The organism is Paraburkholderia largidicola (genome assembly GCF_013426895.1).
GTDB lineage: Bacteria > Pseudomonadota > Gammaproteobacteria > Burkholderiales > Burkholderiaceae > Paraburkholderia > Paraburkholderia largidicola.
This window is the reverse complement of sequence record NZ_AP023175.1, coordinates 2,223,393-2,336,819: the sequence shown is the minus strand read 5'-3', so window position 1 is coordinate 2,336,819 and position 113,427 is coordinate 2,223,393. Positions and strand designations below refer to the sequence as shown.

The following is a 113,427-nucleotide window of genomic DNA, read 5'->3' as shown; positions in this document are numbered from 1 at the left end:
ACCGTCATCAATCGATTGCACTCGACTTCATTCCCGACTGCAAGCCGGGCGTCTATACGCTGGTCGGCACGGAAGTGGATGCGCATGGCAATATCGTCGATCCCGTGCGCGTCGACTGGACGCCGGGCATGGCTTTCGTCACGCCGCCGGGCTACTGGCACGCGCACTTCAACGAATCGGACGAACTCGCGTATGTGATTCCGTTGCAGGATGCGGGCTTGCAGACGTATTTGCGCTCGCTCGATATCCGCTTCGCGCGTTGACGTGACGCCCATGCAGTTTCGGGCGTCGACATGCGCCCGACACTCTGCAAGTTTTCTGCCAGAAATACGCCTGTTTATCGCGCGATATGCGCGGCAGCACACGGAACGATGTCGCGCGGCACGCTATTCTTTCAGAGGTCACCACGAACCGCGCCGAATGCTCCAGGCGCGGCCTTCGCTTTGGCGCGTCGCCCAACCGCCATCACGGTCGTCACCCATGCACAAGCAAGCCGTCAACTACGCAATGGTTTTCGCCTGCGGGTGCGCCGCGGCGATCGACACGTTCGGCGCGGATTCGATCGGCGTCGTCAAGACCGTCAAAGGCTCGGTTCATATCGAGCGCACTGCGCAAAGCGTCGACGCCGCCGTCGGCAGCGAGGTATTCAAAAGCGACCGCATTGTGACGGGCCCCGCGTCTTCCGTCGGTATCACGCTGCGCGACAATACACTGCTTTCCGAGGGCTCCAGTTCGGTGCTCGAGCTCAACCAGTTCGCCTTCGACACGACCACCCACGACGGCACGCTCGACGCGACCATCCGGCGCGGATCGCTCGCGGTCGTCGACGGCAAGCTGGCGAAGGCGCATCCCGAAGCCGTGCGTTTCAGCACACCAACCACGACGCTCGGCGTGCGCGGCACCGAATTCATCATCGAGGTGGGCGACGGGGAGAACGGGCGTTGAAGGCCGCGGTACAGCGCCGAAGGCTCCAATGGTGCGTATCCTGCGCGACGCTGGCGTTCATCTCCGCATGCAGCTCGACGCCCGACAAGATCACCTTGCTGCCCGATCCGGACGGCACGGTCGGCAGCGTCATCGTGCACAGCGGCAACAAGACGCAAGTCATCGACAAGCCTTACGCGACGGCTGAAGTGGCAAAAGGCGGCGCGATCGAACAGACCGCGACCACCCCGGCCAACGTCGAAGCACGCTATGGCGAGGTGCTCGCCGCGCAACCGCCACGTCCGAAGACGTTCACGATCAACTTCCTGTTCGACTCGGCCACCGAACTCGCGCCGCAGTCCAATGCCACTGTCCAGCAACTGAAAGCGACACTCGCGAGCTGGCCCGCGCCGCACCTTACCGTCGTGGGCCATACGGATCTGGCGGGCTCGCAGGAATACGACGACAAGCTGTCGATGCAGCGCGCGCAGACCGTCGCGAAGTTCCTCGTCAAGGCGGGCATCCCGGCCAAGGAGATTGAAACGGCGGGACGCGGCAAGCGCGAGCCGGTCGTGCACACGGCGGACGGCGTCCCTAACCAGATGAATCGGCGCGTCGTCATTACAATTCAGTGATCCGGGTGATCCGTCACTGCGCCCGTACCGGGCACTGACCTGCCGCTGCCGACATGAAACGCTTTCGCGATTACTCATGGCTGACGTTTTTCATGAAGCTGATGAGGGCGGGGCAAGGACGCCCCGTCGCGCTCGCGGTGCTGCTCGGCCTGAGTCTGCTCAACCTGTACAGCGAATCGCCCGGCGTCATTCCGCGACCGGCGCTGCTCGACAAGCTCGACGACATGGTGCCCGACACGTTCGGCACGGCGCGGCAACTGCTGTTCGATCACTACCAGCGCCGTTTCCCGCGCGTTCCCGCCTCGCAGCCCGTGACCATCGTCGCCATCGACGACAGGACGCTCGCGGCTATCGGTCAATGGCCGTGGCCACGCAACCGGCTGGCCAATCTCGTCGATGCGATCGCGGCGCAAAAGCCGCTGGCAATCGGCCTCGACATCTACATGCCCGAGGCCGATCAGACCTCGCCCGACAAGGTGGCCGACAACCTGCCCGACTCGGCCGCCGCGCTCGCGGCCGGCTTGCGTGCGCTGCCCCGCCACGAGACCACGCTCGCGAACTCGCTGCGCGCGGCGCCTTCGATACTCGGCGCCGCCGCCGTCGATCAGGCCGCGTTCGACACCAGCACCGACCTGCGCAGCGCGCCGATTCTCGTGCATGGCGTCGATCCGCTGAACCGGGTGAAGCGGTACAACTACGTGCTTGCGAGCCTGCCGGAATTGCAGGCGGCGGCGCACGGGCAGGCGATGCTGAACGTCGCGCTCGAACAGGGCACCGTCCGGCGCATTCCCCTCATCCTTGGGTTGGGCGACAAGCTGGTGCCGTGCATGCCCATCGAGATACTGCGCGTCGTCACGGGCTCGGCGGCCGTCGATGTGTATGCGAATACCACGGGCATGGAATCGGTCGGCGTCGCGGATGTGGAGGTGCCGACGCAGCCCGACGGCGACATCTGGCTGCATTTCGCGTCGATGCGCTCGACACAGCAACGTTACGTCTCCGCACGCGACGTCCTGCAAGGCCAGGTCGATCCCGGCCGCTTTCATAACAAGCTGGTGCTGGTCGGGCTGACGGGAACGGGCAACACCGACATGCGCACGACTGCGCTAGGCGAACTGGTGCCGGGCATCGAGATTCAGGCGCAGATCATCGAGACGATTTTCGACGGGCGCTTCCTGCGCCGCCCTGTGTGGCTCAAGTGGGCCGAGACGATCTTCGTCCTCGCGTTCGGGATTCTGATCATCTGGTATCTGCCGCATAGCGATTCGCGTCTTGCGGCATTCGTGCGAGCCGTACCGAAGGCGTCCGCGGTCCTTGGCTTGCTGCTCAACCTGCTGTTGCTCGCGAGCTGTCTGCTGCTGTTCAAGTACTTCGGCCTGCTCGTCGACGCAGCGTCGATTTTCATCATCCTGTCTGCGGTGATGGGCTGCTTCTTTTCGACCGCATTGCTCGACCTCGGCGTGCAAACCCGGCGCGAAGCGAAGCGCCGGCGAGCCAGCGCTCCGCGATCTGCCGATCAGCTTCCGCGATAGACCGGACCCTGGCTATCGGCAGGCGCGCGGCGGCCCGACTGCGTGGTCATCGATTCGTCGCCGCCGACGCCGGCGCGCTGTTCGTCCACCATGTTGCCCCTGGCGGCTTCTGCGGCCAGTGTCTGAGCGCTTTGGCCAGCCTGCGAAGCCGGCGCGCCGACGTCCGGGCTATAGTAAGGCGCAGGACCGTAGCCGCTTGCGAAAGCGGATGCCGCCAGCGACGCCGAGCTTGCGATGAGCAAAGTAACGATGAGTTTCGATTTCATAAGGACTCCAATTAAATCAATGAACGGATCGACGCGCAAGGACGATGTCCATTGCGTCGTGTCGTGTTCAAGGTTGATGGGACGATGTGCAGGGCCGTCGTGCGGCACGCTGCCAAAGAGGCTCAAACGAACAACACTTTCCAGAAAACTGAGCAATGCTGTTGACGCCGTGGCGGCCTGGCCAGACTGGCCGTCGTTGTGCCCGCGGCTACCAATGCAGGGGTTGTGCCAGCCGGGCTACGTTTGCCGCGAGTTGCCGTCAGGTGGTTGAAAACAAACAGAATTGCTGCATTGAAAAGCGAATCCATTCGACTCGGAGCGCGTCGTGTTGTCGGCTTATCGCCAACGGTTGTTTATCTTGATGTGCGACGACGCCCAACAGAATTCAGTCCTGGCGAGACGATGCCTTTAACGAAGCACTGAATGACACGCCGATGCCGCGTGGCGGGATGGAAGCAAAAATGGGCCGCGAAACACGACGCTCGATGCGTACGCATATCGCGGCCCATATCGGACACTTGCTGAAATCTACCTTCTATTGCGGCTCGTACCAGGAGTACGTCGCCAGTGTATTCACCGGCTTGCCGATCTGCAGCGTGATATCCCGGTGCGAGATCAACTCGATATTGCGCAAATCACCTTCATAGCGCCGCACGTCGCCATTGTCATTGATGTAGGCGACTACCGTGCCCGTCACGCCCGCGACGTTCGTGCCCGATAACGTTTGCCCCCAGATATCGAAGAACTGGCCGAGCGTGAAGGTCTTCATATTTGGCGTTTCGATGTGGATGATCCCCGTCGAATCGTGGGTGTGCATCTCGTAGTTGCACTGCGAGACAATACCGACGTTCGCGGGCAACGCCAGCCATTGACCGTCGCTGACGATCGCCAGATGCGCGTGCACGTGGTACGTCTCGGCCATACCCGACGCGCAGACGAGCCCATCGACATCGGCGCCCGTGCCGCCCGTCGACGTGTTGCCGTTCTGCCAGTGCGCGGTGCCGACCGTGCCGCCGTATGCCAGCACCGTCTGGTTCGGATCGAAAGAAGGCGGATCGGTCCAGCTGAACGTGGGAATCTGTCCGACCGGCGAGCCGATTTCTATCGACACTTCGCCGTGCGCAGGCAGCACGAGACTGGCGGGATCGCCCGTATATTTGCTGAGCTGGCCGCCGTTGTTGACGTAGATGGTGATTGGGGCCGACGTCAGCCCTGCGACGTTCGTCGTCGTCAGCGGCTGACCCCAGATCGCGAAGAACTGGCCGAGCGTGTACGACGCGTTCGAACTCGCGTCCATGCGGATCTTGCCCGTTTCGTCATCCGTGTGTACCGGATACGCGCAACCCGTTTGCGCGGCCATCGTCGGCGCGACCGTGCCGATGTTCGCGGGCAATGCCAGCGGCCTGCCGTTCAGATAGATCGACAGGTGCGAGTAGGTGTAGACGTTGCCACGTGCGCCGCAATTCAGGCCGCTGACAGGCTGACCCGTGCCGCCCGTCTGCGTCGGGCCTGCGGGCCAATAATCGTCGCCGACCTTGCTGCCGTCGACGAGCGCGGTCGCGTTCGCCAGCGTCGGCTGGCTCGTATTCGCGGCTGGCGCGCCCGGCGAGGTGCTCGGTCCACCGCCTCCTCCGCCGCAACTCGCCAACATCAGAATGGCGCCAACCGCGACGATCCGTGAAACGATGCCGTACGACATGTCTATCTCCACCTATGTAATGTAAGTAACGTGCCGTTGCACGGCATCTCGTGATTGCCTGGGTAACTGGGCGAGCGAGCGTCGCGTGTACTGGCCGCCTTACCGCGCGCCGCTGAAGAACGCCCTGAGTCGCCGCAACAGCGCCGACAACGACCCTTCAGGTCGATGCACTTGCGTCTGGCGATGCGGCATGCGCTGCAGATCGTGCCAGTCGGTTTCCAGCGAACGCGCATGACCCGCTGGCGTAAATGGCCACACGGTTGCCGACGCGCGGACGAGGCGCGTCCCGGCCTGCCCGTTCTCCTTCGCGCTGTCGAGGTAAGCGTTGATCGCCGCTGCCTCCCGCTCGGCCGCTTCCCGCGACACGGCCGCGACGAAGTCGTCCAGCCCTTCGATATGAACGCACCAAAGCTGCTCGCTCAAGACGCGCTCCTGATGAACCGAGGTTCGATCATCGTCTTGCGGCCGGGCGCGTTGCGCGCGAACCGTAGACTTCCTGAACGTAATTGCATGAGTCATGTATGGTGCACCTGCTCAAACGAAGCGTTGAGCCGTTCCTGCTTGCATTGGGGGAAAAATACGAGGCCTCCACCACCGCGAAAAGCGCAATACGCAACTGCGCTCAATACGCGTTCTGATGAGCAATGCCTTTGAAGATGGTCGCGAGGATGATCCGCAGATCCAGAGCGAACGACCAGTTGCGCAGATAGTACAGATCGTGTTCGACACGCCCTTCCATCTTTTCGATGCGATCGGTTTCGCCCCGGAATCCGTTGATCTGCGCCCAGCCCGTAATGCCAGGCTTGATCCGGTAGCGGTGGATATAACCCGACACGATGTGCTGATACTGGTCGTCGTGCTCCAGCGCATGCGGACGCGGCCCAACCACCGACATATCGCCGCACAGTACATTGAAGAACTGCGGCAATTCGTCCAGACTCGTCCGCCGCAAAAAGGCGCCGACGCGCGTGATACGCGGATCATCGCGCTTGGCCTGCTCGAGCACGCCCGCCTTTTGCTGATGCAGGCGCATGGTGCGGAACTTGTAAATCCTGAACACGCGGCCATCCGCGCCCTTGCGTCGCTGCCTGAAGAACACCGGCCCCCGCGAACTCAACTTCACGGCAATCGCGCACCCGAGAAGAATCGGCGAAATGGCGAGCAACGCACATAGCGCGAAAAGTCGATCGAACAGATCTTTCTTGACCATTGCGTTCGGCGGCAGCGGCGACGCGGCGAGATTGATCGTCGGCTGATCCAGTACGCTCGTCACGCTTCCTTCGAATAGCGCAAGCGCGCGCACATCCGGCATGAAACGAATGTTGATCAGATCATTGCGAAACTCGTCGACGAGCTTCAGGATCGTGCGCTCTTCCGTCAACGGCAACGCTAGCCATACTTCGCCGATGTTCTGCTCGCGCACGTATCGGGCAAACGCCTTGTGCTCGGAGAAAGTCGGCACGCTCGAAGCCGGTTCGGAATCCGGCCGCAGATTGTAGATCGCCCACGGCCGGAAACCGGATGCGGGTGCATCATCCATTTTTCGAATGATGTCGTTGTAGTGGTCTCCACACGCAGCAATGGCAACAGGCTGCAAATCCAGTCCGGCATGGCGCGCGCGTCCAACTACGCCATGCAGCATGAGACGGCTCGCAATCAGCGCGCTGCCCGAAATCGCCGTCCAGTAAACAAACCACAGACGCGACACGATATCGATCCGATGCAGCGAGAACATCAAGGCCATTGCGCATCCCTGCACGATCAGCCAGCCTAATGCCACTTGCCCCGTCAATACCCGTTTCGAGCGCCCGCGCCACGATTCATATACGCCGAGGGCCGGGAATATGGCGAGCGAGAACGCAGCGGCAAACGCGACGAACGCGAGATAGAAACCCCGCTGCGAAACGTCGTCGAAGCGGATTTGCGACGCCACGAGCGCACCCGTCACGATCAGCGCGACGTCGAATAGCCGCGCCAGCAGACCTGTCAATGCACGCATCACACACCCCTTTAACCAGTCACATGTCTACGGCGACCGCTCAATTACAGCGGCCGTATTTGTCATCGAACCGCACGATGTCGTCCTCGCCGAGATACGCGCCGGATTGCACCTCGATGATCTGCAGCGGCACATGCCCGGGATTCTCGAGACGGTGCTGCACGCCGATCGGAATATAGGTCGACTGGTTCTCGGTCAGCAGGAACTGTTCGTCGTCGCGCGTCACGAGCGCAGTGCCGCACACGACGATCCAGTGCTCCGCGCGATGGTGATGCATCTGCAACGAGAGCCGACCTCCTGGACTCACGACGATGCGCTTGACCTGAAAGCGCTCGCCGTGATCGATGGAGTCGTAAAAGCCCCACGGACGCCGCACTTTTCGATGGTTGTCGGCTTCCGGCGATTTCGTCTGCCGGATACGCGACACCAGCCCCTTGATGTCCTGCACATGCGAGCGATCCGCGACGAGCACGGCATCGTCCGTTTCGACGACGACGAGATCGCTCGTACCTACGCAAGCGACGAGCCTGCCACCCTGCGAGCGCGCATAAGTCGTCGTTGCGCCTTCCATCAACACACGGCCGTCCGCCACATTGCCGAACTCGTCCTTGTCCATTGCCTGCCACACGGCATCCCATGAACCGAGATCGGACCAGCCGGCTTCGAGCGGCACCACCACTGCCGTAAAGGGCGAATTCGGCTTACCGAGTTGCTCCATGACGGCGTAGTCGATCGAATCCGACGGACAGCGTTCGAATGCCTCGGCACCCGGCGCGATATGAAGGTCGTCCCGCTTGGCGTCCGCGTAGGCCTGCGTGCACGCCGCATGCATGTCCGGCTGGAATACTTTCAGCGCGGCAAGCCATACGGAAGCGCGCACCACGAACATGCCGCTGTTCCACCAGTAGCCGCCCGATGCGACGTATTGCGCGGCCAGCTCAGCCGCAGGCTTTTCGACGAAGCGGTCGATAAGATGCGCACCATCCTGCATTTGCGCGCCAAGACGGATATAGCCGAAGCCTGTGTCGGCGCTGATCGGCGGGACCCCCAGCGTAGCGATTTCACCCGCCTGCGCGTGGAGCGCGGCGAGTTCGATGGCCCGATGCAATGCGGGCACGTCTGCGATGGCGTGATCCGCGGGCATCGCGACGAGAATGGGATCGTCGCCGTCGGCACAGGCAGCCAGCGCGGCCAGTGTCAACGCGGGCGCCGTATCGCGCCGCGCCGGCTCGACGACGACGCACGGCTTCACGCCACACTCCTGCGCCTGCCCGGACGTAGCATGGAAATGCTCGACGCCGCAGACAATTACCGGTTCGGATGCGACGTCCCACGTTTTCGTGAAGCCGTCCATGCGCTTCATCGTGGCCTGCAGCAGCGATTGATCGCCAACCACATCGATCAGCTGCTTCGGATATTGATCGCGCGATACGGGCCAGAGCCGCGTGCCCGATCCGCCTGCGAGAATGACCTGTACGAGCCGTCGACAACCCGTTTCCACTTCGGCAACGGCAGTGGCGGCGTTCTGTTGTTCGATATGAATGATTCGTGAATCCACTTCAATCTCCCTGGTATTGAAGTCCGGTCCTCAGCGTCCTTGACTGTCTGGACGACGCCGATATGACCCAACCACCGGATTGATATCTACATACCTTGCGCGCGAATCTTTCGGGTGTTGACGCGGGATTGTGATGACCGCTGATCGCACCGGCCGCGAATGGAAGGCGATCCGTATGAGAGTCGCCCATCTCGCGTCGTGCTGCGGCAATCTTGCAAGATGAAGAACAGATCGAAGTCACGGCAACCGCGTAGAGAATGACGCGCAGTCATCGTATTCAACTCGACCTGAGATGGATGATAGACACGTTACGCTGCGATACAGCATCTCTGGCGCGAACGGTTGATGTTATGGCCAGTCACGCCGAGCCTTGCGGATAATGGCTAATATCTGGCGGTCCTGTCTTTCTTGAAAAGCGATTCGAGCTTGGAAATGCAGGGGTAATCGTGTTACGTTGTGCATAGAAGGTATTCGTCTTCCTATCCGGTCTGACACGGCGTACGCCGCGATGAGTCCCGGATACGGGAACACCACACATCAATAGCAAGTCGCAATTCCATTCTGGCGATTGATCGGCGTACCCGATCGCTCGCCGCGCGCAATGTCGGATCACAACGCATCCATCATTGACATGCGCCACTTCCACCAGCGGACGTGCAACTCTATTCTTCGCGAGAGTCGAAATGGCTTACATATCGGTATTGGCGCTATTCCTGACGGTTACCAATCTGGTTCCGCTTAGCGCAGTGGGATTTTTGCCGATCATCTTCTGCGCGTGGCGCTTTTTCGGCAGAAGCTACCCGTCTTTTATTGCGCCCTTAACGGCATTTACGCTATTCGCGCTCGTGTCGACATTGCTCTACAACGCTCACTCGCTGACCGAATTCGAATTCTATCGGCGCGACGGCAATTTCTTCATTGCCTATGCGCCCATTTTTGCCGGTTGCCTGTATGCGCATCGCTGGGATATGAACAAGCTGCTCCGCGCCTTCTTCGTGTTCGCGGTTGTCATCAATATTCCGCTGTACGCGCTTTATCTCGCACAGAACGGATTGCTCAGCATCTTCAAGCATCCCGACGACAGCTTCGGCAGCTTCTTCATTGCCCGCAATGCAGCGGGCGGCTTTCTCGCGATGCTGTTCTGCCTCGGCGTGGCCTGCTATCTCCAGCGGCGCAGCAGGATCATGCTCGCGCTGATCGCACTAAACGGACTGATGCTCTTCTCGACATACAGCCGCGGCTCGCTGTTAGGCGCCCTTGCGGTGCTGCCGTATCTGTACTTCGGACGCAAACGCGTGATTCTCGCGACGCTGATCTCATGCCTCGTCGTGGCGTCCCTCGCGATGGCGATGTATCACACGCGCTCCACGGTCGACTACATGGGTTACACCTTCAGCATCCAGAACCAGGACGCCAAGACCGCGAATCTGGACATCCGCTACGAATGGCTGTGGCCAAGAGCACTCGCCTATTTCCGCCAAAGCCCGATCGTGGGCATGGGATTCGGCTCATTTGATGACCAGATACGCAACGTCGTGTCGTATTTCGGCGTACTCGGTGTGCCTTCCGACATCATCGTCGAACACAGTGATTCGCACGCCCACAACTCCTATCTGAACTTCCTTGCCGAAACCGGCGTGGTAGGCCTCGCGCTGATGCTGGGTTTTTACTGGAAGCTCGTCAAATGGAGCCAGGATGGCGCCGCGCGCAGCGCACTGGTCGAGGGCGGAAGGAACTTCGCGGCATTCCGCTTCGTCGAGATTTCGTCCGTATGTCTCCTCGTCATGGCCGCGACGGAACATCGGCTGGTCTCGCCGTCAAACGTTCTGATTCTTTCTCTCGTGATTTCGCTGCTGCTCGCCTCGCGCTCCGTGCGCGTGACGAATCCCGAATACGCACGGGTCCGCGTTCCTGACGCACGGCCCCCGTATCGATACCGCGGGCAAGCATATCCCACTGCAACCGGACGCAGCGTCCCGGACGCTTGAACCAGACTAAACAGAACGAATAACCCGATATGTGGACAGTCCTTTCCAACGTCGGCGATGCCGCTGTCACGCTGCCCGTGGCCATCGTGTGCGCAATCTGGATTGCAATGAGCGATGTGAGGCTCGCGTTGCGCTGGGCGCTCGCGCTGAGCTGCGGCATGCTGCTGGTCGGCGCGAGCAAGATCCTGTACTACACATGGGGCGTTGCACTGCCCTTGGCGCACGTTCGCGTCATCAGCGGCCATACGATGCTATCGACGGCTGTGTGGGCCGTCGCGCTCGCGCTGCAATTGAGGTGGTGGCGGGTGCCTGCCTATCCGGGCATCATCGCAGGCGTCGCTGCTGGCCTGCTTTTGGGCGCACTGACAGGGGCGTCCCGTGTGCATGGACATTCGCACTCGATCGCCGAAGTCTGCGTGGGTTGGGTGGTCGGAGCAGGCGTCGCTGCGGCATTCCTGCGGACGGCGCTTCACGTCGAATTTCGACGGTTTCATGCCGTAGGGTCGACGCTTTGCCTGCTAGCCGTGTCGACGTTGACCTACGGGCATACGGCGCCGTTTCAGGATCTCATCAAGGAGAACTCGGCGGCGCTTAGAGAAAATACGCCTTCCGTCGTATGCGCGCTTTCACGCGCGCGAGTGCGTGAACACGGATAGGCATCCGTGCACGCGTTCAGACGAGCAGATGTCGCTCGCGCACTTCGTCCGTCAATGGCTCTACGTCTTCGACGGCGTAGGGAAACGAAGGATCGTTGAGGTTATCGGGCAGCCGGTCTTCAATGAATGACGTCAATGCTGTCTTGAACCGCTCCGATGAAAAGCGTTCCGCATTCTTGCGGCACTGACGCGCGTCGAACAGACCGGAGTATTTTTCGAACCGGTCCACCGCTTCCAGCAACGATTCCGCGGTTTGCTCCTTGAAGAACACACCCGTAGGCCGCTCGCGCGGCAAGCCGAGCACCGACTCCAACGCGCCACCCCGCCCAAACGCGACGACAGGTGTCCCGCACGCCTGCGCTTCGACGACCGATATGCCGAAGTCTTCTTCCGCCGCAAACACGAAGGCACGCGCGCGCTGCAGATGATCGACCAGCACGTCGAACGGCTGATGGCCGAGGATCGTTACGTTATCGCCCGCGACAGCCTTGATCTTCTTCATATCCGGCCCATCGCCGATCACGACCAGCCTGCGCTCCGGCGTTTGCGAGAACGCCTTGACGATCAGGTCGATGCGCTTGTACGGCACCATGCGCGAGGCCGTGACGTAGAAGTTCTCCTTGCCCTCGCGAATCGGCATGTGGCTCAGATCAACGGGCGGGTAAATGACGGTCGCATCGCGCTGATAGGCCTTCCTGATCCGGCGCGCAATGAACTTCGAATTGGCGAGAAGATGATCGACGCCATTCGCGGACCGCGAATCCCAGCCGCGAATATAGTGCAGCAGCACGCGCGCCATCGCCGATTTGAGGCCCGCCGTCAGACGCGACTCTCTCAGGTACTGATGCTGAAGATCCCACGCGTAGCGTATCGGCGAATGCACATAGCTTATGTGCAGCTGGTTCGGCCCCGTCAGCACGCCCTTCGCTACCGCATGCGAACTGGAAATGACGAGGTCGTAAGCTGACAGGTCGAGCTGTTCGATCGCTATCGGCATCAAGGGCAGATATGCCCGGTAGCGTTTGCGTGCGAACGGCAAGCGCTGAATGAACGATGTTCGGACCGGTTTGCCTTTTATGCATGCGCGGTCCTCCATGAAATCGACCAACGAAAACAGGTCCGCGTCGGGAAAGCATTCGATTATGTTCTGCAATACTTTCTCAGCACCACCCGATACCACCAACCAGTCATGAACAATGGCAACTTTCAACGCGACCTCCCTGTGCTCTTAGAGTCCGTCCGTAATTTCCCGGTCCTTTCAAATCTGATCCCTCAATCCGCTTCGTGCAGAAACAAGGCCTCACTCAATCCTCCTTGCTCGCGCCAGCCTGACCGCGGGTTCCCCAAGCGAATCGCGCCATCGCGATAGCACGCCCGGCGCCCGGTACGAGCGTGATCAATTCCAGTCGGACCATGATGATCAGCAGCATCGCCGACAACGAAAGTTCGCCGATCACGCGAGCGAATGCCATGCCCTCTGCGCCGTATCGCGGGGCGAGATAGAGTGCCGCGAGCAGATTCGCGACGCCGGACGCGGTACCCGCAATAGCGAGCAAGCGATCTTTTTTGCGCGGCACGAACACGTAGAACGCAGCGAATTCATTGAAGGCCGCAAACGGAAACATCCATGCGAAGCACTGCAACACGTGCCCACTCGGCGTAAAGGCTTCCCCGAGAATCAATGGAAGAACGATGGGCGACAACGCCAACGCGCCGCAAAACACCAGCAGGCCGTAGCCCAGCATCAGCGTCGCGCCGCGCCGCGTAGTCGCGTGGGCGCCCGCCTTGTCTCCCTGCGCAAGCTGACGCGAGATGGTCGGAATGAACACTTGCGATGCGGGTCCCATCAGGCTCAGCCCGATGGTCGCAAAACGCTCCGCTGCGCCGAAGTAGCCGACCTGGGCTGGCGTGGAGAGCAGCGTCAGCAGATACGTCGACGCAGCCGTCAGCACGACAGAACCCGACGAATAGCAGAACAGCATCGTCGAGCCTTTTACAAGCGACGCGACGCCGGTAAACGAAAGATGTGGCCGCCCCAGCTGATAGGTCGCCAGTCCATAGGAAATGGCCAGAGACAGCACGCCCGCCGTCAACAGACTACCGACCACCCAAACCGAGTCCGCCGGCCCTTTGACGAGGCACAGCACGAGCGCCAGACTCACCGCAAAGCCGAATACCTCGATCATGATCGGCGTGCGGAAATGGTGACGCCCCTGATAGAGCCAGCCCAGATTCAATGCCGACACCACGCCCAGCGTGGTTGCCAGCAAGCCGATCAGCGGTCGCTCCGACAACGTCGGCGAACAGAAGGTCGCAACGACGCCAATGCAAGCGCCCAGCACACACAATGCAAGGCGCGCGCTCGTATGCAACGAGTAAATGGCGTTGCACTCGCTGTTGTTCTGGGCTTTCGATATTTCGCGCATGCCGACGAACGTAAAGCCGTAGCTCGCCAGCATCCAGATGACGTTCATCAGCGACATCGCCGCAAGAACACGTCCATATTCGGCGACGCCAAGCACGCGTCCGTAGAACGGCACGACGATGATGAGGTACACGTACCTCATCAGATAGCCGCCGTAGACGAATGCTATGACGTTAGCGTTCTTCTTACCATCCATTCCAACCTCTCCTGTATTCCCGACGCTGCATGGCTATTGCTCGACCGTGCCGCGGCGCGCAAGCGGGTTGGTGATGTACCGGACCACGAAGTCTGAAAGAGGCGAATACGGCAACAGGCAGAGACTCGATAGAAAGAGCGTGCCGGCCTTCTTTTTCAGACTCCAGAAAGGGTTGGCGACGATCGTGTGCATATAGGCACGCGAATCGTTCAGCATCCAGCGCCACCGCGCGCCGAGCGACGCATGGTAAAGACTCGATCCGAAGTAGGCTTTCTCATGCGCGAAATCATGGAACGCATGCGGCAGATCGAGATTCATTCGCTCTTTCGCGATTTCACGCAGTGTGACCCAACGTTCCTTGAACGCCTTCGGCGCCTTCTTGATCTGCTCCGAGTTCGCAAACGACACGCTTGGGGTAGCAGAATGATGGACCCGGTACGCACCGAGCGATTGCGGTATCGTCGCGACGGCACCCATCAGCGCGGCCCCGTAGATCGCATAGAAGTCCGCGCCATAGCGGTTGATGCCGCCTTCCGGCACCGGAAAGACCGCTTTCAGCGCGCTCACGCTATAAGCATTGCCCGACGCCGGTGGCGACGGATAGAGCCAGCCTTCCTTCAGCAAGCGGCCGCAGTCGGTGGGCGGCTCGGAGTGCGGAACATAAGCGCCCGTCTGCTTGCCCGCTTCGTCGATCACGTCGAGACGAAACTGCACTTTCGCAAGCTTCTCTTCTTCGAACTTGCGCATGACCTCCGACACCGCGTGGGGATACAGCACATCGTCGGAATCGAGGAAGATCACATAGTCGGTGCCGGCGAGTTCGACGCCCAGGTTGTATGCGGACACCTGTCCGCCGTTTTCCTTGAACACAGCGGAGATACGCGAGCCATATTGCTCGATCACCGCTCGCGAACCGTCCGTGGACCCGTCGTCGATGACGAGCACTCGCGTCCCGGGAAAGTCCTGTGCCAACGAAGATTCGATCGTCTCGGCGAGAAAGCGTTCATAGTTGTAGTTGCATATGACGATGGCGATCTGTTTCATAGAGCCTCGATACGATGAAGTGAATCAGCGGGCAATTGAATCCGCTATGCGAAATTGGGCGTATAGGCCTGTCGAATGCAAAGAGAGCTCGTCTCTCTCAAGCTGAATTCCCCTGGTTCGCCCGCACGACAAGATAGGCAAGATGTCTGGGCGGCTTTCTGTCGGCGCCATTGACGTTGTCCGGCACGCGAAACCGGATGTTCATCGAGTCGCCATTCCAGTTCAGTGCGGTGTCTTCCTTCGACGCGGCAGCACCTGTCAACGCGTCGATGAAGAGCACTCGCGCGCCGCCCGACGGCGGTGCGATGCCCGCTGCTTCCACGGCGTGCCAGCCGGATGGCGCACTCACCTGAATCACCACGTCCTTGTCCGACAGCAAACCCGAGCCCGTCACTTCCGGACCGAAGCGAAGCGGCTTTGAAAGCGACGCAAGCGCGCCGGGAATCGTCTGGTTGAGCACGATCAGGCTTTGCCCCGACACGTTGAAGGTGCGCTTGGGCGGGCCGCGATGCGTGAGCCGGAAAGGCTCGTAGCCGTCCCAGTGATAGACCATCGACAGATACTTGTCCGGGTCGTCCCAATTGCGCTGAAGTGCCCATACCGCGAACTCGAAGAAGTAGCGCGGCAAGTAGTGCTCGTCGAGCATGTACCTGTCGCCAATCTCCGTTTGCCACAATCCGCGCGCCGGCCCCTGCCTGACATACCGTTCATACAGACCGTCGAGATCTGCGACGGGCAGGTAATGCGTGTCGAGGTAATCGACCCAGTCGGCCATTCGCTCGTTCAAACGCGGGCTTCGGTAATCGAGCCATTTGTCGAGATTGTCGAGACCGCCCTGATCGGGCCATCCGCCATAGACGACATACGCGCCATAGCGTCGAATAATGCGGGCAGCAGGAATATGAATTCGTTCGACATAGTCCTGCATCGCACGGTCATAAGGTCCGGACTGGCGCTCGTTCTTGTCGAAATTCGGGCCGTGCCAGAACGTGGCTTGCGGCAATCCCCCCGACAGACGTCCCGCCGCTTCATTCCAGATCTGGAAATGGCGCACGCCATACGGCGGTTCTGAGTACTTGCGAACCACCGCGTCCACATAACGCTCCCATGCATCGACATCTTCGGGTGCTGATTTCGTGTCGCCGGGAAGGCTCGCATTCCACTTCGGCGTATAGCCGAGAAACAACAAGGACCGGATTCCATTCTGGTTATTGCGCAATACGACGGAAGGCAGATCGCTGTCATAGCGATTGCCCGTCTTGTCGACGCGCATCGGCTGGGTCGGCGCATCCGGCTGCCCGGGGCCCACTGCTCCACGCCCCCAGCTGATGCCCATCTTGCGCCACATGTCGATGTCGGCCGCCGAGCCTGGCCAGCCATTCGTGCCGATCATGTCGGCGATCCTGCGAGGCATGCGATTACCAGCAGGGCCGGACGCGACGGCTGCGATCGCATGCATCGGCCGCAAGCCCGCACACGCGAGCGCCGCGAACGCGGCGAGTACCCGTCGTCTGGATGGCCGGTAACTGATTCGATCCATAGGCTGCGCCATTCGTCGCTCAGCCGGCCGACACGCGGGCCGCGAGTTCCGCAAGAGGCTCACTCTCCTTGCCGTACAAGACATCGAGCAGCTTCTTCGCCGAACGGTCCCAGCGGTACTCCCGCGCATGAGCCCTTCCCTTTACCCGGTACCGTTGCCTTATCGCGCCGTCGCTCATCATCAGCGAGATCTTGTCGGCGACGTCTTGCGCGGACGTCGCATCGCAGTACATCGCAGCGTCCCCGCATGCTTCAGGAATGGACGTGCGCGACGAAGCGACGACGGGGCATCCGCAATACATGGCCTCGAGCGGCGGTAATCCAAAGCCTTCGTAAAGCGACGGGAAAATGAGGCAGCCCGCGCGTTCATAGAGCGCCTTCAACTCGCCATCCGACACGAAGCCCGCCCATATCACCTGCTGTGAGCGCGACATTTCTTCGACGCCTTCATTCGCAAAAATGCGCGAGTTCTTTCCGCCGACGATCACGAATCTCACATTGCGCAGATGGCTCAGGCCCGAGATCGCTTCCAGCACGCGCTGCAGATTCTTGCGCGGGTCGAGACTCCCAACGATCACGCAGTACGTGTCTTCCGTGAGCTGCAGGCGATCAATGACGCGGTAGTCCGGCACCACGCGATCGAGATGATCGGCACCGGGCTGGATCACAGCGATGCGCGACTCGTCGATCTTCAGGTGATGGCTGATGCGCCGCTTCGAAAACGCGGATACGGTCAGCACGAATGGTTCCATTCTTGGCAGGATCGAGAAGCACAGCCGATACCACAGCAAGAACTTCTTCGAAAAGCCATTCGGCGCGTCATAAACGGCCATGTCGTGCACCATTACCACCTGCCGACGCTTGAGGATCGGATTCGTGTTGCACAGATTGACGAGGGTCCGGCCTCTGGCCGCGAACGGCAGCGTGATCTGTTCCCATAGCGTGCCGCGCAGCCACGGAAAGCGCCGCTGCCGCTTGAGCGACGCACCGGGCTCCATCGCGTTGTGCGGCACGAAGATCTCCAGTTCGTTGCCCGGTTCTTCACGCATTTGCATGGCTCTCGTGAGTTCATATGCGACCCGTTGCACGCCCGTTACAGGCTGCGATGTGAACTTTCCATTAATCGCGAATGCCATCGATTCTCCGCCGCACGAAGTTGTGCCGTTTGCAGTGGTTGCGTAGTGACATGCCGTCATCAGGCCGCTGTCTCGACTTCGCCGAAGTCGCTCGCATAGTTGGTCGCGTAGCCGTAATTGCGCGTGCTACGACGCAGCGGAATGCCGTTGAAGACGGCGCCTGCCACCCGTCCGCCTGCGCGCTCGATCTTCTTGATCGTGTCGGCAATCTCCTCTTCGGTCTGCATGCCCGAGCGCAGCACGAGCAGCGATGCGCCCGTTTCGTTCGCAATGATCGAGGCGTCCGTCACGGCGAGGAACGGCGGCGTGTCGACGATCACCATGTCGAAGTGATTGCTCAGGCGTTGCAGTACTTCTCTGAAGCGAGGGCGCGTGAGCAATGCCGCCGGGTTCTCCGGACGCGCCCCGCATGACATGAAAGTCACGCCGTCAATCCCGACCTGCCGCAACGCGTCGCGCAAGGGGATCCGCTCTGCAAGCACTTCTGAAAGGCCACCGCGATTGCTCTGACTGAAGAATGCGGCGAGATGGCCGCGGCGCATGTCACCGTCGATCAATGCGACCCGCGCCCCCGCCTCCGCATGCAGCGTCGCGAGGTTCGCCGCGACGAAGCTCTTGCCCGCCGACGTGGTCGGCCCTGTCACCATGACGATGTTGTTGCGCGTATGCGCAAGGTCACGCGCCATTGCAGTACGCACTTCGCGCAATGCTTCGACGGATGCGTCGTGCGGGAACCGTTCGGCAAGAATCTTGTTGCCCGAAGTGCCGAACGACGGATCGATCTTTTCGCCTGTCGCTGCTTCGCCGCCTTCTGCGCCACGTTGCGCTGGCAGCGCACCGCGTCCGGCTGCGCCCGGCAGTGGTTTTCGCGCGGCGGCCGGCAGACCTCGATCGAGCAGCGATTGCTGATGACTGAACAGCACTTCGCCGACGACAGGCACGCTCAGACGACGCTCGACATAGCGCGGGTCCGTGACACCAACCAGCACGTGGCGACGCATGAAGACGATAAAGACGCCTGCCACGAGACCGAGCACGAAGCCACCCGGCAACACGATCAGCGGATCGGGCTTGACGGGGCGATGCGGCCGCACGGCCGTATCGAGAATGTGCGCGCCGCCCGTCGTGCTGGCACGCCGCACCGTCAATTGCTCGGCCTTCTGCACCATGCCCATGTAGACCGTCTCAGCGACCTTCTGCGCGCGAATGAGATCGACGCTTTCACGCTCGGACGCGGGCATGCCCTGGAAGCGTCCGTCGAATTCGGATTTCGTCTTCTTCAATTGCGCCAACTGCGTGTCGACGCTTTGAATCCAGCGGCTTCCAGGCGCGTACTTGTCCAGCAATTGCGTGCGCTGCAGTTCCAGACTGGCAATCTGCCGATCGAGATCGAGGCCGCCTTGCAGGTAGGATTGCGCCTCGGTCGTCGGCTGCATCGAATTGGACTTCGCACGGAAGCTCTTGAGTGCTTCTTCCGATTTGCGCAGATCGGCGAGCAGGCGCGGCAATTCGCCCTTGATGAAGTTCAGTGTCTGCGTGTCGTTCAGCTGACGACCGGCGATCGCTGCCGCGAGGTACTGCTGCCCCAGTGCGTTCGCGACTTCGGCGGCCTTCGAAGGACTCTTGTCCGCGTATTCGATCTGGATGAGGCCGGAGTCCTTCACCTTATCCGTGATCTTCACGACATCCATGAAGCGTTTGGTCGCATCCACCGAATTCCAGCGGATCACCTCGAAGTGCGTACCGGGCCGCGCGGCGAGCTGATTGACCAGCACCGAAATGCCGTTGCCTTCGGCTGGCTTGCCGACCGCGCCCTTGATCAGAAATTCGCCGGACGGTCCCAGCAGTTCATAGGCGCCGTCGCCGAGCGCAATGAGATCCAGCTTCTCTTCTTCGAGATTCTGCGGAACGTTCAGGTAACCGACCTTGACGACCTCGCCACCCCAGGCAAACGACTTCAGCCCTAGCCATGCGCCGTTTGGCTCGCCCGGCGTCGAGAACTTGTCCGCAACGTCGCCAATGATGGGGATACGCCGAGGCTTGATCGAGACGTCGAAGCGATATCGATCGATCACGGGGTCGAGCACCGTACGGCTGCGCATCACGCCCATTTCGGTGCTGGGCGACGGCGCAGGCGGCGGGAGCGCCTCCTGAGTCTGTAGCGCGAGTCCAAGCGCATTGGGCTCGGGGGGATCGACGCGCACGAGCACATCTGCCGAATACACGGGCGTTGCAATCAACTGATACGCGACGGCAAGCAGAAACACCGCGACGGTGGCCGCCACGATTTCCCAGATGTGGTCCCGCATCAGGTTGAGCATCTCTCGAGCGGTGAGCTGCCCGCGCTCAACCTCTGGGGCAACAGGAAGCGAGTTCGAGGGGTAATAATCCACGGGAATCATCCTTTGATATGCGGTTGGTCGAGCAGGCTGCGAAGCACGTGAGTACACGGCCACCTGGCGGCATGAAGCCGCCCGACGGGACGCGACGGAAGCTCGATCAGCCGTGCTCGGGCCGATGATGAGTTACAGGAACGACTGATCAGATAGCCATGACGGCAACTGACGGGGAGCGAGATAGCCGCAGATCCCCGAGGCCGTATCAGAACTTCAGGACGAGAAGAGCAAGATGCCTGCGTATTTCACTCATGCGTATCCCCTTTTTCCGGCACTGGAGGCACTGGCAATTGCGAAAAGCCCGTCGTGTCTGCGCCGATGCGAAGACTGTTGGCGTGCGCAATGACAAGCTTCGATCCTCACGACCGCGTGAGGCGAGTGACATGTCATGCACGCTCTCGACGGGAGCCATTCGTTTGAAAAGCACTTCAGGCTGATTTCATAGATCGACTTTCGATCCGCGAAATCGCCTTTCCATTCATGTTGCGTTGAAGCATAGACGCGCAGAATTCGAATGAGTAGAAACCCGGCTTAAATTCGGGTGCTAATGGCCGATATGGTGGAACACGTTACATCGAGCGCGCGCCAGCGAAAGAGTTGTTGCGATCTGAAATTCGTGTAACAGAGTGATACGTCACGCGGAAAATCGTGTAACACAACGGCAGTGACAGGATGCTGCGGCAGCGATTCGCTTACGGAATACTTTCCCGTGCAGTAGCCCTTATCTGGCAAGCCTTCCCGGGACATGAAGCGACTTTGACTCAACAAAATCGGACATTTTCTCTCAGAAAATCTTTCCGTGATTAGCAGAAACACCAGGAACGCTAAGCACGTGATTAAGTAAGAATTTCCCACATCCGAACGATTGCGCCACATCAATCGCGCCAATCGGACAAGCATCGCCTGGCTCATTTCCCTAATGTATTCTGATTCGGGTCGAATTGTTATGAATTAATTTGGAGAGCTAACGGTGAATGGGATTTATCAATCAAACCCGTTGTGTGCCGATGAACGGCTCGAGAAATCGAAGTTTGAAAAGCATATTGGTCTGCTGATCGCGCCGCATTGCTCGATGGCGGCGGCGGGCGCGGTGTGCGATGCCTTTTGCCTTGCCAACAAGCTCGAAGCGGAAGTCGGTGTCGAGCCGCCATACCGCTTCTCGGTGCTGTCGGAGACAGGCGGGTTCGTCACGGGCAGCGCCAGCTTTCCGATCTGGACGCAGAAGCTCGAACGGTTTCATCTAGCCGACTTTCACGCATTCTTCGTTGCTTGCAGCGCGGATCCGATGACCGAATCGAACGGGCAACTCGTCTCCTGGCTGTCGCGCCAGGGATCGGGCACGCCGTCCTGCATGCGGCCGAAGACTGATCTGTCGAGTGGCCCGGCGCAATCCGCCGTGCCCGTGTTCGTGCTGGACGACGGTCTTTCTGAGATGCGGGCCGCCGGTGCGACGCCGACTGAAATGGCCCTCGTGCAGATCGAGCGCGACCTCAATGCAGAAACAGCCCGCCGGATCGCGCATACGTTGCAGCCACAAGTCCGTCAGCGCATGCGACCCGACACCGATGATGCGGGTGTCGCGACCACGTCCGACAAGATCCGCGAGTCGGCGCGCTGGATCAGAGAAAACTACAGCAAGCCCATTTCCGTCAGCCAGGCTGCCGAGTCCGCGGCGATGAGCAAGCGTAACTATCAGCGTCGTTTCAAGGTTGAATTCGGCGTGACCCCACTTGAGTACCTGTTGCGCACGCGCTTCGAGGTCGTCTGCTCGATGCTGACGGATACCGAACTTCCCATCGACAAGATTGCAAGGCGTTGCGGGATGGGCGACGGAAATCGGCTGGGACGGATCTTCAAGGAGCGTTACGGCATGTCGCCGACGAGCTTTCGCGGGTTGCGACATCTCGGCAACGGCGGTCACGCTCAAACGCCGTCGCCTGCAGCGGCCGACCATGTCATCGAATCGGCCCCAGCGACGTATTCGGTAGTGAAGCCGGTTTTCTAGCTGAACGCAGGGAGCGCAAACAATGCCAATAACCGAATATGCGCAGGCCAGTGAAGAGATGAACGTGTCTTCGACGAAGGAGGAGACACCCGCATCGTCCGATCAAGTCGCAACGCACCCGCTGCTGCATGACCACGTTGTGGGAGATCCGATTCCAACGCAGTCGGCGATCCGCAGAATCAAGGAAAAGGCAAAGTCGATATTGCCCGATACGTTATTCCTGAGCCTGTTGCACCGGAAATGTATCGGGCGATATCCGCGGCTCGCCCGTCCCGCGACGTTCAACGAGAAGATCCTGCAACGCAATCTTCGGCCGGACCCGCGCTACGTACGCTTGACCGATAAGCTCGAAGTTCGGGAATATGTTGCCGCGAAGCTCGGCGAAGAGCATCTCGTGCCGCTTATTTCCGCGCCGGATGTATTTACGCGTGCGGTCTTCGATAGTCTGCCCGATGCGTTCGTGATGAAGGCGAATCACGGCAGTACGTTCGTCGAACTCGTGCGCGACAAGTCCGAGACCACGTTCGAAAGGCTGCAGGAACTGTCCGAACGGTGGCTATCGACGTCGTTCTATTGGATCGCACGCGAACGGCACTATAAGAGAATCAGGCCGCGTATCTTCTTCGAGCAGCTCCTTCTGGACCGCGAAGGGCGTGTTCCGGCTGATTTCAAGGTGCATTGCTTCGGCGGGCATGCCGGGCGTCCGCTCATGTACATTCTTCTGATCACGGACCGGTTCGGCAATCACACGCATGGAGACGTGTTCGACGCGCAATGGCGGCATATGGATGTGATGATCGGCCCCTATACGCGAAGTGCCGAACCGCCGCCTCGACCTGACAATCTCGAAGCGGTGCTGAAAGCCGCGACAATCCTGGCCGAAGATTTCGACTATGTCCGCGTCGATCTCTACGCCCCTGATAACCGCGTCTATTTCGGCGAATTGACGTTCACGCCGGGGGCCGGCGTATTGCCCTTCACGCCCGACCACATCGATTATGAATGGGGACAGTTGCTGGAAGTGGGCGCTGATCGGTGAGGCAGCGCTTCCCCGCTCACAGGCGGGGAAGCATTCGTGCCGCGCATCGCGCCCGCTGTGGATCAGGAATCCGCGTTGCCTGACACGAAACTCGTGAACGCGCTATACGGCGGATTGAGCGCAACACCGTTGGTCATCATGCCGTACGTGTTGTTGCCACTATCGAGCACGTAATACATGACTGACTGGATATTGTGCGTCTTGCGTGCCTGATAGAACTTGCCGAGCGTGCTCGTGATATAGCTGGCTCGATACGCCTGCGTCTTCTCGGGCCCCGTATTCCATTCGGTGATGATGAACGGCACGCCATAGCGGGCTTTGCAGTACGTAGGCAGATCGAACCCGGGTCCCGAGCCGTCGATACCGATGTTGAAGATGTCGCCGTACACCTCGTAGTTGTGCCACGTCGTGACGTCCCAGCGCACTTTCGGATGACCGCCCGAGCCGTCCGGTTGCATGCCGTCCCACAGGGCGTCCGCTGCGCCGATGTCCGCGACACAGAAGTTGATGCCGCACTTTGCCGACGGTTGCACCGACTTCACGCCGTCGATCATGCCGCGCATCGCGCCGCGCATGGCCGGCCAGTTCGTGTTGTTGAAGTCGACGGCTTTGGTGCCTGCGTTGGTAAAGTCCAGGATCGTGGCGTTCTGCCGCGTCAACTCGTTTCCGCACTCATAAAGGGTCACGCCGTATGCCTTGAGTGCATTCGCGACGGCCATCGCAGCCTGCAACCCGCGATTGTAGGCGGCTGACTCGCTGGTGAAGACGTTGCCGTTCGAGTCGTACACACCCTGGTTGATCAGCACGAGCAGCGAAATCCCCGCCGGCTGGAAAGCCTGCGCGAGCTTGGCGACTGCATTCAACTGATTCGGGTCGTCGGTGCAACCCACTCGGTAACTCGTGCAGCCCATGCCTTTCAGGATCAATACGAGCTGCGCCGGGGTGTAGCTGTAGTCGTAGTGGCCGTTGACGCCGTAGAACATGCCTGCCGTGGCCGCTGTAGCGATGCGCGGATCATTGCAAGGCAGCCAGCCGCCAACATCCGTGCAGACATAGAACTGGCCGCCCGTTCCCTTGTGCCAGATCTTTCCGCCGTACCACAGCAGCAGGGACACGTTATACGTGTTGCCGACCGTCTTGCCATTCTTGTAGATGACGCCGTTCACGACGGTCCACATCGCGCCCGTCTTGTCGATGATGTACGACGCGGGAGGAATCGCCGTGCCATCGGGCGACGTGCCGCCAAGACGCGGGTCGTTACAGGCAATCCACGTCGATCCATTCCACGAATAGAACTGGCCGCCCGACCCCTGGTGATAGATCACGCCGCCGTAGAACAGTACGAGCGCGACGTTATAGTTGTTGCCCGCTTTCACGCCGTTCCGGTAGACGGAACCACCCGATAGAGTCCATGTGGCGCCGGAGTTGTCGACGATCGATGTCGCCGACGGAATGGTCGTGCCGCTAGCCGATGCCGCTGCGCGGGCCGTCGCTTTCGCCACCGCGTCACCCGAAGCATCGGTAATGCTGCCGGCGCCTCCGCCGCATGCAGTGAGGACATAACTGCCGCCGAGCGCCGCGAGGCGGCCTAGAAATTGACGTCGTTTATTCATGGCAAGCGCATCCCTGTCGAGAAAGTTCTCGAAAAAAGTCCAAAGAGTTGACTGCTGGATTTCGGACCAGGATGGCGGCGCGAGCGACTCCGCATTGCTCAGTAATCCTTACTGGCAATGGCGCTTTGTCACCCGGTTTTCAGACAGGGAGAAGATGAATGAACCACCTGCCACGGCAGGCCGGCAGGCTCCGACGATTCCCTAACGTGTTGCCACTACTGCCAACTGTCCTTGTGCGCTGCGCAAACGTTTCACTTTTCAGGCGTGAAGGAGGTCCGGCAATTTGTTCGCACATATCCTTTCGATCGGCGTAAATAATACCCAAGACATGCGGCAAATTACACCCGAAAATAACTTCATCGGACAATTAGCAGGATTCTTCCGACTATAACTTTCTGGAAAGGAAATTCGCCCTTTCGATTTTCTGTGAGTGAATTTCGCGCCGGCTTTTCGGGCAATATGACCCTATGAGGTACTTTTGTGATCCTTATTGTTCTCTGCATTACGGGTATTGCCGTATTGGAAATCGACAAACGGGTGGGCGGTAACGTCGCTTTTACCGAAACGTCATAATTACCGGAACGAAAATGCGTCGCGAATGGCGCAATTTCCGTCACATTGAGAATTTTTTTTCTGTATCGACCCTGGATGTATTCGACGAAATGCGCTTCAGGGTGAAATGACGGCGATAAAAGCCGTCCGACGGAACGCGGAGAAAATGCGGCAGCGCAAAACCTGAAGTTACGCGCCGCCGTTTGAATCAACTGCCACTATCCACGCGCGCGCAGCGCGTCATTCGTCACACGTCGCGAGCGTCAGCTGTTGAGGGGCGCTGACCGTCGTCTCGCCAGTCGATTCGTTTGCATCGGCATTGCCACGCGTCCACGCACGGTACTCGATTGGAGACTTGCCCATACACCGGCGAAACAGCTTGCCTAGTCTGTCGCCGTTGGTCAGCCCGACGCGTCGCGCGACTTTGTCCGCGGGCAACGAAGTCTCCGCGAGCAACTGGCACGCACGCTCGAGCCTGACTCGCTGCAAATACTCGGATGGCGATGCGCCAATGTATGTCTGAAAGTTGCGCAGCAGTGTTCGCTGGCTCATCGCGCAGGCTTCGGCAGCATCGTTCACGCTGACGGCGCGATGACAGTTGTCCTGCAGCCAGCGCGCCGCTGCGCGGATTCGATCTCCCGCAGTATTGGCCGCGTCGACGGACGGCGACAGCCATTCGCTCGAATCGACGAACGATGTGCGGCGTAGCGCTTCGTGTGCGATCGATTCGTCGAAATCCGCGCGGATTACTTCGAATGCCGCTTTGACGGCACTCCCCAGTTGCGCCCTTCGGCGGCGCGCCTGTTCGTATCCGCTGATCGGGCCATTGTCGTGGGTCCCATTCGATGTTTCGAAGCCCGTCGTGAAGAGCTTGACGCGCGCACCGCTGGCCCGCATCCGTTGCAGCCAGCCGCTCAGAACGGGCGTGTCGCAGGCCGCTCTCGAGAGCGTCCCACCGGCGACGAATACATGAGCAAATCGTTCGTCGTTCGGCTTTGGTAATTCGTCTGTCGAAACGAATAGCGAGCGATCGCTTTTGACATGTCCACCGCCTTCGGACACAAATCGCATTTCATACTTTTTCGCTGTCTCGCCCGTCGCAAGCGAACACGCGCATTCGAGCGCCTCGGCGATGGCGCCTATTCCGAGCAGGTCGCACGATTCAGTGAGTACGAAAGCGATACGTTGCGTGCTTGAAACTGCGCTCGTCTGCTGGTGTGGTATCCATTGCAAGTTGTTCCCGATCAACATGGTCGCTCCCGCGTGCTTTATGATTGGCATGCCTGCGCATGCGATGATTTCTAAGACGATCGTTAAGGCGTTCGCTTGAACGCGAACGAAAAATCGACGTGCAACTGCCTTCTACCTGTGCCCGAGCCGCGGCCGCACCCGCGAGCGCATCCAGCGCCTGAGCGGCCACACTGTCCGATTGAGTTCGTGCATGACAACAAGACTCCGCCACACATGCGCTGCGCTGAAGACGGGGCGACGGGCCTGACGCTCCAGTAATCGCTTGCATCCGGGCAGATGCAGCAACGAACATCCTTTGAACCAGCGAAGGTCACGGTGCGTGTTGCCTGACCAGTGACGTCCGACCACGCGGTTCGCGCCGAGATCGATGATCTGATGACCCTCGTCGGAAAGCAGATTGAGCGCCGCGGAAATGAATGCCTCGTCCCCGTTGTGATTCAACTCGTTGATAGCGCGCCGGTATCGCTCGAAGCATGCGTGCGCGCGCGGCACCAGTTCCTTGACGAATCCAGCGGACGCGAGCAGTACCTCGCCGCCAAACCATCGCGGATTCTGAAGGCGCGCGCCCGCCACCGTTTCAAGATCGTCGATGACACGACCATCGCCGTAAGCCGAGAACTCCTGGTCGGAAATGTCAAAGGCGCCCACACCTGTCGACTGACAGCGCTGCAGCAGTTCTTCATTCACGGTTCGAAGTGCGAGCATGTCGGTGTCGAGCACCATCAGCAGTTCGTCTTCGTGCAGCATCGCACCCAACTGCTCCATCATGTCGAGCTTGAAATGCGCAGCATAGAAGCGGGTATTGCGCGGAAGCGTCAATTTCGATGGGGCCAGTTGCAACACGTACGGACGTGCATCGGCATCGACCTTCTCGAGATAGCGCGTCACGTCGTCAGCGACGTTGGTGGCCACAGTCAATCTCGGCAAGCCAACCGCTTTCATGCTGCGGTTGAGCGTGATGGCCTGCTCGACGTAGCAGAACGGATCGGCGCTTTTGCAATTGGGGCTTCCTGTGCTGTCGGCCTCCACATAAACGAGCGCGCAGGGCACGACACCGATGCTCGCGCGCGCACAGCCCAATGCCGAAGGGTTCATCTGTCTGAAGGTTAGTGCGAGGTCATTGCGCAGTAGTGCTGCGTCGAACATCGTCGCCTCCCGGCTAATGTTTATAGTGCGGCGTGTCGTCCTTGACCCATCGATTGAAGCGTTGCTTATGACAACCCTTCGCAACGTGCATCGATGCATGACGCATTGAAATAGCAGCATCCATGCCACTCGTATAAATGGCATGGAATCGGAGGTTGTGAAGTGACGCGAGCAGCGTTTTGAAAATTTGTCTTGTAGAGCGTGCAAATTCGCGAAACCGAAATTGTCACGTCGGCAAGTTTTTCATTGAATGAGAAGGCGTTGCAATTGTCCGCAACTCTTTCTTAATTGTCCGGATGACTCGCGACAAAGCTAACGAAGGCGTTATAGGGAAGATTCAGCGTGATGCCGTCGATCATCACGCCGTACGTGGCATCACCGCTATCGAGCACGTAGTACATGGCGGACTGAATGTTCTTTGTCTTTCTCGCCTGGTAATAGCTTGCATACCGCGCGCTGATGTAATTCGCGCGATACGCCTGGCTCTTCTCCGGCCCGGTGTTCCACTCGGTGAGCAGAAACGGCACGCCATAGCGCGCGTTGCAGTAGGTCGGCAGATCGAACCCGGGACCGGCACCATCAGTGCCGATGTCGAAGATGTCGCCGTACACCTCGTAGTTGTGCCACGTCGTCAGGTCCCATCGCACGGTGGGATAGCCGCTCGTGCCGTCGGGTTGCTTGCCGTCCCACAAGGCATCGGCGGCACCGATATCGGCCACACAGAAGTTGATCCCGCATTTCGCGGCCGGCTGAGCCGACTTCACGCCGTCGATCATCCCGCGCATCGCGCCACGCATGATGGGCCAATTCGCGTTGCTGAAGTCGGCCGCCTTGGTGCCGGCGTTGGTCGAGTCGAGAATGATTGCGTTATCGCGTGTCAGTTCGTTTCCGCACTCATACATCACGACGCCGTACGGCGCGAGTGCCGCCGCCACCGTCGCGCCACACGAGCGCCCGCGATTGTAGGCAACGGTTTCGCTTGCAAACAGCACGCCGTTGAGATCGCGCACGCCGATATTGACGAGCACGAACAGCGTCAGTCCCGCTGCCTGAAACGCCTGCGCGAGCAGAGTGACGGCGGAGAGTTGCGCGGGATCATCCGTGCAGCCGACGCGATATGTCGAGCAGCCCATGTTCATCATGATCTGCACGACCTGGGCAGCCGTATAGCGATAATCGTAATGGCCGTTGATGCCATGGAAAGAGCCGCGCGGCGCGGCGACGACGATGCGCGGATCGTTGCACGGCAGCCATTGATCGAGGTCCGTACACACGTAGAACTGGCCGCCCGTCGACCGGTACCAGATCTTTCCGCCGTACCACAGCAGCAGCGCTACGTTGGAGGTCAGACCAACGTATGCGTTGTTGCGCAGGACCCTGCCACTGGAAACCGTCCACAAGGCGCCGACCTTGTCGATGATGTATGACGCTTGCGGGATGGTCGTGCCGTCGGCAGATGTGCCGCCAAGGCGCGGATCGTTGCAGGCAAGCCAGGTCGTGCCGTTCCATCCATAGAACTGTCCGCCCGTGCCCTGGTGATACACGCCGTTGCCGTACCACAGCAGCAGCGTCACGTTATAGGTATTGCCGGCCATCACACCGTTGCGATAGACCGAGCCGTTGACGAGTGTCCAGAGTGCAGCCTGGTTATCGGTGATAGATGCAGCGGGGGGAATGGACGTGCCGCTCGCCGACGCCAGCGTGCCGCTGTTCGATGAGCTTGTATCCGGCTGCGTCTGATTCGACGAGCCCGATGTGGAGCCGTTCGAAGTCGTTGAGCTTGCGCCGTTCACGGCTGTTGTCGTGGTCGCGCCGGATGTCGCGCTATTGGTCGTTGCGCCGGCACTGGATGCATGTCCCTGATCGCCGCCCGCGCCGCCACCACCTCCACCGCACGCGGTCAGCACGTAGCTTCCGCTGACAGCGGTTACCAAACCGAGAAATTGACGACGTTTCACCATGACCATTCAATCCACTGCCGGGCCGCGCCCGACGAAAACACTTCGATAGGGAACGGCGGCGAGTGGGTTGGCAAAAGGTGTTGATCCTTTCGCATTCGATTCGCTATCCTTATCAATCGACGCTGAACGATATCGGGTAGCGGTAAATATTCCCGCCTTGAATTCGCAACGCGCAGCTAGTGAATGGTTGTCGGCAGCAAAGCGTTATGGGCGCAGGTTATTGGAGAAATAACAGGTTTATTTCAAAAGCAGGTAGCGCAGGGAAAAGATCTACCCGCCTGAATTTCACGACATTCTTACCGAATTACAGAACAGCACACTTTAAAACTCGCGTAGTTATACGAATGCACGCAGCCTCGATCCATCGCGGCGAAAGAATAAATCCCTTGTTATTTCCCTATATTCTCTTTACTGGATTTGATTGGTGCCACATTCCTTGCCCGAGATTTCAGTTAAACGGCAATTTTTCCCGTCACTCAAAAAGCGTTAATCCGGTTGCGCATCGACCGCACGGCTTACCCCTGCCCGCCATGGTGCCTTCGTTGCCGACCCATGCGCGCCTCTGTATCGTGAAACCGTGCATCGGCACACACGATCACACACGATCACACACGATCACACACGACATACGCGACACCCATCGACCCGCGAGGACCACCCATGACCACGCCAGCAGACACGCCGTCCGCTTCACCCATCAGCACCGACGTGCTGATCATCGGCGCGGGACCCGTGGGGTTGTTCGCCGCGTTCGAGGCCGGCGTGATCGGTCTGTCGAGTCAGATCGTCGACAACATCGAGCGTGTGGGCGGGCAATGCATCGAGCTATATCCGGACAAACCGATCTACGACATTCCTGCCGTACCCGTTTGCACCGCGCGCGAACTGGTCGATCGGCTCGTCGAGCAATGCCGGCCCTTCGCTCCGCCGCTGCATCTCGGCCATCGTGTCGAAACCGTCGAGCGGCTCGACAATGGGCACTGGCTCGCGCGCACCGATAAAGGACTGACATTCGAAGCCGCGGCCATCCTGGTCGCGGGCGGCAACGGATCGTTTGTCCCGCAGCGTTTGCTGCTCGACGAGGCCGTGCCGCTCGAAGGCCGTCACGTTCACTACAGCGTCCCCAAACTCGACGACTTCGCCGGCAAGAACGTGATCGTCGCGGGCGGCGGCGACTCCGCGCTCGATTGGGCGTTGGCGCTGCGCACGGTTGCACAGCACGTCACGCTCGTGCATCGTCGCAATGGTTTCAGCGCGACAGACTCCAGCGTCGCCAGCATGCGGCGCGCAGTGGAAGCGCGCGAGATGGATTTTGCGGTCGGCACGATCGCGAGCCTGAGCGCGCCCCATGGCCAACTCCAATCAGTGGAAATTCGACAGGCTGAAGGCTCCGTGCATATCGAGGCCGATCACGTGCTGGTGTTGTTCGGTCTCGTGGCCGATCTCGGTCCGATCGCGAAGTGGGGAGTCGAAGTGCAAGGCGGACGCATCACGGTCGACACGTCGAACTACGAGAGCACACGTCCCGGCATCTTTGCAGCAGGCGATATCGCGGGCTATCCGAACAAACAGAAGCTGATTCTTTCGGGATTTCACGAGGCTTCCCTCGCGCTTCGAAAGGCGTACAACTACGCGTTTCCCGACAAGAAGCGCGTGCACGTCCATTCGAGCTATGACGCGAAGCTGGCAGAGCGCGTCGCCGCGTCGCACGCGTAGCAAGCAGGTCGCCTTTGCCGCGACCAGGTGCCCGTCGCGCTTCGTGTATAAAGGAGAAAACCAGAACCAACGGAGCGCTCCGTGTCCGACACGCCGCCGTCAAGCACGAACCCCAACACCGAAGACCCGCGTTCCCTCATGTGGCGTCGTGCCACGCCGTGGGCCATCGGTGCCGCGGTCGTCCTGTTGCTCATCATCCTGTTCGTCATGTTCAATACGTCGCGCAGAAGCCCCGACGAACGGGCGCTGGGCGAGTTGGGATTCATCAAGGCCACCTGCAGCAATAGCGACGGTTCCGCCGCCCCGCCTGACTCCTCCTGCCTGGCCTTGCGTGCCAAGCCAACCCTGACGGCATCCGAAGTCGCAGCCGCTATCCCGCACCTGAAGGATTCGGACCGCAAGATCGAACTGAATCTGGCCAACACGCAGATCGACAATCTCGATCCGCTGAAGGAACTGGACACACTGGATTCGCTCGACCTGACGGGCACGCCCGTCTGGAATATCGACGCGCTCAAGGACATGCATTCGCTGAAGCGGCTCGTGCTTCATCGCACGGACGTGGAGAACATCGCCGCGCTCAAAGGACTGACCGGTCTACAATCGCTCACCCTCTGGGATACGCGGGTCTCGAATCTCGATGCGCTAAAGAATCTGACCGACCTGCGCCAACTCGACCTGCGCGACACTCAGGTTCGGGATCTCGATCCGCTCGAAGACCTGCCTCATCTGGAAACGCTGAAGCTCGGCGGCGCGCGGAATGTGCGCGACATCGATGCGCTTGGCGGACTCACTGCCCTCAAAACACTCGACCTCAACGAGACGCAGATCGACAGCATCGCTGCGTTGAAAAAACTGCGCGACATGCAAGCGCTTTACCTTGCGAATACACCGCTGCGCGACATCGACGCGATAAAAGGCATGCCGTCGCTGAAAACGCTCGTGCTGGATGGCTCCAAGGTCGACGATATCGACGCGATGCGCGGCTTGCACCAACTCGATACGCTCGTGCTCGCCCGCACGCAAGTCACCGGCATCGACGCGTTGAAGGAACTGACCGCGCTGCAAAGACTGAATCTCGCCGACACCCGCGTCGAGAACATCGACGCGCTAAAAGACCTGAAGAGCCTGCGCATGCTCAACCTTTTCCGCACGAGAGTTCGCAATATCGATGCGCTGAAAAGTTTGACGAATTTACAGGAGCTGTATCTCGCGAACACTCCAGTCGAAGACATCGACGTACTGAAGGGCCTCACCGGATTGCGCGAACTCGTTCTCTACGGCACCAAGGCCAGGAACGTCGACGAACTCAAGGCAGCGCTGCCGAAAACGCGCATCGTGTGGTGAGCATTCGACATTTTCGCAACAGGTGCGCAAGGTCACACAGCAGCAGCCTGGTTTTTGATAGTCTTTATCCGACAGCACGCGTGACGTTTAAATGCGCGCTGCCAGAGAAATTCGACCAGGTGTTTGAGTACCGGAGGGTACGCTCATGCTTAACTGGCTTGCAAACCTGATTTCCCATCACGCCCCCACTCCCGAAAAGCAGGCCGAGCGGGCCTTAAGCGAGCTTCGAATGGGCCTCTTCCAGGCGGAGCAACGGGTTCTCGACGCGCAGTTGCAAGCCGACTACTACCGGTCCCGCATCGCGTTCTGCGAACAGGTCGCAAAAGCGGGCATCGAGCTGGTATCCGACCGCCGCAAAATCCCGCAGGAAGTCGCCGTCGACAGTTCGCGGCCAAGCCTGAAGCTCACAGCCGCGCAATAACGGCAGCGGGTATATGCGGTTGCGTCGCTGCGCGCGACGCCGGCATTCGCATGATGCGCGTCAGGTATATGGCGTGCCGTCCTTGTGCAGGAAACGGCCGTCGCTGCTGGGGCTCATCATGTCGATGTCGGAGCAGGTGATGACATCCGCAGCCGAACGCGAACCGACTTCGAGGTAAAGCGCCGTCACATCGGATCGGTTGATCATGTGATGGCCATTTCCGGAGTCCTTCGGGAACGCCGCGCAGTCGCCCGCGCGCAATAGCGTTTCGCCGCCGTCTTCGATCAGCGTCAGCTCGCCTTCGAGCACGAAGACGAACTCGTCTTCGGCCGAGTGCCAATGACGCTGGCTCGACCAGTTGCCCGGCGGCAGGCGCATCAGGTTCACTCCGAAATCGACCAGTCCACCTGCGTCGCCCAGCCGCTGACGGAGGCGTTCGGCGCTGCGCGCGGCATACGGCTGCGGATAACCCGTACCTTGACGTTCCGGTACAGCGGCAATGTCGATTTTGGGCATGCGAGACTCCGTCGATCCACGCGAATCGCCCATTCATACACGATTCCCGATCGTTGCGGCATGGTTCGCTCCCGGTCCACAGTGCGAATGCCCTCTTTGGCAGAATGGGCGCGGTCATCGTACGATCGCGTACCGTTGCGTACGCACTCCCACTTGCTCATGAAAGACTCGCCATCCCGCTCAGGTTCACTCGGACCGCTGCCTTACGTCGTCGCCGCGACCTTCTTCATGGAGTATCTCGACACGACGATCATCGCCACGGCGCTGCCGGAGATGGCACGATCGTTCGGCACGAGCCCCAACGCGCTCAGCCTCGGCATGAGCGCCTATATGATCGCGCTGGCGATCTTCATTCCGGCGAGCGGCTGGGTCGCGGACCGCTTCGGCTCGCGCAGCGTGTTCTTCTCGGCCATCGTCACGTTCACGCTCGCTTCGTTGCTATGCGGCCTGTCGCAGAACGTGGTCGAATTTACCGCTGCACGTGTGCTGCAGGGTATCGGCGGTGCGCTGATGGTGCCCGTGGGACGGCTGACCGTGGTGCGCAGCATCGACCGGAAGCAACTGATGCAGGCAATTTCGACGATCACGTGGCCGGGCATCGTCGCGCCCGTGATCGGTCCGCCCGTCGGCGGCTTCATCACGACCTACGCGTCGTGGCGCTGGATCTTTCTGCTCAACCTGCCCGTCTGTCTCGTCGTGCTCGTCGCCGTGCTCAAGTGGGTGCCGAATCTGCGCAGCGCAGAACGCCGCCCTTTCGACGCGCTCGGCCTGCTGTTGAGCGGTACGGCGTTGACGGCCATTCTGTACGGCGCCGATGTGGCGAGCCAGCCGGACATGAATCCCTTCGTCGGCCTTGGCATCATCGCTCTCGGGCTCGCGATCGGCACCGTCGCGTTCTATCAGGCGCGCCGCCAGCGGCATCCACTGATCGACGTCACCACGCTGCGCATCCCGACGTTCTCCGTCACGGTCGTCACGGGAACGCTGACGCGCATCGGCATTGGCGCGGTGCCATATCTGATGCCTTTGCTGTTCCAGATCGGCTTCGGATTGTCGGCGTTTAAATCGGGGTTGCTGCTGCTCGTCAGCGCAACCGGCAATCTCGGCATGAAAGCGCTCACGACACGGATCCTGCGGCGCTACGGCTTCCGGCGCGTGGCGATAGCGGGCAGCGCGGTATGCGGCGTGTTCACGATCGTGTGCGGCGTGCTGACGCCTGCGTCGCCGCTCGCGTGGGTGCTGGTGGTCGTGTTCATCTACGGGCTCGCGCGTTCGCTGCAGTTCTCGACGCTGGCCACGCTGGCCTACGCGGACGTGCCCTCCGAACAGACGAGCGCGGCCAATACGTTGTGGAATGCGGCGGCGCAGATGAGCATCGGTCTCGGGATCGCCTTCGGCGCGCTGGCGCTGCGCGCGGCTGCGGCCATCAACGGCTCGGGCGGCGGTCAGGGACAAGCGTTCACGCTCGACGACTTCCGCTTCGCGTTCCTGTGCGCGGGTGCGCTGACGATCGTGTCGGTGTACGGCTATGTCAGGCTCGCCCACGATGCGGGGCACAGGCTCAGCGCGACGTCGCGTTAGAGGCCCTCCTCGGTTTCATCCGCCATCGCGCATAAAGCAGGTTTTTATGCTCAAGGTTGAATGGCCACCGCCGATATCCGGTGCATGAAAGCAAATGAACTTGACAAGCTCGTCCCTGACGACCCCATGTGGCGTGTTGCACAGGCTGTCGAAGGGGGCGTCCGCACGATCCGTAAGGCACGCGGAAAATTGAACCCGGAAGACTGCACGCCCGGAACGCCCGAATACGAAGTGGTCACGATGGAGTTTCTCGACGACTGCATCCGGTCGTTGGGCGGCGACCCCGACGCGATCGACGAAGACGACGACACCTTCGACGCGGGGGCGGCGGCGGCCTGAGCATCGGCCCTCATCTGCCGAACAGTTGCGGCTTCCTCCTTATCCCGCGCGTCGATTTTTGTGTGATCCAGAAGGATGAATTTCGCGCCATGCATTAATGGTGCCAGTATACTTCGCTGAGGTCGCGCGTTGCGCAGCCGCGCCCCAGCGAACGCTGGGATTCCGTTCCCGGTGCAGCGACGTTCGACGCGTTGCCGGCTGGCAGACCAAGGAGATGGCGTGAAGAAAAGGTTGGGCTCGCTGACGGCCGAGATCATCTGGCTCTTGTGTTTCCTGCTGCTGGTGGCATTCGCGCCGACGCTCTTCGCGAAGATCGTGTTGCTTGCCATCTGTGCGCTATTGGTCTGGCTATACAGGCCCGATAAAAAGGGCAGCTAGACAGAGAAGTCTCCCCTCCCATCGCAGGCCACCTTCCCCGCGGAAGTCCCGACCGACTTCCAACGGCGTATCGCCTGTCGCGATCGCCGACCTTCCCGCCTGGCGTCGCCGCTTACGGCGCTCGCTGGATACACCGCGTCAAACTCCCAAGCCTAATCCCTCGGCCATCCCACACGTTCTACCGCGTTGTATTGCACGGTGCACGCATCGGGTTCGGTGCTTGCTCATGACTCATTGCAGGCGGTGCACCGACGCTGCACTGTCCCGTCGTCGACATGGCGGTTTATCTGATCGTGCTCAACTGGAGTGACAAATGGAAACGACCAAGGCGGAAGGTACGCTTCGCGAAGCTGCGGGCAATGTGAAGGAAACGATCGGCTCGCTCGCAGGCGATGTCGGCATGCAGCTCGAAGGCAAAGCGAATGAATTGCAAGGCAAGGCGCAACAGCTCTGCGCGGACGCAACCGAACTCGCGCGCGATGCGATGTCGTCCCGCCCGCTTGCCGTGCTGGCGGGCGCGACTGCAATCGGCTTCGTGATAGGCGCGCTGTGGTCAGCAAGGCGTGACACCGGCGACTAATCCAGCACAGGACGACCGACCGCGCAGTCCACTGTCCTTTGAGGAAGCCGTGACATGTCGATTCAATCCAAAGTGAACCAGTGGAGCACCGTGAGCCGGTTCTGCATGGACCGGATGGCAGACTACGGCGAACTCATTTCCATCGAACTGACGCAGGCGCGCGCTCAACTCGCGCGCGAAGTGATTGCGCTCGTGGCGCTGGCGGTCGCGGGATTGTTTGCGCTGTCGTTCCTGTGCATCGCGATCATCGCAACGGCGTTGTCCACGCCGTACTTCGTTCAGGTCGCATGGGCGATCGCGGCGGCGTGGCTGCTGTTGTGCCTGATTTCCTTCATCGTGGTTCGCGCACAAAAGCCGGCGCGGCCGTTCCGCGTGCTTCAGGACGAAATTCACCATGACCTGCAAGCGGTCAAGGAGGCGTTGAAATGACTTCGCGACTGGCGGTGCTTGCCGCGGCAGAATCCGATGTGCGGGCGCGAATGGCCGTATCGCGTGCGAACCTGGTTGCCGCACGGGAAGCCGCGCGCGGGCTTCAAGGTGCGAGCAGGCCCTCACTCACGTTGCGCGCGCGAGAACTGGTATCGACCGCGCCGAATGTCATGCTGCTCGCAGCAGTGCTGGTCGGATCGCTGGTGATCGGGCCGCGCAGGATCGTGGGCGTCGTCGTGCGCAACGGGCTCGTTGCGTGGATCGCGAAAACGGTGCGGCGCGTCGCGGGGAACTGAGCGGCGCGATACTGGCGCGTTTCAATTCGCGCTCTTGATCGCTCGTCCGCCGATTTGCACCGTCCCAGTCGCGTATCGGGCCATGAGCGTACACGGCTGGCCGAGCGCGTCGCCTTGCAGCAGCGTAATGCTTCGCTCGAGCGACAAGGCCAGTGCACCAGCCGCCACTCCCGTCGCAGCATCTTCGAAGCGCGGCTCCAGATGATTGAAGTTCCGCCCCGCGTAGACGCCGTCCTGAAGACGGCAGTACACGTACATGCCCGAAACGCCGTGCTTGCGGCTCCATTCAGCAATGCCCGTGAGATCGGGGCGTAAGGCGGCCAGCACGGACTGCTCCGCGACTTCTACCAGCAGCTTCGCGCTCCCCACCGATGCAACTCCAGGCATACCCATCACGTCAGCCGGTTCGACGCGGAGCAAGCGGGCCGTCTCCGCGACGTCAATGGTCAACGCCGGGCAAGGCTGCGCCTTCACGCCGACGAAGATTGCCTCGTCGACGCGCTCGACCTCGAGTGCCTGCCGATGCATGCTCGTGACGAACCGAACCTGTCCGATGTCCGGATAACGCTCGAAGAAAACCGCGCTCGCCGCAAGCGTCGCATGCAGACAGAGCGGGCTTCGGGCATGCGGATAGTAGTAATCAAGCTGTATGTCACCAGCCGCATCCGCCTCCACAAACACCGTCGCACTTGCGTCTTGCCGCTGGGCGAACTTCAACCGTTCCGGTTCAGCCAGATCAGAGCCCTCAACGACGATCGCGGCATTGCCACTCTCGTCATTGCGGCCAAAGCAAAGCATGCGATGGAGATGCATGGTCGGTCGCGTCAGTGTCGAATTGGGTGAGGGTGGAAATTATCACGCATTCCGTCGACGCGTTCATTCCGCCGCTTACATGAACTGATCGCACTGGCAATTCATCACTGAGCATCGGACGACGTGCACGTTTGTGCACGTTTACATTCTTGTTTATGCACGATATGATGCGGGCATGAATGACGACATCCCCCTCGCACGACGCGACGAGATCGCGAACCGGCTCGCACAAGGCCAGTCGGTCGTCGCGACCGCGCTCGCTGCTGAATTCAACGTTTCCGAAGACGCGATCCGTCGCGACCTGCGCGCGCTGGCAACGGAAGGCCGTTGCCGCAGGGTCTATGGCGGCGCGTTGCCGATCACGCCCGCGTCCGCGCCGATGGCAGCGCGCATGGACCTGGCGCGCGAGCGCAAGTCGGCGTTGGCTCGTTCAGCCGTGCCGCTGATCCAACCGGGCGAACTCCTGTTCCTCGATAGCGGCAGCACCAATCTCGCGCTCGTCGACGTGTTGCCGGAAGAAAGCGAACTCACCGTGGCGACCAACTCCATCGACATCGCCGCTGCCGTGCTTCGCCGGTCCGATCTGCAACTCATCATGATCGGTGGGTCGGTCGATCCGGCCGTGGGCGGATGCGTCGATGCGAGCGCGGTGGAGGCCATCGCCCAGTTGAATATCGATCGATGCTTCATCGGCTCGTGCGCGATAGCGCCGAAAAGCGGGATCAGTGCATTCGGTCTCGCCGACGCGGCGTTCAAACGCGCCGTCCTTGCGGCCAGCGAGCACAGCGTGGTACTCGCACTCACCGACAAGTTCAACGCCCGCGCGCCTCATCGGGTCGCCACGCTCAAGGCGATCGAATGCGTGATCGTCGAACACGACCTGCCGCGCGCGGAGCGTGCGGCCTTGTCTAAATCCGGCCCGACGGTTGTGAAGGCCGACCCGGCCGCCAGCCTGTGAGCGCGGCCAACTCATTCAGGACCCCCGTGACCATGACGTTCGACCGACCTGCAGCCCGACTTGCGACCCGCCTTGCCTTCCTTGTGGCCGGATTCGGTGTCGCGTGCTGGGCGCCGCTCGTGCCCTTTGCGAAGCAGCGGCTCGGCGTCGATGACGGCGTGCTCGGCCTGTTGCTGCTTTGCCTCGGCCTCGGATCGGTGATCGCGATGGTGATCACGGGCGCGCTCAGCGCGCGATACGGCAGCAGGCCGATCATCGTCGTGGCAGGATTCGGCCTGGCCGTGACACTCCCGTTTCTGACCATCGTCAGCACACCGTTGACACTGGGGATGACCTTGCTCGCGTTCGGCGCGTCGCTCGGTTCGCTCGATGTCGCGATGAATATCCACGCGGTCGATGTCGAGCGAATGGAAGGCCGGCCTTTGATGTCGGGGTTCCATGCGCTGTTCAGCATCGGCGGCTTTGCCGGGTCGATGTTGATGACCTTCCTTCTGTCGATGCATATCGGCCCGCTCGAGAGCACGTTGCTATGCGCGTTGTTGATGCTCGGCGCGATCGCCGTCGCACGGTCGCGGCTGATCGAAACGGCTCATGCGAAAGAAGGTCCGCTGTTCGTTGCGCCACGCGGCATCGTGCTGTTGCTCGCCGCGCTCACCGCGATCACGTTTCTTGTCGAAGGCGCGCTGCTCGACTGGAGCGCGCTGCTGATCACGGGCGCTGGACTGGTGGCGGCTGCGCAAGGCGGCGTGGGCTACATGATTTTCTCGGTTGCAATGACGGCTGGCCGCCTGGGCGGCGACGCGGTGACCGCACGCGTCGGGGACCGCGCAATGGTGTTCTGGGGTGGATGGATCGCGTTGGGCGGTTTCGTTGTCCTGCTGACGGCGCCGAGCGCTGTGATTGCGATGGCCGGCTTCCTGTTGATCGGTCTTGGCGCATCGAACGTGGTGCCGGTGCTGTTTCGCCAGGCAGGCGCGCAACGCGCGATGCCAACAGCGCTCGCCGTCGTCGCGATCACGACGACGGGTTATGCGGGGAATCTCGTCGGGCCGGCGGGCGTGGGGTTTGTTGCGAACGGAGTGGGACTGCCAGGGGCGTTCTGGATGTTGGCCGCCCTGCTGTGTCTTGTGCCGTGTTGTGCACGGTTGGTTACGGCGAAGCCGCAAGTGGAGTTGTCGTGAGCGTCTGGGCGAGTGGCCGCTTCTTTCGGGCGACAGGCGCCCGAATGCCCACATCGGTCGCTTGCGAAGGTCGCCCGTGAATTATCGGCTCAGGGCGGTCTGGGCCCGTTGCAGCCACTCGCTGTTATGGTCGCGGGCGTGGCGTGGCCAATGCCTGGCATCGTGCACGATCTCAGCGTAAAGTTCCCGCGCGCGCTGGCGGTCGGCCTCGTCGGGCTGCGCCGCTAGCCAATCGGCGTACAGGCAACGCGGTGCGGCGTCGCTTGCGCTCGCGAGCGCGATATCGAACGCGGCGCGTATGCCTGGCGCGCCGAGCGCGGCCAGAGCCCGCGCGTACAGCAACGCGGGTTCTGGCTGCCGGCGGGTGAGAGGATCGGCGGCGAACAGTTTTTCCAGTGCATCCTGCGCGGCCGCAGCATTGCCATTGGCAAACTGCGCACGCGCCAGCCCCTGGAGTAAAGCCGGATCGGATGAGAATGGCCCGCTGGCCGCTGCCTGGTAATGCTCCAGGGCTTCGGCGGCGTTTCCTGCATCGAGCAGCGCTGCAGCCAAGCGCATGCGATGCGCGACGGTCGGCGCGCGATCGAAATACGTGCGCGCCTCGCGCACGGCCCGGTTGGGATCGACAAGTTGCGAGATGGCCTTCGTTGCCGCCCTTGCCCCACGCGACTGGCGCAGAGAGGGCAAATAAATGACAAAGAAGTAGACCGCACTGCCGAGGCCCGGGAAAAGAAACAGGATCAGCAGCCAGTACATGTTCTGCTGCGTGCGCACGGCATGCACCGCAAAGAACAGGGCGATGATGACGTAAAGGCTGATTCCGAAGATGCGCATTGACGGGAAGCTCAGTTGTGAGGCGCTGCCGACGGCACGTCAGCGCAATGGGCGAGCGTTATTGTGACAGAAGCACGCGGCCATGCCTGATAGCCGGCGGGCCCTTCCCGCGCCACACGTGGTAAGCCAGCGACAGGCCCGACCTGCGCCCCGGAAAGCGACACTGTGGCGTAGAACGTCGCCAGGATCCTTTGCTCTGGCGGCTGCGTTTTGCGCGAGGTTCATGGACCAGCGCTCGGGCTGACCCGCTTGAACAACGAGCGCGGCCACGCCCGCATGGTATGGCTTCGCACAAGCCACCCGCTCGCACCGCTATAATGACGGGTTGGAGCCGCGCTGGCGGAAGGCAGCTGGAACGGCAGGTCGCCGGTCGAATTTCCACGGAAATCGCCGGGCGCCCGGGCAGGTCAGGGTTACCGCGACGCGTCGGCGTCTATGAGGCACGCGGTTTCGGCGTCCAGGCTTACATCAGCTTCATCACCCTCCGGGTTGGCGATGGGACGCCGCAAGATGGCGGCCTGGGCGGGACCGTTCGACGGACAGGCGTGCCCCTTTCATGTGCTCCCGGTCATCGTACGATCCGGTCGCGTGTCTGCCTGATGATGGCTTCGGGGCGGAACATGGTTCCCCGCCCACGCACGGTACGGTTTCTCATCGTGAAGTTGCTTGAGTTGTCCGGCCTGGTCAGTCTGCAGCCCCGCGTACGGCATCCGGGATGCCCACGTAGCGAACAACGTCGCCACCGGCATGCGGGTCTCCACCTGTTTCAACACCGCCACGATTCCGTGGTGATCACATTTCAGTACTCATGCTACGTCTAAGCGAAGTCAAACTCCCGCTCGACCATCCCGAGAGCGATCTCGAAGCCGCGATTCGCGCGCGCCTCGCGGATCTCGGCGTGCCGGCAGACGGGCTCATCCGTTACACCGTGTTCCGCCGTGCGCACGACGCACGCAAGCGCTCAGACATCAAGCTGACCTATATCGTCGATGTCGAAGTCAAGGACGAGGCGGCCGCGCTCAAGCGGATGGCCGGCAAGCCGCATTGTGGACCGACGCCGGACATGGCTTACCACTTCGTCGCGAAGGCTCCCGAGCACACTGATTCGTTGCGCCCGGTCGTCATCGGCATGGGGCCGTGCGGCCTGTTCGCAGGACTTATTCTCGCGCAGATGGGGTTCCGTCCGATCATCCTCGAACGCGGCAAAGCCGTACGCGAGCGCACCAAGGACACCTTTGGCCTGTGGCGCAAGTCCGTGCTGAATCCGGAATCCAATGTGCAGTTCGGCGAGGGCGGCGCTGGAACGTTTTCCGACGGCAAGCTATATAGCCAGATCAAGGATCCGAACCACTATGGTCGCAAGGTGCTGGAGGAATTCGTCAAGGCGGGCGCGCCGGATGACATCCTGTATCTGAGCCGGCCGCACATCGGCACGTTCCGCCTCGTCAGCATGGTGGAAAAAATGCGCGCCAACATCGAGGAACTGGGGGGCGAAGTGCGCTTCGAAACCAGGGTCGAGGACATCGAAATCGATCAGGGCAAGGTGCGCGCGCTCAAGCTGTCGAATGGCGAAACGTTGCGGTGCGATCACGTGGTGCTGGCCGTGGGCCACAGCGCACGCGACACCTTCCAGATGCTGCACGATCGCGGCGTGTATATGGAAGCCAAGCCTTTTTCACTGGGCTTTCGCATCGAGCATCCGCAGGGGGTGATCGATCGCAGCCGCTTCGGCAAGTTTGCGGGTCACAAGCAACTCGGCGCGGCCGACTACAAGGTGGTCCATCACTGCAGTAATGGACGGGCCGTCTACAGCTTTTGCATGTGCCCTGGCGGCACGGTGGTCGCGGCCACCTCCGAGCCGGGCCGCGTGGTCACCAACGGCATGAGCCAGTATTCCCGGGCCGAGCGCAACGCGAATGCGGGCATCGTCGTCGGCATCACGCCGGAAGACTATCCGGGCGGTCCGCTGGCCGGCATCGCGTTCCAGCGCAAATGGGAAGAGCGCGCGTTCGAACTCGGCGGCGGCGATTACCACGCGCCGGGTCAACTGGTCGGAGATTTCATCGCTGGCCGGCCGTCGACGTCGCTTGGCGCCGTGGTGCCGTCGTACAAGCCGGGCGTGCGCCCCACGGATCTCAGCACTGCGCTGCCCGACTACGTGATCGAAGCCATCCGTGAAGCACTCCCGCAGATGGACAGGAAGATCGCAGGTTTCGCGATGCACGATGCCGTGCTCACCGGCGTGGAGACGCGCACGTCGTCACCGCTGCGGATTCGACGCAAAGACGATTTCCAGAGCATGAACGTCGAAGGTTTGTATCCGGCCGGCGAAGGCGCGGGGTATGCGGGCGGTATCTATTCGGCGGCCATCGACGGCATCGAAGTGGCGCAAGCATTGGCACTCAATCTGACGTCGGCGCACACGCCCTGATGTGTTGGACAGGAATGGCGCGAAGGTCCGTTAGCTGAGTGAAGCCGACGTTCGAATGTCAGCATGAAAACCCGGGGCAAGGCCGTAGATGGCCGCCCCAAGAAGTTCACTCGCGCGGGGAACGTTCCGGGCAAGCGCCAGTGCCGACCTGATGCACCCGCTCGCTGTACCGTCGTCCAAAACCATCAATCCGGGGAGTCCGTTCGTGTGGCGATCTCTACCTGTCGCGACCGGTCTCAACGCCACACGGCCCATCACGCGCCCGACTCGATCTCATTCAGTCTTGCGTCGCGCAACCCATGAGCGCTGTATCGATCGCCCGAAGCGCATAACGAAACGCCAGCCTCAATCCTTCCTCCTTGAGCCGCTGAAGTTCTCCGAGCAATGCAAATCCCCGATCGCCCCTTCCATAAGCGATCAGCGCGCGCCCCCGCGCCACGACGAACGCAGAAAACGGCGACGGCTCGCGGCATGTATAGTCCTCGAGCGCCGCAGCATGTACGGCAGCCGCATCCCACATTCCCCAATCGATACACGCATCCAACGCGTCACGTCGAAAGAGATAATGATTGTGGCTTACCGCCCCGGCGGCGAGCAAAGCCGCCCCTTCCTTAAGCGCCTGCTCGCAGCCGCCGATATCGTCCGACACCCGCGCCAGAATCCCCAGATACGATGCGCCGAGATAAGCCATCCCCGTCTCCCGACTGATCGCCAGTGCCTCCTCGATATCATCGAGCGCTTCGCGCCGCCGCCCGGCGACCCGATGCAACTCCGCGCGCAATGCCAGCGCCTCGGCTTCGAACCGCCTCGATTTCAGCTCACGCGCACACTGCAGCGCCGGGCCGACATGCTCCCAGGCACGATCCCATTCCGCGAGCTGGTACAAGCAGTGCCACGCCGCATGATGAGCGACGGCGAGCGCCCGGAGATGACCGACCTTCTCCGCCGCGGCAACGCTTGCATTCGCCGCATCGAGTCCCTCCATTACCTTGCCTGCAAACCACGCGGTAATCGCGCGCATCGGCAGGTTGGCGACTTCTATGCGCCCGAACCCGTGACGTTGGCACAACTCGATGCATCGACTAAATGCATCGTGCGCGCTGATCATCCGGCCGCGCATGTATTCTCCGTCTCCGAGCCCGCCGAGCGCGGCCGCCTCCTGTTCGTAGTCGCGTGCCTCGCGCGCGAGAACCAGGCTGCGCTCGTGTTCACGCACGCAGCCTTCGATCTCACCGCGCGGAAAACAGAGATTGCCGCGCAGAAAATGAATGCGTGCCGCTTCGCGCAACAGACCGTCGGCTGACGCCACTGCGGCAGCGCAGTCCAGATCGCTCCACGCCCCATCGAGATCGTCGATAACCCGCTTCACGGTGGCGCGCCCAATCCACGCCTGACAACGCTCTGCGTCCGTCGCGGCCGCAGCGAGAGCCGTTTCGAACGCGCCGAGCGCCGATGTCATGTCGCCGGTGTCGTGCAAAATGTTGCCACGCAGGCATTCGAGCGCAACGCGGTCCGTACGGGCAGTCGTCAATTCGAGCCCACGTTCGACGAGCCGCAGCGCGAATTCATAGTGATACCCGGCCGCCTGCGAGCGTGCCGCTTCGCAATAGGCGGCTGGCGCCTCATCGTCCGCGGCTCGATCGAGATGCTCGGCCCGCAGCACGGCATCACGCTGCGCATACCACTGCGCGGCGCGGCGATGCAATTCGCGGCGCTGGCTTTTCAGCAGCCCGTCATAGACGGCGTCGCGAATGAGTGCGTGATGGAAGATGAAACCGCTGCCCTGTCGGCGAAGCAGGCGGCTCATCATCAACGGTTCCAGTACGACATCGGCGCCGTCGAGCATGTGGCTGATCGCCTCCTTCTCGAAGAACTGGCCGAAAACCGACGCGACCCGCAAGACGGTTTTGTCCATCGGATCGAGTCCATCCAGCCGCGCCTGCACGAGACTTTGCACCGAGCCCGGCACACCCGATCCCACCGTCTTCCCTGCATTGCTCAACAGTTGTTCGAGAAAGAGCGGATTGCCCGCGGCCCGTTCGATGCAGCGCGCCGCCAGGTCGTCGGTACAGGCAAACGATTCGGCCATCAGACGCGCGTCGCCGTCATTCAAGGGGCCCAGATCGAACAGCGAGTACGACGCGTTGCCCGGTGCGTCCCATCGTTCGTCTAGTGAATCGCCTTGGGGCCGCCCGGTCAGCATCAGCACGGCCGGACACCCCGCAGCCGCGGTGGCGAGTTCGGCGAGGTCCCGCAGCGTCGATCGGTCAGCCCAGTGAATGTCTTCTACGACGATCAACCGCGGTTGCGCGCGGCTAGCGTGTTGCACGAGCCGGACCATGACGTTGCGCCGGCCTCGAACGCGCATCGCATTGTCCATGGCCTCGTAGAGCGCCCGGCCTCCGGGCGGCTGAGGCACATCGATCAGATCATGGAGGAACGGCGCATCGCCGGCGTCAGCCAGACCGTCGGCGATGGCGCGCGCCACGGCAGTCGTGCCGTCATTCCCGTCGCTGGCGTCATCGATCGCAAGGAGACCGCGTACGAGAGACCGGATCGCGTCCCGACCGGCTCTCGATCCGAAGTCGAGCACAAGGGCGCTGTGACAGGCGAATCCGAGTTCGTTCGCCTCGCGTTGGCATTCTTCGACAAGCCGTGTCTTGCCGATACCCGGCTCCCCTCTGACATGGACAATGTGGCCGCGCCCGGTTCGACTGCACGATTCGAGTATTCCCTGAAACTGGCGCAGTTCGTCGCGACGCCCGACCAGCGGCCGACTCACCGACGAACGCCGCAGACCCGCAAGACGCCATACCGAAACCGCCTCTGCGAAGCCTTTCACGGCAAGCGCCCCACGCGCCACACAATCGAGGCGGTCAGCAAGGGGCCGCCATACGGCTTCCGAGATCAATATCTCGCCCGGCCCCGCCGCGTCGGTGAGGCGCGATGCGAGGTTGACCGTCTCGCCCGTGACGGTGTACTCCCTGTGCGCGGCGCTGCCGGTGCCGCTCGCTACGACCTGGCCAACCGCAATGCCGATGTGAATGGAAAGCGAGCGTCCCAGCGCCCGGGACAACCCCGGCATCGCGTCGGTGATCGCGAGCGCGGCCCGCACCGCGCGCTCCAGATCGTTTCCATGCGAACGCGGCGCGCCGAACACGGCCATGACGCAGTCACCGAGATGCTTGTCGATATGCCCGCCGTGTCGCTCGACGATGTCATCGACCTGCTCGAAGTAGCCGTCGAGCACCGCAAGCAATTCCTCTGGGTCGAGTTCACGGCTCAAGTCCGTGAAGCCACACATATCGGCGAACAGCACGGCGACCTGCCTGCGCTCGTCCAACGGCCCGCCGTTAGTGGACGCGACAGGCTTGTCGAAGCAAGCCTGGACCACAGGCGGCGCTTGTGCGTCCCCAGCCGGTATCTGCGCTATCGCCGCCAGCAGCCGCTTGCGATGCCCAAGCGAGCGCACGCCGAGTTCCTTCAGATCGGCATCCGTCAGCTCAGGCAGCATCGCGGCGTCGATGTCGTTGTCGGCGAACGCCCGTGCGTACTGCTGGAGCCCGAGTCCGCCCAGCCACAGTTCGATATCCATCGTCATCGCCGGAATCTGTTTCTCGTTGCGTGCTTAAAAAACCGCACCCGCCTTGTCTAGTGTAGGTGTTGAGTACCTCGAAAGAGAGGGTCGGCCGCCCGCGTGCCGGCGGTTTGACAGGCGCGAGACGGGCAGCGGATACTGGGCGCGCGGTCGCCGGCTCGTGCCCGGCGCCGCGCGTTCCGGGGGAGCGCCGTGAAGCCAGCTGCCACAGGTTCCGAATCCGAGTCTGCATCTGCAAGCGCTGCCGCAGCGCGCATGACGGGTGTTGGGCTGCTCGGCGACCTGACGGCGGGCGCCGTCTCGATGCTCGTCATGCTCTGCTACGCGATGAGCCTGGGCACGCTGATCTTCAGCGCGGACCTCGCGCGCTATGCCGAACTCGGCGTGCCGACCGCGCTGGTCAGCTGCATCGTGACGGCACTGGTGATTGCGCTGACCAGTTCGATGCGCCTGAATATCGCCGGGCCGGACAGCAACGCGACGGCTTTTCTGGCAGGCGTGGCGGCGGGCGTCGCGAGCAGCGTGCGCGCCGACGGCGGCTCGCCGCAAACCATTCTTCTGACCGTACTGATCGCCATCGCACTGTGTTCGGTGGTGACGGGCATCGTGCTGTACGCGATCGGCTCGTCGAAGCGCAGCCGGTCACTGCAGTTCCTGCCGTATCCCGTGGTCGGCGGATTTCTGGCGGGCACCGGTTATCTGTTGCTGGCGGGCGCGTTCCGCGTGCTGACGGGCGAGTCGCCGCAGTGGCATACCTTGCCCGTGCTCACGCATCTGCACTGGCTCGCGTGGATGCCGGCGCTGTTCATCGGCGTGCTCACCACCATTCTCACGCGCGGCCGGCAGCACATTGCGGCGCTGCCGTTCGTGCTCGCGTGCGGGATCGTGCTGTTCTATCTGTCGCTGCACCTGGCCGGACTCTCGATCGACGATGCGCGCAACATGGGCCTGCTGCTGCCTCATGTGAAGTTGCACTTCTTCCCGGATATGCACGTGCCCGCGCCACTCGCGAATGGCGCGATCGACTGGGCCGCGATCGCGGCGCATCTGCCGGAGACACTCGTCGTGACGTCCGCGTCGGCGATCACGATCCTGATGAACTCGACGGCCATCGGCGCGGCGACAGGCGATGATATCGATCTGAACCGCGAGATGCGCGCAGCGGGGCTGGCGAACATCGCGAGCGGGTTGCTGGGCGGGATGGTCGGCTATCAATCGTACAACCGGTCGATGCTCAATGCGCGCGCCGGCGCAACGAGCCGCATGGCGGGCGTGTTCGCCGCGCTCGCGTGCCTTGTCGCGCTCATTGCATCGCCCGATCTGGTGGCGCTCTTTCCCGTCCCCGTGCTGGTCGGGCTGCAGCTTTTCATGGGACTGCGGCTGCTGATGCAATGGCTGGTGGGCGCGTATGCAAGGCTCAACTGGTACGAGTACGCGCTCGTGCCAGGCATCCTTGCCGTCGTGGCGTTCTATGGCGTCGTGGCGGGCGTGATCGCGGGCGTCATTGCCGCGTGTGTGATGTTCACGCTGCTGTATGGGCGCGTTAGCTGCGTGCGCATGGCATTCGATGCCACCACGCGCACCTCGACAGTCGAGCGCAGTATCGAGGATGCCGCACGTTTGCGCGAACTCGGCACGCAGCTATGTGGAATGTGCCTGCAAGGCTTTCTGTTTTTCGGCACCGCGAATTCGATTCTGCAACGCGTGCGCGAACGGCTCGCTGCAAATGATGCCGCCCCCGTGCGCTACGTCGTGCTCGACTTCGCGTCGACCAACGGCATGGACGCGTCGGTATCGATCGCGTTCGTGAAGCTGCGGCAACTGTGCGCGTCATCGGGCGCCGATCTCGTGCTCACTGCGTTGCCCGCGCGCTCGCGCAGCCTGCTCGTGAAGACAGGTACGCTGAACTTGCGGATACACGAGTTCGCCACGCTCGATGCAGGTCTCGAATGGATCGAAGACACGCTGCTCGGATCGGGTTCCGCGATGCAGGCATCGGGAGAACAGAATCTCCGGTCCACACTCGCTCCGCATTTCACGCCATCTGCGCTGGACCGACTATGCGCGTGTCTCGAAGTACGCGATCTCGACGCGGGTCAGTTGCTGTTTTCGCGCGGCGAGCCGGGCGATGCGCTTTATATCGTCGAATCCGGACGCGTTGCCGTTTCGCTGCCGCTGCCCGATGGCCGCCTTGTGCGGCTGCGTTCGTTCGGCCCCGGGACGGTCGTCGGAGAAATGGCCGTGTACACGCAGACCACGCGAAGCGCCGATGTGATCGCCGAAGCGCCGACGCGCGTTCACCGTCTGTCGGTGCCGGCACTGCTCGCGCTCGAACGCGAAGACCCTGTCGCCGCACAGCAGTTTCATCGCTTTCTGATCAAGACGATCGCGTCGCGGCTCACTGTTGCCAATGAGGCGCTGCGCGCCGCGTATTGATCGCATCAGGTGTTCAGGGACTCGATGCGATTGGCAACGCACACCCTATGAAAAATCAGTTGATCTGCTGACCTCTTCCCACGCGCCGATAGCTGTTTGCATCGTGGAAAGCTTTCGTCGGACGACACTCAACGCATCGCTACCAAGCAGCAGATGGACGGGCGGATCGGGATGTTCGACGAGATCCAGCAGCACGTGCGCAGCCTTGTCAGGGTCGCCCGCCTGTCTGCCGTCCTTCGCCTGGCGAGCCTGGCGAACGGGATCGAACACCGGGTCGTAGTCCGTAATGCTGCGTTCCGTGCGCACCATCGAGCGTCCTGCCCAATCGGTACGAAACGAGCCCGGCGCGACGGCCGTGACACGGATGCTAAAGCCGCGCACTTCCTGAGCCAACGACTCGGAAATCCCTTCGAGAGCGAACTTGCTGCCGCTGTAGTACGAAATGCCGGGAAACGTCGTGAGGCCCGCCATCGACGTCATGTTGATGATGTGGCCGGTTCGACGCACGCGCATGGATGGCAAGACAGCCTTGATCATCGCAACGGCGCCAAATACGTTCACGTTGAACTGATGCAGCAGTTCTTCGAGCGAAGATTCTTCGAGCGTACCCTCGTGGCCATACCCCGCGTTATTGACGAGTACATCGACCGGTCCCGTTCGTTCAGTCACGCCTGCAACGGCCGTGTCGATTTTCGCAAAATCGGTGACGTCGAGCACCACACCGTGAGCGCGGTCCGCTTGCAGTTGCTCGAACGCATCTTTCGCCGCTTCGCTCCTGACCGTGCCGATGACGACGTGTCCCGCCGACAGCGCCGCTTCCGCAAAAGCGCGCCCGAATCCAGAACTCACACCCGTAATCAGGAACACCCGTTGCCGAGATTTGCTCATGGTAGCGACCTTGCTAATGCGTGTTTGTCGATGAGATCGGGTACGACTTCCCCGGTGACAACACTGTACTTTCGCCAGGTTCGCCGTTGCATCGATTGGCAGTCAATTCAGTTTTTCGCGTGAAGAACAATTCGCACGATGACGTCTGAAGATTCAACGCCCGGCTTCACGCAGGAACGCGAGAAGATCCGCATTGACGCGCTCACGATCGGTAATGCCAATAGCGTGACCGCTTCCTTCGTATTCGATGTAGCGAGCGTTCACAATCAGGCGCGCGGCGAGATGAACCGTGATCTCCGGCGGCACATTGATATCCGCACTGCCGTGCAGAATCAGCGTCGGGACGGTCATTCGTGCGAGATCGCCACGAAAGTCCGTATCCGCCCATGCGCGAGCGCACTCGACGGTCGCGCGCAGCGACGCTTGACTGGCGAGAAACGAATACCAGTCCAGCACGCCGCGTGAGACCGCAGACCCGGACGATGCGCCGTTGAAGAAGCCCTCGCGGAAGTCCGCGAGAAAGCCAGCGCGATCATCTTCAAGCGCCTTTAGCAAGGCGCCGAAAACTGACTCGTCAATTCCCTCAGGGTTCTCGGCACTCTTTTTCAGGGACGGCGTGACCGCGGACATCAACACCGCTTGCGCCACGCGTGCGGTACCGTGCCTCGACATATAGCGCGCGACTTCGCCTCCACCCATCGAAAATCCGATCAACGTGGCCTCGCGAAGGTCGAGATGTCGCATCAGCGTGTCGAGGTCATCTGCCAGCGTGTCATAGTCATAACCCGACCACGGTTGGTCGGATCGGCCAAATCCACGGCGGTCATACGAAATCACTCTAAAGCCGTTCGATGCGAGACAGGTGGATTGCGGTTCCCAGAAGTCCGCATTCAACGGCCAGCCGTGAATGAGAACCACAGGACGACCCGTCCCCCAATCGTTATAAAACAGCGATACTCCGTCCCGTGTTTTGCAATAAGGCATACGTCGTACCCTGCCTATTTGCGAGCGACCGCGAACGGGTCGTGCACGTGCGACACACCTTGCAGATCCCGATACAGCTCGAAGGCCGAACGCTCGACCCAGTTGCGCACGAGCCGTCCTTCCGAGACGTGCCATATCGCGTTTCCAGTGAACTCGACAGGACGTCTATCCGCGGGAAAGCCCATCAAGCCGTTATTCCATCCGCGAATACGGAACCGTGCGGAGACGAGCGTGCCATCAGCAGACTGGAAAGTATTGACGATCTCGAACTTCAAGTCTGCAATTTGCGCGGAAAAGTCGCGAATCCATTGCTTGAAAGCATCGCGTCCGACGATGTCCCTGCCACCTGTCGTCACGACAAAGTCCTCGGCAACGAAGCTGTCGACAGCCTCGACGTTGTCGGGCGTCTGCCAAACCTCTTTCCAAAATCCTTCGACAAGCGCGACTGATTCCTGATTCATCCTTCATGCACCTCTTTGCTCTGGTGGCGTGATGCCAATTCATCGAGGCAGCAAATTTCTCATCCCGCACAGAGGGTCATCAAGCGACGATTTTTTATACCCCTGCCTGTTTCGAAGATACCGGTGCACGCATGCGAGCGCGAGGCGCTCGCGGCAAGCGTCAAAGCCGCAGTCATACCATGGGATGATCCGGCCAAACTATCGTTCGATGGCGCGCACCTGGCAGTCGGACTTGAATACAAACGTTCCTTGAACGTGTCGACATAGCTGCCCTTACGACGGTGTCGTCTGCATCGCGCCGGGCAATATCTTTTGTCGGCCTTAACGAACGGAGATTGAAATGAAAATCCTGCTGGTTCTGACCTCGCACAATGTGCTTGGAAATACGGGCAAGCCGACCGGCTTCTGGCTGGAAGAGTTCACTGCGCCCTACTACGCATTCACGGACGCCGGCGCACAGGTCACCGTGACGTCCCCCAAAGGCGGCCATCCACCCATCGATCCCAGAAGCGACGATCCGGACAATCAGACCGACACGATGCAACGCTTCAAGAACGATCCTGCTACGCAAAAGGTACTTGCCAATAGCGTCAAGCTCGTCGACGTCAAGGCAGCCGACTACGACACGATCTTCTATGCGGGCGGTCATGGTCCGATGTGGGATCTGACCAATGACAAAAACTCGATCGCGCTGATCGAGGATTTCTACAACGCTGGCAAGCCGGTTGCCGCCGTCTGTCATGGCCCTTGTGTATTTCGACAGGCCACGTATGAAGGACAACCTCTCGTCAAAGGCAAGCGCGTCACCTGCTTCACCAATGATGAAGAGGAAGCCGTCGGCCTGACCAAGGTCATGCCCTTCCTTGTCGAGGATGAGTTGAAGCGTCTGGGCGGACACTTCGAAAAAGTGGCCAATTGGGCCGTGCTCACCGTTGTCGATGGGCGCCTGATCACGGGCCAGAATCCGGCTTCGTCTGGCCCCACTGCCAGGGAGCTTCTCAAGGTTCTGCAGGCCTAGTTTTCGTCCGACACGAGCCATCATGTCCATCGAATATGCCGGCGACAGGAGTCACCCATGAATGCGACGACGAACCCCGTTCCGATCAGAGTTACGCAGCGGTCCCCAGCCTATTGGCGCGTCACGATCGACAACCCGCCCATCAATGTCATGGGTCCGCCCATGGTTCAGCAGTTCAACGAAGTCATTGACGCACTCGAAACCGACGAGCATGTGAAGGTCGTGGTGTTCGACAGCGCGGTCGACGGCTATTTCCTGAATCACTCGGACTTCACGGCCAACCTCGACGAACTGACCGCCTTGCCACCCGGTCGCAGCGGGTTGCCTCAGTGGCCGGATTTTCTCGTGCGGCTGCCACGCGCGCCCGTCGTTTCCATCGCCCTCATCCGGGGGCGGGCGACGGGCAATGGCAGCGAAATGACGCTCGCCTGTGACATGAGTTTCGCCAGTCGGGAAAAGACGATCATCTCGCAGTGGGAAGTCGGCGTGGGTATGGTTGCAGGCGGCGGTCCGATGGCCCGGCTGCCTCGACTCATCGGCCGCAATCGCGCGCTGGAAGTGCTGCTGGGTTCGGAAGACATCGATGGTGCCAAGGCCGAGGCCTATGGCTACGTAAACCGGGCGCTGCCGGATGGCGATCTGGACGCATACGTGGATGCGCTCGCGACGCGTATCTCCGCGTTCGACAAGTGGGCGATCGCAACCACCAAGCGCCTCGTCAACACCAGCCTGCCACCGGACGTCGAACTCGGCGCGGGATGGGATGCGTGCATTGCGTCGCTCGGGCGGCCCGCAGCGCAGCAAGGTATCGAGGCGCTGCTCGCACGCGGTTTTCACAAGCCGGGCGATGTCGAAGAGCGACTGGGGTACTACCTTGGTCAGCTTGCGAAATGAACTGGGTCCCGCACGCGTTGGGCACCGGCCTGGAACGCGTGCATTTTCTTGCGGATGACGATGAAGGACTCGTACAAAGTCCATCCGTCTTGCAACGGACCCGGATCAACCGCGAGTGTCGATCCAGTGGCATGCCCAGCTTCGCGCGTAATCGACCGCGTCAGCTTCGTCGGCGAAATAGTCGAGCGAAAAGAATTCGTATTGATTCGGTGCGCGTCGCGCGCCATCGCGCTCGAGCAGCAGATTTGCGGAAAACAGACCGTCGGGCAGGCAATGTGCGGACGGACGTACGGTATAACCCCCGTACTGCTGGGTAGTTGAGTTTTGCATTTGTCTTTGATGTTTTGAATTGTATTCGTCACGCCTGGAAACATGTGCCGCTGAGAGAGCGACCGGCATGACAGAGGCGGCTTCGCGCCGTATAGGATGCGACCGGCAAACGCCAGTGCAAGAGATGTGGGGCGTGGACTTCGGGGGGAAAACGAATCGGGGCCGCGTTCCGGCCCCGCACTGCTACGCTACGCCTTAAACCGGCGTGATGTTTGCAGCTTGCACGCCTTTGGGGCCGCGCTTCGTTTCGAAGCTGACCTTCTGGCCTTCAGCGAGGCTCTTGAAGCCGTCGCCGCGAATTTCGGAGAAGTGCGCGAACAGGTCGTCACCGCCGTTATCCGGGGAGATGAAGCCGAAGCCCTTTGCATCGTTGAACCACTTGACGGTACCGGTATCCATAAGAATCCTTGAAGCAGTGAAATTGAAGAGATTATCGCCCCAGCAGAGTGCGGAGCCAAAGGATCAAGGAGGGAGAGGACAACGAATACCGCCGAGGGGCAACGGAACTATTGATGAACAGCAATCGAACTTCTTGAACTTCGGGGCACAGTAACACCTGCTCGCCGCAATTGCAAGGTTTCAATGAACTGGCCCGGGTAATTTTCGACCCGGCGCCAGTCAACGTCATCGAAACGAGCCGCTCCGCAGAGCCGCCACTCGCCGGATAAGCGCCTCAGAAGCCATACGGAGATTGACGACGGGGGTCAATACAGCTTCCTTGGCGGCAACGCGCGGCGAATCTGTTTGCGCAAACGGGCCACAGCGGCCGCTTTCTTTCGTTTGCGCTCCGTGGTGGGCTTTTCGTATGCCGTGCGCGCACGCAATTCTGCGATCAGTCCATTATTCTGGATTGCACGGCGAAAACGTCGAAGTGCAACTTCGACGGGCTCATTGGGTTTGGGGATGACGGTAGTCAGATCGTTCCTTGAAGTCTTGATTCGATTGATAAAAAGCCGCGCATAGCGAGCGCGTCGTCCGATGCAGACGGCAAAAGACACTTCACTGTACACGCGAAATCTCGAGACCGTCGGTAATTCGCGCAGTCTTCGCTAAAAGCGAGGCTGCCCTGGACCTCGTCGCATGCACCGGCCGCAACGGATTCCTGCGACGAAGATTGACGTCGCAGGCAGCCTCATCAATCAGAACGAATGCCGCACACCGACAATCGCGCCGAGCTGGCCGACGCCCGCTGCGGGCGTCGTGCCGCCGCCACCCGCGCTGACGGAATAGCGCGCGTGTGCGCTATTCCACAGGTACGCGACGTTGCCGTACACCGCCGTCCGCTTCGACAGGAAGTAAGTGGCGCGCAGACTCGCCAGCGTCGCGCGCGCGTCCTGCTGCTGCACGATGACGCGGTACGCTTCTCCATCGACGGCAAACACGGGCGTCACGTAGTATTGCGCGCCGAGGTAGAACAGATTCGAGCGCACGTCGCCGCCCGGTCCGTTCGATTCGACGCGGCGGCCGATCCATCCACCGCCCAGCTTTACCCCCGCAACGTTCACATAGCCGTTCGCCTGCAGACGCGCATCCTTGTCGCCGCTGCCGGCAATCGGAAACGGCGCGACGCCGTCGAAGAAGTTTGCTGCTGCATTCGTGCCGCCGCGTTGTTCGTCGTACGCTGTGGCCACGCCGAAGTAGGTGCCGTCGTACTTCAGCATTGCACTCCATTCGCGGCATTGATTCACGTCGCCGGGCACCTGTCCTGCGCAGGTTCCCTGCCCTGGCGAATTGCCCGTCCCCGCGCCGTCGCGTCCGAACGACCAGGACGCGCCGAATGTGAATCCATAGAACTTGCCTTTATAGACGGCCGTGTTGTCGCTTCTCGCGTTCGGCAAGAATGCATCCAGCGCGCCGATGCCGTAAATGTCCGGCCCGAGAATATCGGCATCCGACATCGCCCAGTACGACATCGTGTATTGACGGCCGAACGTGAGTGAACCCCACGGCCCTTCGAGTCCGACGAGTGCCTGTCGCCCGAACAGCCGGCCACCCTGCCCCGAATCGCCGCCGCGCAGATTGAATCCGCTTTCCAGAATGAATACGGCCTTGAGTCCGCCGCCAAGATCTTCGGCGCCGCGCATTCCCCAGCGTGAAGGCAATTCTCCCGTGATGCCCGGCATACGAATGACATGATCGCCTGCGGCGTTTGCGTGGGAAACATACTCGATGCCCGTGTCCAGCACGCCATAGAGCGTGACGCTGCTTTGCGCAAATGCGGACGCGCTGAAAAGCCCTGCTGCCAATACAACAACCCTGCCGTATTTCATGAGGTCTCCTTGACCGCAAATCATTATTCTGGATACCGAACTGAATCGCATCCGGATGAGTGCATGCCAGGCGAGCTTAGGGTTGGACAATAAAAACAACAACGGGGAAAACCTCGACATCTCGATGCAGATCGAAGCGACGAGGAAAAAGCGAAAGAATTTTGCTACTCGAATTCAAATCGAGTAGTTGGGAATTCTTCTATCAACAACGCGATACGCGGGATAAATCTACTGATGCGGAGATGATGCGCAGACGTGGCGCGATGAAAAATCCGAACGTGAAATGTATTCAATCCAATCTTGAACGAGCCGAATCGGTGAGCGTAACGCGTCAAAGCATTCGCACATCAAAGCCAGCGCCTGACTCGCGAACAGTAGTCGGCGTACCGTTGCGCGTGCAACCGGAACATGTGCTCTTCTTCGAACCTGACCTGAATCTGAACGAGCAACTCGGACAATGCCCAGATCAATAGCACAGGCCATGTTCCCACCACCAGCAATTGACCCAGTATCGTTGCGCGGATACCGAGGTAAATGGGATGGCGCGACAGTGCGAACGGACCTGTCGTGATCAGTTCGGTTCGCGTGCGACTATCGACGCCCATTCGCCACGCGGTTCCCATCGTGGCCTGAGCGCAAATCACCCATATCAGCGCAACCGCCATGCACACGACGCCAACCCATCGCGTCCACTCATTGTCGAACGCTTGCGCGACGAGTTGTCCGCGTTCGCCAGTGATGCCGTAGAACACCAGAAACAACCCGTCGACGACGGGAAGCCACACATAGAAGCAGCGCGCAACAAAGTCTCGTACCGATTTGCCACGCGAGAACGACACGGCTTCATGTCTGTTCGTCCGCGCAATCAACACGCGTCCGACTACTGCCGTTGCACCAAAGACACCGGCGTGAATGAGAGGAAGGAATCGCCAGAAATCGGAGCCTGTGAAATGCATAGCCTAAAGATGCAGTAACCATTGTGGACCGGCATGTTCTCACAACACGCCCTGGAACATCGGCAACCCGGGCTTGCACGCGATAGCGCGCAATCCGTCTCGCGCTGTTCAAGATGCACGACCGCACTATGCATAACGTGCATTGTGAAGTTGCAATAGTTTCGCTTCTTCGAGTGGTATGGCTATGGCATCTTGAAACGGCCATCAAGCACATCGGCAAGCGTGCATTGCCGCGCCGGAGAAGACGTGCAAGGCACTCACAATCCACGGAGGATACGGAATGTCTCAAACCCCCACTACAAGCACCAAAGACCAGCTCGTCGCACGCTGTCTGCCATTTCTCGAAGAAGTGAAAGACATGACCACAGGCGTCGAGGTCGAGCAATGGCTGAACACGAAGTACGGCGTCGATAGCGATCTGTACAAGGATCTCGCCCGCCTCATCACGCTCGGCGTGAAAGAAGGCTGGGCCGCCGATGTGGAGATTTCCGGTTCGAAGTACCGGCGTGCGCGGCTCGTCGCGCCTTGTGCGGAAACGTTCTATTTCAGCATCACGGCGGTGCTGATGGACAGTACGGACAACGGGCAGAACAATCCTGAAGACGCATTTCGCGGCGACTACCACTCGCACCCTTATGGCGAGTTCAATCTCGTCGTGCCGCTCAACGAAGGCGCCGCGCTCGCCGGTCCCAGCGGATGGTGCTACGGCGGCTGGACTGCGCCCGCGCCGGGAAGCCATCACTTTCCCGAGGCAAAAGGCGGGGCGGTGATCGCGCTGTTCTTCTTGCCATCGGGACGTATTGCCTACGACATCGACCCACCCGCACACTGAACGGTAAACGCACTGCGAGCCTCAACAGAGGCTCGCAATAATCACATACCGTTTCAACAGTTCGCCGCTAGTGCGCGAGCGATTCGCCATCCGCTACATCCGGCACGCCCGCGCTCGAACACGTCGCCTGCTTGATCAGCAGAGCCGCACACGCTACCGCGCCCGCAACCGCAACGACCGTGAAAATGCCCGGCAGACTGACCTGCTGCCGCGACAACTCGGCGACGAGAAACGAACCCGCTATTCCGCCGAAGCGCCCCACACCAAGCATCCACGCGACACCCGTGCCGCGTCCCGCCGTTGGATAGAACGCTGCCGCGAGAGCGGGCATCGACGCCTGCGCGGTATTCACCAGCACACCGGCGATAAACACCGCGCACATCAGCAAGCCGATATCGCCGACTGCCTGGCCGATCGCATACACGCTGATCGCACCGAATGCATAAGCGGCGGCCACGACGCGATTGGGATTGAAACGGTCCATCAGCATGCCGCACAGCACCGTACCCACGCCGCCCAGCGGAAACAGCGCCGACACGAGCGCCGCGCGTTGCGGGCTCAGTCCCGCATCCTTGAGAAGAACGGGCATCCAGTTGACCAGTCCGTAAAAGATGACGAGGCCCATGAAATAGCACAGCCAAAGCATCACGGAGCCGAGCAGGAACGAACGCGACAACACGATGCGAATGCCGCCGCTCCCCGGTGCATGCCTGACGGTTTCCTGCATGACGAAAGCCTGTGCAACACGCGCATCCGAACTGATGCGAACCATCACCTTGCGAATCTTCTCTACCGGTTGCTGCCGCGCCACCATGTAGCGGATCGACTCCGGCAACCGGAACGCGAGCACGATGGCAAGCAGCAACGGCACTGTGCCGCCAAGCAGCAGAACGCTGCGCCAGCCGAACTGCGGAATCATCCACGCCGCGAGAAATCCACCCAAAGCGGCGCCCAAAGGGAATCCGCAGAACATCAGATTGACGATGGTGGCGCGCCGGCCGTCGGGGCAGTACTCGCTCATCAGCGTGACGGCATTCGGCATCGCGGCGCCGAGTCCGACGCCGGTGACGAAACGCAGTGTCGTCAACGCGCTCAGATCCTGCGCGTAGGCGGAAGCGAAACACGCCACGCCGAACAGCAGCACGGAGAAGGTCAGCACGAGGCGTCGCCCGCATCGGTCGGACAGAGGCCCCGAAAGCAACGCGCCGCACGCGAGCCCAAAGAGCGCGGCACTCAGCACAGGGGCGAGCGCAGCCTTGCCGATATGCCACTCCGACAGCAGCGAAGGCGCGATAAAACCGATTGCGGCCGTATCGAAGCCGTCCATCAGCACGATGACGAAGCACATCGCAAAGACGAGCCATTGAAAGCGGGAGAAAGGGTGCTCGTTGATGAGCGCTTGTACATCGACAGTCCGGGTCTCTTCCATTGCATCCTCACTGATGGGATTGAACTGCCGGCGTCGCCACGTCAGCCATTGCTGCGTGCCTCGCCGATCGATCGGGGGCCAAGATTAAGAGCGCCAAATAGGGCCAACAACCCGGCGAAGCACGCACACGGCGCGCACCTGTCCGTCGCGCGACGTGGCAAAGATCGCGCGATACGTTCGGGTTGAATCAAGAAGACCTATGTTTTCAGGCCGTTTCGACGACGTTGACGAGGCGGCGCGCCATGGCGCGCGCGCAGTGAATTGTTTGCATACCGATCTTGCACGGTCCGGGTCAACAGGTGCGAACCTGCCGCGCGACATCGGCAAGCTGGTGCCGCAACCATTGCAGCGCGGGGTCCGTGTCGTTGCGTTCGTGCCAGACGGCGCGCACGGCAGCGTTGTGACACTCGTATGGCGTCGCGCACATTTTCAGTTCGCCGTAACGCTCCAGCTCACGGCCAAGCGATGACGGCACGAGCGCGAGCATGTCGCTATGACGAAGCAGCGCGGGAATCGCGAGCGAATGCGCGACCGACATGCGCATGCGCGGCACGTCGCCACCGTCGGCGAATGCGCGGTTGAGCGCGTCGCGGTTGAACATCTCCGATTGCCGCGCCAGCCCGCGCTCGACGATAAAGCCGCTCACCGCGCCCTCTTCCTCGCCGCCCTGCGAGATCGCGACGAGCGGATAAGCGAGCAGATCGTCGCGCGTAACGGCGCGCTCGGCGATGGGGTGGTCTCGATGGAGCAGCACCACATCCGTCTGCTCCCACAACTGCGCCGAGCGCAAGCGTGCCGGCACGTCCGCGAATATGCCGATCGCCACGTCGATCCGGCCGACGTCGATCTGCCCGGCGAGATCGAGCCGCGTCGATGGACGGATCACCAGGTCCACGAGCGGCGCTTCCGCGCGCAGCCGTTGACTGAGACGCCCGAGCACCAGCGACGTGATGTAGTCGTTCGCCGCGACGACGAACTTGCGTTGCGCGACGCGCGGATCGAATGCATCTACGCCCAGCGCCGCCCTGATCTGCGCCAGCGCCCCACGCACCTGCGCGGCCATGCCGACGGCGCGCACCGTCGGCTCCATGCCCTTGCCCGTGCGCACGAACAGGTCATCGCCGAGCACCTGCCGCATGCGTCCCAGCGCGTGGCTGATCGCGGATTGGCTCAGATTCAGGCGCTTGCCTGCCAAAGCGAGATTGCGGTCTTCGAAAATCGCGTCGAATACGCGCAGCAGGTTCAGGTCGATGCGATCCGCTGACATGCTCCTAACCCTCATGATGATCGGTTGCGGGCCGTGCCGCCTGACGATACCGGCGGCAACTTGCGCCGAATGCTTCGAAGATCGAACGTGACAGTGGATCGTGTTGTGTCATGACTTCGGGGTGCCACTGCACGCCGAGCGCGAAGTCGTGTCCGTTCAGCCGATACGCTTCGATCAGGCCGTCGGGCGCGCGAGCTTCGACGACAAGCCGCGGCGCAAGCATGTCGACGCCCTGCCGATGCAACGAATTCACACGCACGCACTGCGCATGGGCGAGCGTCGACAGCATGCCAGCAGGCGTGAGTTCGACGTCGTGGCGGTATCGATAGCGGGTGGGCAGATCTTCCGCGAGGTCTTCGAGATGATCTTGCGAAAGACCCGACGCTTGAATATCCGCGTGGAGCGTGCCGCCAAAGGCGACGTTCATTTCCTGGAAGCCGCGGCAGATCGCGAGCATGGGCATGCCGCGCGCCGCCGCAGCGCGCATCAGGTTCAGCGCGACGTGATCTCTATCGGGATCGGCGAGTATGTCGCGACCTGTTTCCCCTCCATATCTGTGCGCCTCCACGTTCGATGCGCCGCCCGGAAACAGCAAGCCGCTAACGCCATCCAGATAAGGTTCCGCCGCTTCGATCTCGCGCGATGCCGGAATCAACACAGGACTGACGTTCGCGTTAAACATCAGCGCGCGGACATAGCTGTGCTTCGCGCCATGCTGGTCGTGTTCACCGATGAAGTAGCGATCACATACCACGCCGACAAGCGGACGGCCGGGTTTTTCAGCGCTCATTGCGCGACTCCCCGAACGGCGTGCACGTCGCTGCTCGCGAGCGCTTTCAGATCGAATGCGGGATCGCGTACCGCCTCCGGCGACACTCGCGCGCCGTTCGCGAGCACCTTCCGCGCGAACATGTGGTCCTGCGGCCGGTTGACGCTGTCGACGGCGATCAGCTTGTCGTCGCGAAAGTAGAAGAGCGAGAAACGTTTGTCTTCGACAGAACCGCGCATCGCGTAGTCAGTGAAACCCGCGTTCACGCCGGCCATCTGCAGCTTCAGATCGTATTGGTCGGACCAGAACCAGGGCAGCGCGCGATACGCCTCCGGCCGCCCGACGATCGTTGCCGCTGCCGTCTTTGCCATATCGTTGGCGTTCTGCACGGATTCGACGCGGCATGCACTCGCGCCAGGCGGCGCCCAGTGCGGGACGAACGAAGCGCAATCGCCGGCGGCGACGATCGACGGGTCGCTGGTACGCGCGCAGGCGTCCACCATGACGCCGCCCGCCACGTTCAGCCCGCAATCCGCGGCGAGTTCGGTATTCGGAATCACGCCGATGCCGACTACGACGAGATCGCAAACGTGTCGCCGCCCATCATCGAGTTCAACCGATACGCTCCCATCCGCGTCGTGCAGCGCGACCACCTTGCGGCCGAATTCGAACACGACACCATGCTCCATGTGAGCACGCAGCATGAAGCCGGACAGCCACGGCGACGCGACGCGTGCCAGCAGACGCGGCTCCGTCTCTACCACCGTGACATCGAGTCCCTGCTGACGCAGCGATGCTGCCGCTTCGAGACCGATATAGCCGCCACCGATCACGACGGCGCGCCGTGTCGTACGCGCGGTTTGCGCGAGACGCCGTGCGTCGCGCAGATCGCGTAAGTAATGAACGGCGCCAAGTGTCGCGCCGGGACAATCGAGCTTGCGTACCCGGGCGCCCGTCGTCAGCGCAAGGTGGCGATACGCGATGCGCGAGCCGTCATGCAGTTCGATCTCACGACGCTCGCGGTCGATGTGCGTGGCGCGCGTCGACGGCATCCACTCGATCTTCTCTTCGTCGAAAAATGCCTGCGAACGCAGCGGCAAACGCGTTTCTGCAAAACTGCCCGTCAAAAACCCCTTCGACAGCGGCGGACGCTGGTACGGCGCATCGGGTTCGTCGCCGAGCAGCACGATACGGCCGTCAAAGCCGAGTTCGCGGGCCGACGCCGCGAGCTGGACGCCCGCGTACGACGCGCCGACAACCACAAGCGTGTTATTCATGATGTCACCCTTGCCTGGGCGGAATCCGGACGACGAGTCCTTCCATCGCAGCCACCATGACGAGCTGGCAACTCAGCCGGCTTTCGGGACGCCGCTCGGCGGCGACGCCGTCGAGCAGTTCCAGTTCCGAGTCGTCGGGCAACGGCAGGTTCGCTGTCGACGATGCATCGATATAAACATGGCACGTCGCGCACGACAGGCAGCCGCCGCATTCGGCATCGATGCCGCGCACGTTGCCGTGAATCGCGGCCTCCATCACGCTGGTGCCAGCGGGTACGTCTATCTCGCGGCGATCGCCGTCGCGCAGAATGTAGGTGACGATAGGCATGACTTCTCTCCTCGATGGGAACGCCATCAGAACGTTTCGAAATACTCCCGGTGTTCCCACTCGGTGACTTCCAGATTGAAGCGGTTGATCTCCGCTTCCTTCAGCTTGCAGAAGTAGTCGATGAATGCGCTGCCGAATCCTTCTCGCAGCGATTCGTCGGCATGTAGCGCGGCGATCGCATCGCTCAAGGTGCGAGGCAATGCATCGGCCTGCGTTTCGTAGGGCGTATCCGCGGAGGCGGGCAGTTCGAGTTTGCGTCGGATTCCGTCCAGCCCCGAGAGCACCTGCGAGCCGAAGTACAGATACGGATTCGCAGCCGGTTCGCCAACGCGGTTTTCGATGCGCGTCGCGGGATCGTTTTGTCCGCCCAGCACGCGCAGCATCACGCCGCGATTGTCACGACCCCAGTTCGCGCGATCGGGTGCATTCGAATACGGCCGATAGCGGCGATATCCATTGATGGTCGGCGTCGACAGTGCGGCCGCGCCCTGCGCGTGCGCGAGCAAGCCCGCGAGATACCGCTGACCGACCATCGAGAGCGGCGCGTCCGTATTGGACGGCATGAACGCGTTGCTGCCGTCCGCGCTATGCACGAGCGACTGATGCAGATGCCATCCACTCGACACGACATTCGGAATGCGCGGGCGACACATGAACGTCGCGTGATAACCGTTGCGCTGACAGATCTGCTTGACCGCGCTGCGAAACAGAATCATGTCGTCGGCGCTCTTGATGCCTCGGGTCGGCGCGAACGTGAACTCGAACTGGCTCGGGCCGTATTCGACTTCGAGCGAGCGTACGGGCAACGCGAGCCCGTCGATACCGCGCCGGAGCATCTCCATCACGTTATCGACGGCGTCGTAGCGCAGTTCCGTCAGATACTGATAGCCATGCGACAGCAGCTCGACATCGGGCGGAATGCCCGGCTGTCCCGAATGCTCGGGCTTCATGTTCGGATCGGTGACCTTGAAGACATGGAACTCGACTTCGAGACCGGACACGAATTCGAAACCGTGATTGCCGAGCTGCTCCAGCGCATGGCGAAACAGATGACGCGTGCCGAACGGCACGGGTCGGCCGTTCGGAAAATAGACGTCGCACAGCACCCAGCCCGTGTGCGGCGCCCACGGCAGAATCCGGAAGGTCTCGGGGTCGGCGACCATCAACGTATCGCAGGCGCCCTGCATTTCAGGCATGTCGAAGCCGCCGCCTGCCGTGAATACCGGGAACACCGTGCGGTGTGAAGTATCTTTGGCGAGCAGCGTGCTCGTCAGCGTGACGCCGCTCTTGAATGCGCTGATCGCCTCGTCGACGACGAGCGTCTTGCCGCGCAGCAGTCCGTGCTGATCGGGAAACGAAAAGCGGACTACTTGCATGTCGCTCTTCTTCAGCCGTTCGAGCAGTTCCGCGTACGCGACATGCTGCGCGTCCGTCCACAAACCATGGTTTTCAACAAAAGACATCGTGCTTCACGCGGCAGTTGAACGGCCGCGCGCTCCATTGTGATTGCGGAAACCGTCCTCAAGCCTTCGGTGCGGGCCACGGCGCAGCATCGCGACGTTTGACGTCGGATGCCTTCCAGTAGTCGTCCCAGCCGTCGGCGGGCCCAATGCCGTCGATCGACGCGGGTCCCGTCAGATGCGCCGCCTGCTGTTCGTCGATCATCATCAGCGTCTTCTCGCCGGCGCGCGTCTTCTCGATCGCATCGACGAGCAGGCGCCGGTACGCGATGATGCCCTTGTCGGTCGTGCCCAGATGCTCGCGCGTGCGGTCCTGGATCGCGCCCTGGGATTCGACGGCCCACTGGTCGTGGACGTTGATGTCGAAGCCCATGCCCGTGTACGTCTGCGTCTGTTGCTCGTCGATATCGAAGCCGTAGTGATTGCGCTTGTTCTTGCGCGATGTGTAGTCGGGCAGTTCATACAGTTCGAGCCGTTGCGCGCGCATCTGCGCCTTGTCGGTCGGCGCGCCAAAGCTCGTGAAGATCGCGTACCAGTAGCAGTTCTCGTCGTCGACGGGCACGTGCCATTGCGTGATGGTCATCTCCGCGCTCATCGGAATCACGAACGCCTGCGGAAACACGACGTTGGTCACGCGCACGTGCGTCTGCGTATCGTCGAGCGGACGCTTCGCGATCAGCCGAAGCCCATAGTCGGCCGGACTGACGAGAATCTCGGGCGACTCGTATTCGCGCAGCACCTTCGTGATCGGCATATCCGAATCCGCCGACGCGCCGCGAAACTGTTTGCCGTAGCTGTCGCTCACGTCCTCGTCTTCGAAGAAGCGATGCAGGAACGAAGCGTGAGCGGGATCGATGCCGACTTCGAGAGCCTGCAGCCAGTTGCATTCGAACAGCCCCTTGAAGGCGAACGTGTATTCGCCCGGCGCGGCGAAGCAGTCGAAGTTCGGGAACGCAGGCGGCTCGCCGCCGCCGATGTAGGCGAACAGGATGCCGCTACGCTCGACCACGGGATACGCGCTTTGACGGACCTTCTTGCAGAGCGTGCTGCCAATGGGTTCGCCGGGCGTCGACAGGCAGCTTCCGTTGACATCGAAGAGCCAGCCGTGAAACGCGCAGCGCAGGCCGCCCGCTTCGAGCCGGCCCGCCGCCAGATCCGCGCCGCGATGCGGGCAGTCGCGATCGAGCATGCCGTAGCGACCCTGCTCGTCCTTGAATACGACGAAATCCTCGCCCATCAGCCGCACCGCGCGGACGGGGCGCTGCGCTGGCAATTCCTCCACGAGCGCCACGGGCTGCCAGTAGTTGCGCAGTAGCTGGCCGGCGGGCGTGCCTTTGCCAACACGCGTAATCGTGTCGTTTTGCTGGGAACTCATCATGGCTTGTCTCCGGTTGACCTGAATGCATGAGGCGAATTGCTGTATGCAATGAAGCCTCTGATGAGCACGAAGAATAGGTTGAAGAATTCACAAACGCAACAATTGCATACACCGTAAAGCGTCCCACAGATATGCATGAGCACATAATCTTGCGAGAAAATTCGCGTATCTTGTTGTTTTGCATCGCTTTATCTGCGGATCCCAGGATTTTCCCTGGCACAGATGCTTTCGAGCGCCAAATCGCATTTCATCGCTAGTTGCATACAATCAAGAACATACACACGTGCACATCCAAAGTTTTCGGTCCTGTTCCGCCTCGCATGCCCTACAATCAGACGCACGAAGTCCCCCGCGCCTGACCCGGCGAAGGGCACCGGAGAGTGAAATGGAATCCCAGCAAGAACGTGTATTGGTGTATCTGCGTGACCTGATCCTGAAGGGCGAATTCGCCCCCGGAGAGCGCCTCGGCGAAGTGGCGCTCGCCGAGCGGTTGCAGGCATCGCGCACGCCCGTCCGGCTCGCGCTCACCACGCTAGAACAGGAAGGCCTTGTCGAGCCGTCGCCGGCGGGCGGCTATGTGATGCGGCGCATCACCGCCGCGGAAATCGCCGACGCCATCGCAGTGCGAGGCCATCTCGAAGGCATGGCTGCTCGCCTCGTGGCCGAACACGGCGTGCCGCGCCAGTTATCGAATGCGCTGAACGAATGTCTGCGCGGGGGCGACCGGCTGCTCGCCAAGTCCGAACTGGACCTCGACGATTACGCCGCCTATACGGACATGAACAACCGGTTCCACAAGCTGATCGTCGAAGGCTCGGGAAACGCTGCGCTGATCCGCGCGATCGACATGAACAACCGTCTGCCGTTCGCCGCCGCAAGCGCGATGTTGCCGATGCAGTCCGCCATCGACGAAGGCCGTCAATGGCTGTTCATGGCGCATCAGCAGCATCACAGCCTCGTGCAGGCGATGGAACGAGGCGAAGGCATGCGCGCGCAGTCGCTGGCGACGGAGCACGTGCAGATCGCGCAAAGGAATCTGACCTATGCGCTCGAACGCCCGGAGGTTTATCTGAAGCTCGCGCCTGCGTTGCAACTTGTCGCGGAGGCGGTTTTATGAGCACCGTGCCGCTTTAGACGCTGGCTGCCAAATCCCATCTGCTGCAAGTCGGTCTTGCAGCTTTTTCACCGCAGTCCGTGCATTGCCTGTGTCATCATTGGCTTGACATGTTCAAGCCGTGGAGACCGGTCCTAAATGAATTCGGACGCCTATATTGTCGACGCCACTATCCGATCGCGGAAAGCTGTTCGGGTCTTTCGTCCAGACGCTGTTTCGAAAGAAGACGTCGTTGCCATTCTCGATGTCGCGCGCACTGCGCCCAGCAATTCGAACACGCAACCGTGGCGTGTTCATGTGCTGGGCGGCCAGGTCAAACGGCAATTCAGCGACGCGCTAGCGCGTGCCCATGCGGATGAAACGCATCCGCCGCTGCAACATATGCCGGAACCTTTACCCGCCGCATTCCGTTCGAGGCAAGAGGATTTCGGTGTGCGCTATTACGGCGCATTGGGTATCGACAAGTCGGACGTCGATGCGCGCTCCAGGGCAACAGGCAGAAACTTCGATTTCTTCGGCGCGCCCGTCGGCATGATTTTCACGATCGATGCCTGTATGAAGAAGTACAGCTGGCTCGACTATGGGCTGTTCCTTCAAACCGTCATGATTGCGGCGCGCGCTCGCGGACTCCATACATGCCCGCAGGTCTCGTTCGCGCGTTATCAGACTGTCATTGCAAACCATCTTGGGCTTGAACGTGGCCACGAGGTGGTCTGTGGAATGTCTCTAGGTTATGCGGATGACGATTCCATCGTGAACCAGCTCCAGATTCCGCGTGAATCCGTCGATCAGTTCGCCCTGTTCGCCGGGCTAGACGAATAGAACTGACGCGCGTCATCGTCATGGCCTGTCGGGCCATTGGCCGCGTCACGTCCCCCACATGCTTTCCCCTCGCTGTTCTCTACATCTTCTCCTCAGAATCATGACCATCAAAGTTCTTGCCCTATGCGGCAGCGGCCGCCGCGATTCATTGAATCGCAAACTTCTAAACATCGCGGCGCGCGGCGCGCATGAGGCCGGCGGCGAGATTACGTTTATCTCGTCGGCGGACTACCGGTTGCCGCTGTATGAAGGCGACTTCGAAGCCGGGCACGGTGTGCCTGACAGCGTGAGAGATCTGCAGCGACTGTTTGCGGAACACACCGCCCTGCTGGTTGCATCGCCCGAGCACAACGGCGGATACACCGCGTCGCTCAAGAACGCGATCGACTGGATCAGTCGACCTCTTGCGAGTGGTGAACCCGGAATCCCGCTAATCGCAAAGAAGGTGGCCGCCGTGGTATCCGCGTCGCCTGGACCGATGGGTGGCGTTCGTTCGATGCTCGGCATGCGAGGGGTGCTCGAGAAGCTGGGCGCCATCGTCATTCCGCAAGGATTTTCTCTTGGCGCCGCACATCTGGCATTTACCGAAACGGGTCATCTCTCCGACGAAAAAGCGGCCACCGAGGTCCGGTTGGTCGGAGCCCGTCTGGTTGAAGTGACGCAGCAACTTTCGCAACGTTAAGCAGAAATGGGGGCGTAGCGATGCGCCAGGTCCTCTGATCGAGCCTGACGCGCAACCGGCGCTCCCCTTTCCTCATTGCTTTTACGCGGAGTGGGTATCTAAAATATTTATCGGTAAGAAATTTTCCCCGGTCGGCCGACCGCTTTACCGACCGTGCTTCGCGCCCGTCTCCCAGCCTGAAGACCTCATAACTGGCCGTGTAACCACGGTTGACACGCCAGAGCCCGCTGTTATCTCATGCGTTTATTCAATGCGGGATTTGCTTCGTTGACAGACCGTCACGCGAAGCGACGCGTGTCACGGGACTTACGGCTATGGCAAAAATCATCGGCGGGCTTGCCGCATCACATACTCCGACTATCGGCTTCGCGTTCGACAAGAACAAGCGGGACGATCCCGTCTGGGCGCCAATCTTCGAGAATTTCGCGCCGCTGGCGGACTGGCTCGCTGAGAAGCGCCCCGACGTGCTGGTGACGATCTACAACGACCACGTCACGTCGTTCTTCTTCGATCACTATTCGGCGTTCGCGCTCGGCGTCGGCGAGCAGTGGCAGGTCGCAGACGAAGGCGGCGGCGCCCGCGATCTGCCCGCCATCAAGGGGCATCCGGAATTCGCGGCGCACATCGGCAAGTCGCTGATGACGGACGAGTTCGACATGTCGTTCTTTCAGAACAAGGCGCTCGATCACGGCTGCTTCTCGCCCCTGTCGATGCTGTGCCCGCACAAGCCCGAGTGGCCGGTCAAGCTGGTTCCGCTGCAGATGGGCGTTCTGCAACTGCCCGTGCCGAGCGCGCGGCGCTTCTACAAACTCGGTCAGGCGCTGCGCCGCGCCATCGAAAGCTATCCGGAAGACCTGAAGGTTGCGATTCTCGCGACGGGTGGCCTGTCCCACCAGGTGCACGGCGAACGCGCCGGCTTCAATAACACGGAATGGGACCAGCGTTTCCTCGACCTGTTCGAGCGCGACCCCGAGCAACTCGCGAACATGACGATCGCCGAGTATGCGGAACTCGGCGGCTACGAAGGCGCGGAAGTCGTCATGTGGCTCACGATGCGCGGCGCGCTGTCGTCGAACGTGGTCTGCAAGCATCGCAGCTATTACCTGCCGTCGATGGCAGGCATCGCGACGGCGATTTATGAAGGCGAAGATAGCGAGCCCAATCCCGCTATCGTCGAGCGGCATCGCCAGAAGATGGCGGTCGAACTGACCAATGTCGAGAAACTCGACGGCACGTATCCGTTCTCGATCGAGATGGCCGTGCGCGCGTACCGCATCAACGATTACCTGCATCGCATGGTCGAACCCGAGCATCGCGAAGCGTTCAAGCGCGACGAAGAAGCGAGCTTCGAGGCGGCGGGCCTGACCGAACAGGAACGCGATCTGCTTCGCCGGCGCGACTGGCGCGGACTGCTCCACTACGGCGTCATCTTCTTCATGCTGGAGAAGCTCGGCGCCGTCACGGGCGTGTCGAATCTGCATATCTACGCCGCCATGCGTGGCGAAACACTCGAAGCATTCCAGAAGACCCGCAACGCGCCCGGTGCGCTTTATTCGGTAGCCGGCAAGGGTAGTCAAAACCTCTCGTGGGACAAGTCCGGGTCGCCCAAGCAATAGACCACAGGGACTCCCAGCCACCGCACTGACAGAGACAGCAACGATGATCATCGACATTCACGGGCACTACACCACAGCACCGAAAGCGCTGGAAGCCTGGCGCAACCGCCAGATCGCCGGCATCAAGAATCCGGCCGACATGCCGCACGTTTCCGAACTCCGCATCAGCGATGATGAATTGCGGGAATCGATCGAAAGCAACCAGCTTCGACTGATGCGTGAGCGTGGCCTCGATCTGACCATTTTCAGTCCACGCGCGAGCTTCATGGCGCATCACATTGGGGACTTCGAGGTATCGAGCACGTGGGCAGCCATCTGCAACGAGCTGTGCTTTCGCGTGAGCGAACTGTTCCCGGACAACTTCATTCCGGCAGCGATGCTGCCGCAAAGTCCCGGCGTCGATATCAAGACGTGTGTCCCCGAACTGGTGAAGTGCGTCGAACAGTATGGCAATGTCGCGATCAACCTGAACCCGGACCCGTCGGGTGGTCACTGGACCAGCCCGCCGCTGTCGGACCGGTACTGGTATCCCATCTACGAGAAGATGGTCGAATACGACATCCCGGCGATGGTTCACGTCAGCACCAGTTGCAATGCGTGCTTTCACACTACCGGTGCGCACTATCTGAACGCGGATACGACCGCATTCATGCAGTGCCTCACTTCGGATCTGTTCAAGGATTTCCCGACGCTGCGCTTTGTCATCCCGCACGGCGGCGGTGCTGTGCCCTATCACTGGGGGCGCTTCCGTGGGCTTGCACAGGAATTGAAGAAGCCGCTGCTCAAGGACCATCTGCTGAACAACGTGTTCTTCGACACCTGCGTCTATCACCAGCCGGGCATCGATCTGCTGACGCGCGTGATACCCGTTGAGAACATTCTCTTCGCGAGCGAAATGATTGGTGCCGTGCGTGGCATCGACCCGGAGACGGGCTTCAACTACGACGACACGAAACGTTATGTCGAGGCAGCGGCCATCGACGCAGAGGACCGCTACAAGATCTACGAGGGCAACGCGCGGCGTGTCTATCCGCGTCTTGACGCTGCCCTCAAGGCAAAGGGAGTTTGACTATGTATGAAATGGGCGTTGTCTATCGCAACATCAAACGCGCGGACAAGGAAGTCACCAGCAAACTCGGCGCGTTGGGCTCGGCCACCGTTCACGAGGCAATGGGTCGTACGGGCCTGCTCAAGCCGTACATGCGCCCGATCTACCCTCACGCCCAGGCGTGCGGTACAGCCGTCACGGTCCTGCTACATCCGGGCGACAACTGGATGATGCACGTTGCCGCTGAACAGATTCAGCCCGGCGACCTGGTCGTTGCCGCCATCACGGCAGACTGCACCGACGGCTACTTCGGCGACCTGCTGGCGACGAGCTTCAAGGCGCGCGGCGCAACGGGCCTCATCATCGACGCCGGCGTGCGCGACGTAAAAGTGCTCGAAGAGATGGGCTTTCCCGTCTGGAGCAAGGCGATCTCTTCGAAGGGCACGATCAAGGCAACGGTCGGCTCGGTCAATATTCCTGTGATTTGCGCCGGCGCACTCGTTTCGCCTGGCGATGTGATCGTCGCGGACTTCGACGGTGTGGTCGCGGTCCCCGCTTCTGCCGCTGCAGCAGTACTCGATAAGGCGAGCGCGCGGGAAGCGCTGGAAGCAGAAAAGCGCGCCAAGCTCGCTTCCGGTGTTCTGGGACTCGACATGTACAACATGCGGGAACCGTTGAAGCAGGCCGGCCTCCGTTATATCGACTGATTGAGGCCAGTATGTCGACTGATACTTCGCGCGTTTCATTGACCGTCATATCGTCGATGGCCACGCGGCATGTGTTGACGCAGCTCGCGGATGCATACGAAGCGACGTCCGGGCAGCGTGTTTCGATTGTGTCGGTAGGCGGCGTTGAAGCGGCTCGACGCATTCAGGAAGGCGAGCGTTTCGACGTTGTCGTTCTTGCATCCGATGCACTCGACCGGCTGGAGCGGGATGGTCACATCGTCTCAAGAAGCCGCGTCGATGTTGCCCGCTCGGAGGTGGCTGTCGCCATTAAACACGGTGAGCCACGTCGAGATATCAGTTCCGGGTCTGCAGTACGCGACGCCGTGCTGCGCGCCCGGACTATCGGGTATTCAACGGGACCGAGCGGCACGCATATCATCAATCTGCTTCGTCAATGGGGTATTGCCGACGTCATCGCGGATCGTATCGTCGAAGCGCGGCCCGGCGTACCTGTGGGCAGCCTTATCGCTGAGGGAAAGGTCGAGCTCGGTTTTCAGCAGCTGAGTGAACTCGTCCACCAACCCGGAATCGACATCATAGGCATGCTCCCCGCCACGATCCAGGCTGTCACGGTCTTTTCCGCGGCAATCTGCGCAACGTCTGAACGACAGGAAGCAGCTCGCGCTTTCCTGAACCATCTCGCTTCGGCAGATGGAGATCGAGTGAAAATCGAGCACGGAATGGCGCCTGTCTGACTGCCATGTCGCTCGCTATGTGAAAGGCAAGATAGGACCTCGAGACTGCGGTGACGGCCAGGCCTTCACCGCAGACTGTCAAGCTTCGCGTCTGAATCGCTTCTAACGAAACCGCCGCATTCAGCCTTCGCTCGGATCATAAGGCGACACGCAGTTTTCCAGCTTCCATTTCTTCTCAGCGTCCGTATCAGGCCGCGGCGGTCGAATGCCGTCGATCAACCACAGTTCTCGCGGCGTTTCGCCGACGTGCAACTCGTAGTGGTAGCCCCGATCCTGGACGAATGGCGCGATCGCCGCATTCGCCTTGCGGAGCCAGGACGCCGTCCACTCGGGGTCCTTGGCGATGTGCCTCGCGAACTGGTCCAGTCTGATTCGTACAAAGTCGGATCGTGACTCGCCTCCCATGAAGAACGAGTCTTTCGGCTGTTCATGAAACAGGACACCTACGTAGAAGCGCGGAATGATGTAGATGTCCGCGATGCGGTTGGCCATCTCGTGCTTTTCCTCTGCCGTGTAAGCACCGACCGGGTGATAGATATTCCACAAAGGCATTGTTGTCTCCATACATCAATAGATGCCGCATTGCTCATGTCAGAACATCGAAACCTCTCGCGTTGACATGAGCGGAGGCGGCGGTATCGGTAGTCCAAAGACAGGCTACCGGTTAGAACTCAAGTTGCTTCGCAACACAATGTTCCTGCAGAACCAGGCCGCTCTACTGGCGACGGGGAAGCCCAAGTATGCCGCGAGCCTCGTCGGGCGTTGCGACGTCCGCGCCGATGCTTTTGATGATATTGACCGCGCGTTTGACCAGCGCCGCGTTTCCCGGCGCCAGTTCCCCTTTGGCGAGATAAAGATTGTCCTCGAGGCCAACTCGGACATTGCCGCCAAGAATCACGCTTTGCGCCACCACCGGAAATTGGGCCCGCGAGATGCCGAACGCCGACCAGCGCGCGTTCTCGGGCAGATACCGTTTCATCTGAAGAAGGCTCTCGGTGTCCGCTGACGCGCCCCATGGCACGCCAAGACATAACTGGAACAGCGGAGCCTGCAAAACCCCGTGCGTTTCGATCAGGTGGCGCGCGAGGCGCACATGCCCGAGATCGAATACCTCGATCTCCGGTTTCACGCCGGCTTCCTCGATCAAGGTTGCCATCTTGACCAGATGATCGGGCACGTTCACGAACGCGCGATTGCCGAAGTTCATCGTGGCGACGTCGAGCGTGCAGATTTCCGGACGCAATTCGATCACATGCCGCACGCGTGCCTCAGGCGTCATCATCGTACTCAATTCGCTGCCCCGGTTCGGGTCTTCGTCGCTGGGAATGAAGCGTGCGCCGGGGCCCGTCGTCAGATTTATCAATATCGGGCACCCGCTATCGCGGATACGCGAAACGACTTCCCTATAGAGCGACAGCTCGGTGCTCGGGACGCCTGTCTTGGGGTCACGTACGTGGATATGAGCGATGCTCGCACCGGCTTCACATGCGGCAATGGCCTCATCGGCGATTTGCCTGGGCGTAACGGGCACTGCAGGATTCAGCCGCGGCGTATCGTCGCTTCCAGTGATTGCGCAACTGATGATCGTCTTGCTTGTCATGGTGTTCGTTCAAAAGAAATATGAATGAAGCGCCCCAATCGTGCGCTTCGCGATGGGCGCCGTGTCAGGCACCCCGTTCAGGCGGCCCGCGCGGGGCCGAACGGCCCTACCCCGACAGGCGCTACCTTGATCAGCTTCTTGTTGACGAACTCGTCGAAGCCCAGCTGAGAAAGCTCCCGACCAAAACCTGAACGCTTGACGCCACCAAACGGCAATTCCGCCGACGTGCCGAACGGCTGATTGACGAACACCATGCCGCTGTCGATCTGCGCCGCGACCCGCTCGCCGCGTTCGGTATCCGCAGTGAACACCGACGCGCCGAGACCGTATGGCGTGCCGTTGGCCAGGGCAATCGCGGCGGCTTCGTCGTCGACGACGTGGAAAGCGGCGACCGGGCCGAACAGTTCTTCGGTAAAGACCGGATTTTGCGGCGTGATATCGGTCAGAATAGTCGGTTGCAAATAGAAGCCCGGGCGCTCGACGCGCTTGCCGCCGCACACGACGCGCGCACCATGCGATGTCGCGCGATCGATCTGTTCGAGCAGCAGATTGAGCGCACGCTCAGACGAGACGGGCGCGACGGCCGTCGCCGGATCGGTCGGATCACCGGCTTCGAGCGCTGCCATACGCGTTGCGAAACCATCAAGGAATGCGTCGCCGCGTGCCTTGCCGACCACGATGATGCGCTTGGAGCTGACGCATAGCTGACCCGCATTGAACATGCGGCCCGCCACCGCGCTCTGGATTGCCCAGTCGAGCGGCGCATCCTCCAGCACGATGAAGGGGTCGCTGCCGCCCAGTTCGAGCACGACTTTCTTCAGGTTGCGGCCGGCACGCTCGGCGACGGCGGCCCCGGCGCGCTCGCTGCCCGTCAGCGTCACGCCCTGGACACGCGGGTCTTCGATGACACGCCCGGCCTGCTCGATCGAGATGAACAGATTCGTATAGACGCCTTCGGGCGCACCTGCTTCCTCGAACAGTCGCGCGAAGGCCAACGCCGATTGCGGCACGTTTTCGGCGTGCTTGAGCAGCAGGACGTTGCCCACCATCAGTTGCGGCCCGGCCACTCGCGCAATCTGGTAGTACGGAAGATTCCACGGCTCGATGCCGAGCAACACGCCGATTGGCTCGATGTGCACCGCCGCGCCCGGCGCTTCTGCGAGCGGGCGCGGTTGGAGATAGGCTTGTGCGTGCTTCGCGTAGTAATCGAGGATGCTGGCCGTCGATTCGACTTCCCTGAGCGCTTCAGCGCTGCGTTTGCCCATTTCGAGCGTCAGATAGCCAGCATATTCGACCGCTTTTTCCCGCAGCAGCGCCGCCGCGCGCGACACGATGCGTGCCCGGTCGTTGACCGGACGGCGGCGCCAGTCGGTTTCAAAGGCGCGCTGCGCGGCAGCGAGCTTCGCTTCGAGCAACTCGTCGGATATATCGTCGTAGGTGGCGAGCAGTTCGCCCGTGGCAGGATTGATACTCGTGTACGGCATGAAGTTCTCCGTGAAATGGATGGCATCGAGTCATCGTGTGACTTTATGCTAACACCGTTAACACTATTTCCGCACACGCTTTTTGGGCCAGGAATAACCCTCATGGAACTTCATGTTAACGGTGTTACTATTGTTGAGTTATCTTCAACCGAGGAAGCGAAATGGCAAAGGGATATTGGGTAGCGGCGTATCGAGCGGTCCATGATGCAAGCAAGCTCGCGGCATATGGTGTCCTCGCGACAGAGGTCGTGAAAGCGGCGGGCGGAAAGTTTCTGGTACGAGGTGGAGAGGTCGTCGCGTTCCAAGCGGGCCTGAAGGAACGGACGGTCGTAGTGGAATTTCCGAGCTTTGAACAGGCTCTCGCCACGTTCCAGAGTGAGGCTTATCAGGAGGCGTTGGCCGTACTTGGGGATGGTGCCGAAAGGGACGCGCGCGTTGTCGCGGGCATCGACTATTGAACGCTCATTGAAGGCTATCGGGAGCGCCCGCACTTATGACAGCGCGGGCGCGGCTCATGCGCCGAGTCGATCAGAAGGATCTTTTATTTCATTCGTTATGCCATCAATTCGACACTCCGACCTGCGCTGCAACGCATTCGAATAGTCGAGTCCCTCCCCCGCCCGTCTTTCCAACCACAAAGAAACGACTCTCTCCACGCCTGACTCATTGAGTCACCGGATCTGGGCAGCGGCCAGGGGAAACGCGACTGGCAACACATCATCTCAATGTTATGCTTGTTAACATCAACTCGGAAAACACTTGAATCCGATAAATGGAGCAACAATGGACGAAGCAATTGTTCAGACAGAACTCAAAGGTCATGTGACGGTTCTTACGATGAACCGTCGCCCGCATAACCTGATGGGTCCGACGCTGTACCGCGCGCTACTCGATGAGTTCGACGCGGCGGTGAAACGCGGCTCGCGCGCGATCCTGCTGCGCAGCGGCCTGCGGCACTTCTCGGCCGGCGCTGAAGTGTCGCTCTTCCCGGATCGCATTGCGAGGCAAGGCCAGGCACTGATGGATCCGCTTGAGGTGCTTCGCGGCTTCGAGACACTACCGATTCCGATCGTTGTCGCAGTGAACGGCACATGCCTTGGCGGCGGCTTCGAAGTGGCGCTTGCCTGCGACTTCAGCGTGGTCGCCGAATCGGCCAGGATCGGATCCGTCGAAGTCGCGCTCGGCCTGCATCCGCTGCTCGGCGGCATCCAGCGTCAGGTGATGCGGGCCGGCCCTGCACGCGCAAAAGAACTCGCGATGCTCGGCCGCCGTTACGACGCGGCGACGCTCGAACGCTGGGGCTTGATCAATCTCGTCGTGCCCGACGACAAACTCGATGAAGTCGCACTGTCCGTTGCGCAGGAACTGGCCGCTGGTCCGACCATCGCGCATGCCGCGACCAAGCAACTGGTACGGGTAGCGGTCAACGAAGGTCTTGCTGCCGCCGACGAAGCGATGTTCGAACTGCAAAAGCCCGTGTGGGCGTCGCAAGATCTCAAGCGTGGACTGGAGGCCTTCGATGCCGCCGGCCCAGGCACCGCCATTTTCGAAGGGAATTGACATGGCCGGACCACTCGAAGGACTCAAGGTCGTCGACTTTTCGCGGGTGCTGGCCGGCCCGCTGTGCGCCCGGACGCTGGCCGATCTCGGTGCCGATGTGATCAAGATCGAACCGCCGCGGCCCGACGTGTCGCGCGCCGCGTTCCCGAATCGCGACGGCATGTCGGGCTATTACGCGCAGCAGAATAGCGGCAAGCGCAATGTCAGCATCGACCTGAACGCGCCGCACGCACGCGAGTTCGTGCTACGGCTGTGCGACGAGGCGGACATCATCGTCGAAAATTTTCGGGCCGGCACGCTCAAGGGCTTCGGACTAGACTACGACACGCTCGCGAAGCGCAATCCAAAAGTAGTCTATGTGTCGATCACCGGCTACGGCCAGCGCGGCCCCTGGGCGTCGCGCATGGCCTACGCGCCGACCGTGCAGGCCGAAGCGGGCTTCACGCACAACACACTGCGCCATTTCGACGGCGTGGACGACGGCCGCAAGTGGACCGACCCTCTGTCACACGCGGACGTCTACGCGGGCCTGCAGGCAACCATCGCCGTGCTCGCGGCGGTGCGCAAGCGTGAAGTAACGGGACGCGGCCAATACATCGACGTCGCGATGGCGGCCGTGATGCTGTCGATCAACGAACGCGCTCACCTCGATCTCGCAGGCGTCGATACGGGCGCCGAGCCGGGCATCCTCGGCGCCTCCGATGGCCCGCATTTCGTTGGCCCCGGTGGCGAGGAGTTCGTGGCGGCGCAAAGCATCATCGGCAGCAACACGTTTCCGAATTACTTGCGCGCGATGCGCCGCATGGACCTTGTACACGATCCGCGCTTCAGCACTGCTGAGCGCCGCCTGCAGAACTACAAGGCACTGCACGCAGTGATCCAGACGTGGATGCTGTCATTCCGCGATCTCAAGACGCTCGATGCGCAACTCGACGAAGCCAAGATCGCAATAGGCCAGATCCGTACGCTGAAAGAACTGGCCGAGACCGATTGGGCGAAGCAATGGGGAGCGGTGCACGCAGTGCCGGATCGCCGGGGCGGCTCGTATCTCATTCACGGCTATCCGTGGCGCTTTTCCGATGACGAACTCGGCATGCGCAGCGCGCCGGCATTTCGGGGCGAACACAACGAACAGGTGTTCCGCGAAATGGGCCTGGCGGATGTCGAAATCCGCAATGCCGTCGGCACCGGCATTCTGGTCGGCGGGCCGCCACCGTGCGCGAACGAAATAGACGCGGCTGTGCTTGCGGAAGCACGGTCCGACTAAACGCAACCGATGCGGACGCGCGTGGTTCGGGACGATCTGCTTCAGAGCGTGTGTCGCGGAAGTGACCGGCAACCTGATCACTGCAGTCCGCCTTGTAGTTCCGGTATCAACACGACAAGTCGGAGGAGCGAATGGAAGTGGTGAAGCAAGCCTGTGTGGACGAATCATCGTCAGATGACGACACCCTCCTGCGGAAGGCCTACGCTTCGGCGCAATGGAGGATACTGCCGATACTGTTTGGCCTATGGATGCTGGCGTGGGTCGGTCGTTCGAACGTTGCCTTCGCGAAGTTGCAGATGGTCGCGGATCTGCGATTCAGCGAAACGGTATATGGATTGGGCGCTGGTCTCTTCTTCGTCGGCTATGTGCTGTTCGGCGTGCCGACCACGATACTGCAAAAGAAGTTCGGTGCACGCGCCGTACTTGCAGGTATCGCCTGCGCGTGGGGCGTGACGAGTGTCGCGATGACGTTCGTCAATAGCGTGCCGACGTTCTATGTGTTGAGGTTCCTGCTCGGTGTATTCGAGGCCGGTTTCTACCCGGGTGTCGTGTTGTACTTCAATGCGTGGTTTCCGGGCAAAAGGCGCACTCGCAATTTCAGCATGTTCCATTCAGGTTCGCTATTCTCGACGGTCGCGATCGGATTGACAGGTGGATTCGTGCTCGAGCACATGAATGGACTGGCCGGCTTTCAGGGCTGGCGATGGATGTTCTTCGCTCAGGCAATTCCAACGGTCGTGCTGGCGTGCGTCGCGTTCTCGATACTTCCGGATCTGCCCGGCAGCGCAAAGTGGCTTTCGGCGCGACAACGTAAGCTCGTCGATGACGATCTCAGGAAAAATGCCGAAGCGACGGACGACGTCGGCACAGACGGGCGTTCCCCGTTACGCAACCCGGCTGTCTGGATCCTGAGCGCGGCCTACTTCAGCCTCCTTGCCGCGACAGCCGCACTGTTCTTCTTCTCCCCGACGATACTTCGCGAAGCGGGATTCGGCGGGTACAAAGAGATTGGCTGGGCGGTTGCCGGTGCCTGCATTCTGGGCGCATTCGGCAATGTGCTCATCTGCAGCATCGGGGGCGCTCCGAATCGCCGTCGGCTCTTCTGTGCGCTCGCATCGGTCTTCACTGCAGCAAGCCTCTCGATGCTCGTCTTCGTCTGGCACAGCAGTACCATCGCGACTTTCTTCCTGCTAGTTCTCGGCTACGCGGGAACGGGGGCCGGTATCACGCTCTTCTGGCAGATGTCTGTCGGCCTGCTCAGCGGCAAGTCGCTGGTGGTTGCCGTGCCGTTAATCAGTTCTATCGCTAACGTCGCCGGATTCGTTACGCCTTTTCTGATCGGATATGTCCGCGACGCAACGGGAACTTACGCGAGTGGGTTCATCATGATTGCCTGTGTCCAGGCTCTTGGCGTCGTCGTTCTTCTGTTCGGCGTGCAACGCATTGCCAGGAAGCGGTCGCGCGCGGCCGATATGCCGGTTCAAAGCACAACGTGATTCGCGATATTGCGTGCCTCTCCGCGCGGAATCTATAATCAATCCCTCGCCTTGCTCCTCCAACAAAGGTCACGTGAGTCCCAAGTCATCTATCGCGAAGAATGCGGATTACCACCACGGCAATCTGCGCAATGCGCTCATTGAAGCGGGACGCAACGCGCTCATGGAGGTATCGGCGCAAGACTTGAGCCTCCGTTATCTCGCGCGCATGGTGGGCGTATCAGAAGCCGCGCCCTCGCGGCATTTTGCGGGCATCGACGAACTGCTGGCCACGATCGCGGCCAGCGGTTATCGCGACCTCGCTGCGCTGCGCGTTGCTATCCGTGACAGCGAAGATACCCCGCTTGCCAAAGCGTACCGGATGATGCGGGTGTACATCGAGTTCGCACAGCGCCACAACGGGCTGTTCAGTCTGATGATCGGGCCTCGCATCGCGGCGCATCAAGCGTATCCAGAACTCACCGAGGAAAGTAACCGGTCTTTCGGGTTGTTTTCCGCGACGATCGAGGCGCTGGCGATCGAAAGTGGTTGGGCTCAGTCCGATCTCAAACTCGTGACCCATGCCGCGTGGAGTATGGAGCATGGTCTCGCCACGCTGATCCTGTCGAACCGCGCGCCGCGCGCGGACACCAAAGTGGCGATACCGAAGCTGATCGACTTCGTGGTGATGACGCTGCTGAGCGCCATCACGGTGGGCCCGGATCATCTGCAGAGCGTGATACAGCAATGCGAACTGGCTCAGAAGCCTGCGGCTACGCGCGCAGCCAGAAAGCGAGCCAAGGCGTAGGCACTGTCGTTGTCGAAGGCACCCGGCCGATCAGGTCCGGCTCATGTCGCATCGTCATGTGAAAGTCCGTCGCCATCACGTTAGACGCGCGGCGCCCATCGCTGGGCGCCGAACAGGTTTGACGTTACTCTTCAAAGTCCGTTGCTTCGGATGAACCTTTCCACGCATCAAGGTCGCGTTGGACCGCGGCGGCCTTTTGCGCTGCCAGTTCGTTGGCGATCTTGCCGGCGAACAGGTGCAGCGGTGGTTCGGCAACCTCCACCGCCTGCATGATCAGCATGGCCAGTTTTTCCGGATCACCGGCCTGATGACCGTGCAGCGTGCCCAGGTGCAGATCGAGCGACGCCTTGGCTTCCGTGTATTCATCGATCTGGCGTTTGGCCACTGCCAGCGCGCCGCTCGACAAAAACTCCGTGCGCACGGGCCCGGGGTACACCACCGTCGCCTTGATGCCGAACTCGGCCACCTCGGCCGCGAGCGATTCGGTCAGGCCGGCGAGCGCGAACTTGCTCGCCACATAGCTGCCCCAGCCGGCGTAACCGCCCTGATAACCCACGATCGACGCGATGTTGACGACATGCCCGCCACGCTGTCCGCGCAGATGCGGGAGCGCGTGTCGCAGTACAGTCAGCGGCGCGAACAGGTTGACTTCGAAGTTTTGCCGAAGCTCCTCGTCCGAAAGCGCTTCGACGGTTCCCTGTTGGGCGTATCCGGCGTTATTGACGATGACATCGATCTTGCCGAAGGTCTGGATGGTTTGCGCGATGGCCGAGCCCACGCTCTCGTCATGGGTCAGATCCACTTGCAGCGGAAGAAGCTGCGCGGAGGCAGGACCGATTGCTTCCGTCAGCGACGCCACGGTTCGCGAGGTCGCGGCGACGCGATCGCCACGTGCGATGAGTTGCCGCACGAGTCGTTGGCCGACGCCTTTCGATGCGCCCGTCACGAACCAGATTTTCGCGGAATTGCTCATGATAATTTCCTTGATAAATACGTAGTGCGAATTTAAATGAGGTCGACGATTAAAAAAAATTCGACCGATTCCTTACTTGAGCGCCACGCTCATACCACCATCCGCCATCACCACTGCGCCGACCATATAACTGGCTTTCTCAGAAGCCAGAAAGGCGATCACTTCGGCGATTTCGCGCGGTTCGGCCGCACGTTTGATGGGCGCATTCTTGCCGTGTTCGGCAAGGAAAGCCCGGCCATCCTCATGGATGTGGTTCGTGATGTTCGTTACGGCATCGCCCGATCCCACCGCATTGACACGAATGCCATGATCGATCGCCTCGAGCGACATGGCGCGCGTCAACTGGGCGAGCGCACCTTTGGACGCCGCATAGGCCGCGATAAGCGGAAACGCCTGATAGCACGCATACGACCCGACGTTGACGATGGCACCCGTCTTCGCCGGCATCATCGCGCGCATTGCCTCGCGCGAGAACAGGAACGCACCCGTGGAATTGACCGCCTGAATGCCATTCCAGTCGTCGAGCGTCATCTCGATGACCGGCTTGTTGATGATGATCGCGGCGTTGTTGACCAGGATGTCCAGCTTGCCGAAGCGTTCCATCGCAGTAGATACGGCGCGGGCCGCGCTTTCCTCATGCGCGACGTCCGCGATGAGCGGGACGATCCCCGGACGCGCCAACGCTTCGACGTTGGCCCCGCGTCCAACAGCAATCACACTGGCGCCTTGCGCGTGCAGCAACTCGGTGGTGGCAAGGCCGATGCCGCTTGCTGCGCCGGTGACGATAGCGACCTTGCCGGCGAACGGCTGGTCGGCGGATGCATGTGAAGTCATGATGATTCTCCTCGGAGATGATGACGGTTAGAAAGGGCTCGCCGTCGGACGCACGACGATTTCGCTGACGTCGACATCGGCCGGCTGCTCGATCGCATAGGCGATCGAGCGCGCGATGGCGTCCGACGTCAGCGCGATGCGGCGGAAGTCGCGCATGGCGGCCCGCGCGGTGTCGTCGGAGATCGAGTCGGCCAACTCCGACTCCACGACGCCTGGGCAGATCACGATCACGCGCACCTTGTCGGTCTCCTGCCGCAGGCCGTCCGAGATGGCGCGTACGGCGAACTTGGTCGCGCAGTACACGGCCGCCGTCGGTGTGACGGACAGGCCGCCGATCGACGAAATATTGATGATCTGGCCGAACCCCTGGCGCTCCATGGTCGGCAGCACGGCAGCGATCCCGTGCAGCACACCGCGGATGTTCACATCGATCATGCGATCCCATTCATCCACTTTTATCGCGCTCAAAGGCGACAACGGCATGACGCCGGCGTTGTTGACGATCACATCGATGCGGCCGAAGGTGTCCAGTGCGAACTGGGCGAAAGCGCTCACGCTGCTGGCGGAAGTGACGTCGAGCGCCTGATAGCGAACCGAGGCGCCGCTTGCCTCGAGTTCTTCGGTCAGCGCCGCGAGTCGTTCCGTGCGCCGCGCGCCGATCACGAGATGGTGCCCTTGAGCGGCAAGCAGCCGGACGGCCGCTTCGCCGATACCGCTGCTTGCCCCGGTGATCAGGATGACTCTGGATGGGTTGGATTGCGTCGTCATGTTGCGTTCTCCGTTCCGACAATCTGTGCAGGTTTGTCCGCGAGAGCGGCTGCGAAGTCTGCGCATGAAGCGTGCAGGGCAATCGCGGCGGGGTCTCCGGGTCGCTTCGGCTACACCGTCCAGCCGATGACCCATGTTATGAGCCGGGCACTTGCGCGCGAATACACGCGACGATCGCGGTATTGCCTATTCCTATTGAAGTGGATGCGCCCCGTTGATCGTATCCAGTAGAATTCCTTCACCAGATCCGGTGAAGGAGAAGTCCTCGTGACGGCTGCCCGTAACGCTGTTTCCGCAAAAATGGTGCGCCTGCTCGAGCGTCTGGCGCCGAACGAGGGGTACACCCAGTCCGCGCTGGAGGGGGTGCGGTTCATGCGCTCCAACCGGCCGCTGGGTCGTACGCCCGTGCTGTACGAACCCAGCATCGTGATCGTGTGTCAGGGGCGCAAATTGGGCTTCCTGGGCGAAGAGGTGTACGTGTACGACGCCCAGCACTATCTGATCCTGTCCGTGCCCCTGCCGTTCTCGACGGAAACGGAAGCGAGCGAGGCCGAGCCGATGCTGGCAGTGTCGTTGCGTCTCGACCTGATCGAACTGACCGACCTGATTCTGATGATCGATCGGTCCGGTCGCCATCAGCAAGGCGCACCGCTAGGCATCGTATCGACGCCGCTCGAAGGAGACCTGGCCGAAGCGACCTTGCGCCTGCTCCAGGCCGTCAGCTCGCCGCTGGACGCCGAGGTGCTGGGGCCGGCCATCGTGCGGGAAATCTGCTACCGGGTATTGATCGGCGAACGAGGCGCAGCGATGAGAGCCGCGCTCGCGCATCAGGGCCGTTTCGGCAGAGTGGCGAAAGCGCTGCGGCGAATTCACACCGACTATGCGCAGTCACTCGATGTGAGCAGTCTCGCGGAAGAAGCAGGCATGAGCGTTCCCGCGTTCCATGTCAACTTCAGAACCGTCACACTGACCTCTCCGATTCAATACATCAAGTCGACACGTCTGCATCAGGCGCGCCTGCTGATGATTCGCGACGGCTTGACGGCTGCTTCTGCGTCGGCGCGAGTCGGTTACGAAAGTCCTTCGCAGTTCAGTCGCGAATTCAAACGTTTTTTTGGCCGCTCGCCGGCCGATGAGGCGCGAGATATGCGGGCTTCGTTCGCGCTATCTCCCGCTGCAACGATCGACGATTTCGCCGCGTCGCATTGATGACGACTTCATGCGCTGCTGATGGACGACAACGACTGAGGCGCACTGGTAACCCCCACGAAAACCGATCAGGATTATAATAGCTCTCTTGATTCATGGAGCCGAAGACGTGGGACATTCGCAAGCTGAGAAGGTCGTTACCCATCAACGCATCGTCGATGCCGCTGCCAAACGCTTTCGCGAACAAGGCTTGGACGGCATCAGCATCGCTGATCTGATGAAAGATGCGGGCCTGACTGTAGGTGGCTTTTACCGCCACTTCGCTTCCCGTGACGAACTCATCGCGGAGGCTTTCGAGCACGCCCTACGCGACGTCGAACCCTGGGAAGCGGCGATGGCCACTTCACCCCGGCAAGCGATGCGCATGTACCTCTCTGATTCGCATCGTGACGAGGTGTCGAACAGTTGTCCCGTTTCCACGCTCGTGAACGATATGAGCCGCAGCACGGACGACGCACGCGCGGCCTATACGGTTCGTGTCAAGCGTATGGCCGAATTGATCGCGAAAGCCATCCCGACTGAAGACGGCGCGGACAAGCGCGCCGAAGCCCAGCTCATCCTGAGCGCCTGTGTCGGCGCGGTTGCGCTTTCACGTGCCGTGACGGACCCCAAACTTTCCAAGCAGATTCTCGATGGCACGCTGAGCCAGATACTCGAGCTGCTGTCACCGAAACGCGCCGCAAAGTAAGAAAACGGAAAGCGGCGAGCGTCACCAAAGGTACGCTCGCCGCTTTCTTCATGCAAACCGCCCGCGCTTCAGCGTCGCAGATTCAGCAAAAGACAGGCCTTCAGGGACATTACTGCACCCGTCCCGTATCAGCCGAACCGACGGTAACGTCATCCCCCCATCCGCCACCAAGCGCGCGAACGAGATTGACCGTCGCAGCCGCCTGAAGACCGGTGAGTTGCACCGCCGTCGTTTGCGACTGAAGCACCGTACGTTCGGCGTCGATCACATCGAGATAGTTGACGGACCCTTCCCGGTATTGCGTGCGCGAGATCGTCGCAGCCCGCGTCGACGCCTGCACCGCCTCATCCTGCGTGCCGATCTGCTGTTCGAGTATCCGCAAGTCCGACAGATTGTCTTCGACTTCCTGGAAGGCCTGTAGCACCTGCTGACGATAGTTCGCCACGTCCTCGTCGAACACGGCCCGTGCGTTCGCGAGATTCCCCGCGCGACGGCCTCCATCGAAGATCGGCACGGTCAGCGCGGTGCCGGCCAACGGTCCGAGAATGAACGCCCGGCTCGACCATTTGAAGAGGTCTGCCAGCGTCGCGGACTCGAATCCCGCGGCGCCCGTTATCGACAGCGCCGGAAAGTACGCCGCCTTCGCCACGCCGACTCGCGCATTTGCCGCCGCCATGGCCCGCTCGGCGGCTGCAATATCCGGGCGGCGTTCGAGCAGTGCGGACGGCAAGCCGGGCGGAATGCGAATCTGCACGGGTCGCAACGGGTTCGATGCCATCGAGAACTCGGACGGCGCCTTGCCCAGCAGAACCGCGAGACTGTGTTCAGCCGTCGCCCGTTGTCGCTGTGCCGTCATCGCATCGGAACGTGCCGTTGCCAGTTCGGCTTTGGCGCGGGCGACATCGAGTTCAGCGATGTCACCCGCACCGAACTTCGACTGCACGAGTTTCAGCGCCTGCTCGCGAAGCGACACGTTCTGCGCGTAGACCTGCAGTTCCGCGTCCAGCTCGCGAACCTTGAAGTAGTTCGCAGCGACATCCGCCTGCAACGAAAGCTGGACCGAACGCAGCAGCGCTTCGGACTGTTCGCTCTCTGCGCGACTCGCCCGCACCGCGTCGGACACCCGCCCAAACAGGTCCACCTCGTAACTCGCAGTCGCCTGAGCGCGCCACAAGGTCTGTGCCGGAATATTGCCACCGTCCGGCTGCAACTGCGAAGCGGGCGAGACCTTTTCTCTGGTCGGTCCAAAGCCTGCGTCGATCGTCGGAAACAGTCCGGCGCGGGTGGCCTGCTGGAGCGCACGCGCTTCCTTGAGCCGCGCCGCCGCCGCAGCCAGGTTCTGGTTCGCGGCGAGCGCCTGTTCTTCCAGATCGTTGAGCGCGGAATCATCGAAAATCACCCACCACTTCCCTCGCGGAATCCGGTCGGACGGCTGCGCGATTTTCCACGCGCCCGCTTGCCCCTCCGTTGCGGCCGCGGCCGTCGTGACGGGTGTCTCCTTGAACGCCGCAGAAGCCGCCGAAGCAGGCACCTTGTACTCGGGTGCCAGCGAGCAACCCGCCATCAGAAGGGCCGCGCTCAACACCGTCAACGAGCCCCAGAGCGCACCCTTCACGCTATTGTTCGACATGATGATCCTCACGCTTCGACGGAAGCATCGACACCGCGAACGTGCGGGTGATGTCCGTGTTTGTCCACGATGTGTTCTTTCCTGTCGAGCTTGCGCAGAACGACATAGAAGACAGGTGTCAGCAGCAAGCCGAACAGCGTGACGCCCAGCATCCCGAAGAACACGGCGATACCGATCGCGTGACGCATCTCCGAACCCGCGCCGCTCGAAAGAACCAACGGGACCACACCCATGATGAACGCGAAGGACGTCATCAGGATCGGACGCAAACGCAGCCGGCTCGCTTCGATCGCGGCCTGGACGATCGAGCGCCCTTCCATTTCCAGTTCCCGCGCGAACTCGACGATCAGAATCGCGTTCTTCGCCGACAACCCGACCAGCACCATGAGGCCGATCTGCGTGAAGATGTTGTTGTCGCCGTGAGTCAACCAGACGCCGAGCAGCGCGGAAAGCACGCTCATCGGGACGATCATCAGAATGGCGAGTGGCAACGTGAGGCTTTCATACATTGCCGCCAGCACCATGTAGACGAGCAGAACGCTGATCGGGAAAACCCAGAGCGCCGCATTACCGGCAAGAATCTGCTGATACGTCAGATCGGTCCACTCGAACTTCATGCCCCGCGGCAAGGTTTTGGCGGCAACCTTTTCGATGGCAGCCTGAGCCTGGCCCGACGAATAACCCGGTGCAGGGCCGCCATTGATATCCGCCGCGGTGTAGCCGTTGTATCGCACCACCGAGTCAGGACCATAGGTCGGCGTGACCTTCACGAGCGTGGACAGCGGCACCATCTCGCCCTTGTCGTTGCGCGTCTTCAGCAATCCGATATCGTCCATGTGCGCGCGGAACGGCGCATCCGCTTGCACTCGCACCTGGTACACACGGCCGAAGCGGTTGAAGTCATTCACATAGAAAGAACCGAGGTAGACCTGCATCGTGGTGAAAATGTCGTTCACCGAGATGCCCAATTGCTTGGCCTTCACGCGGTCCACGGCGACATTCACCTGCGGGACATTGATCTGGTACGTCGAGAATGCCGGGCCGAGCTCAGGCGTCTTCGCTGCCTCCTTGAGGAACGACTGGGTCGCGTTGTTGAGCGCGGTATAGCCCTGGGCCTGCTGGTCTTCGATCTGAAGCTTGAAGCCGCCCAACGTGCCCAGACCGAGAACGGGCGGCGGCGGAAATACCGCGACAAACGCTCCCTTGATGCCGGACAGCCGCTTGTTCAGTTCGGCAGCAATGCTCAGTCCGTTCATCGACTTGCCCTTGCGCTCTTCAAAGGGCGTTTCGCCAAAGAAGATGACAGCCGAACTCGACGAGTTGGTGAAGCCGTTGATCGACAGACCGGGGAATTGCACGGCTGATTCGACGCCAGGCGTCTTCAGCGCTATCTCCCCGACTTCGCGCACGACATCTTCCGTGCGGTCGAGCGACGCGCCATTGGGCAACTGCACGATGGCGACCAGGTACTGCTTGTCCTGAACGGGAACGAATCCGCCCGGCACGACCTTGCTCATCAGCACGGTCAGCCCCAGCAACACGGCATAGATCGCGAGAATCACGACCTTGCGGTTGACGACCTTCGATACGCCGCGGCTATACGACTCGGAGCCGCGATGAAATACCTTGTTGAATGCGTTGAAGAACGGACCGAACACCCGATCCATCGCACGCGTGAGCCAATCCTTCGGGTCGTGATGCCCTTTGAGCAACAGCGCGGAAAGTGCGGGCGAAAGCGTCAACGAGTTGAACGCGGAAATGACCGTCGAAATCGCAATGGTCATCGCGAACTGCTTGTAGAACTGTCCCGTCAAACCGCTCATGAAGGCGAGCGGCACGAACACGGCAATCAGCGTCAGGGCAATGGCGATGATCGGCCCGCTCACCTCCTGCATCGCCTGGTGGGTCGCCTCCTTCGGCGTCAGGCCCGTAGCGATATTGCGTTCGACGTTTTCGACCACCACGATCGCATCGTCGACCACGATGCCGATTGCCAGCACCATGCCGAACAGCGACAGCGCATTGATCGAGAAGCCAAATGCCAGCAACAGGGAAAACGTGCCGACAATCGAAACGGGAACGGCGAGCAGCGGGATGATCGACGCACGCCACGTTTGCAGGAACACGATGACCACCAGCACGACCAGTGCGATGGCTTCCAGCAAGGTGTGAATCACTGCGTGAATACTCGAACGCACGAACTGCGTCGGGTCATAAACGATGTCGTACTTCACGCCTTCCGGCATGTCGGCCTGGAGTGCCTTCATCGCCTCGCGAACGTGTTCCGAAATGTCCAGCGAATTTGCGCCCGGCAACTCGAAGATCGCCATCGCCACCGCCGACTTGTTGTTCAGCAGCGAACGGCGCGCGTATTCGGACGCTCCCATTTCGACGCGCGCCACGTCCTTGAGTCGCGTCACCGCGCCATCGGGCGATGTCTTCAGGACGATGTCGCGGAACTCGTCTTCCGTCTCGAGTCTGCCTTGCGCATTGACGTTGAGTTGCAGCGGCGCATCGGACGTCGACGGAGACGCACCCACCTGGCCGGCCGCCACCTGAAGGTTCTGGTCGCGGATCGCCGTCACCACGTCGTTGGCGGTCATGTTGTGCTCGGCCACCTTCTGCGGGTCGAGCCACACGCGCATCGAATAGTCGCCGGAACCCCACAGCGTGACCTGACCAACGCCAGGAATACGCTCGAGCCGGTCGCGAACATTGATCAGCGCATAGTTGCGCAGATAAGTACTGTTGTACTTCTCGCTCGGCGAGACGAGGTGAACGACCATCGTGAGCGTCGGCGACGACTTGATCGTCGTGACGCCGAGGCGCTGCACGTCCTCGGGCAAGCGCGGCAGCGCCTGGTTCACACGCGTCTCCACCTGCTGCTGCGCGAGGTCGGGATTCGTGCCGAGCTTGAACGTGATCGTCAGGGTGAGCGTGCCGTCGCTATTTGCCTGCGACTGCATGTACAGCATGTTCTCGACACCGTTGATCTGTTCTTCGAGCGGCGAAGCCACTGTTTCGGCAATCACCTTCGGGTTGGCGCCGGGGTATTGCGCCGTCACCACGACGGACGGAGGGACCACACCCGGATATTCGGAGATCGGCAGATTGACCATGGAGATCAGACCCGCCAGCAGGATCACCGCTGACAGGACAGCCGCAAATATCGGGCGTTCGATAAAAAACTTGGAGAGGTTCATGACGTTCTCTGGCTAGGCATGGAGGGCAATGCGCAGTGCGCGCACTCAGGAAGCCCTCGTCGTGGAGGCGGCGGAGCCCGACATCTGCACCGGGTTCGGCTTGACGGGATCGCCCGGACGCACGCGCTGTATGCCGTTCACGACGATGCGGTCGCCCGGTTGCAGGCCACCCGTGATGACGCGCAAACCCTGATGCTGGTCGCCCAGCTTCACTTCGCGGTATCGGACCTTGTTCTCCGCGTCCACCAGCAGCACGAACTTCTTGTCCTGATCGGTCTGAATGGCTGCATCGCTCACCAGCACGGCCTGATGCGGCACGCCGCCGCCGACACGAGCCCGGACGTAAAGGCCCGGGACCAGCACGCCGTCCGCATTGTCGAAACGCGCGCGCACGCGAATCGTCCCGGAACTGGTGTCGAGCCGGTTGTCCACGGAATCGATCACGCCCTGCCGCGAATAGCCCGTCTCGTTAGCGAGCCCGACGGAGACGGGTACGGTCACTTTCGAGTCGCGGCTGAGAAAGCGCAGATACGTCTGCTCGTCGACGTCGAACGATGCATAGATCGGCGACGTCGACACCAGCGTTGTCAGCACAGGCGCATTGGCGCCCGGCGAAACGATGTTGCCAACGGTCAGTTCCGCGCGGGATACGCGTCCCGACACGGGCGCCGTGATGGCCGTGTAGCCCAGATTGATCTGCGCTGCTTCGAGCGCGGCTTTTGCCGCCTTCACGGCTGCCAGCGATTCGCGATTGGCGTTCTGCGCCTGGTCATAGTCGCGTTTGGCAATGGCGTTGTCCGTCAGCAGCCTTTGCGCGCGCGCCCAGTCCGCCGTCGCATAACCGTTGCGGGATTCCGCCGAAGCGAGTTGCGCGGCTGCCCGGTCAACCTCTGCCTGATACGGACGCGGGTCGATCGTGACCAGCAGGTCGCCCTTTCTGACCATCGCTCCGTCGTGGAAGTGGACGGCGACGATCGTTCCGGAGACGAGCGGCCGGATCTCCACGTTATTGATCGCCTCGATCCGGCCCGAGTAGCTCTGATAGTCGGTGATGGACTGCGACACCACCGGCGCGACATCCACGTCCGCAGCCGGCGGCGCTGCAGCAGCATCGGCCTCGCTCAGGGGCGCGCCCCCGCGCATGTGCCATGTCGCGGCAGTGCCCGCGGCAATGACCAGAAAAATCGCGCTGGCGGCAACCAGCCTACGCTTTGACGGCATTTTCAAACTCCCATTTACTGGTTACATGAATCAGGAACGCTTCGGCGCGGAGCCAAGTTCTTTGCTGAAGAAGGCGGCGACGTCAGCGATGACTTCCTGTCGTGACGCCAGCTCGTAGTGCGCGACGCCGCGGTAGCGTGTGACCGTCGTGGGCACGCCCGCCGCGATCAGCCCGGCGGCGTACCGCTCCGCCTCCACGTGCATCAGGTCGTTTTGCGCGCTTGCAATGAATGCGGCAGGCAGCCCCGCCAGACGCACGGACTCGATCGGCGCGGCGTACGGATGAAGCCTCAGGGACGCCAACGGCAGATAGGCGCGATATCCCAATGCGCACTCCTCGGCGCACATATCTAGATTTATATCGTCATCCAGATCAGGGAAACGCGTCATGCTTGGATCGAGCAGCGGCGCAAGCAGCGCCTGGGCGGCAAAGCGAAAAGAGGCGCGGTCTCGGACCATCGCCGCCAGGCCTGTCGCCAGATTGCCGCCCGCGTCATGCCCGGCAACAGCCATTCGCTTCGAGTCGGCGTGAAGCGCGCGCGCGTGGGTGACGACCCACTGTGCAGCGAGGAATCCGTCGTGAAGCGCGGTGGGAAATGGAAATGCCGGCGCCAGCGAATAACCGACCGAAACGACCAGTGCATGCACCCGTCGTGCGATTTGCGTGCACATCGGATCGGACTGCTCGGGCGTTCCTTTAGTGAATCCGCCGCCGTGAAAAAAGAATATGACAGGCAACACGTCGCGCTTGCCCGGAGGACGATAGGTACGCAAGCGGATGGCCTGTAAGTGGCCGTCCAGATCCACGTTCTGGATCTCGATCGCCTGTTCGACATTGATTGACATAGCCTGCAGGCCTGCGCCTTCCCGGATGTTTCGATGGGAGCAATTCTGTCCGAAGACGAAAAACAGATAAATGGTTATAATCCAGAACACTATTCACGGCAGCCGAAGAATCACAGGTATCTCCCGCCCTGCCGCGTCCGAAAGCGAATTGCAGCTATTTGTGTGAGGTAAGGGAATATGGACAAGCTCCTGGCGATGAAGGTCTTCACCAAGGTCGTCGAGATGAACAGTTTCGCGCGCGCGGCGGACGCACTGGACATTCCGCGCGCGTCCGCCACCACCATCATCAAGAACCTGGAAGCGAATCTGCACACGCGCCTGATGCAGCGGACCACGCGCCGCCTGAACCTGACACCCGAAGGCGCGGGCTATTACGAACGCTGCGTACGGGTGCTTGCCGACATCGACGAAATCGAGGACAGCCTCGCCAATGTCGTCAAAGGTCCTCGGGGGAAACTCAGAGTGGACATGCCGGGTTCGCTGGGGCGCCTGATCGTGATGCCACGCCTCGAGGAATTCCGCGCGCGGCACCCGCACGTCGAACTCATGCTGGGCTTCGGCGACAGGCACGTGGACCTGATTCAGGAAGGGGTCGACTGTGCGCTGCGTGTCGGCAATCTGGACGATTCCACACTGGTCGCACGCCGGCTCGGCGCCTTGTCGACGATCACGGCCGCTAGTCCCGCCTACCTCGCTCGCTATGGCGAACCTCGCTCACTCGAAGATCTCGAGCAACACGTCGCGGTGCACTATTTTTCGAGCCGTACCGGGCGAACCATGGGTTTGAACTTCGATGTGAATGGCGAAAGCAGGGACATGAAAATGGATGGCGGCCTCGCCGTCAACGATGCGGACGCCTACGTCATGTGCGGCGTCAACGGTGCCGGCATCATTCAGGCGCCGTTATTCATGCTGGCGTCGCATATCGAATCGGGCGAACTCAAGGAAATACTCGCGCCGTGGAAAGTGCGCCCCATGCCGCTGTCTGCCGTCTATCCGCACAACCGGCATCTCGCCCCGAAGGTTCGGGTGTTTGTCGAATGGGTGGCGGAGATTTGCGAACAGTCGCCGCTTGCCTTCGCCCGAACCCGGCCGCCGATCGGGAAGACGCGTGACGACCATGTGATCGCAACGCAATCCGCACGTCCTGGCGACCTGGCCTATTCGGAAGAGACCGAGCTGGTGGCCAGCGCCTGATCGCCGCAACCGAAGCAGTCAATCGCGACGATTTTTCACTTCATCCGAACACTGATGTCGGCGCGTGCATCTTTATCGCTCGGGTGTCGCTTCCTACACTTGCGCTCATGCAATGGGCAATCGTGTCCCTCTCTCCAACGCCACAACTCCATCATGAAATCGACAGTTCAAGCACTCGCAATCGCGGCAATCATCGCCACCCCGCTGTCTGCGTACGCGCAGGCCAGTCAACCACTCCCTCGAGATCCGGTTAGTGCGGCGCCCGTTGTCGACAGCCAGCGCAGCCAGAATCAGTCGGCCGCCACGGACGATGCGGGCTTTGGTGGCGACCCGAAAGGCACGTCGCAATCGGGCGTGAGTGGCGATACGACAGTTAGCTCTTATTCACCGCCGATTCGCGTCGCACGTTAGACCACTCCGATCTTCACGCGCGTTGCGCAAGCCGGCGAACCAGGCGGTCGCCCGCGAACTGCACGGCCGTGACGATCGCAATCAGCAACACGATGACCGTCACCATCACGGTCGTATCGAAGCGCTGGTAGCCATAGCGGATCGCCAGATCGCCGAGTCCGCCCGCGCCAACGGCGCCCGCCATCGCCGACGAGCCGATCATCGCGACTATCGTGATCGTGAATCCGCCCAGAATGCCGGGCAGTGCTTCGGGCAGCAGCACGTGCCAGATAATGTGTCGGCGCTGCGCGCCCATCGCCTGAGCTGCTTCGATGAGACCGCGATCCACCTCGCGCAGGCTCACTTCTGCGACGCGCGCAAAGAACGGAATCGCCGCGATGGAAAGCGGCACGATCGCGGCCCATACGCCGATCGTCGTGCCGACCAGAACGCGCGTGAGCGGCAACAGCGCGACGAGCAGAATGATGAAGGGCGTCGAGCGAAATGCGTTCACCAGCGCGCCGAGTGTCGAATTCACCGCGCGCCGTTCGTAGATGCCGCCGCGCGTGGTCGTGACCAGCACCAGCGCGAGCGGAATGCCGACCAACAACGCGACGAACGCTGAAATGCCGACCATCAGCAACGTGTCGCGGATCGCGCCCGTCAGTTCCGAGAGCCAGAGTTCAGACATAACCGAGTACCTCCACGTGATCCGCGTGTCGCCGCGCACGCTCGATCAGCGCGGCGATACGGCTCGCGAGCGCGCCTGCCTCGCGCTCGGGCTCGGCTCCAGATAATTGCGCCGCCACCACGAGACGACCCTGCGCATGACCCTGGATTCGATCGATGCCGCCGTGCACGAAGCTCACGCGGCCGCCATCCACGGCCAATGCCGCGCTCAGTGCCGCAATATCCGGGTCGTGCCCATTGGCGCCCGTGTAGCGCACGTCGAGCAGAACATCGGTGGCATCGCGTGGTAAGGCATCAGCGCTCGCGGGCTTGAGGCGGGCGGCGAGATCGTCGGGGAGATCGTGCACCAGCGTGCGCAACAGTGCGCGTGTCGCATCGTGCTGTGGCGCGCCGAACACGCGCCACACAGCGCCCGTTTCGACTACCCCACCCTGTTCGATCACGGCGACGGTATCGCACACTTCGCGTATTACCGCCATTTCGTGCGTGATGAGAACGATCGTGAGGCCGAGACGCCGGTTGATATCGCGTAGCAGCGCGAGAATCGACTGCGTCGTTTCCGGATCGAGCGCGGAGGTCGCTTCATCGCACAGCAGAATGTCGGGATCGTGCACCAGCGCGCGTGCAATGCCGACGCGCTGCTTTTGCCCGCCCGAAAGGCTCGCCGGATACGCATTGCGCTTGGCCGACAAGCCGACGAGTTCGAGCAGGGCCGAGACCTTCTTCTCGATGGCGGCTTTGGGCACGCCCGCGATCCTGAGCGGCAACGCGATGTTGTCGTGCACCGTTTTCGCCGACAGCAGATTGAAGTGCTGGAACACCATGCCGATGCGCCGCCGCAATGTGACGAGCCCGCGCTCGTCGAGTTCGCCGACACTCACGCCGTTCACCCGCACCGCGCCCGACGTCGGCTTTTCGAGTCCATTGACGAGGCGCAGCAACGTCGATTTACCCGCGCCGCTGCGGCCGATGATGCCGAATATCTCGCCACGGCGAACATCCAGTCGCACGTTCGCTAACGCGACGGCATGTTCGCCGTTTGCCGTGGAAAATACCTTGCTGGCATCGTCGAATACGACGGCGGGCGCAGTGTCGTCCCTGGGCGCCGGCTTGATGGCGAGCGCCGGGCCCTCTTCGAGGAAATGCGCTACGTCGAGCAGATGGGTCATGTCGTCGATTCCTTTTCAGGCGGCTCGTTTGCGCGAGTGCATCGGGCAGGCCTGCGCGGCCCGCACCGAACGTCGCATCACCAGGCTACGGCGTACAGATCGCCGAACGCCTTGTCGAGCGCTGCGCGCACGGCGGGCGAATGCTGATAGATCGAAATGAACTTGCGGATGCGAGGGTCGTTGACGCTTTCCGGACGCACCACCCATTGAATGGCGAAGTTCTTGTTTTCGAGGCCATCGAACAGCAATGCGCTGTTTGGGTCCGTCGTGCCCGCGAGCTTGATGAAGCTCGGATAGCCCTGCGCGAGGTCGACGTCGTCGAGCGAGCGCGCCAACTGCGACGCTTCGAGCGCGACGATCTTCAGATGCTTCGGGTTATCGACGATATCCAGGGTGGTCGCGCGATAGTCGACACCCGGCTTCAGCTTGATGAGCCCGGCGCGTTGCAGCAGCAACAGTCCGCGACCACCGTTGACAGGGTCGTTCGCAATCGCAACCGTCGCGCCATCTTTGAGATCTTCAAAGCGCTTGACCTTCTTCGAATACAAACCAATCTTCATGATCGTGCCGGGCGCGATCGCCACGAAGTCGTAGCCGCCCTGCTTCTTTGCGTTTTCGAGGAAGGGAATGTGCTGGAAATAGTTGACGTCGATGTCCTTGTTGGCGAGTGCGGCGTTTGGCGTATTCCAGTCCGTGAATTCGATGATCTTGACGTCGAGCCCTTGCTGTTTCGCTTCCTGAGCCGCAACTTTCAACGCTTCGATTTGCGGGCTGGTTGCCGTGCCGATCTTGAGTGTCGGTGTGTCGGCGGCAAAGGCGGAAGCGACATTGAACGCGAACGCAAAGAGGATGGCGTGGATTGCGCGTTTGTTCCTCGCAAAGAATACACGCCGTAATGCGGACAAGAATTGACTCATGCTCTACTCTCAACAATGGGATGGTTCGGTTTCGGGCGCGTGCGAATACCGGCGTGTTAGGTCACGCCTGGATGGGATCGCGATGTTCGAGTTGACTGTGTGCCCGCCGGCAATGGGCGCCGCGTGCGGACGGGCGCCGCGCTGGATCAGCGCCGACAGGAGGAAACAGGATGGGTCATGGGATGGTTCATCGCCTCTCTCCAGATGAGGTCAAACGATCATAGAGGCACGCAGAAAAGCGGTCTACGAAGCGATTAGCGAATGGAAATCGCGAAACGCGATATGTGAGGAATCGGTCGTCCACCGCTGGACTACATCAAATTGAATGAGTAGTCTGTAGGCGCAGGATGACGTTTGTTGGCCACGCTGACTTTGACCTTCGTCCCGGGGAGGACTCATGGAAGTGAGCACCGAAACGCTTGTCGACATGCTTAGAGAAGTTGAAGCAGAAGATCCCATCGACTATGCGGACCTGCCGTTTGGAGAGCAAGAACTCCGGCGCCTCATTGTCAGTTCGCTCGTTGAGCGTCACCATAACGTGGAGACGGGCATGTCGGTCTCCGATATTCATGCGTTGTATTTGCTGAGCACCGCGAAGCTCGTCCTTGAAAATACGGTGCTCCATGCGCGATTGCTGCTTCTTCAAGGGCATCAACTGGATATCGAGTCGCTGTTGGCGCCCTTCACCCTCAAAGGAAAGCGTAGCTAACTGACGGCACCCTGCCACGGGCGACTTACCGCGACCCGCGGTAAGTCGCGCAGCCGTTTCCGTTTCACTTTCCCGCCGGCGCTTATAGCGCTGCATTAGCGGCCCATTGAGCCGTCCGTGTTTCCGTCCGATTGATCCCCACCATCCTGCCGGGCATGCGCGTTGCGTGATAGCAAGTCTACCCATCAGGAGCGCACAATCATGACCCCACTCGACCCCAACACGCAGTCGCAGTCCCAGTCCCAGTCACAATCGGCAGACCAGGGTGCGGGTATTGTCGGCATTGGCGTCGGCGACGGCCCCGGGCCTGACGTGATGGCGGCATCCACCCTGGATGGAACCAGAGTCGTCACGGCCGACGGCGAGCATGTCGGAAAAATTTCCGACATCATGCTCGACGTTCGCGGCGGGCGGATTGCCTATGCCGTGCTGTCGGAAGGCGGCTTTCTCGGCATGGGAACGACGCTTCACGCCATCCCATGGAGTGCGCTGACGATGAATGTCGATGAAAAAGTCTTCCTCGTGAACCTGATGGCAGATGAAATCAAAAACTCGCCTGGGTTCGACAAGGACCACTGGCCCTCGATGGCAGACCCGCAATGGGGTTCGTCCGTGCACGAATACTACCGTCAGCAGCCTTACTGGAACGCCACGCGGGATGCGGTAGAAGAACGGCCCAGCAATCTGTAGTCGCGGGCGCAAGGTCAACCGATGAGCCTGCGGTACGCGCTGAGATGCCGCAGCAACCCCTGCTTATCGCCGCGGATCTCGCTTAAGCGGGCAAGGTTGAAATGCGCGTCGGCATGGGTGGGGTCGAGCTGGAGACATCGCTCGTACGCCGCCATCGCCGGTCCGTAGCGTTTTAGCTCTTCCAGAGCGACAGCGCGGTTGAAATGCAGCAGCGCGTCATCTGGAAAATCCTCCAGCGCCCGCTCGAATACGGACAGCGCTTCTTCACAGCGCGTTTCGGTCTCGCAGAGCAGCACACCGAGATTGGTGTAGGCGTGGTAGTGCGGTGCGTCGGCCAGCTCGAGTACCTTGCGGTACGCCTGCTCCGCGCCGACGACATCTGAACTGGCGAGCTGCTCTGCCAGGGCGAACCACTCCTCGGCTTGTTGCTGTTTGCTTCGCTGCGTGCGGGGCGTAGTGTCCAGAAACGCGACGTCGCCGCCGAGCGGGGCGACCTCGAAATCGAGCAGATGTTGCCCTGACGTCGCGTCCCATTGGGATTGCCCCGTCTTGACGGCAATGGTGTCGCCGATGGCCGTGATACGAATGCCAGACAGGGGGAGTTCTTCCGGAAGATCGGCCTTCAGTCTGGCAAGCGCGCGCAAAATCTTGCGGGTCGTGATGTTCGCCGCTTGCAACTGAAATGCCGTGCGCAACACCACGACGTCCTGAAACGTAAATCGCAATTCGTTGCGTCGACCGCGAGAGGGCTCCACGAATCCGGCTGCTATCAGTCCGGAAAGCACTCGCCGCGAAACGCCGAGTAACGATTGAAGGCTCCGCAGCGAGTAATCGTGTGATTGATTGCGTCGACTCACTTTCGAGCTCGAACCTTTGCCGGCGGCGCTTCTTTGACTTCGGGCGTGGTTGCGGCCCGCCTGGCGGGCCGGCGGGGTTTGCTCGCAAGCACCGCGACATCATCAGGCGTCGCTTTCTTTGACGCAGGCGTCTTCGCTGCCCCGGCTCTCCTGGTCTTGTTGGTGCTGAGGCTTGCCCGAAGCGCTTCCATGAGGTCGATTACCTGACCACCCGAATCCTCTTCAGGGACCCCTGGCGACACGATCTGCTTACCGGCAATCTTGCGGTCTATCGCTTCCAGAATCCGCTTCTTTTCTTCATCTTCGTATGCCGACGGGTCGTACGCGTCCTCTGAAACCTGGTCGATGATCTGCAGCGCGAGCTGCAATTCTGCTTCAGTCACGGCTACCTGCTCGATGTGCAAATCGGCCAGTCCGCGCACTTCGTCCGCGAACAACAACTGCTGAAAAACCATGCCCTCATCGGCCGGCCGTATTTGAACGATACGGGTCTTCCCCTTGTTCGACCATTTGGCCAATGCACAGCGTTCGCATTCTCGCATCGCCTGCTGCAGAAGGCTGTATGGCTTGCCGCCGCGCTTGTCGGGCGCGATGAAGTAGGCCTTGTCGAAGTAGAGCGGATCGACTGACTTTTCCGGGACGAAAGAGACAATCTCTACGACGTGCGACGCACCTTCTTCCAGCGCTTTCAGTTCTTCTGGAGCAAAGACGACGAACTGGCCCTTCTCGAACTCGTACCCCTTCTTCATATCCACCCGCGCGACGACCTCGCCCGTGGCCTCGGAAATATACTGTTGCTTCACCCGACCGCCCTCTGGCGTGAGCAGATTGAAGCCGACTCCCGATGCACTCTCGGTCGCCGAATACAGTTTCACCGGAATCGAGACCAGCCCGAAGGAAAGCGTGAGAGATGCGATTGAACGCGCTGCCATGACATCCTCCTGATGGCCGCCGGATGCAGTCGCACGGCTGGTACGACGATCCGGCTTGTCGACTCTGGCGTCTGGGCGCGAATTTGACTGGATACCCTGCCGCGCCGATTCGTCGAGCAGTTGAGCACTTGACGTGCCTATTCTACGACCAACCTGAAGATCGCTACTTCAATTGCGCGGACACAGATGAGGCTATGTCCGCCACAGTAGAGGTATCGCGCACTCCGGCATACTGCCGAACAGCCTCGACCGTCTTTGCGTATCGAGCCCGACTTCCACCCGACACGACTTTCCGATGCGATACGCCTCCTACTCGCGACGCGCGACAGCACTGACTATCGATTCGATCTGGTGGACTGCCGTCGTGCTGCTCGTACCGCTCGGGCCTTCGACGGAGGAGATCCTGGTGGCACCCGAATCCTACGCTGCGACCATCCTTTTATGGCTAGCGATCGGGCAATGCATTCCCATCCTGATGACGGGCGTAATGTGGGCTGTATGGGGCACGTCACCCGGCAAACGCGCGTTGCATCTGCGGATAGTGGATGCCGATACGGGACGCCCGATGACCGTGCGACAAGCCGGTCTGCGCACACTCGGCTATCTGCTGACCTTCGCGACTTGCGGTGCCGGATTTCTGTGGGTTCTGTTCAACGACCGGAAGCAGACCTTGCACGACCGGATAGCCAATACGACTGTAGTCGAGGATGAAACGCATCGCCACGTCGAGACTTGAGCCGCCCGTGCCGGGATAGGTTGTCGTTTTGCATCCGCCGCACCTTGCACCCCGTATACGAAGTCAGAACGATACCCGCGACAGACCAACGGCGTACCCATCGCGCAGCCAGGCGGCGTTCAGTCGCCTCCGGGGTACAGCCAGGATCGAAAGCGACAGGTATCGAGCGCTTGCACTTCGCCGCCATGCAAGCATCCTGTTCAGCGGCACATTGAATCCAGCGACACGGAATCGTGCGCTGGCACGCCCAGGAGTCATGCCATGAAGAACGCAACGCGGAAGGTTTGGTTGGTGCACGCTTTTGTCGCAGCACTTTGCGGATGCGCTGCAACGTTCGCGCAGGCTGGAGGGAACGGCAATGGCGGCAACGGTAGCGGCGGTGCTCACGGTGCGGCGACGGCAGGGATGACGTATCACAGCGAGCCCGTGTCCAGCCCCTGGAACCGGGACCCCGGCGATATCTCGCGCAAGGCGAACATGAGCACAACGGATATGCCAGGCATGACACCCGTTGATGGTGTCGACGGTGTCAAAACCAGTCAGTAGCGGCAGTAGCGTCTCAGGCTGGAAGCGGGCGCCTCGGGCTTGGGATGCCGCAATTGGCTAGTCGCACAGCGCGTCTGTATGGACGAAGCGGTATGCGGTATGGCGAACGTCGATGCATGGTGCGAACACACCCGAGCTGCGCGCGCGTCGCAGTCGTGGCATCCCGCCGATCGCATATTGCGAGGACGTGGCGCTGGCCGATATGTGTGCTGCAACGGGAACGCGAGCCGGGCGAATTGCGCGCTCGCAACTTTGCAGCGCTCCGCCTCAACCGCGCTTGCCCAGGGTCAAGCGATAAGTCTTAGCGCGGACGGCGATGCGATTCAGCGAGGATTTCGCACACTTCCAGATGGGTACGCCACGCGTCAGCGAAAAATTCACGCACACGGGCGAAGAAGCCGCCTTTGGTAGCCGTCGAGGTAGCGGTAGCGTAGTTCATTGCAAGCTCCATTAAGGGTTACTGCCTAGGTACTAACCCTATAGTACACCCGTCGATGGTGCATTGCAAAATAAACTACGTGTACTGGCACCGTTTTTAGTGTCGTTGCTGCGGCCGAAGCCCGGGAAGCCGCGCAGCGCAAGGCGTGCGCGACAGCGCGCAAATGTGAACTCGTGTCGGGTTAACAGCCGCCGCTGACATCGACGCCGACCACCAGTTCACTGAACCTTATCGCTCAGTTGCCGCCGGACCCCGGCGCGGGAGCCGATGCCGCCATCCCGGCGTTCGATTTTTTGTGCATCTTCTTGTGCGACGTGGTGCCGGCGGGTGCCATGGTATTCGCCCCTGAAGCACCCGACACAGTGTCGGTCGAGCCCCCTGCGTTCGGCTTGCTCATACCCGTGCCGCCCTGCCCGCCCGCGGCACCTCCGCCACCCGCGCCTTGCGCATAGACACTTCCTGAAATACCGATAAGCAGCGCTGAAACCAAAATTCCTTTCGTCGAGCCTCGCATGTTCGTCTCCTTAGCACGGAGCGGTCGTTAGCACCGGAAGGTGCGACCCCGCGTCCAGCTAACCGCAAGCCCCATACCTCAAAACCCAATAAGCCATCGCGCTTGCGACCATTCCAATCAGGCAGAGACTTCCCGGTCCGCACGCGTCACCAACTTGACCGAAGCAAAGAAGCGAAGCATTTCCCGAGATGCATCCGGGCCATTAGAGTCGGTGTAGCTTCCCGTGCTATCGCCGCCGGACCACGCATGGTCGAGACCATGAATAATCCATTGCTCTCCGATGACCTCGCCCGCGTCATCGCATGAAAGATGGCGCGTGTGCCCATAGATTCCACTCGCCTCTGGCGCAACCGTCTCCGACTGACGAGGCGCAGTTTCCGATGAGAGCGCGAAAATGCAGTTCATCCGAATCAACTCGTCACAATTGCGGGGATGCACGACACTATCCCGATCGCCGTGAAAAGCGATCAGAGGTGTATAGCCGCGTTGCCCCGGTTCTCTCGGAACCAGTTCAAATTGAGAATCGCTCGCCCCGTGATTCATCACAGACATCGCGGAGAATGCGTCATCGGCAATCCCATACGGTAGCCCGGAGTGAATCCCGGCGGCTGCGAAAAGATCGGCGTAAGTGACGGCAAGATTGACTGCCATCGCGCCCCCGGCCGACATGCCTGCGACGTAAATGCGGGTGGAGTCCGCGTTATACGTGGACATCACCTCGCGAGTGAGATCGGCAATGAGCGCCGCTTCCCCGGACTCGCGAATCTGATCGCCCGGCCTGAACCAGTTCCAGCATCGGGCGGCATTGGCGCTTTGCGGTTGCTCCGGATACACGACGATGTATTGCGCCTCCTCGGCCAGCACATTCATTCTCGTACCGGCGGCGAAATCGTCAGGATCCTGGTTGGCGCCATGAAGCATGACGATCATCGGGAGTGGTTCACGTCCGCACGAGGCCGGAATATAGACCTTGTAGTTTCGCGTTCCCTCCTTTCCCCGAAACGTCTTCTGCTGCCAGATGGACTCACCCGGCGTACTCGTCAGAGATGGCATTGCGGAAGAATCTGCGCATTGCTCATCGCAGTGAGACGGCTCGGGCCCAGCCGCAACGTAGTCGGGCATCATTCCGCAAAAAAAGCCTGTAGTCGCCTCTACGGGTCCGCGCACAAGAAGCGCAAGCGTAAGATCTTGCGCGAATAGAAACGGGTTGAAATTATTCATGATGCTCTTATCGGTCGGCGGTCGCGCATTGCATACGGGCAAAATAAACCCGCCTTCAGCGGGTCTCGTTCACTTGCAATCAGATCCTGCACCGGAAAGATCTGTCGTTTAGCGCTTGCCGGATTGAGTAAGTTGCGACAACATCGCCTCGCCAAGAAGTTGTATTTCCGTGCCGCCGTCGCACATCCAGGCACCTGATGAGGCGACGTTCGGGATGCAACGTGGTAACGGGCACGTTTGCGCAGAGAGATGGGGTGGTCGAAATGAGCCTATCGGCGAAATACGCGATTGCCGGCGAGGTCTACAAGTCGTGGCTGCGCATGGTGTCTTCAGTCAGCAACGACGCTACGCGGGCCAGCAGGATTTCGCGACGCTCACTTGCGCGTTATATCGCTGTTGCTTGCGACGCATCGAGGAATTCGCGCGAGCAACTACGACCACTGCTCATGGTGTCCGGCCGTGCGTCGGCATACTTCCGGACAGCCGATGCGCCCTCGTTATTTCCACGCGCGTGTAGCTTTCCCGCTAGCGCCAGAAGAAAGCCTTTCAGGTCCCCGCTGCCGTGCTGGCGAACAAAGCCAAGTGCCAGTTCATCAATACAGGAGTTGCGGGATGTCGCATGCAACATACTGGCGATATACGACGCGCCCACGGCAAGTTCGAGTTCGAATGCCACGTCGATACGCATTTTCGTGACGCTCTCCCGCTTCATTGTGCTTTTCATTTTTTTCCCCGTGGACGTGCTTCCACACTCAGTCTCTGTCTACGTTTGCTTTGTCGATGTAGCAGAGCTTCATCTGTCCTGGAATCGGCGTCGCCATGGTGACGACCCGCCGAACCAGTCCGCCAGTCTCTAACCTGTCAACACAACGTCGTTTCCAGTGGCAGCGTGCTTTGTGAGGTTCTCGACAAAGACTTTCGCGTCGCGCTGATGTTGCTGAACTTGAGACTGTAGCGTTGTCGAAAATCCTCCCTGAACCTCCGACAGGATTTCGCGCACATGCCGACTGTACGCCGCGAACTTTTCCGCTGTCGGCTTCACGAGACTCGCGGACAGTGCGACCAGTTCGCCCGGCCTCGCCGTCACAGCCTTCATGGCCAATGCCTGATTCTCGGCGAGCGTCGCCTTGAATACCTGCAAATTCAACACGGTCAGGTTTTCGAGTCCTTCGAAAGCCTTGCTCGAAAATGAAAATAGCTGACGGGTACTGGCGGCCTGTGCGTCGATCAACTGCTGGGGAATACGTGTGCTCATACCTGCTCCAGAAAGGGAGACGGCGAGTGCGGAAGATTTTGCGGACGACTGCAAAGGCACGCGCCGAGGGCCAAAGGCTCAATGTTGCGATGCAGCAAAATCCATTGTAGGCGCATCGATAAGGAAGTCAATCGTGCCCTTGATGTTATTTGGAAGATCAGGAACGTGTAGCGCGGCCGATTGAAGAGAACACCGTTTCGACCGAGTCGGATCGCGCGTCGCGCAGCTTTTCATCTGGCACAAGCGACCGGGGCCACCCTCACGGGCGGCCCCTATTCTCTTTACCGAACCGATGCCAGCTAAATTAAAGCGCACATGGGAGATATGTGGCCTTCAATTGCGTGCAATGAACCGCCGAAATACAGCAGCCATCCGCATCAGTCGTCCTCGCCCAACCCCGGCAACGCCCGCGTACCTTCTGCACGAACGGAGAGCAGCGAATCCGGGTCCAGGCCGAGTGCCCGCAAGATAGTGGGCGCAACCTGCGTGGTGCTTACGCGGCGATCGACATGCCTCTCACGATGATGTCCATCGGGATACGAGACGATCAGACCCAGATGGCTGTCGTCCGGCGCATTTCCGCCATGCTCCTCGTCTTTTGTTTTGCTCGATGTGTAGATAACACCAGGATTGGGTTGCACGATGATATCGGGCGTGCGTCCGCCTGCCGGGTCACCGAATAGCGCCGCGAGCCGGGGGCCCGAAAGAATGTACGCCTGCGGCCCGTCTGCGCAGATTCCTGGCGCGTTGCAACCGAGATTGGCTTTCAGCGTCGCCACAACGTCCTTAACCTGGCTCTGATCCCGCAGCCAGATGAGACCGACATCGTCGGTTTGCGCAAAGCCGGTGCCAGCCAGACCCGTACCATCATTCAGGCTGCCCGTCGTCGTGCTATTTTGCCCAAAGTGGCCGTTCGGATCGAGGTAGCTATGCGCCTCGAGCAGGTTCACCAGCGTGTCACCATTCTTGACCAGTTTGTTGTGGTCGCTTGGGGACTGGCCGTGCTTGGCCGTTACGACCACCATTGTCGACTTCGCGAGATCTTTCGACTTCAGTTCGGCAACCATCTTTCCGAGTGCATCGTCAACATAGCTGATCGCGTCCGCGACCTGCTTGCCCGGCGTAAAGCTCGCGTCGAGATAGCCGCCGCCAGACGCGACGGGCGCTTTCTGCGCCACACTCAATGTCTGAAAGTTCGTGCCGAACAAAGTCGGCACAGCGGCGCTTTGCTTGCCCGTCGAGTCCTTGCCGTCGATCTCATTGATGATGGTCTGAACGTGCAGGTTATCGAACTGCTCAGTATGCGTGTAGACGTCGGTGTAGTCCTTGCCCGTCGCCGGATCGATCGAGTTGATCTCGGTACGCGACAGATCATCGACGCCCTTGCCTGACGGACCATTTAGCCAGTCATAGCCCCACGCATGCTTGTCGGCCCATGCCGTACGGGCACCATGGAATTGCTGCTTGACGGCCTCGAAGATCGTGTTGGTCTTCACATAGTTGTGCGGATAGACAGGCACGCACACACCGTTTGTCTTTGCGTGTGGAATCGCTTGCGGATTGAAATCGCCGCCTCCATTGAGGTGCGTCAGCGCCCCGCCGTTCTCTGCGTCTATTCCCGTCGTTTCGTCGAATACGACATTCCAACCCTGCTTGCCCTGGCAAGTCGGGTCTGATGGTGCATAAAGCGTGCGATCGTACGAAACGTCATAGAACAGCCCCGCCGATTTCGGCGAGCCGCCCGTCACCAGTGCCGCCAGACCGGGAAACGAATCAGAGAGACCGGGGGTATAAGCGTTGGAATACGTTACGCCGGATTTCGCCAGCAAAGCCATATTCGGACAGGTGTTAGCGGCGATGCAGCGCGCCACGTCCTGCTCATGAAGACCGTCCACACTGATCAGCAAAACACGTCGCACCTCGGTGTCGCGTCGCTCGTGATCGTGACCATGGTCCTTGTCATCGCCGGCATGGACGGCCATCGGAACCGCAATTGCTCCCGCCAGGATACCTGCGCCCACCTGCCTAATAAGACGACTCATCTCCACCTCGCTAAATGGTTTGATTACGAGTTATTTCAGCGAGGTAATGTGCTCGTTTAATACGTCGTCGAGATGACTTTTCGCTTTCGTTTTGCCGAACTTATGAGAATGAAAATCACGATCCACATCGAAGCAACGTGTATCGGCAATAGACCATTGCTGATCGGATTTCAGGTTTTTCCGGTTCCTTATTTTCAACACCTGGCTTGACCAACGCTGTACTTCTTTTCTCCCCCAACCCGTCAATATAATGATGACGAATTCGTAATTGAATAGTCAGTACTGCGATAACTCGGCTCACTAGAATGATCTTCGTGGAAACAACCACTTTCCTCAATTACCAGGAGGGTCATCATGAAGCTGCCAACCTTGTTCGCGGTCACCGTACTCGGTCTTGCATTCGGTGCAAATGCCTTTGCACAAACACCGTCGCATAGCGTCACACGCGCAGAAGTGCATGCACAACTTGTCGAAGCGCAAGCCGATGGGTTACTGCCTGTTCCGAAAAACGACTATCCGCCTTCCGCCGATACCATCGCACGAAACAAGGAACTGTACGCAATTCAGCATCATCATTCCGCTAGCGACACCGCATCCTCAACCGGAAACGTGACAGCCCGGAGCGCTGCCTCTGACTGACCACGTGTGAGCGAAGAGATCGTCCTTACCGCGACGGGAATTACGCCCGTCGCGCTTCGCACAATAAAGAAAGCGGAATACTCAGAACAGGTGCCGAATACCTACTCGCGCGGCAAACTGGTTGGCCGTCGAAGACGGAGCATCCGTACCCGTGATGAATGCCGTATTGAGAGGTGCTGCTGCACCGGTTCCACCGCTCGCGTGTTGATACATCCCTTGAACATACACATCTGTGCGCGGTGACAGGTTGTAGTCTGCCATCAAGCCGACCTGGTGCCATTTGGGTTTCGAATTGCCGGCCGTACTGTCGAAATGACCCAGCGTGTAGCTGTACATAGCGCCCACAAAGGCATTCTTCACGAGTTGATACTTCGCGTTGACCTCGAAGTTATCGAACTTCAGACTGGTCGCCGTGTTCGCGAAATTCCCTGTGTAGACCGATCCCGTCGCATCGTTCAGGCTCGTATGGCTGTAAACGAAGCCCAGTATCGCGGATCCAAGCGTGTAGTTGATGCCAGCGCCCCACACCTGTTGCCGACCGGCGAAGAAGTCCGTATCGTCCGTCGCAAGCGAGCCGCCGGCGTTTCCGCCCGGGTTGTTTATTTGCATATAGGCCGCGGCGATTGCCACCGGGCCTCCCACGTACTGCGCACCGAGGCTATAGGATCGATTGTTCGCAAAGCCGCCCGGCTGGTTGCTGAACCCGTAAAGACCGCCGAATGTAAAGCCGCCGAGAACAGGACTCGTGTACTTCACAGTGTTGTTCAGCCGGAATGAGTTATCGGTGTTGTCGTTGTCATACGGGTGCGAAAGCAGATAGCCAGCCCAGTTACCGTTCGCAGTCAATGGCGCAAGGTAGTCAACGACGGAGTCGTACTGACGCCCCAGAGTGACCGCCCCAAACCGCTCTGAATTCACACCCACGTATGCCTGGCGGCCGAACATGCGCCCCGACTGCCCGAGTTTGCCGGAGTTCACGTCAAAGCCGTTTTCCAGCGCGAAAACCGCCTTCATTCCGCCGCCAAGATCCTCGGAGCCGCGCAGTCCCCACCGGCTTCCCTGCGCAAAGCCGCTCTGCATCTGAACTGCCGAATGTCCGCCTGTGTTATTCGTATAGTTCAAACCTTCGTCGATCAGGCCATACAACGTTACGCTGGTTTGCGCCATCGCCGCCATTGGGACGGCAACACAGCCGAGCGCCGCACCGGCGATCACGAGTTTCTTCATTTCATCGATTCCTTGAGATGTTGACCAGTCTTCTGCCCTTCGCCGGCGTCTCTCGACGTCCCGCACAGCGAACCCCCGACAGAAGAAGGCCACACTCTAGGATCGTTAAAATACCACTCCCCTAGCAATTCAATATTGCTGAAATTCTGTTGCACCCATTCCACTGTGACGCACGACACCAATTTCAAAGCGAACGTGCGTAATTAACCTGGCTTCCTAAACCCCACTCCACACCAGATCCAATCCACCGGAAGGATGCATCTGCATAGGGTTGCCCGTCGGCCTTTGATCGGTACCGACGGATTTCTTCTCGTAGAACTCCGCTACAAAGTCGATAAAGGCACGGAGGACGATTGGCATGTGCCGATGGCTGGAATATAGAAGCCAAACCGTCCATTGACTCTCGCAAAGCTCGGCATCGTTAAGGACCATCCGCAATCTTCCGTCCGACAACTCGTCCATCACGACAGACCTCGGAAGCCGCGCGATACCAAGTCCGGCACACGCGGCATTCTTTACCATCAGTGGACTCTGCAAATTCATGATTGGCCGGACGACGACCCGCTGTGTTCCATTTCGATCGCGAAACTCCCAGTATCGGCTCGGCGCATCGGACGCAAGCAGCACGTCGTGCGACGCCAGATCGGCAAGCGTTCGCGGCGCGGCATTCCGTTCGAGATACGTTGGACTCGCGACAATCACGTCACGCGTTTGCGCGATTGGCTTGCATATGAGCGAGGAGTCCTTGAGTCGCCGTGCCGCGTTGAAGCAGATGTCGAAGCCGGTTGGATCGATATCCGACATGGTCTCGAAAACGGATAGTTCGAAATTCATTCTCGGCTGAAGGCTTCTGTAGCCGGTGAGCAGATGCGGGAGATCGGTCGAAGCAAACGATGCCGATGCAGAAATGCGCAGACAGCCGGCCGGTTGCTGCGTCGCATCCGCAACGCACTCGTCCATCGATTCAAGAAGCTTCATCAGATCGATGGCGTATTCCAGATATTGCTTTCCCACCGGTGTCAGCGAAACGTGTCTCGTCGTCCGATTCACGAGACGAACGTCCAGATCCTTCTCAAGCATCGCGACTCCGCGCGTAACGACTGAACTTGACACCCTTAACTGCTTTGCGGCATCAGCAAAACTCAGACATTGGGCAACCGTCACAAATATACGGATGGAAGCGAGCTTGTTCATGGGAATGAGTGGAAATCAAAGGATCTGATGGCGTCTCACCCTTTGTCACGAGACGCCTGGACGCGCGGCAAGTTGCAACAGGTTTCGACCGGTAGGTATCGAAAGGGTACAGAGCCACGCTTGCGCATCTCCGTCGATACGATTACGAACCTGTTATCTTTTTTCCGCTTTCCACGTTCCTCTTCTTAAGCCTCTGATAAGCAATAGGCCGCGACAATCCAGTCATTCGGGAGAAATCGCATCATGCGCCTGTTGCTGGTAGAAGTTGACACGATCGAAGTGCATGTCCATGGTTTGCGGCACAAAATCGGCGCTGACCCGATCGTGATGGTGCGTGGCGTCGGTTACCGACTCAAGCGATGCGAATGACGTCGATCCGGCGTTGGCTGCTGGGATGGCTGATTGCAGGCCTCGCAGTCTCCGCGTTGACAGCCGGCTATGGCATCTTCCACACCGCGCGCGAAGAAGCCAGCGAGCTATTTGATTTCGAGCTCCGCACGGTCGCCGAATCGCTTCCCGCGAACATCAGCACCACCGAAACAGTCCTGCAAAACAAGCCTGATTTTGAAGGCTTGTCGGAAGATCGTCTTTTCATCGAGGTCTGGGATCAGGCGGGCGGAAGCGTCTACAGATCGCTGGGTGGAATCGATCTTGCACGCTTCCCGGCCGGCCTGCGCACAATCGAACGTGACGAATACCACTGGCGGGTATATGGCGTTCAACAGGGCTCTCGCTTCGTACAGATCGCGCAACCCATTTCCGTGCGCGAGGATCTCGCACTTCGCCTCGCCTTACGCATACTGGCGCCGCTTGCACTGTTCTTTCCGGTCATCATCGCGATCGTTCTTTTCGTCGTCGGGCGTGGACTTGCGCCGCTAGCGGAAATCTCCCACGCGTTGACTACGCGTTCTTTCGATTCGCTTGAACCGCTGCACCTCGGCGCAGGTACGCCCGTCGAAATCAAACCGCTCGTCAATGCATTGAACGATCTGCTGCATCGACTGGACGTAGCGTCGCAAACGCAACGGACGTTTGTCGCGGACGCCGCGCATGAATTGCGATCGCCTCTGGCCGCACTCAAGCTTCAATTGCAGTCCGCCGAACGCGACGGGTCGCTGATTGGAAACAAGCAGACTTTTGAGCGCATCGAAGGTCGCCTCAACCGGCTCATCCATCTTGTTCAACAGTTGCTCACGCTCGCCCGCGAAGAAGCGCAGATAGGCGCACGTTTTCAGTCGGTGAGCCTGCGCCGGATGTGCGAGCGTGTCGTCGCCGATTTCTCGCTGCTCGCGGAGGAAAAGCAGATTGATCTCGGCCTCGAATGCGCTTCAGGCGGGCAGGCGGATGAAACCTACAAGGCCAGTGTGGAGCCCGCTGGAATCGAAGTGTTGCTGAGCAACCTGATCGACAATGCGATCCGCTATACGCCGCACGGGGGTAAGGTCGATGTCATTCTCGCGCGCGAAGCCGGGACGATCAGCCTTTGCGTATCGGACAGCGGCCCGGGCATACCGGACGGGGAACGGGAACGCGTATTCGATCGTTTTTATCGCAGTGCAGGGACCAAGGAGCAAGGCAGCGGTCTCGGGCTGGCGATCGCGCAAAAAATCGCGCAGCGCCATCACGCCACGCTTCAGATGCAAAACAATCCCGAACACCATGGTCTGCGGGTCACGTTATCTGGACTGCGCCTGGAGACGCCATCGTTACCGCATGCCTAGCCATTCTGCCGTCGAGGTTCACATGGAATCAGGAATGCGCGGCGAGCGTTGGACCCGCTCACCACGCGCAAGGCTTCATTGCCGATGCGAACGCACCGTCGTCTCGCCCGCGATTTCATCGAGCGTTCTGCCGCGCGTTTCCATGGCGAACGCGCCGATCACAATCGCGCCGGCCAGCGACACAAAAGCGAAATAGCCAAACACCGCTTCGACATTCAGATAAGTCAACAACGCGCCGATGATCATCGGCCCGATCACCGACGACACACGCGTCACGGCTGACGCCGCACCCGCGCCTCGCGCGCGAATCCGCGTCGGATACACCTCCGGTGCGTAGACATAGATCCCGCACTGGACGATCGCGATCAGCGCGACACTGAGCGACGCCAGCATCGAAACCTGCGCAGCGGGCACATGCGTACCACTGAACGCGAGATAGAGCATCGGCAGCGCCGCTCCGAGAAACGCCAGCGCGAAGGTCTTCTTGCGGCCGAGCCAGTCGATCACGAAGACGCCCACCAGTGTGCCGATCAGCGTCGCGATCATGCTCACCATGCCGTAACGCAGCGCGACGTTCAACGGCAGATGATAGACAGTGCGGTAAAGCGAAGGCAACCACACGAGAATGCCATACGTTGTCAGGCTGCCGCAGCAGGCCATCAACCACACTACCAGCGTGCGCGTGACATAGCCTGGCTGGAACAGCGAGCGAAACGGCGCCTTCCTTTGATCGACCGGCGTGCCGACGACCTGCGCTGCGGGCAGCGATGCGTACTGCTCGCGCGGCACGGACTGCTCGATCGTTGCGACGATGCGCTCCGCTTCGTCAGCGCGGCCGTTGATCGCCAGCCAGCGCGGCGACTCGGGCGCCATACGCGGCAGGATTGCAGCGAGCACGATGGGCAGCGCGCCGACGAGGAACATCACCTGCCAGCCATACGCAGGAATCAGCCACAGTGCGGCGATAGCGGCAATCAGATTGCCCGCCGCGAAGGTGGATTGAAGAACGAAGATGACGCGCCCGCGAGTTTTGGCCGGGCACAGTTCGTTCATGTAGGTAGCCGACACGGGCGACTCGCCACCCAGCCCAATGCCCTGAAAGAGCCGCAACGCGATGAACACGGCATAGCCCGGCGCATACGCGGATGCGAGACTGCCGAGCGCCAGGATCACGAGTAGCCAGCGCAGCACGCGCAGTCTGCCGAATCGCTCGGCGGCGGCGCTGAACAGTAGCGCACCCACTGTCTGTCCGACATAGCCGCCTGCCACCAGCAACGCGGCATCGCCTGGCGACAGATGCCACAAGCCGATCAGCACGGGCAGCACGTACGCGATCGTCAGCGCATCGAACGCATCGGTCATATGAACGAAACCGACCACGCCCAGCACGCGCGCATGCCAGCGCGTGAACGGCAGCCGTTCGATGCGCGCCGAAATCAGCGCGGCGTCATGCAGATCGCCAGTGCGCGAAACGGCATTCGCATCGACCTGTTTCACAGTGCTCGAGAGATCCATCGTGTCCTCAAAAGGAAATTGCGGGGTCCATCAGGAAATGAACCGCTTCGATGACGAGCGGCTTCTGTTTTCAAGTCCACCATTCGCGCTTCTGCAACGCGCAGAAGCCGCACGGTCGGGTCACGCGAGATCGAGCACAAGCGTCGAGCTTTTCGCGCCGGACACACAGACCATCATCACGGTGTTCGCGTCCCTGTCGGACTGTGTGAGCACGGAATCGCGATGCGCCGGACAGCCCCCCAGCACGCGCGTTTCACACGCGCCGCACAGACCCTCGCGACAGCTGTGGTCGACATCGACGCCCGCTTCGAGCAGCACGTCGAGCAATGCCGCGCCGGCTGGCACGACCAGACGCCGGCCGCTTTTCGCGAGTTCGACGGTGTAATCGCCTTGCCGTGTGTCGACGACGGGAGCCGTCGCGGCGAAGCGCTCGATGTGCACATTGACGAGGCCCGCATCGGCACACTCGGATTCAAACGCGTTCAACATCGCGTTCGGTCCGCAGCAGTAGGCGTGAACATCGGCAGGCTGCTGCGCGAGAAAGGCGGCGAGATCGAACGGGCGGCCAGCGTGTTCGGCGTCGAAGTGCAGATGTACGCTG

Annotated in this window: 105 protein-coding genes and 1 pseudogene (2 of these 106 running past the window's edge); 47 read left to right on the top strand and 59 right to left on the bottom strand. The window is 60.8% G+C overall.

Translation table 11 applies throughout. The features are described 5' to 3' along the window. The 4 genes from PPGU16_RS27095 to PPGU16_RS27080 form a co-directional block, all read left to right on the top strand. Positions 1-263, top strand: partial view of a cupin domain-containing protein gene (locus PPGU16_RS27095; protein ID WP_180723455.1) — the 3' end only. It extends 685 nt beyond the left edge of the window; 263 of the gene's 948 nt are visible here — the last part of the coding sequence; the start codon falls outside the window, past its left edge; the stop codon is at positions 261-263. Between the two features lie 217 nt (positions 264-480). Beyond that, complete coding sequence (locus tag PPGU16_RS27090) at positions 481-945, top strand: FecR family protein (RefSeq protein ID WP_180723454.1); 465 nt, start codon at positions 481-483, stop codon at positions 943-945. Next, positions 942-1,559 (top strand): OmpA family protein, encoded by a 618-nt coding sequence (locus PPGU16_RS27085; RefSeq protein ID WP_180723453.1) that lies wholly within the window; start codon positions 942-944, stop codon positions 1,557-1,559. The genes PPGU16_RS27090 and PPGU16_RS27085 overlap by 4 nt, the downstream gene beginning before the upstream one ends. Before the next feature lie 53 nt (positions 1,560-1,612). Next, on the top strand, positions 1,613-3,091 hold the full coding sequence (locus tag PPGU16_RS27080; protein ID WP_180723452.1) for a CHASE2 domain-containing protein: 1,479 nt from the start codon (positions 1,613-1,615) through the stop codon (positions 3,089-3,091). Here the strand turns inward: PPGU16_RS27080 and PPGU16_RS27075 are convergent. The 5 genes from PPGU16_RS27075 to PPGU16_RS27055 form a co-directional block, all read right to left on the bottom strand. Next, positions 3,076-3,357 carry a hypothetical protein gene (locus PPGU16_RS27075; RefSeq protein WP_180725225.1) on the bottom strand — a complete coding sequence of 94 codons (282 nt, stop codon included), beginning with the start codon at positions 3,355-3,357 and terminating at the stop codon, positions 3,076-3,078. The two genes, PPGU16_RS27080 and PPGU16_RS27075, sit on opposite strands and share 16 nt — an antisense overlap. Positions 3,358-3,892: 535 nt before the next feature. Next, positions 3,893-5,056 (bottom strand): hypothetical protein, encoded by a 1,164-nt coding sequence (locus PPGU16_RS27070; RefSeq protein WP_180723451.1) that lies wholly within the window; start codon positions 5,054-5,056, stop codon positions 3,893-3,895. Positions 5,057-5,155: 99 nt separating this feature from the next. After that, complete coding sequence (locus PPGU16_RS27065) at positions 5,156-5,479, bottom strand: hypothetical protein (RefSeq protein WP_180723450.1); 324 nt, start codon at positions 5,477-5,479, stop codon at positions 5,156-5,158. 199 nt (positions 5,480-5,678) lie between these two features. After that, positions 5,679-7,055 (bottom strand): undecaprenyl-phosphate glucose phosphotransferase, encoded by a 1,377-nt coding sequence (locus tag PPGU16_RS27060; protein ID WP_180723449.1) that lies wholly within the window; start codon positions 7,053-7,055, stop codon positions 5,679-5,681. Positions 7,056-7,095: 40 nt separating this feature from the next. Continuing rightward, the gene (locus PPGU16_RS27055; protein ID WP_180725224.1) at positions 7,096-8,592 is read right to left on the bottom strand and encodes a mannose-1-phosphate guanylyltransferase/mannose-6-phosphate isomerase; all 1,497 of its coding nucleotides are present in this window, start codon (positions 8,590-8,592) and stop codon (positions 7,096-7,098) included. Between the two features lie 704 nt (positions 8,593-9,296). Between PPGU16_RS27055 and PPGU16_RS27050 the strand changes: the two genes are divergently transcribed. Together PPGU16_RS27050 and PPGU16_RS27045 are read left to right on the top strand one after the other, a co-directional pair. Continuing rightward, positions 9,297-10,601, top strand: coding sequence for an O-antigen ligase family protein (locus PPGU16_RS27050; protein WP_180723448.1), 1,305 nt, complete (start codon positions 9,297-9,299; stop codon positions 10,599-10,601). 29 nt (positions 10,602-10,630) lie between these two features. Next, positions 10,631-11,257: a phosphatase PAP2 family protein gene (locus PPGU16_RS27045; protein ID WP_180723447.1), complete on the top strand. Its 627-nt coding sequence runs from the start codon at positions 10,631-10,633 to the stop codon at positions 11,255-11,257. Positions 11,258-11,273: 16 nt separating this feature from the next. On the opposite strand, the gene PPGU16_RS27040 is transcribed toward PPGU16_RS27045, so the two are convergent. From PPGU16_RS27040 to PPGU16_RS27015, 6 genes are all read right to left on the bottom strand, one after another. Then, on the bottom strand, positions 11,274-12,467 hold the full coding sequence (locus PPGU16_RS27040) for a glycosyltransferase family 4 protein (RefSeq protein ID WP_180723446.1): 1,194 nt from the start codon (positions 12,465-12,467) through the stop codon (positions 11,274-11,276). Positions 12,468-12,561: 94 nt separating this feature from the next. Then, positions 12,562-13,878 carry a lipopolysaccharide biosynthesis protein gene (locus PPGU16_RS27035; protein WP_180723445.1) on the bottom strand — a complete coding sequence of 439 codons (1,317 nt, stop codon included), beginning with the start codon at positions 13,876-13,878 and terminating at the stop codon, positions 12,562-12,564. A gap of 33 nt (positions 13,879-13,911) precedes the next feature. Continuing rightward, positions 13,912-14,922: a glycosyltransferase family 2 protein gene (locus PPGU16_RS27030; RefSeq protein ID WP_180723444.1), complete on the bottom strand. Its 1,011-nt coding sequence runs from the start codon at positions 14,920-14,922 to the stop codon at positions 13,912-13,914. A gap of 97 nt (positions 14,923-15,019) precedes the next feature. Beyond that, positions 15,020-16,462 (bottom strand): hypothetical protein, encoded by a 1,443-nt coding sequence (locus tag PPGU16_RS27025; protein WP_243460619.1) that lies wholly within the window; start codon positions 16,460-16,462, stop codon positions 15,020-15,022. Between the two features lie 19 nt (positions 16,463-16,481). Next, complete coding sequence (locus tag PPGU16_RS27020) at positions 16,482-17,597, bottom strand: glycosyltransferase family 4 protein (RefSeq protein WP_180723442.1); 1,116 nt, start codon at positions 17,595-17,597, stop codon at positions 16,482-16,484. 59 nt (positions 17,598-17,656) lie between these two features. Further along, on the bottom strand, positions 17,657-19,999 hold the full coding sequence (locus PPGU16_RS27015; protein ID WP_243460618.1) for a polysaccharide biosynthesis tyrosine autokinase: 2,343 nt from the start codon (positions 19,997-19,999) through the stop codon (positions 17,657-17,659). 1,066 nt (positions 20,000-21,065) lie between these two features. Here PPGU16_RS27015 and PPGU16_RS27010 point away from each other — a divergent pair. Both PPGU16_RS27010 and PPGU16_RS27005 read left to right on the top strand, forming a co-directional pair. After that, on the top strand, positions 21,066-21,998 hold the full coding sequence (locus tag PPGU16_RS27010) for a helix-turn-helix domain-containing protein (RefSeq protein WP_180725223.1): 933 nt from the start codon (positions 21,066-21,068) through the stop codon (positions 21,996-21,998). 22 nt (positions 21,999-22,020) lie between these two features. Continuing rightward, a complete protein-coding gene (locus PPGU16_RS27005; RefSeq protein ID WP_180723440.1) occupies positions 22,021-23,037 on the top strand; it encodes an ATP-grasp fold amidoligase family protein in 1,017 nt (338 codons plus the stop codon). A gap of 62 nt (positions 23,038-23,099) precedes the next feature. Here PPGU16_RS27005 and PPGU16_RS27000 read toward each other — a convergent pair whose 3' ends face one another. From PPGU16_RS27000 to PPGU16_RS26985, 4 genes are all read right to left on the bottom strand, one after another. Beyond that, entirely contained in the window at positions 23,100-24,650 is a 1,551-nt protein-coding gene (locus PPGU16_RS27000; protein WP_180723439.1) for a hypothetical protein, read from the bottom strand. A 792-nt stretch (positions 24,651-25,442) separates the two neighbouring features. Further along, positions 25,443-26,099, bottom strand: coding sequence for a helix-turn-helix domain-containing protein (locus PPGU16_RS42720; protein WP_224028914.1), 657 nt, complete (start codon positions 26,097-26,099; stop codon positions 25,443-25,445). 465 nt (positions 26,100-26,564) lie between these two features. Continuing rightward, a complete protein-coding gene (locus PPGU16_RS26990; protein ID WP_243460667.1) occupies positions 26,565-27,719 on the bottom strand; it encodes a response regulator receiver protein in 1,155 nt (384 codons plus the stop codon). Positions 27,720-27,883: 164 nt separating this feature from the next. Beyond that, positions 27,884-29,560 carry a hypothetical protein gene (locus PPGU16_RS26985; protein WP_180723436.1) on the bottom strand — a complete coding sequence of 559 codons (1,677 nt, stop codon included), beginning with the start codon at positions 29,558-29,560 and terminating at the stop codon, positions 27,884-27,886. 660 nt (positions 29,561-30,220) lie between these two features. Here PPGU16_RS26985 and PPGU16_RS26980 point away from each other — a divergent pair. The 3 genes from PPGU16_RS26980 (at position 30,221) to PPGU16_RS26970 (ending at position 33,044) form a co-directional block, all read left to right on the top strand. After that, positions 30,221-31,276, top strand: coding sequence for an NAD(P)/FAD-dependent oxidoreductase (locus PPGU16_RS26980; RefSeq protein WP_180723435.1), 1,056 nt, complete (start codon positions 30,221-30,223; stop codon positions 31,274-31,276). A 138-nt stretch (positions 31,277-31,414) separates the two neighbouring features. Beyond that, positions 31,415-32,623 (top strand): leucine-rich repeat domain-containing protein, encoded by a 1,209-nt coding sequence (locus PPGU16_RS26975; protein ID WP_238268211.1) that lies wholly within the window; start codon positions 31,415-31,417, stop codon positions 32,621-32,623. A gap of 145 nt (positions 32,624-32,768) precedes the next feature. Beyond that, complete coding sequence (locus PPGU16_RS26970; RefSeq protein ID WP_042304542.1) at positions 32,769-33,044, top strand: hypothetical protein; 276 nt, start codon at positions 32,769-32,771, stop codon at positions 33,042-33,044. Between the two features lie 60 nt (positions 33,045-33,104). Here PPGU16_RS26970 and PPGU16_RS26965 read toward each other — a convergent pair whose 3' ends face one another. Beyond that, entirely contained in the window at positions 33,105-33,560 is a 456-nt protein-coding gene (locus PPGU16_RS26965) for a cupin domain-containing protein (RefSeq protein ID WP_180723433.1), read from the bottom strand. 159 nt (positions 33,561-33,719) lie between these two features. Between PPGU16_RS26965 and PPGU16_RS26960 the strand changes: the two genes are divergently transcribed. From PPGU16_RS26960 to PPGU16_RS26935, 6 genes are all read left to right on the top strand, one after another. Next, positions 33,720-35,141, top strand: a complete 1,422-nt coding sequence (locus tag PPGU16_RS26960) for a DHA2 family efflux MFS transporter permease subunit (protein ID WP_180723432.1) — start codon at positions 33,720-33,722, stop codon at positions 35,139-35,141. A 60-nt stretch (positions 35,142-35,201) separates the two neighbouring features. Beyond that, positions 35,202-35,480: a hypothetical protein gene (locus tag PPGU16_RS26955; protein ID WP_238268209.1), complete on the top strand. Its 279-nt coding sequence runs from the start codon at positions 35,202-35,204 to the stop codon at positions 35,478-35,480. 219 nt (positions 35,481-35,699) lie between these two features. After that, entirely contained in the window at positions 35,700-35,858 is a 159-nt protein-coding gene (locus tag PPGU16_RS26950; protein WP_180723431.1) for a hypothetical protein, read from the top strand. Between the two features lie 313 nt (positions 35,859-36,171). Continuing rightward, positions 36,172-36,438, top strand: a complete 267-nt coding sequence (locus PPGU16_RS26945) for a CsbD family protein (RefSeq protein ID WP_180723430.1) — start codon at positions 36,172-36,174, stop codon at positions 36,436-36,438. Positions 36,439-36,492: 54 nt separating this feature from the next. Beyond that, positions 36,493-36,867: a phage holin family protein gene (locus PPGU16_RS26940; RefSeq protein WP_180723429.1), complete on the top strand. Its 375-nt coding sequence runs from the start codon at positions 36,493-36,495 to the stop codon at positions 36,865-36,867. Beyond that, the gene (locus PPGU16_RS26935) at positions 36,864-37,163 is read left to right on the top strand and encodes a hypothetical protein (RefSeq protein WP_180723428.1); all 300 of its coding nucleotides are present in this window, start codon (positions 36,864-36,866) and stop codon (positions 37,161-37,163) included. The genes PPGU16_RS26940 and PPGU16_RS26935 overlap by 4 nt, the downstream gene beginning before the upstream one ends. A 21-nt stretch (positions 37,164-37,184) precedes the next feature. Here the strand turns inward: PPGU16_RS26935 and PPGU16_RS26930 are convergent, their stop codons facing one another. Beyond that, entirely contained in the window at positions 37,185-37,976 is a 792-nt protein-coding gene (locus PPGU16_RS26930) for a PhzF family phenazine biosynthesis protein (protein WP_180723427.1), read from the bottom strand. Between the two features lie 175 nt (positions 37,977-38,151). On the opposite strand from PPGU16_RS26930, the gene PPGU16_RS26925 reads away from it, so the two are divergent. Beyond that, a complete protein-coding gene (locus PPGU16_RS26925; protein WP_180723426.1) occupies positions 38,152-38,934 on the top strand; it encodes a DeoR/GlpR family DNA-binding transcription regulator in 783 nt (260 codons plus the stop codon). A gap of 32 nt (positions 38,935-38,966) precedes the next feature. Next, positions 38,967-40,115 (top strand): MFS transporter, encoded by a 1,149-nt coding sequence (locus PPGU16_RS26920; protein WP_180723425.1) that lies wholly within the window; start codon positions 38,967-38,969, stop codon positions 40,113-40,115. Positions 40,116-40,196: 81 nt separating this feature from the next. Here PPGU16_RS26920 and PPGU16_RS26915 read toward each other — a convergent pair whose 3' ends face one another. Then, entirely contained in the window at positions 40,197-40,949 is a 753-nt protein-coding gene (locus tag PPGU16_RS26915) for a tetratricopeptide repeat protein (protein ID WP_180723424.1), read from the bottom strand. An 808-nt stretch (positions 40,950-41,757) separates the two neighbouring features. Between PPGU16_RS26915 and PPGU16_RS26910 the strand changes: the two genes are divergently transcribed. Continuing rightward, complete coding sequence (locus tag PPGU16_RS26910; protein ID WP_180723423.1) at positions 41,758-43,380, top strand: NAD(P)/FAD-dependent oxidoreductase; 1,623 nt, start codon at positions 41,758-41,760, stop codon at positions 43,378-43,380. 277 nt (positions 43,381-43,657) lie between these two features. On the opposite strand, the gene PPGU16_RS26905 is transcribed toward PPGU16_RS26910, so the two are convergent. Continuing rightward, positions 43,658-46,975, bottom strand: a complete 3,318-nt coding sequence (locus PPGU16_RS26905) for an adenylate/guanylate cyclase domain-containing protein (protein ID WP_180723422.1) — start codon at positions 46,973-46,975, stop codon at positions 43,658-43,660. 195 nt (positions 46,976-47,170) lie between these two features. Between PPGU16_RS26905 and PPGU16_RS26900 the strand changes: the two genes are divergently transcribed. Beyond that, entirely contained in the window at positions 47,171-49,414 is a 2,244-nt protein-coding gene (locus PPGU16_RS26900) for a SulP family inorganic anion transporter (RefSeq protein ID WP_434064427.1), read from the top strand. Positions 49,415-49,459: 45 nt separating this feature from the next. Here the strand turns inward: PPGU16_RS26900 and PPGU16_RS26895 are convergent, their stop codons facing one another. From PPGU16_RS26895 to PPGU16_RS26885, 3 genes are all read right to left on the bottom strand, one after another. Further along, complete coding sequence (locus PPGU16_RS26895; RefSeq protein WP_180723420.1) at positions 49,460-50,302, bottom strand: oxidoreductase; 843 nt, start codon at positions 50,300-50,302, stop codon at positions 49,460-49,462. Between the two features lie 153 nt (positions 50,303-50,455). Further along, positions 50,456-51,286 carry an alpha/beta fold hydrolase gene (locus PPGU16_RS26890; RefSeq protein WP_180723419.1) on the bottom strand — a complete coding sequence of 277 codons (831 nt, stop codon included), beginning with the start codon at positions 51,284-51,286 and terminating at the stop codon, positions 50,456-50,458. A 14-nt stretch (positions 51,287-51,300) separates the two neighbouring features. Then, positions 51,301-51,747 (bottom strand): ester cyclase, encoded by a 447-nt coding sequence (locus tag PPGU16_RS26885; protein WP_180723418.1) that lies wholly within the window; start codon positions 51,745-51,747, stop codon positions 51,301-51,303. 340 nt (positions 51,748-52,087) lie between these two features. Here PPGU16_RS26885 and PPGU16_RS26880 point away from each other — a divergent pair, with 340 nt between their 5' ends. Next, the gene (locus tag PPGU16_RS26880) at positions 52,088-52,765 is read left to right on the top strand and encodes a type 1 glutamine amidotransferase domain-containing protein (protein WP_180723417.1); all 678 of its coding nucleotides are present in this window, start codon (positions 52,088-52,090) and stop codon (positions 52,763-52,765) included. 57 nt (positions 52,766-52,822) lie between these two features. Continuing rightward, positions 52,823-53,659 carry an enoyl-CoA hydratase/isomerase family protein gene (locus PPGU16_RS26875; RefSeq protein WP_180723416.1) on the top strand — a complete coding sequence of 279 codons (837 nt, stop codon included), beginning with the start codon at positions 52,823-52,825 and terminating at the stop codon, positions 53,657-53,659. 105 nt (positions 53,660-53,764) lie between these two features. Here PPGU16_RS26875 and PPGU16_RS26870 read toward each other — a convergent pair whose 3' ends face one another. The 5 genes from PPGU16_RS26870 to PPGU16_RS26850 form a co-directional block, all read right to left on the bottom strand. After that, positions 53,765-53,989: a hypothetical protein gene (locus tag PPGU16_RS26870; RefSeq protein ID WP_180723415.1), complete on the bottom strand. Its 225-nt coding sequence runs from the start codon at positions 53,987-53,989 to the stop codon at positions 53,765-53,767. Positions 53,990-54,184: 195 nt separating this feature from the next. After that, a complete protein-coding gene (locus PPGU16_RS26865) occupies positions 54,185-54,388 on the bottom strand; it encodes a cold-shock protein (protein WP_007580847.1) in 204 nt (67 codons plus the stop codon). A 305-nt stretch (positions 54,389-54,693) separates the two neighbouring features. Beyond that, entirely contained in the window at positions 54,694-54,906 is a 213-nt protein-coding gene (gene rpsU, locus PPGU16_RS26860) for a 30S ribosomal protein S21 (protein ID WP_039900353.1), read from the bottom strand. Between the two features lie 222 nt (positions 54,907-55,128). Next, positions 55,129-56,259: a porin gene (locus PPGU16_RS26855; protein ID WP_180723414.1), complete on the bottom strand. Its 1,131-nt coding sequence runs from the start codon at positions 56,257-56,259 to the stop codon at positions 55,129-55,131. A 347-nt stretch (positions 56,260-56,606) separates the two neighbouring features. Further along, positions 56,607-57,098, bottom strand: a complete 492-nt coding sequence (locus tag PPGU16_RS26850; protein WP_238268201.1) for a methyltransferase family protein — start codon at positions 57,096-57,098, stop codon at positions 56,607-56,609. 397 nt (positions 57,099-57,495) lie between these two features. Between PPGU16_RS26850 and PPGU16_RS26845 the strand changes: the two genes are divergently transcribed. Then, positions 57,496-58,047 carry a 4-hydroxylaminobenzoate lyase gene (locus PPGU16_RS26845; protein WP_180723412.1) on the top strand — a complete coding sequence of 184 codons (552 nt, stop codon included), beginning with the start codon at positions 57,496-57,498 and terminating at the stop codon, positions 58,045-58,047. Between the two features lie 67 nt (positions 58,048-58,114). Here the strand turns inward: PPGU16_RS26845 and PPGU16_RS26840 are convergent, their stop codons facing one another. From PPGU16_RS26840 to PPGU16_RS26810, 7 genes are all read right to left on the bottom strand, one after another. Beyond that, on the bottom strand, positions 58,115-59,476 hold the full coding sequence (locus tag PPGU16_RS26840; RefSeq protein ID WP_180723411.1) for an MFS transporter: 1,362 nt from the start codon (positions 59,474-59,476) through the stop codon (positions 58,115-58,117). A gap of 292 nt (positions 59,477-59,768) precedes the next feature. After that, positions 59,769-60,743, bottom strand: coding sequence for a LysR family transcriptional regulator (locus PPGU16_RS26835; protein WP_180723410.1), 975 nt, complete (start codon positions 60,741-60,743; stop codon positions 59,769-59,771). Positions 60,744-60,747: 4 nt separating this feature from the next. Next, positions 60,748-61,533 carry a gamma-glutamyl-gamma-aminobutyrate hydrolase family protein gene (locus PPGU16_RS26830; protein WP_180723409.1) on the bottom strand — a complete coding sequence of 262 codons (786 nt, stop codon included), beginning with the start codon at positions 61,531-61,533 and terminating at the stop codon, positions 60,748-60,750. Next, the gene (locus PPGU16_RS26825) at positions 61,530-62,789 is read right to left on the bottom strand and encodes an NAD(P)/FAD-dependent oxidoreductase (RefSeq protein ID WP_180723408.1); all 1,260 of its coding nucleotides are present in this window, start codon (positions 62,787-62,789) and stop codon (positions 61,530-61,532) included. Before PPGU16_RS26825 ends, PPGU16_RS26830 begins: the two co-directional genes overlap by 4 nt. A gap of 4 nt (positions 62,790-62,793) precedes the next feature. Then, positions 62,794-63,117, bottom strand: a complete 324-nt coding sequence (locus tag PPGU16_RS26820) for a 2Fe-2S iron-sulfur cluster-binding protein (protein WP_180723407.1) — start codon at positions 63,115-63,117, stop codon at positions 62,794-62,796. 26 nt (positions 63,118-63,143) lie between these two features. Beyond that, positions 63,144-64,580, bottom strand: coding sequence for a glutamine synthetase family protein (locus tag PPGU16_RS26815; RefSeq protein WP_180723406.1), 1,437 nt, complete (start codon positions 64,578-64,580; stop codon positions 63,144-63,146). Between the two features lie 58 nt (positions 64,581-64,638). Beyond that, a complete protein-coding gene (locus tag PPGU16_RS26810; RefSeq protein ID WP_180723405.1) occupies positions 64,639-65,955 on the bottom strand; it encodes an aromatic ring-hydroxylating dioxygenase subunit alpha in 1,317 nt (438 codons plus the stop codon). Between the two features lie 385 nt (positions 65,956-66,340). On the opposite strand from PPGU16_RS26810, the gene PPGU16_RS26805 reads away from it, so the two are divergent. From PPGU16_RS26805 to PPGU16_RS26775, 7 genes are all read left to right on the top strand, one after another. Next, entirely contained in the window at positions 66,341-67,072 is a 732-nt protein-coding gene (locus tag PPGU16_RS26805) for a GntR family transcriptional regulator (protein ID WP_180723404.1), read from the top strand. Between the two features lie 135 nt (positions 67,073-67,207). Next, positions 67,208-67,891: a nitroreductase gene (locus tag PPGU16_RS26800; protein ID WP_180723403.1), complete on the top strand. Its 684-nt coding sequence runs from the start codon at positions 67,208-67,210 to the stop codon at positions 67,889-67,891. A gap of 100 nt (positions 67,892-67,991) precedes the next feature. Next, positions 67,992-68,573 (top strand): NADPH-dependent FMN reductase, encoded by a 582-nt coding sequence (locus PPGU16_RS26795; protein WP_180723402.1) that lies wholly within the window; start codon positions 67,992-67,994, stop codon positions 68,571-68,573. A 314-nt stretch (positions 68,574-68,887) separates the two neighbouring features. Further along, on the top strand, positions 68,888-70,189 hold the full coding sequence (locus PPGU16_RS26790) for a gallate dioxygenase (protein WP_180723401.1): 1,302 nt from the start codon (positions 68,888-68,890) through the stop codon (positions 70,187-70,189). Positions 70,190-70,232: 43 nt separating this feature from the next. Further along, complete coding sequence (locus tag PPGU16_RS26785) at positions 70,233-71,258, top strand: amidohydrolase family protein (protein WP_180723400.1); 1,026 nt, start codon at positions 70,233-70,235, stop codon at positions 71,256-71,258. A gap of 2 nt (positions 71,259-71,260) precedes the next feature. After that, positions 71,261-71,944, top strand: a complete 684-nt coding sequence (gene ligK, locus PPGU16_RS26780) for a 4-carboxy-4-hydroxy-2-oxoadipate aldolase/oxaloacetate decarboxylase (RefSeq protein WP_180723399.1) — start codon at positions 71,261-71,263, stop codon at positions 71,942-71,944. Positions 71,945-71,955: 11 nt separating this feature from the next. After that, on the top strand, positions 71,956-72,660 hold the full coding sequence (locus PPGU16_RS26775) for a substrate-binding domain-containing protein (protein ID WP_180723398.1): 705 nt from the start codon (positions 71,956-71,958) through the stop codon (positions 72,658-72,660). 120 nt (positions 72,661-72,780) lie between these two features. On the opposite strand, the gene PPGU16_RS26770 is transcribed toward PPGU16_RS26775, so the two are convergent. The 3 genes from PPGU16_RS26770 to PPGU16_RS26760 all read right to left on the bottom strand — a co-directional run bounded on the left by PPGU16_RS26770 (position 72,781) and on the right by PPGU16_RS26760 (position 75,744). Then, positions 72,781-73,212 (bottom strand): tautomerase family protein, encoded by a 432-nt coding sequence (locus PPGU16_RS26770; RefSeq protein WP_180725221.1) that lies wholly within the window; start codon positions 73,210-73,212, stop codon positions 72,781-72,783. Between the two features lie 163 nt (positions 73,213-73,375). Continuing rightward, positions 73,376-74,260: a beta-keto acid cleavage family enzyme gene (locus PPGU16_RS26765; RefSeq protein WP_180723397.1), complete on the bottom strand. Its 885-nt coding sequence runs from the start codon at positions 74,258-74,260 to the stop codon at positions 73,376-73,378. A 77-nt stretch (positions 74,261-74,337) separates the two neighbouring features. Continuing rightward, entirely contained in the window at positions 74,338-75,744 is a 1,407-nt protein-coding gene (locus PPGU16_RS26760; protein WP_180723396.1) for an NAD-dependent succinate-semialdehyde dehydrogenase, read from the bottom strand. A gap of 161 nt (positions 75,745-75,905) precedes the next feature. On the opposite strand from PPGU16_RS26760, the gene PPGU16_RS26755 reads away from it, so the two are divergent. The 5 genes from PPGU16_RS26755 to PPGU16_RS26735 all read left to right on the top strand — a co-directional run bounded on the left by PPGU16_RS26755 (position 75,906) and on the right by PPGU16_RS26735 (position 80,854). Continuing rightward, complete coding sequence (locus PPGU16_RS26755) at positions 75,906-76,202, top strand: DUF1330 domain-containing protein (protein WP_180723395.1); 297 nt, start codon at positions 75,906-75,908, stop codon at positions 76,200-76,202. A gap of 325 nt (positions 76,203-76,527) precedes the next feature. Further along, a complete protein-coding gene (locus PPGU16_RS26750) occupies positions 76,528-77,304 on the top strand; it encodes an enoyl-CoA hydratase/isomerase family protein (protein WP_180723394.1) in 777 nt (258 codons plus the stop codon). 1 nt (position 77,305) lies between these two features. After that, positions 77,306-78,571 carry a CaiB/BaiF CoA transferase family protein gene (locus tag PPGU16_RS26745; RefSeq protein ID WP_180723393.1) on the top strand — a complete coding sequence of 422 codons (1,266 nt, stop codon included), beginning with the start codon at positions 77,306-77,308 and terminating at the stop codon, positions 78,569-78,571. A gap of 248 nt (positions 78,572-78,819) precedes the next feature. Beyond that, positions 78,820-80,067 carry an MFS transporter gene (locus tag PPGU16_RS26740; RefSeq protein ID WP_243460666.1) on the top strand — a complete coding sequence of 416 codons (1,248 nt, stop codon included), beginning with the start codon at positions 78,820-78,822 and terminating at the stop codon, positions 80,065-80,067. Positions 80,068-80,080: 13 nt separating this feature from the next. Continuing rightward, positions 80,081-80,854, top strand: coding sequence for a TetR/AcrR family transcriptional regulator (locus PPGU16_RS26735; RefSeq protein WP_180723391.1), 774 nt, complete (start codon positions 80,081-80,083; stop codon positions 80,852-80,854). 124 nt (positions 80,855-80,978) lie between these two features. Here PPGU16_RS26735 and PPGU16_RS26730 read toward each other — a convergent pair whose 3' ends face one another. The 3 genes from PPGU16_RS26730 to PPGU16_RS26720 all read right to left on the bottom strand — a co-directional run bounded on the left by PPGU16_RS26730 (position 80,979) and on the right by PPGU16_RS26720 (position 83,429). Continuing rightward, positions 80,979-81,827 (bottom strand): SDR family oxidoreductase, encoded by an 849-nt coding sequence (locus PPGU16_RS26730; protein WP_180723390.1) that lies wholly within the window; start codon positions 81,825-81,827, stop codon positions 80,979-80,981. Between the two features lie 72 nt (positions 81,828-81,899). Beyond that, a complete protein-coding gene (locus PPGU16_RS26725; RefSeq protein WP_180723389.1) occupies positions 81,900-82,661 on the bottom strand; it encodes an SDR family NAD(P)-dependent oxidoreductase in 762 nt (253 codons plus the stop codon). A 27-nt stretch (positions 82,662-82,688) separates the two neighbouring features. Continuing rightward, the gene (locus PPGU16_RS26720; protein WP_180723388.1) at positions 82,689-83,429 is read right to left on the bottom strand and encodes an SDR family oxidoreductase; all 741 of its coding nucleotides are present in this window, start codon (positions 83,427-83,429) and stop codon (positions 82,689-82,691) included. A gap of 300 nt (positions 83,430-83,729) precedes the next feature. On the opposite strand from PPGU16_RS26720, the gene PPGU16_RS26715 reads away from it, so the two are divergent. Then, positions 83,730-84,638 carry an AraC family transcriptional regulator gene (locus PPGU16_RS26715; protein WP_180725220.1) on the top strand — a complete coding sequence of 303 codons (909 nt, stop codon included), beginning with the start codon at positions 83,730-83,732 and terminating at the stop codon, positions 84,636-84,638. Between the two features lie 190 nt (positions 84,639-84,828). Beyond that, complete coding sequence (locus PPGU16_RS26710) at positions 84,829-85,326, top strand: TetR/AcrR family transcriptional regulator (protein ID WP_243460617.1); 498 nt, start codon at positions 84,829-84,831, stop codon at positions 85,324-85,326. Between the two features lie 109 nt (positions 85,327-85,435). Here PPGU16_RS26710 and PPGU16_RS26705 read toward each other — a convergent pair whose 3' ends face one another. From PPGU16_RS26705 to PPGU16_RS26690, 4 genes are read right to left on the bottom strand one after another with little or no spacing between them, the layout of a single operon-like run. Further along, positions 85,436-86,956 carry an efflux transporter outer membrane subunit gene (locus tag PPGU16_RS26705; protein ID WP_180723386.1) on the bottom strand — a complete coding sequence of 507 codons (1,521 nt, stop codon included), beginning with the start codon at positions 86,954-86,956 and terminating at the stop codon, positions 85,436-85,438. An 8-nt stretch (positions 86,957-86,964) separates the two neighbouring features. Beyond that, on the bottom strand, positions 86,965-90,159 hold the full coding sequence (locus PPGU16_RS26700; protein WP_180723385.1) for an efflux RND transporter permease subunit: 3,195 nt from the start codon (positions 90,157-90,159) through the stop codon (positions 86,965-86,967). Between the two features lie 45 nt (positions 90,160-90,204). Beyond that, positions 90,205-91,380: an efflux RND transporter periplasmic adaptor subunit gene (locus PPGU16_RS26695; protein ID WP_180723384.1), complete on the bottom strand. Its 1,176-nt coding sequence runs from the start codon at positions 91,378-91,380 to the stop codon at positions 90,205-90,207. A 30-nt stretch (positions 91,381-91,410) separates the two neighbouring features. Then, complete coding sequence (locus tag PPGU16_RS26690) at positions 91,411-92,226, bottom strand: alpha/beta hydrolase (RefSeq protein WP_180723383.1); 816 nt, start codon at positions 92,224-92,226, stop codon at positions 91,411-91,413. Between the two features lie 177 nt (positions 92,227-92,403). On the opposite strand from PPGU16_RS26690, the gene PPGU16_RS26685 reads away from it, so the two are divergent. After that, positions 92,404-93,423, top strand: a complete 1,020-nt coding sequence (locus PPGU16_RS26685; RefSeq protein WP_180723382.1) for a LysR family transcriptional regulator — start codon at positions 92,404-92,406, stop codon at positions 93,421-93,423. A gap of 153 nt (positions 93,424-93,576) precedes the next feature. Further along, complete coding sequence (locus PPGU16_RS26680; protein WP_180723381.1) at positions 93,577-93,834, top strand: hypothetical protein; 258 nt, start codon at positions 93,577-93,579, stop codon at positions 93,832-93,834. 13 nt (positions 93,835-93,847) lie between these two features. Here the strand turns inward: PPGU16_RS26680 and PPGU16_RS26675 are convergent, their stop codons facing one another. The 3 genes from PPGU16_RS26675 to PPGU16_RS26665 all read right to left on the bottom strand — a co-directional run bounded on the left by PPGU16_RS26675 (position 93,848) and on the right by PPGU16_RS26665 (position 96,589). Continuing rightward, positions 93,848-94,504, bottom strand: a complete 657-nt coding sequence (locus tag PPGU16_RS26675) for a methionine ABC transporter permease (protein WP_180723380.1) — start codon at positions 94,502-94,504, stop codon at positions 93,848-93,850. Further along, on the bottom strand, positions 94,497-95,672 hold the full coding sequence (locus tag PPGU16_RS26670; protein ID WP_180723379.1) for a methionine ABC transporter ATP-binding protein: 1,176 nt from the start codon (positions 95,670-95,672) through the stop codon (positions 94,497-94,499). Before PPGU16_RS26670 ends, PPGU16_RS26675 begins: the two co-directional genes overlap by 8 nt. 77 nt (positions 95,673-95,749) lie before the next feature. Further along, the gene (locus tag PPGU16_RS26665) at positions 95,750-96,589 is read right to left on the bottom strand and encodes a MetQ/NlpA family ABC transporter substrate-binding protein (RefSeq protein WP_180723378.1); all 840 of its coding nucleotides are present in this window, start codon (positions 96,587-96,589) and stop codon (positions 95,750-95,752) included. 397 nt (positions 96,590-96,986) lie between these two features. On the opposite strand from PPGU16_RS26665, the gene PPGU16_RS26660 reads away from it, so the two are divergent. Both PPGU16_RS26660 and PPGU16_RS26655 read left to right on the top strand, forming a co-directional pair. After that, entirely contained in the window at positions 96,987-97,298 is a 312-nt protein-coding gene (locus PPGU16_RS26660; RefSeq protein WP_180723377.1) for a hypothetical protein, read from the top strand. Positions 97,299-97,499: 201 nt separating this feature from the next. Next, positions 97,500-97,988: a PRC-barrel domain-containing protein gene (locus PPGU16_RS26655; RefSeq protein WP_224028876.1), complete on the top strand. Its 489-nt coding sequence runs from the start codon at positions 97,500-97,502 to the stop codon at positions 97,986-97,988. Between the two features lie 14 nt (positions 97,989-98,002). On the opposite strand, the gene PPGU16_RS26650 is transcribed toward PPGU16_RS26655, so the two are convergent. Continuing rightward, positions 98,003-98,845 (bottom strand): tetratricopeptide repeat protein, encoded by an 843-nt coding sequence (locus PPGU16_RS26650; RefSeq protein ID WP_180723376.1) that lies wholly within the window; start codon positions 98,843-98,845, stop codon positions 98,003-98,005. Then, the gene (gene ku / locus PPGU16_RS26645) at positions 98,842-99,777 is read right to left on the bottom strand and encodes a non-homologous end joining protein Ku (protein ID WP_180723375.1); all 936 of its coding nucleotides are present in this window, start codon (positions 99,775-99,777) and stop codon (positions 98,842-98,844) included. The genes PPGU16_RS26650 and ku overlap by 4 nt, the downstream gene beginning before the upstream one ends. Before the next feature lie 295 nt (positions 99,778-100,072). Between ku and PPGU16_RS26640 the strand changes: the two genes are divergently transcribed. Together PPGU16_RS26640 and PPGU16_RS26635 are read left to right on the top strand one after the other, a co-directional pair. Then, positions 100,073-100,513, top strand: a complete 441-nt coding sequence (locus tag PPGU16_RS26640) for an RDD family protein (RefSeq protein ID WP_180723374.1) — start codon at positions 100,073-100,075, stop codon at positions 100,511-100,513. Between the two features lie 261 nt (positions 100,514-100,774). Beyond that, positions 100,775-101,059, top strand: a complete 285-nt coding sequence (locus PPGU16_RS26635) for a hypothetical protein (protein WP_180723373.1) — start codon at positions 100,775-100,777, stop codon at positions 101,057-101,059. Positions 101,060-101,360: 301 nt separating this feature from the next. Here PPGU16_RS26635 and PPGU16_RS26630 read toward each other — a convergent pair whose 3' ends face one another. The 6 genes from PPGU16_RS26630 to PPGU16_RS26605 all read right to left on the bottom strand — a co-directional run bounded on the left by PPGU16_RS26630 (position 101,361) and on the right by PPGU16_RS26605 (position 106,530). Beyond that, entirely contained in the window at positions 101,361-101,498 is a 138-nt protein-coding gene (locus PPGU16_RS26630) for a hypothetical protein (protein ID WP_180723372.1), read from the bottom strand. A 235-nt stretch (positions 101,499-101,733) separates the two neighbouring features. After that, a complete protein-coding gene (locus PPGU16_RS26625) occupies positions 101,734-102,012 on the bottom strand; it encodes a hypothetical protein (protein WP_180723371.1) in 279 nt (92 codons plus the stop codon). Positions 102,013-102,129: 117 nt separating this feature from the next. Next, positions 102,130-103,233: an extracellular catalytic domain type 1 short-chain-length polyhydroxyalkanoate depolymerase gene (locus tag PPGU16_RS26620; protein WP_180723370.1), complete on the bottom strand. Its 1,104-nt coding sequence runs from the start codon at positions 103,231-103,233 to the stop codon at positions 102,130-102,132. A gap of 385 nt (positions 103,234-103,618) precedes the next feature. Next, a complete protein-coding gene (locus PPGU16_RS26615) occupies positions 103,619-103,957 on the bottom strand; it encodes a hypothetical protein (RefSeq protein WP_238268181.1) in 339 nt (112 codons plus the stop codon). 129 nt (positions 103,958-104,086) lie between these two features. Further along, positions 104,087-104,542 (bottom strand): TIGR01841 family phasin, encoded by a 456-nt coding sequence (gene phaP, locus PPGU16_RS26610; protein WP_180723369.1) that lies wholly within the window; start codon positions 104,540-104,542, stop codon positions 104,087-104,089. 323 nt (positions 104,543-104,865) lie between these two features. After that, positions 104,866-106,530, bottom strand: a complete 1,665-nt coding sequence (locus tag PPGU16_RS26605) for an alkaline phosphatase family protein (RefSeq protein ID WP_180723368.1) — start codon at positions 106,528-106,530, stop codon at positions 104,866-104,868. Between the two features lie 354 nt (positions 106,531-106,884). Between PPGU16_RS26605 and PPGU16_RS26600 the strand changes: the two genes are divergently transcribed. Further along, a complete protein-coding gene (locus PPGU16_RS26600; protein ID WP_180723367.1) occupies positions 106,885-107,169 on the top strand; it encodes a DUF4148 domain-containing protein in 285 nt (94 codons plus the stop codon). 81 nt (positions 107,170-107,250) lie between these two features. Here PPGU16_RS26600 and PPGU16_RS26595 read toward each other — a convergent pair whose 3' ends face one another. Continuing rightward, complete coding sequence (locus tag PPGU16_RS26595) at positions 107,251-108,396, bottom strand: porin (RefSeq protein WP_180723366.1); 1,146 nt, start codon at positions 108,394-108,396, stop codon at positions 107,251-107,253. A gap of 216 nt (positions 108,397-108,612) precedes the next feature. Continuing rightward, positions 108,613-109,590, bottom strand: coding sequence for a LysR family transcriptional regulator (locus PPGU16_RS26590; RefSeq protein WP_180723365.1), 978 nt, complete (start codon positions 109,588-109,590; stop codon positions 108,613-108,615). Between the two features lie 267 nt (positions 109,591-109,857). Here PPGU16_RS26590 and PPGU16_RS26585 point away from each other — a divergent pair. Beyond that, positions 109,858-109,959: pseudogene (locus PPGU16_RS26585) on the top strand (winged helix-turn-helix domain-containing protein); the annotation flags it as partial. Beyond that, complete coding sequence (locus tag PPGU16_RS26580) at positions 109,956-111,311, top strand: sensor histidine kinase (RefSeq protein ID WP_180723364.1); 1,356 nt, start codon at positions 109,956-109,958, stop codon at positions 111,309-111,311. The pseudogene PPGU16_RS26585 and the gene PPGU16_RS26580, both read left to right, overlap by 4 nt. Positions 111,312-111,386: 75 nt before the next feature. Here PPGU16_RS26580 and PPGU16_RS26575 read toward each other — a convergent pair whose 3' ends face one another. Beyond that, the gene (locus PPGU16_RS26575; RefSeq protein WP_180723363.1) at positions 111,387-112,826 is read right to left on the bottom strand and encodes an MFS transporter; all 1,440 of its coding nucleotides are present in this window, start codon (positions 112,824-112,826) and stop codon (positions 111,387-111,389) included. Between the two features lie 120 nt (positions 112,827-112,946). Continuing rightward, positions 112,947-113,427, bottom strand: the final stretch of a protein-coding gene (locus PPGU16_RS26570) for a PDR/VanB family oxidoreductase (protein WP_180723362.1). Its footprint extends 512 nt past the window's final position; 481 of the gene's 993 nt are visible here — the last part of the coding sequence; its start codon lies off the right edge, out of view; its stop codon occupies positions 112,947-112,949.

Excerpts from the sequence above, each read along its gene's own strand:
- PPGU16_RS26595 (WP_180723366.1), bottom strand. The coding sequence starts at position 108,396 with ATGAAGAAACTCGTGATCGCCGGTGCGGCGCTCGGCTGTGTTGCCGTC.
- PPGU16_RS26970 (WP_042304542.1), top strand. The coding sequence starts at position 32,769 with ATGCTTAACTGGCTTGCAAACCTGATTTCCCATCACGCCCCCACTCCC.
- PPGU16_RS26845 (WP_180723412.1), top strand. The coding sequence starts at position 57,496 with ATGTCTCAAACCCCCACTACAAGCACCAAAGACCAGCTCGTCGCACGC.
- PPGU16_RS26930 (WP_180723427.1), bottom strand. The coding sequence starts at position 37,976 with ATGCATCTCCATCGCATGCTTTGCTTTGGCCGCAATGACGAGAGTGGC.
- PPGU16_RS26980 (WP_180723435.1), top strand. The coding sequence starts at position 30,221 with ATGACCACGCCAGCAGACACGCCGTCCGCTTCACCCATCAGCACCGAC.
- PPGU16_RS26590 (WP_180723365.1), bottom strand. The coding sequence starts at position 109,590 with ATGAACAAGCTCGCTTCCATCCGTATATTTGTGACGGTTGCCCAATGT.
- PPGU16_RS27060 (WP_180723449.1), bottom strand. The coding sequence starts at position 7,055 with ATGCGTGCATTGACAGGTCTGCTGGCGCGGCTATTCGACGTCGCGCTG.
- PPGU16_RS26695 (WP_180723384.1), bottom strand. The coding sequence starts at position 91,380 with ATGCCGTCAAAGCGTAGGCTGGTTGCCGCCAGCGCGATTTTTCTGGTC.
- PPGU16_RS27070 (WP_180723451.1), bottom strand. The coding sequence starts at position 5,056 with ATGTCGTACGGCATCGTTTCACGGATCGTCGCGGTTGGCGCCATTCTG.
- PPGU16_RS26660 (WP_180723377.1), top strand. The coding sequence starts at position 96,987 with ATGGAAGTGAGCACCGAAACGCTTGTCGACATGCTTAGAGAAGTTGAA.
- PPGU16_RS27080 (WP_180723452.1), top strand. The coding sequence starts at position 1,613 with ATGAAACGCTTTCGCGATTACTCATGGCTGACGTTTTTCATGAAGCTG.
- PPGU16_RS26870 (WP_180723415.1), bottom strand. The coding sequence starts at position 53,989 with ATGCAAAACTCAACTACCCAGCAGTACGGGGGTTATACCGTACGTCCG.
- PPGU16_RS26615 (WP_238268181.1), bottom strand. The coding sequence starts at position 103,957 with ATGAAAAGCACAATGAAGCGGGAGAGCGTCACGAAAATGCGTATCGAC.
- PPGU16_RS26715 (WP_180725220.1), top strand. The coding sequence starts at position 83,730 with ATGGTGCGCCTGCTCGAGCGTCTGGCGCCGAACGAGGGGTACACCCAG.
- PPGU16_RS42720 (WP_224028914.1), bottom strand. The coding sequence starts at position 26,099 with ATGCGGGCCAGCGGTGCGCGCGTCAAGCTCTTCACGACGGGCTTCGAA.
- PPGU16_RS26655 (WP_224028876.1), top strand. The coding sequence starts at position 97,500 with ATGACCCCACTCGACCCCAACACGCAGTCGCAGTCCCAGTCCCAGTCA.
- PPGU16_RS26635 (WP_180723373.1), top strand. The coding sequence starts at position 100,775 with ATGAAGAACGCAACGCGGAAGGTTTGGTTGGTGCACGCTTTTGTCGCA.
- PPGU16_RS26825 (WP_180723408.1), bottom strand. The coding sequence starts at position 62,789 with ATGAATAACACGCTTGTGGTTGTCGGCGCGTCGTACGCGGGCGTCCAG.
- PPGU16_RS26740 (WP_243460666.1), top strand. The coding sequence starts at position 78,820 with ATGCTGGCGTGGGTCGGTCGTTCGAACGTTGCCTTCGCGAAGTTGCAG.
- PPGU16_RS26840 (WP_180723411.1), bottom strand. The coding sequence starts at position 59,476 with ATGGAAGAGACCCGGACTGTCGATGTACAAGCGCTCATCAACGAGCAC.
- PPGU16_RS26920 (WP_180723425.1), top strand. The coding sequence starts at position 38,967 with ATGACGTTCGACCGACCTGCAGCCCGACTTGCGACCCGCCTTGCCTTC.
- PPGU16_RS27010 (WP_180725223.1), top strand. The coding sequence starts at position 21,066 with ATGGCGGCGGCGGGCGCGGTGTGCGATGCCTTTTGCCTTGCCAACAAG.
- PPGU16_RS26575 (WP_180723363.1), bottom strand. The coding sequence starts at position 112,826 with ATGGATCTCTCGAGCACTGTGAAACAGGTCGATGCGAATGCCGTTTCG.
- PPGU16_RS27035 (WP_180723445.1), bottom strand. The coding sequence starts at position 13,878 with ATGGATGGTAAGAAGAACGCTAACGTCATAGCATTCGTCTACGGCGGC.
- PPGU16_RS26690 (WP_180723383.1), bottom strand. The coding sequence starts at position 92,226 with ATGTCAATCAATGTCGAACAGGCGATCGAGATCCAGAACGTGGATCTG.
- PPGU16_RS26990 (WP_243460667.1), bottom strand. The coding sequence starts at position 27,719 with ATGCTGCTATTTCAATGCGTCATGCATCGATGCACGTTGCGAAGGGTT.
- PPGU16_RS26955 (WP_238268209.1), top strand. The coding sequence starts at position 35,202 with ATGGCCACCGCCGATATCCGGTGCATGAAAGCAAATGAACTTGACAAG.
- PPGU16_RS26785 (WP_180723400.1), top strand. The coding sequence starts at position 70,233 with ATGATCATCGACATTCACGGGCACTACACCACAGCACCGAAAGCGCTG.
- PPGU16_RS26910 (WP_180723423.1), top strand. The coding sequence starts at position 41,758 with ATGCTACGTCTAAGCGAAGTCAAACTCCCGCTCGACCATCCCGAGAGC.
- PPGU16_RS26770 (WP_180725221.1), bottom strand. The coding sequence starts at position 73,212 with ATGCCTTTGTGGAATATCTATCACCCGGTCGGTGCTTACACGGCAGAG.
- PPGU16_RS26675 (WP_180723380.1), bottom strand. The coding sequence starts at position 94,504 with ATGTCTGAACTCTGGCTCTCGGAACTGACGGGCGCGATCCGCGACACG.
- PPGU16_RS26880 (WP_180723417.1), top strand. The coding sequence starts at position 52,088 with ATGAAAATCCTGCTGGTTCTGACCTCGCACAATGTGCTTGGAAATACG.
- PPGU16_RS26835 (WP_180723410.1), bottom strand. The coding sequence starts at position 60,743 with ATGTCAGCGGATCGCATCGACCTGAACCTGCTGCGCGTATTCGACGCG.
- PPGU16_RS26725 (WP_180723389.1), bottom strand. The coding sequence starts at position 82,661 with ATGACTTCACATGCATCCGCCGACCAGCCGTTCGCCGGCAAGGTCGCT.
- PPGU16_RS26925 (WP_180723426.1), top strand. The coding sequence starts at position 38,152 with ATGAATGACGACATCCCCCTCGCACGACGCGACGAGATCGCGAACCGG.
- PPGU16_RS26975 (WP_238268211.1), top strand. The coding sequence starts at position 31,415 with ATGTGGCGTCGTGCCACGCCGTGGGCCATCGGTGCCGCGGTCGTCCTG.
- PPGU16_RS26810 (WP_180723405.1), bottom strand. The coding sequence starts at position 65,955 with ATGATGAGTTCCCAGCAAAACGACACGATTACGCGTGTTGGCAAAGGC.
- PPGU16_RS26805 (WP_180723404.1), top strand. The coding sequence starts at position 66,341 with ATGGAATCCCAGCAAGAACGTGTATTGGTGTATCTGCGTGACCTGATC.
- PPGU16_RS26580 (WP_180723364.1), top strand. The coding sequence starts at position 109,956 with ATGACGTCGATCCGGCGTTGGCTGCTGGGATGGCTGATTGCAGGCCTC.
- ligK (WP_180723399.1), top strand. The coding sequence starts at position 71,261 with ATGTATGAAATGGGCGTTGTCTATCGCAACATCAAACGCGCGGACAAG.
- PPGU16_RS26775 (WP_180723398.1), top strand. The coding sequence starts at position 71,956 with ATGTCGACTGATACTTCGCGCGTTTCATTGACCGTCATATCGTCGATG.
- PPGU16_RS26890 (WP_180723419.1), bottom strand. The coding sequence starts at position 51,286 with ATGCCTTATTGCAAAACACGGGACGGAGTATCGCTGTTTTATAACGAT.
- PPGU16_RS26765 (WP_180723397.1), bottom strand. The coding sequence starts at position 74,260 with ATGACAAGCAAGACGATCATCAGTTGCGCAATCACTGGAAGCGACGAT.
- PPGU16_RS26685 (WP_180723382.1), top strand. The coding sequence starts at position 92,404 with ATGGACAAGCTCCTGGCGATGAAGGTCTTCACCAAGGTCGTCGAGATG.
- PPGU16_RS26800 (WP_180723403.1), top strand. The coding sequence starts at position 67,208 with ATGAATTCGGACGCCTATATTGTCGACGCCACTATCCGATCGCGGAAA.
- PPGU16_RS26985 (WP_180723436.1), bottom strand. The coding sequence starts at position 29,560 with ATGGTGAAACGTCGTCAATTTCTCGGTTTGGTAACCGCTGTCAGCGGA.
- PPGU16_RS27020 (WP_180723442.1), bottom strand. The coding sequence starts at position 17,597 with ATGGCATTCGCGATTAATGGAAAGTTCACATCGCAGCCTGTAACGGGC.
- PPGU16_RS26605 (WP_180723368.1), bottom strand. The coding sequence starts at position 106,530 with ATGAGTCGTCTTATTAGGCAGGTGGGCGCAGGTATCCTGGCGGGAGCA.
- PPGU16_RS26730 (WP_180723390.1), bottom strand. The coding sequence starts at position 81,827 with ATGAGCAATTCCGCGAAAATCTGGTTCGTGACGGGCGCATCGAAAGGC.
- PPGU16_RS26620 (WP_180723370.1), bottom strand. The coding sequence starts at position 103,233 with ATGAATAATTTCAACCCGTTTCTATTCGCGCAAGATCTTACGCTTGCG.
- PPGU16_RS27045 (WP_180723447.1), top strand. The coding sequence starts at position 10,631 with ATGTGGACAGTCCTTTCCAACGTCGGCGATGCCGCTGTCACGCTGCCC.
- PPGU16_RS26750 (WP_180723394.1), top strand. The coding sequence starts at position 76,528 with ATGGACGAAGCAATTGTTCAGACAGAACTCAAAGGTCATGTGACGGTT.
- PPGU16_RS26855 (WP_180723414.1), bottom strand. The coding sequence starts at position 56,259 with ATGAAATACGGCAGGGTTGTTGTATTGGCAGCAGGGCTTTTCAGCGCG.
- PPGU16_RS27005 (WP_180723440.1), top strand. The coding sequence starts at position 22,021 with ATGCCAATAACCGAATATGCGCAGGCCAGTGAAGAGATGAACGTGTCT.
- PPGU16_RS27050 (WP_180723448.1), top strand. The coding sequence starts at position 9,297 with ATGGCTTACATATCGGTATTGGCGCTATTCCTGACGGTTACCAATCTG.
- PPGU16_RS26670 (WP_180723379.1), bottom strand. The coding sequence starts at position 95,672 with ATGACCCATCTGCTCGACGTAGCGCATTTCCTCGAAGAGGGCCCGGCG.
- PPGU16_RS27025 (WP_243460619.1), bottom strand. The coding sequence starts at position 16,462 with ATGGATCGAATCAGTTACCGGCCATCCAGACGACGGGTACTCGCCGCG.
- PPGU16_RS26755 (WP_180723395.1), top strand. The coding sequence starts at position 75,906 with ATGGCAAAGGGATATTGGGTAGCGGCGTATCGAGCGGTCCATGATGCA.
- PPGU16_RS26795 (WP_180723402.1), top strand. The coding sequence starts at position 67,992 with ATGACCATCAAAGTTCTTGCCCTATGCGGCAGCGGCCGCCGCGATTCA.
- PPGU16_RS27090 (WP_180723454.1), top strand. The coding sequence starts at position 481 with ATGCACAAGCAAGCCGTCAACTACGCAATGGTTTTCGCCTGCGGGTGC.
- PPGU16_RS26680 (WP_180723381.1), top strand. The coding sequence starts at position 93,577 with ATGAAATCGACAGTTCAAGCACTCGCAATCGCGGCAATCATCGCCACC.
- PPGU16_RS26760 (WP_180723396.1), bottom strand. The coding sequence starts at position 75,744 with ATGCCGTACACGAGTATCAATCCTGCCACGGGCGAACTGCTCGCCACC.
- PPGU16_RS26665 (WP_180723378.1), bottom strand. The coding sequence starts at position 96,589 with ATGAGTCAATTCTTGTCCGCATTACGGCGTGTATTCTTTGCGAGGAAC.
- PPGU16_RS26815 (WP_180723406.1), bottom strand. The coding sequence starts at position 64,580 with ATGTCTTTTGTTGAAAACCATGGTTTGTGGACGGACGCGCAGCATGTC.
- PPGU16_RS26945 (WP_180723430.1), top strand. The coding sequence starts at position 36,172 with ATGGAAACGACCAAGGCGGAAGGTACGCTTCGCGAAGCTGCGGGCAAT.
- PPGU16_RS26600 (WP_180723367.1), top strand. The coding sequence starts at position 106,885 with ATGAAGCTGCCAACCTTGTTCGCGGTCACCGTACTCGGTCTTGCATTC.
- PPGU16_RS26895 (WP_180723420.1), bottom strand. The coding sequence starts at position 50,302 with ATGAGCAAATCTCGGCAACGGGTGTTCCTGATTACGGGTGTGAGTTCT.
- PPGU16_RS26935 (WP_180723428.1), top strand. The coding sequence starts at position 36,864 with ATGACTTCGCGACTGGCGGTGCTTGCCGCGGCAGAATCCGATGTGCGG.
- PPGU16_RS26640 (WP_180723374.1), top strand. The coding sequence starts at position 100,073 with ATGCGATACGCCTCCTACTCGCGACGCGCGACAGCACTGACTATCGAT.
- PPGU16_RS26700 (WP_180723385.1), bottom strand. The coding sequence starts at position 90,159 with ATGAACCTCTCCAAGTTTTTTATCGAACGCCCGATATTTGCGGCTGTC.
- PPGU16_RS26905 (WP_180723422.1), bottom strand. The coding sequence starts at position 46,975 with ATGGATATCGAACTGTGGCTGGGCGGACTCGGGCTCCAGCAGTACGCA.
- PPGU16_RS26820 (WP_180723407.1), bottom strand. The coding sequence starts at position 63,117 with ATGCCTATCGTCACCTACATTCTGCGCGACGGCGATCGCCGCGAGATA.
- PPGU16_RS26630 (WP_180723372.1), bottom strand. The coding sequence starts at position 101,498 with ATGAACTACGCTACCGCTACCTCGACGGCTACCAAAGGCGGCTTCTTC.
- PPGU16_RS26965 (WP_180723433.1), bottom strand. The coding sequence starts at position 33,560 with ATGCCCAAAATCGACATTGCCGCTGTACCGGAACGTCAAGGTACGGGT.
- PPGU16_RS26720 (WP_180723388.1), bottom strand. The coding sequence starts at position 83,429 with ATGACGACGCAATCCAACCCATCCAGAGTCATCCTGATCACCGGGGCA.
- PPGU16_RS26830 (WP_180723409.1), bottom strand. The coding sequence starts at position 61,533 with ATGAGCGCTGAAAAACCCGGCCGTCCGCTTGTCGGCGTGGTATGTGAT.
- PPGU16_RS26960 (WP_180723432.1), top strand. The coding sequence starts at position 33,720 with ATGAAAGACTCGCCATCCCGCTCAGGTTCACTCGGACCGCTGCCTTAC.
- PPGU16_RS27030 (WP_180723444.1), bottom strand. The coding sequence starts at position 14,922 with ATGAAACAGATCGCCATCGTCATATGCAACTACAACTATGAACGCTTT.
- PPGU16_RS26915 (WP_180723424.1), bottom strand. The coding sequence starts at position 40,949 with ATGCGCATCTTCGGAATCAGCCTTTACGTCATCATCGCCCTGTTCTTT.
- ku (WP_180723375.1), bottom strand. The coding sequence starts at position 99,777 with ATGGCAGCGCGTTCAATCGCATCTCTCACGCTTTCCTTCGGGCTGGTC.
- PPGU16_RS27075 (WP_180725225.1), bottom strand. The coding sequence starts at position 3,357 with ATGAAATCGAAACTCATCGTTACTTTGCTCATCGCAAGCTCGGCGTCG.
- PPGU16_RS26790 (WP_180723401.1), top strand. The coding sequence starts at position 68,888 with ATGGCAAAAATCATCGGCGGGCTTGCCGCATCACATACTCCGACTATC.
- PPGU16_RS26865 (WP_007580847.1), bottom strand. The coding sequence starts at position 54,388 with ATGGATACCGGTACCGTCAAGTGGTTCAACGATGCAAAGGGCTTCGGC.
- PPGU16_RS26940 (WP_180723429.1), top strand. The coding sequence starts at position 36,493 with ATGTCGATTCAATCCAAAGTGAACCAGTGGAGCACCGTGAGCCGGTTC.
- PPGU16_RS26875 (WP_180723416.1), top strand. The coding sequence starts at position 52,823 with ATGAATGCGACGACGAACCCCGTTCCGATCAGAGTTACGCAGCGGTCC.
- PPGU16_RS26745 (WP_180723393.1), top strand. The coding sequence starts at position 77,306 with ATGGCCGGACCACTCGAAGGACTCAAGGTCGTCGACTTTTCGCGGGTG.
- PPGU16_RS26625 (WP_180723371.1), bottom strand. The coding sequence starts at position 102,012 with ATGCGAGGCTCGACGAAAGGAATTTTGGTTTCAGCGCTGCTTATCGGT.
- PPGU16_RS26705 (WP_180723386.1), bottom strand. The coding sequence starts at position 86,956 with ATGTCGAACAATAGCGTGAAGGGTGCGCTCTGGGGCTCGTTGACGGTG.
- PPGU16_RS27000 (WP_180723439.1), bottom strand. The coding sequence starts at position 24,650 with ATGAATAAACGACGTCAATTTCTAGGCCGCCTCGCGGCGCTCGGCGGC.
- PPGU16_RS27015 (WP_243460618.1), bottom strand. The coding sequence starts at position 19,999 with ATGATTCCCGTGGATTATTACCCCTCGAACTCGCTTCCTGTTGCCCCA.
- PPGU16_RS26885 (WP_180723418.1), bottom strand. The coding sequence starts at position 51,747 with ATGAATCAGGAATCAGTCGCGCTTGTCGAAGGATTTTGGAAAGAGGTT.